The sequence below is a fragment of the Vitiosangium sp. GDMCC 1.1324 genome (assembly GCF_003044305.1).
Classification (GTDB): Bacteria; Myxococcota; Myxococcia; order Myxococcales; family Myxococcaceae; genus Archangium.
The window spans coordinates 1-115343 of sequence record NZ_PZOX01000009.1 but is presented as its reverse complement, the minus strand read 5'-3'; the positions used below and the strand labels follow the sequence as shown (position 1 = coordinate 115343).

At 67.9% G+C, this 115343-nt stretch carries 89 protein-coding genes, 1 tRNA gene and 2 pseudogenes (1 of these 92 running past the window's edge); 44 read left to right on the top strand and 48 right to left on the bottom strand.

Translation table 11 applies throughout. The annotated features are described in order from the left end of the window. The 3 genes from mdh to DAT35_RS25910 form a co-directional block, all read right to left on the bottom strand. On the bottom strand, positions 1-126 hold the 5' end (the start) of the coding sequence (gene mdh, locus DAT35_RS25920) for a malate dehydrogenase (RefSeq protein WP_108069835.1). 816 nt of this gene lie to the left of the window's left edge; 126 of the gene's 942 nt are visible here — the first part of the coding sequence; it begins with the start codon at positions 124-126; the stop codon falls past the left edge of the window. Positions 127-148: 22 nt separating this feature from the next. Continuing rightward, on the bottom strand, positions 149-1444 hold the full coding sequence (icd, locus tag DAT35_RS25915) for an NADP-dependent isocitrate dehydrogenase (RefSeq protein ID WP_108069834.1): 1296 nt from the start codon (positions 1442-1444) through the stop codon (positions 149-151). A gap of 211 nt (positions 1445-1655) precedes the next feature. Then, on the bottom strand, positions 1656-2303 hold the full coding sequence (locus DAT35_RS25910) for a bifunctional 2-polyprenyl-6-hydroxyphenol methylase/3-demethylubiquinol 3-O-methyltransferase UbiG (protein WP_108069833.1): 648 nt from the start codon (positions 2301-2303) through the stop codon (positions 1656-1658). Positions 2304-2383: 80 nt separating this feature from the next. Between DAT35_RS25910 and DAT35_RS25905 the strand changes: the two genes are divergently transcribed. After that, complete coding sequence (locus tag DAT35_RS25905; RefSeq protein ID WP_108069832.1) at positions 2384-3286, top strand: DUF4105 domain-containing protein; 903 nt, start codon at positions 2384-2386, stop codon at positions 3284-3286. Here the strand turns inward: DAT35_RS25905 and DAT35_RS25900 are convergent. Then, a complete protein-coding gene (locus DAT35_RS25900; protein ID WP_108069831.1) occupies positions 3174-4001 on the bottom strand; it encodes a polysaccharide deacetylase family protein in 828 nt (275 codons plus the stop codon). The two genes, DAT35_RS25905 and DAT35_RS25900, sit on opposite strands and share 113 nt — an antisense overlap. A 237-nt stretch (positions 4002-4238) precedes the next feature. On the opposite strand from DAT35_RS25900, the gene DAT35_RS25895 reads away from it, so the two are divergent. Then, entirely contained in the window at positions 4239-5966 is a 1728-nt protein-coding gene (locus DAT35_RS25895; RefSeq protein ID WP_108069830.1) for a serine/threonine-protein kinase, read from the top strand. Between the two features lie 7 nt (positions 5967-5973). Here the strand turns inward: DAT35_RS25895 and DAT35_RS25890 are convergent, their stop codons facing one another. Further along, positions 5974-7047 (bottom strand): type IV pilus twitching motility protein PilT, encoded by a 1074-nt coding sequence (locus tag DAT35_RS25890; protein WP_108069829.1) that lies wholly within the window; start codon positions 7045-7047, stop codon positions 5974-5976. A 202-nt stretch (positions 7048-7249) separates the two neighbouring features. Between DAT35_RS25890 and DAT35_RS25885 the strand changes: the two genes are divergently transcribed. Further along, positions 7250-7645, top strand: a complete 396-nt coding sequence (locus DAT35_RS25885) for an STAS/SEC14 domain-containing protein (RefSeq protein ID WP_108069828.1) — start codon at positions 7250-7252, stop codon at positions 7643-7645. A 1-nt stretch (position 7646) separates the two neighbouring features. On the opposite strand, the gene menE is transcribed toward DAT35_RS25885, so the two are convergent. From menE to DAT35_RS25855, 6 genes are read right to left on the bottom strand one after another with little or no spacing between them, the layout of a single operon-like run. Then, complete coding sequence (gene menE / locus DAT35_RS25880) at positions 7647-9089, bottom strand: o-succinylbenzoate--CoA ligase (RefSeq protein ID WP_108069827.1); 1443 nt, start codon at positions 9087-9089, stop codon at positions 7647-7649. Then, positions 9089-10159 (bottom strand): mandelate racemase/muconate lactonizing enzyme family protein, encoded by a 1071-nt coding sequence (locus DAT35_RS25875; protein WP_108069826.1) that lies wholly within the window; start codon positions 10157-10159, stop codon positions 9089-9091. The genes menE and DAT35_RS25875 overlap by 1 nt, the downstream gene beginning before the upstream one ends. A gap of 4 nt (positions 10160-10163) precedes the next feature. Further along, on the bottom strand, positions 10164-11075 hold the full coding sequence (locus tag DAT35_RS25870) for a 1,4-dihydroxy-2-naphthoate polyprenyltransferase (protein ID WP_108069825.1): 912 nt from the start codon (positions 11073-11075) through the stop codon (positions 10164-10166). 21 nt (positions 11076-11096) lie between these two features. Beyond that, positions 11097-11957 carry a 2-succinyl-6-hydroxy-2,4-cyclohexadiene-1-carboxylate synthase gene (gene menH / locus DAT35_RS25865; RefSeq protein ID WP_108069824.1) on the bottom strand — a complete coding sequence of 287 codons (861 nt, stop codon included), beginning with the start codon at positions 11955-11957 and terminating at the stop codon, positions 11097-11099. Further along, a complete protein-coding gene (gene menD / locus DAT35_RS25860) occupies positions 11948-13717 on the bottom strand; it encodes a 2-succinyl-5-enolpyruvyl-6-hydroxy-3-cyclohexene-1-carboxylic-acid synthase (RefSeq protein WP_108069823.1) in 1770 nt (589 codons plus the stop codon). The genes menH and menD overlap by 10 nt, the downstream gene beginning before the upstream one ends. Then, on the bottom strand, positions 13710-15011 hold the full coding sequence (locus DAT35_RS25855; protein WP_108069822.1) for an isochorismate synthase MenF: 1302 nt from the start codon (positions 15009-15011) through the stop codon (positions 13710-13712). The genes menD and DAT35_RS25855 overlap by 8 nt, the downstream gene beginning before the upstream one ends. A 127-nt stretch (positions 15012-15138) precedes the next feature. On the opposite strand from DAT35_RS25855, the gene aroF reads away from it, so the two are divergent. From aroF to DAT35_RS25815, 8 genes are all read left to right on the top strand, one after another. Next, the gene (gene aroF / locus DAT35_RS25850) at positions 15139-16035 is read left to right on the top strand and encodes a 3-deoxy-7-phosphoheptulonate synthase (RefSeq protein WP_108069821.1); all 897 of its coding nucleotides are present in this window, start codon (positions 15139-15141) and stop codon (positions 16033-16035) included. Continuing rightward, positions 16032-16721, top strand: a complete 690-nt coding sequence (gene ubiE, locus DAT35_RS25845) for a bifunctional demethylmenaquinone methyltransferase/2-methoxy-6-polyprenyl-1,4-benzoquinol methylase UbiE (RefSeq protein WP_108069820.1) — start codon at positions 16032-16034, stop codon at positions 16719-16721. The genes aroF and ubiE overlap by 4 nt, the downstream gene beginning before the upstream one ends. After that, positions 16702-17304, top strand: coding sequence for a shikimate kinase (locus tag DAT35_RS25840; protein WP_108069819.1), 603 nt, complete (start codon positions 16702-16704; stop codon positions 17302-17304). Before ubiE ends, DAT35_RS25840 begins: the two co-directional genes overlap by 20 nt. Continuing rightward, positions 17301-18566 carry a shikimate dehydrogenase gene (locus tag DAT35_RS25835; protein ID WP_108069818.1) on the top strand — a complete coding sequence of 422 codons (1266 nt, stop codon included), beginning with the start codon at positions 17301-17303 and terminating at the stop codon, positions 18564-18566. Before DAT35_RS25840 ends, DAT35_RS25835 begins: the two co-directional genes overlap by 4 nt. Beyond that, a complete protein-coding gene (aroC, locus tag DAT35_RS25830; protein WP_108069817.1) occupies positions 18563-19582 on the top strand; it encodes a chorismate synthase in 1020 nt (339 codons plus the stop codon). Before DAT35_RS25835 ends, aroC begins: the two co-directional genes overlap by 4 nt. Next, on the top strand, positions 19579-20649 hold the full coding sequence (locus tag DAT35_RS25825; protein WP_108069816.1) for a 3-dehydroquinate synthase family protein: 1071 nt from the start codon (positions 19579-19581) through the stop codon (positions 20647-20649). Before aroC ends, DAT35_RS25825 begins: the two co-directional genes overlap by 4 nt. Further along, positions 20646-21920, top strand: coding sequence for a 3-phosphoshikimate 1-carboxyvinyltransferase (locus DAT35_RS25820; protein ID WP_199242999.1), 1275 nt, complete (start codon positions 20646-20648; stop codon positions 21918-21920). Before DAT35_RS25825 ends, DAT35_RS25820 begins: the two co-directional genes overlap by 4 nt. Positions 21921-22009: 89 nt before the next feature. Further along, positions 22010-23305 (top strand): citrate synthase, encoded by a 1296-nt coding sequence (locus DAT35_RS25815; protein ID WP_108069814.1) that lies wholly within the window; start codon positions 22010-22012, stop codon positions 23303-23305. Between the two features lie 87 nt (positions 23306-23392). Here the strand turns inward: DAT35_RS25815 and DAT35_RS25810 are convergent, their stop codons facing one another. Next, a complete protein-coding gene (locus tag DAT35_RS25810) occupies positions 23393-23908 on the bottom strand; it encodes a DUF2127 domain-containing protein (protein ID WP_108069813.1) in 516 nt (171 codons plus the stop codon). Positions 23909-24055: 147 nt separating this feature from the next. Here DAT35_RS25810 and DAT35_RS62435 point away from each other — a divergent pair. Next, a pseudogene (locus DAT35_RS62435) lies at positions 24056-24514 on the top strand (DUF6600 domain-containing protein); the annotation flags it as partial. 148 nt (positions 24515-24662) lie between these two features. On the opposite strand, the gene DAT35_RS60010 reads toward DAT35_RS62435, so the two are convergent. Next, positions 24663-25643: a hypothetical protein gene (locus tag DAT35_RS60010; RefSeq protein ID WP_199243012.1), complete on the bottom strand. Its 981-nt coding sequence runs from the start codon at positions 25641-25643 to the stop codon at positions 24663-24665. 387 nt (positions 25644-26030) lie between these two features. Here DAT35_RS60010 and DAT35_RS25800 point away from each other — a divergent pair, with 387 nt between their 5' ends. Further along, positions 26031-26492 carry a DUF2267 domain-containing protein gene (locus DAT35_RS25800; protein ID WP_108070285.1) on the top strand — a complete coding sequence of 154 codons (462 nt, stop codon included), beginning with the start codon at positions 26031-26033 and terminating at the stop codon, positions 26490-26492. A gap of 116 nt (positions 26493-26608) precedes the next feature. Here DAT35_RS25800 and DAT35_RS25795 read toward each other — a convergent pair whose 3' ends face one another. Continuing rightward, on the bottom strand, positions 26609-28429 hold the full coding sequence (locus DAT35_RS25795) for a long-chain fatty acid--CoA ligase (protein WP_233261707.1): 1821 nt from the start codon (positions 28427-28429) through the stop codon (positions 26609-26611). An 87-nt stretch (positions 28430-28516) separates the two neighbouring features. Here DAT35_RS25795 and DAT35_RS60005 point away from each other — a divergent pair, with 87 nt between their 5' ends. From DAT35_RS60005 to pyk, 3 genes are all read left to right on the top strand, one after another. Continuing rightward, complete coding sequence (locus DAT35_RS60005) at positions 28517-28867, top strand: hypothetical protein (protein WP_108069812.1); 351 nt, start codon at positions 28517-28519, stop codon at positions 28865-28867. Positions 28868-28987: 120 nt separating this feature from the next. After that, a complete protein-coding gene (locus DAT35_RS25785) occupies positions 28988-29722 on the top strand; it encodes a bifunctional nuclease family protein (protein WP_108069811.1) in 735 nt (244 codons plus the stop codon). A gap of 206 nt (positions 29723-29928) precedes the next feature. After that, entirely contained in the window at positions 29929-31332 is a 1404-nt protein-coding gene (gene pyk, locus DAT35_RS25780) for a pyruvate kinase (protein ID WP_108069810.1), read from the top strand. Between the two features lie 51 nt (positions 31333-31383). Here the strand turns inward: pyk and DAT35_RS25775 are convergent, their stop codons facing one another. The 10 genes from DAT35_RS25775 to DAT35_RS25730 all read right to left on the bottom strand — a co-directional run bounded on the left by DAT35_RS25775 (position 31384) and on the right by DAT35_RS25730 (position 41234). After that, positions 31384-32067: a hypothetical protein gene (locus DAT35_RS25775; protein ID WP_108069809.1), complete on the bottom strand. Its 684-nt coding sequence runs from the start codon at positions 32065-32067 to the stop codon at positions 31384-31386. Between the two features lie 14 nt (positions 32068-32081). Continuing rightward, positions 32082-33200, bottom strand: a complete 1119-nt coding sequence (gene carA, locus DAT35_RS25770) for a glutamine-hydrolyzing carbamoyl-phosphate synthase small subunit (protein ID WP_108069808.1) — start codon at positions 33198-33200, stop codon at positions 32082-32084. After that, the gene (locus DAT35_RS25765) at positions 33200-34501 is read right to left on the bottom strand and encodes a dihydroorotase (RefSeq protein ID WP_108070281.1); all 1302 of its coding nucleotides are present in this window, start codon (positions 34499-34501) and stop codon (positions 33200-33202) included. The genes carA and DAT35_RS25765 overlap by 1 nt, the downstream gene beginning before the upstream one ends. Beyond that, positions 34498-35391, bottom strand: a complete 894-nt coding sequence (locus DAT35_RS25760) for an aspartate carbamoyltransferase catalytic subunit (RefSeq protein ID WP_108069807.1) — start codon at positions 35389-35391, stop codon at positions 34498-34500. Before DAT35_RS25760 ends, DAT35_RS25765 begins: the two co-directional genes overlap by 4 nt. Before the next feature lie 14 nt (positions 35392-35405). Next, complete coding sequence (locus tag DAT35_RS25755; RefSeq protein WP_146209884.1) at positions 35406-35825, bottom strand: hypothetical protein; 420 nt, start codon at positions 35823-35825, stop codon at positions 35406-35408. A gap of 53 nt (positions 35826-35878) precedes the next feature. Continuing rightward, positions 35879-37132, bottom strand: a complete 1254-nt coding sequence (gene lepB, locus DAT35_RS25750; protein WP_233261706.1) for a signal peptidase I — start codon at positions 37130-37132, stop codon at positions 35879-35881. A gap of 3 nt (positions 37133-37135) precedes the next feature. Then, positions 37136-38947, bottom strand: a complete 1812-nt coding sequence (lepA, locus tag DAT35_RS25745; RefSeq protein ID WP_108069805.1) for a translation elongation factor 4 — start codon at positions 38945-38947, stop codon at positions 37136-37138. A gap of 135 nt (positions 38948-39082) precedes the next feature. Further along, complete coding sequence (locus DAT35_RS25740; RefSeq protein WP_108069804.1) at positions 39083-40009, bottom strand: NAD-dependent epimerase/dehydratase family protein; 927 nt, start codon at positions 40007-40009, stop codon at positions 39083-39085. A gap of 59 nt (positions 40010-40068) precedes the next feature. Then, positions 40069-41028 (bottom strand): UDP-glucuronic acid decarboxylase family protein, encoded by a 960-nt coding sequence (locus DAT35_RS25735; RefSeq protein ID WP_108070277.1) that lies wholly within the window; start codon positions 41026-41028, stop codon positions 40069-40071. A gap of 17 nt (positions 41029-41045) precedes the next feature. Continuing rightward, positions 41046-41234, bottom strand: coding sequence for a ribbon-helix-helix domain-containing protein (locus tag DAT35_RS25730; protein WP_108069803.1), 189 nt, complete (start codon positions 41232-41234; stop codon positions 41046-41048). Positions 41235-41328: 94 nt separating this feature from the next. On the opposite strand from DAT35_RS25730, the gene DAT35_RS25725 reads away from it, so the two are divergent. Continuing rightward, positions 41329-41946, top strand: coding sequence for a hypothetical protein (locus tag DAT35_RS25725; RefSeq protein WP_108069802.1), 618 nt, complete (start codon positions 41329-41331; stop codon positions 41944-41946). Positions 41947-41962: 16 nt separating this feature from the next. Here the strand turns inward: DAT35_RS25725 and manA are convergent, their stop codons facing one another. The 4 genes from manA to DAT35_RS25705 form a co-directional block, all read right to left on the bottom strand. Then, positions 41963-43162, bottom strand: a complete 1200-nt coding sequence (gene manA, locus DAT35_RS25720; protein ID WP_108070275.1) for a mannose-6-phosphate isomerase, class I — start codon at positions 43160-43162, stop codon at positions 41963-41965. Positions 43163-43235: 73 nt separating this feature from the next. Beyond that, complete coding sequence (locus DAT35_RS25715) at positions 43236-44159, bottom strand: SPOR domain-containing protein (RefSeq protein ID WP_108069801.1); 924 nt, start codon at positions 44157-44159, stop codon at positions 43236-43238. Positions 44160-44311: 152 nt separating this feature from the next. After that, entirely contained in the window at positions 44312-45358 is a 1047-nt protein-coding gene (gene mnmA / locus DAT35_RS25710) for a tRNA 2-thiouridine(34) synthase MnmA (protein ID WP_108069800.1), read from the bottom strand. 108 nt (positions 45359-45466) lie between these two features. Continuing rightward, positions 45467-46741 carry a CCA tRNA nucleotidyltransferase gene (locus DAT35_RS25705; RefSeq protein WP_108069799.1) on the bottom strand — a complete coding sequence of 425 codons (1275 nt, stop codon included), beginning with the start codon at positions 46739-46741 and terminating at the stop codon, positions 45467-45469. A gap of 130 nt (positions 46742-46871) precedes the next feature. On the opposite strand from DAT35_RS25705, the gene DAT35_RS25700 reads away from it, so the two are divergent. Genes DAT35_RS25700 through DAT35_RS59120 form a run of 3 tightly spaced genes read left to right on the top strand, consistent with a single transcriptional unit; the run spans position 46872 to position 49934 of the window. Continuing rightward, on the top strand, positions 46872-48152 hold the full coding sequence (locus DAT35_RS25700) for a glycosyltransferase (RefSeq protein WP_108069798.1): 1281 nt from the start codon (positions 46872-46874) through the stop codon (positions 48150-48152). Between the two features lie 10 nt (positions 48153-48162). Then, positions 48163-49794: a cyclic peptide export ABC transporter gene (locus tag DAT35_RS25695; protein ID WP_158501874.1), complete on the top strand. Its 1632-nt coding sequence runs from the start codon at positions 48163-48165 to the stop codon at positions 49792-49794. Next, complete coding sequence (locus DAT35_RS59120; protein ID WP_158501873.1) at positions 49791-49934, top strand: hypothetical protein; 144 nt, start codon at positions 49791-49793, stop codon at positions 49932-49934. Before DAT35_RS25695 ends, DAT35_RS59120 begins: the two co-directional genes overlap by 4 nt. A 3-nt stretch (positions 49935-49937) precedes the next feature. On the opposite strand, the gene DAT35_RS25685 is transcribed toward DAT35_RS59120, so the two are convergent. Beyond that, a complete protein-coding gene (locus DAT35_RS25685; protein WP_233261705.1) occupies positions 49938-51599 on the bottom strand; it encodes a LysM peptidoglycan-binding domain-containing protein in 1662 nt (553 codons plus the stop codon). Positions 51600-52010: 411 nt separating this feature from the next. Between DAT35_RS25685 and DAT35_RS25680 the strand changes: the two genes are divergently transcribed. From DAT35_RS25680 to DAT35_RS25670, 4 genes are all read left to right on the top strand, one after another. After that, positions 52011-53711 carry a hypothetical protein gene (locus DAT35_RS25680; protein ID WP_146209883.1) on the top strand — a complete coding sequence of 567 codons (1701 nt, stop codon included), beginning with the start codon at positions 52011-52013 and terminating at the stop codon, positions 53709-53711. A 640-nt stretch (positions 53712-54351) separates the two neighbouring features. Next, a complete protein-coding gene (locus DAT35_RS25675; protein WP_108069795.1) occupies positions 54352-54954 on the top strand; it encodes a hypothetical protein in 603 nt (200 codons plus the stop codon). A gap of 267 nt (positions 54955-55221) precedes the next feature. Beyond that, complete coding sequence (locus DAT35_RS60000) at positions 55222-55380, top strand: hypothetical protein (RefSeq protein ID WP_199242998.1); 159 nt, start codon at positions 55222-55224, stop codon at positions 55378-55380. Positions 55381-55479: 99 nt separating this feature from the next. Then, complete coding sequence (locus DAT35_RS25670; protein WP_108069794.1) at positions 55480-56625, top strand: PLP-dependent aspartate aminotransferase family protein; 1146 nt, start codon at positions 55480-55482, stop codon at positions 56623-56625. A 112-nt stretch (positions 56626-56737) separates the two neighbouring features. Here DAT35_RS25670 and DAT35_RS25665 read toward each other — a convergent pair whose 3' ends face one another. Continuing rightward, positions 56738-57736, bottom strand: a complete 999-nt coding sequence (locus tag DAT35_RS25665; RefSeq protein ID WP_108069793.1) for a nitrilase family protein — start codon at positions 57734-57736, stop codon at positions 56738-56740. A 124-nt stretch (positions 57737-57860) separates the two neighbouring features. Here DAT35_RS25665 and DAT35_RS25660 point away from each other — a divergent pair, with 124 nt between their 5' ends. From DAT35_RS25660 to DAT35_RS25640, 5 genes are all read left to right on the top strand, one after another. Further along, positions 57861-58769, top strand: a complete 909-nt coding sequence (locus DAT35_RS25660; RefSeq protein WP_108069792.1) for a LysR family transcriptional regulator — start codon at positions 57861-57863, stop codon at positions 58767-58769. Between the two features lie 241 nt (positions 58770-59010). After that, on the top strand, positions 59011-60039 hold the full coding sequence (locus DAT35_RS25655) for a hypothetical protein (RefSeq protein ID WP_146209882.1): 1029 nt from the start codon (positions 59011-59013) through the stop codon (positions 60037-60039). 10 nt (positions 60040-60049) lie between these two features. Then, the gene (locus DAT35_RS25650) at positions 60050-61756 is read left to right on the top strand and encodes an AMP-binding protein (RefSeq protein ID WP_108069790.1); all 1707 of its coding nucleotides are present in this window, start codon (positions 60050-60052) and stop codon (positions 61754-61756) included. A gap of 4 nt (positions 61757-61760) precedes the next feature. Continuing rightward, positions 61761-62102, top strand: coding sequence for a DUF4280 domain-containing protein (locus tag DAT35_RS25645; RefSeq protein WP_108069789.1), 342 nt, complete (start codon positions 61761-61763; stop codon positions 62100-62102). A 37-nt stretch (positions 62103-62139) separates the two neighbouring features. Continuing rightward, positions 62140-63102, top strand: a complete 963-nt coding sequence (locus DAT35_RS25640) for a ComEC/Rec2 family competence protein (RefSeq protein WP_108069788.1) — start codon at positions 62140-62142, stop codon at positions 63100-63102. A gap of 108 nt (positions 63103-63210) precedes the next feature. Here the strand turns inward: DAT35_RS25640 and DAT35_RS25635 are convergent, their stop codons facing one another. The 10 genes from DAT35_RS25635 to tssB all read right to left on the bottom strand — a co-directional run bounded on the left by DAT35_RS25635 (position 63211) and on the right by tssB (position 73522). Continuing rightward, positions 63211-64281, bottom strand: coding sequence for a hypothetical protein (locus DAT35_RS25635; RefSeq protein WP_158501872.1), 1071 nt, complete (start codon positions 64279-64281; stop codon positions 63211-63213). A 39-nt stretch (positions 64282-64320) separates the two neighbouring features. Beyond that, complete coding sequence (locus tag DAT35_RS25630; protein WP_108069786.1) at positions 64321-65997, bottom strand: type VI secretion system baseplate subunit TssF; 1677 nt, start codon at positions 65995-65997, stop codon at positions 64321-64323. Between the two features lie 3 nt (positions 65998-66000). Then, complete coding sequence (locus tag DAT35_RS25625) at positions 66001-67617, bottom strand: hypothetical protein (protein WP_108069785.1); 1617 nt, start codon at positions 67615-67617, stop codon at positions 66001-66003. Next, a complete protein-coding gene (locus DAT35_RS25620) occupies positions 67617-67997 on the bottom strand; it encodes a GPW/gp25 family protein (RefSeq protein WP_108069784.1) in 381 nt (126 codons plus the stop codon). Before DAT35_RS25620 ends, DAT35_RS25625 begins: the two co-directional genes overlap by 1 nt. Beyond that, complete coding sequence (locus DAT35_RS25615) at positions 67994-68914, bottom strand: type VI secretion system baseplate subunit TssG (RefSeq protein ID WP_108069783.1); 921 nt, start codon at positions 68912-68914, stop codon at positions 67994-67996. The genes DAT35_RS25620 and DAT35_RS25615 overlap by 4 nt, the downstream gene beginning before the upstream one ends. A 12-nt stretch (positions 68915-68926) precedes the next feature. After that, the gene (locus DAT35_RS25610; RefSeq protein ID WP_108069782.1) at positions 68927-69880 is read right to left on the bottom strand and encodes a type VI secretion system protein IglI family protein; all 954 of its coding nucleotides are present in this window, start codon (positions 69878-69880) and stop codon (positions 68927-68929) included. Positions 69881-69946: 66 nt separating this feature from the next. Continuing rightward, positions 69947-70558 (bottom strand): hypothetical protein, encoded by a 612-nt coding sequence (locus DAT35_RS25605; protein WP_108069781.1) that lies wholly within the window; start codon positions 70556-70558, stop codon positions 69947-69949. Between the two features lie 96 nt (positions 70559-70654). Continuing rightward, positions 70655-71266: a hypothetical protein gene (locus tag DAT35_RS25600; RefSeq protein WP_108069780.1), complete on the bottom strand. Its 612-nt coding sequence runs from the start codon at positions 71264-71266 to the stop codon at positions 70655-70657. A 105-nt stretch (positions 71267-71371) separates the two neighbouring features. Continuing rightward, positions 71372-72892 carry a type VI secretion system contractile sheath large subunit gene (tssC, locus tag DAT35_RS25595; RefSeq protein ID WP_108069779.1) on the bottom strand — a complete coding sequence of 507 codons (1521 nt, stop codon included), beginning with the start codon at positions 72890-72892 and terminating at the stop codon, positions 71372-71374. Between the two features lie 39 nt (positions 72893-72931). Further along, positions 72932-73522: a type VI secretion system contractile sheath small subunit gene (tssB, locus tag DAT35_RS25590; protein WP_233261704.1), complete on the bottom strand. Its 591-nt coding sequence runs from the start codon at positions 73520-73522 to the stop codon at positions 72932-72934. A 337-nt stretch (positions 73523-73859) separates the two neighbouring features. Here tssB and tssK point away from each other — a divergent pair, with 337 nt between their 5' ends. The 7 genes from tssK (at position 73860) to DAT35_RS25555 (ending at position 85798) form a co-directional block, all read left to right on the top strand. After that, complete coding sequence (tssK, locus tag DAT35_RS25585) at positions 73860-75113, top strand: type VI secretion system baseplate subunit TssK (RefSeq protein ID WP_108069777.1); 1254 nt, start codon at positions 73860-73862, stop codon at positions 75111-75113. Between the two features lies 1 nt (position 75114). Beyond that, positions 75115-75723 (top strand): hypothetical protein, encoded by a 609-nt coding sequence (locus tag DAT35_RS25580; RefSeq protein WP_108069776.1) that lies wholly within the window; start codon positions 75115-75117, stop codon positions 75721-75723. Positions 75724-75735: 12 nt separating this feature from the next. After that, positions 75736-76377, top strand: a complete 642-nt coding sequence (locus tag DAT35_RS25575; protein WP_108069775.1) for a DotU family type IV/VI secretion system protein — start codon at positions 75736-75738, stop codon at positions 76375-76377. Between the two features lie 10 nt (positions 76378-76387). Continuing rightward, positions 76388-76726: a hypothetical protein gene (locus DAT35_RS25570; protein WP_233261703.1), complete on the top strand. Its 339-nt coding sequence runs from the start codon at positions 76388-76390 to the stop codon at positions 76724-76726. A 3-nt stretch (positions 76727-76729) separates the two neighbouring features. After that, on the top strand, positions 76730-80395 hold the full coding sequence (locus DAT35_RS25565) for a type VI secretion IcmF C-terminal domain-containing protein (RefSeq protein WP_108069774.1): 3666 nt from the start codon (positions 76730-76732) through the stop codon (positions 80393-80395). Beyond that, on the top strand, positions 80392-80856 hold the full coding sequence (locus DAT35_RS25560; protein ID WP_108069773.1) for a hypothetical protein: 465 nt from the start codon (positions 80392-80394) through the stop codon (positions 80854-80856). The genes DAT35_RS25565 and DAT35_RS25560 overlap by 4 nt, the downstream gene beginning before the upstream one ends. A 160-nt stretch (positions 80857-81016) precedes the next feature. Beyond that, the gene (locus DAT35_RS25555) at positions 81017-85798 is read left to right on the top strand and encodes a choice-of-anchor D domain-containing protein (protein ID WP_158501871.1); all 4782 of its coding nucleotides are present in this window, start codon (positions 81017-81019) and stop codon (positions 85796-85798) included. Between the two features lie 101 nt (positions 85799-85899). Here DAT35_RS25555 and DAT35_RS25550 read toward each other — a convergent pair whose 3' ends face one another. Then, positions 85900-87228 (bottom strand): SGNH/GDSL hydrolase family protein, encoded by a 1329-nt coding sequence (locus DAT35_RS25550; RefSeq protein WP_158501870.1) that lies wholly within the window; start codon positions 87226-87228, stop codon positions 85900-85902. Positions 87229-87431: 203 nt separating this feature from the next. Here DAT35_RS25550 and DAT35_RS25545 point away from each other — a divergent pair, with 203 nt between their 5' ends. Beyond that, positions 87432-88070: an SRPBCC family protein gene (locus tag DAT35_RS25545; RefSeq protein WP_108069770.1), complete on the top strand. Its 639-nt coding sequence runs from the start codon at positions 87432-87434 to the stop codon at positions 88068-88070. A gap of 369 nt (positions 88071-88439) precedes the next feature. On the opposite strand, the gene DAT35_RS25540 is transcribed toward DAT35_RS25545, so the two are convergent. Further along, positions 88440-89432, bottom strand: a complete 993-nt coding sequence (locus DAT35_RS25540) for a hypothetical protein (RefSeq protein WP_146209880.1) — start codon at positions 89430-89432, stop codon at positions 88440-88442. A 1067-nt stretch (positions 89433-90499) separates the two neighbouring features. Here DAT35_RS25540 and DAT35_RS25535 point away from each other — a divergent pair. Then, positions 90500-90573: transfer RNA gene (locus DAT35_RS25535), tRNA-Arg, on the top strand. 208 nt (positions 90574-90781) lie between these two features. After that, positions 90782-91255 carry a transposase zinc-binding domain-containing protein gene (locus DAT35_RS59115; protein ID WP_199242997.1) on the top strand — a complete coding sequence of 158 codons (474 nt, stop codon included), beginning with the start codon at positions 90782-90784 and terminating at the stop codon, positions 91253-91255. A 207-nt stretch (positions 91256-91462) separates the two neighbouring features. Here DAT35_RS59115 and DAT35_RS25525 read toward each other — a convergent pair. Next, positions 91463-92048, bottom strand: a pseudogene (locus tag DAT35_RS25525) (hypothetical protein). Between the two features lie 61 nt (positions 92049-92109). Between DAT35_RS25525 and DAT35_RS25520 the strand changes: the two are divergent. Continuing rightward, positions 92110-92490, top strand: coding sequence for a hypothetical protein (locus DAT35_RS25520; protein ID WP_146209879.1), 381 nt, complete (start codon positions 92110-92112; stop codon positions 92488-92490). 45 nt (positions 92491-92535) lie between these two features. On the opposite strand, the gene DAT35_RS25515 is transcribed toward DAT35_RS25520, so the two are convergent. Beyond that, a complete protein-coding gene (locus DAT35_RS25515) occupies positions 92536-94047 on the bottom strand; it encodes an ABC transporter substrate-binding protein (protein WP_108069767.1) in 1512 nt (503 codons plus the stop codon). Positions 94048-94207: 160 nt separating this feature from the next. Then, entirely contained in the window at positions 94208-94549 is a 342-nt protein-coding gene (locus DAT35_RS25510; RefSeq protein ID WP_108069766.1) for a hypothetical protein, read from the bottom strand. A 711-nt stretch (positions 94550-95260) separates the two neighbouring features. Here DAT35_RS25510 and DAT35_RS25500 point away from each other — a divergent pair. Next, positions 95261-96271 carry a hypothetical protein gene (locus tag DAT35_RS25500; RefSeq protein ID WP_108069765.1) on the top strand — a complete coding sequence of 337 codons (1011 nt, stop codon included), beginning with the start codon at positions 95261-95263 and terminating at the stop codon, positions 96269-96271. Between the two features lie 191 nt (positions 96272-96462). Further along, a complete protein-coding gene (locus DAT35_RS25495) occupies positions 96463-97284 on the top strand; it encodes an alpha/beta fold hydrolase (RefSeq protein WP_108069764.1) in 822 nt (273 codons plus the stop codon). A gap of 15 nt (positions 97285-97299) precedes the next feature. Here DAT35_RS25495 and DAT35_RS25490 read toward each other — a convergent pair whose 3' ends face one another. Then, on the bottom strand, positions 97300-100341 hold the full coding sequence (locus DAT35_RS25490) for a sensor histidine kinase (RefSeq protein ID WP_108069763.1): 3042 nt from the start codon (positions 100339-100341) through the stop codon (positions 97300-97302). 237 nt (positions 100342-100578) lie between these two features. Between DAT35_RS25490 and DAT35_RS25485 the strand changes: the two genes are divergently transcribed. Then, complete coding sequence (locus DAT35_RS25485; protein WP_108069762.1) at positions 100579-101676, top strand: peptidylprolyl isomerase; 1098 nt, start codon at positions 100579-100581, stop codon at positions 101674-101676. Between the two features lie 237 nt (positions 101677-101913). Here DAT35_RS25485 and DAT35_RS25480 read toward each other — a convergent pair whose 3' ends face one another. Together DAT35_RS25480 and sbnA are read right to left on the bottom strand one after the other, a co-directional pair. Further along, positions 101914-103671, bottom strand: a complete 1758-nt coding sequence (locus tag DAT35_RS25480) for a hypothetical protein (protein WP_108069761.1) — start codon at positions 103669-103671, stop codon at positions 101914-101916. A gap of 456 nt (positions 103672-104127) precedes the next feature. Continuing rightward, positions 104128-105096, bottom strand: coding sequence for a 2,3-diaminopropionate biosynthesis protein SbnA (gene sbnA, locus DAT35_RS25475; protein ID WP_108069760.1), 969 nt, complete (start codon positions 105094-105096; stop codon positions 104128-104130). A gap of 202 nt (positions 105097-105298) precedes the next feature. On the opposite strand from sbnA, the gene DAT35_RS25470 reads away from it, so the two are divergent. After that, a partial coding sequence (locus tag DAT35_RS25470) for a non-ribosomal peptide synthetase (RefSeq protein WP_158501869.1) occupies positions 105299-115343 on the top strand: 10045 nt, incomplete at its 3' end.

Here is a 115343-nt window from a genome sequence, read left to right as displayed (position 1 = left end):
ACCCTCGGCCACGGGGATGTCGTACAGGACGACGTCGCCGAGCTGCTTCTGCACCGCGAGCAGGGCCAGGTTGCCGCCGATCTGACCACCGCCGATGAGACCGATCTTCTTCTTGGTGTGAGCCATGTGGGTTGTCTCCCCGTAACGACTACATGTTCTTGATGATGGCCTGACCGAACTCGGAGCACTTCACCTCGGTCACGTTGGACTGGCTCTCCTGGCGCATCAGGCGAGCGAAGTCGTAGGTCACCGTCTTGTTGGCGATGGCCTTGTCCATGCCCTTGATGATCAGGTCCGCGGCCTCGTTCCAGCCCATGTGGCGCAGCATCATCTCGCCGGAGAGGATGACCGAGCCCGGGTTCACCTTGTCCAGGTCCGCGTACTTGGGCGCGGTGCCGTGGGTGGCCTCGAAGACGGCGTGGCCGGTGACGTAGTTGATGTTGCCGCCCGGCGCGATGCCGATGCCGCCCACCTGCGCGGCCAGCGCGTCGGACAGGTAGTCACCGTTGAGGTTCAGCGTGGCGATCACGTCGAACTCGTCCGGACGCGTCAGCACCTGCTGCAGGGTGATGTCCGCGATGGAGTCCTTGATGAGGATCTTCCCGGCGGCCAGCGCGGCCTTCTGCTCGGCGTTGGCGGCGTCCTCACCCTTGGCGGCCTTGGTGGCCTCCCACTGATCCCAGGTGTAGGTCTTCTCGCCGAACTCACGGGTGGCCAGATCGTAGCCCCACTTGCGGAAGGCGCCCTCCGTGTACTTCATGATGTTGCCCTTGTGCACGATCGTCACGCTCTTCCGCTTCTCGCGGATGGCGTACTCGATGGAGGCGCGCACGAGCCGCTCGGTGCCTTCCTTCGACACGGGCTTCACGCCGATGCCCACATTCTCCGGGAAGCGGACCTTCGCGAAGTCCTTCGGGAACTCCTTCTTGAGGAACTCGAGGACCTTCGCCGCGCCGGCGCTGCCACCCTCGAACTCGATACCGGCGTAGATGTCCTCGGTGTTCTCCCGGAAGATGACCATGTCGACCTTCTCGGGGGTCTTCACGGGGCTGGGCACGCCCTTGAAGTAGCGCACGGGCCGCAGGCAGACGTACAGGTCCAGCATCTGGCGCAGCGCCACGTTCAGCGAGCGGATGCCACCGCCCACGGGCGTGGTCAGCGGGCCCTTGATGCCCACCAGGTACTCGCGGAAGGCCGCGACCGTCTCGTCGGGCAGCCAGTTGTTGACCGTCTTGAAGGCCTTCTCGCCGGCCAGCACCTCGAACCAGGAGATCTTCTTCTTGCCCTTGTAGGCCTTCTCCACCGCCGCATCGAAGACGGCCTGCGAAGCGCGCCAGATGTCGCGGCCGGTGCCGTCACCCTCGATGAAGGGGACGATGGGGTGATCCGGCACAGAAAGCTTGCCGTTCTGCAGGGTGATCTTCTCGCCGCTCGGAGGGGCCATGAACGAAGCTCCTGACTATGATGGGTGTGACCTTTTGTGGGCGGCGGATGCTTTGCAACACTGGCCCCTCGCGTCAAGGATGTTCGGCGGCCCTCCGTCCGGCCTGACTTATCGGATCCAATCCCCGAGGGCGCTCCGCCCCGATCGAGGCGAGGCTCCCTCCCCCGCTCCGACCCTACTTCCGAGAACACCCGGCCCTGGCCTCGGGCGCTCAGCGCCGCTCCACGTCCCACCAGCCGAAGTGCATCGTCTGTTGCCCGGTGAGTTGCACCCAGCCGGGCGCATGCGTGTACGCGCGGGGAAGCAGGTTCGCGGACTCGAGGGCCCGGGCCGTCTCCTCGAAGGACCAGAAATAGAGTGTCACCTGGTGATCAGCCGTCTGGACCGGGCACCGTGCGTCCTCGTGCCCCGCCAGTCCCGGGCGCCGTTCGAGCACCGTGAACAGCAGGCGCCCTCCGGGCTTCAACGTATCGGACACGTAACGCAGCGTCCGGCCCAGGTCATCGCAGAAGTCGAGGCACCCCACCGCCAGCGCCACATCGAACCGGCCGAGCTCCTCGGGGATGGGGTCCCGGTAGCTGTGTACCCGGTACTCGCCCGACGGCCGGCCCCGCCGCGCCAGTTCGATCATCTCGGGTGAGAGATCCAGGCCCACGACCTTTACGGTCGGGTCCAGCTCTCGCGTGAGCTGCCCCGGGCCACACCCGACGTCGAGCACCCGACAGCCAGGGGCCACCGCCTCCCCGAGAAATCGCTCCACCCTCCCCTCGTACCGGTGCAGCGAGGGGAAGAAAGCCTCATACGCCCCAGCGATCTCCCCGTACACCTGCCGGACACCCTGCTCCTCGTCACTTGCCATCGTGGCCAGGAGCGTAGTTCACGCTCGCGATGCGTGCCCTTTCGACAGGCCCATTCGACCAACAGATACTCTGTCGGCACATGCGTCTTTTCCTCCAGGTCGGCACCTTCGCTCTCCTCGCCCTCGGCACCGCGTGGTGCGTCCCCGCGCTCCTCCTCACCGGCGGGGGTCCCCAGGGGATCTCCTGGTGGCGATATGGCGCTGTCCTGGGCCTCCTCCTGGCCGTGGGCCTCGCCTGGCGCCTCGCGTCCCGGGAAGTCGCGCTCGGCGCGCTCGCCACCCTCTGCGCTGCCGTGTTCGTCTGGACCCGCACCGTGCAGCCCTCGCTCACCCGCGACTGGGCTCCGGATCTCGTCCGTGCCGCCCGCGCCGAGGTGCAGGGCCCCCTCGTCACCCTCCAGGACATCCGCGACTTCCGCTACCGCAGCACCACCGAATGGGACGCGGCCTGGTACTCCGCCACCTACGACACCCGCGAGCTCGTCCGCGCCTGGTTCATCGTCGAGCCCTTCTCCGGCTTCGAGGGCGCCGCCCACACCATGGTCAGCTTCGAGTTCGCCGGAGATCGCTTCGTCTCCTTCTCCGTGGAGATCCGCCGCGAGCGTGGGGAGACGTACTCGGTCCTCGGTGGCCTGTTCCGCCAGTACGAGCTCATCTACGTCGTCGGCGACGAGAGGGACCTCATCCAGCTGCGCAGCAACTACCGCGGCGATGACGTCTACCTCTACCCCGTCCGCGCCTCACAGGAACGCACCGTCGCCTTCTTCCTCGACATGGTGCACCGGATGAACGCTCTCCACGAGCACCCCGAGTTCTACAACTCGTTCACCAACAACTGCACCACCAACCTCGTGCGGCACCTCGAGAAGGTCAGCGACACCGACGTCCCCTACGATCACCGCACCCTCCTCCCCGCCTACTCCGATGCGCTCGCCTTCGCGCTCGGGCGGCCGTTCGTGCCGTGGTCTCAGCGGCCGGTGTGATGCCTCCGAGCGTCAACAGCTCCGATACCGTCACGAAGCGGTACTCCTGCGCCCTCAGCCTCCCGATGACGATGTCCACCGCCTGGAGCGTCCCCGGTTTGTTCCGCCCACCATCGTGGAACAGGATGATGGAGCCCGGCCTCACTGACTCCATCACTCGCGACGTCAGCAGATCCACGTCCTGCGTCTCGTCGTCCCGGGACACCGCGTCGAAGGTGATGTGCTTCCTCCCTCCCTGCTTCAGCAGCCAGGGCAGCACCACCAGCTTCTTGCCGTAGGGCGCCCGGAAGAGGCTCTCCCCCTCCACGCCCACCTCGCGCAGCAGCGCGTCCGTCTTGTCGATCTCCTCCCGGATGAAGGACGGCGATTTGAAGATCAGCCGGTGGTGCGAATACGAGTGGTTGCCGAGCTGGTGCCCCTCGGCCAGCACCCTCGCCGCGAGCTCCCGGTTGCGCTCGATGTTCTCCCCCACCATGAAGAAGCTGGCCTTCACCCCGTGCCGCTTCAGGATGCCGAGAACCGCCTCCGTCTGGCCCGGTCTCGGCCCGTCATCGAACGTCAGCGCCACCACCTTCTCGGTCGTCTCCACCCGGTCGTAGAGCTCGCCCAGGAGCTGGAAGCTCCACGACCTCGAGAGCTGCCACAGCCCCACCAGCAGCCCCAGCGCCACGAGCGGCGTCCCAACGGCCCATCGAATCCATCGCTTCCGGTTCATGCCGGCCCGCTCTGCACGGGGCACGCCGACCCGTCCCCCTCGTCGGGAGCCTCGCCTCGTGGCTGCTCGGACGCACCTCGCGCGGGCTCCGGGACACACCCCGTCGAACCGCTCAGGTCAGCACGAGTGCTCTCCAATCCGGCCTGCGAGCCATTCCATGCCCTTCCCATCCATGAGCGAACGGGCCTACTCCACAGGTTGGTTGTTCCGGACAATATGTTGAAGAATCCGGGTTTCATGCAACAGACTGTTTCCCTGAAACCCTTGGGCTCGCTGAGCTCACGGCATCTCGCCGAGCATCTGCGCGAAGAGGCCGCCACGCGCGAGGCCGATATCGCGCGATTCATCTGCGTGGCGGCGTCATGCTTCGTGGTCGCGACCCTCCTGGTGGGACCGGCCATCGGCTGGCCCCGCGCCCTCGCCGTGGCCGCCATGACCGCCACCTATGGCTGCTACTACGGAGGGCTCGTCCGCGTGCTCCAGCGCGGGTGGTTCCACCCCGCCATCTGCTGGCTCAACGTCTGGCTGGAGATCTCGGTGGGTGCCTTCAAGTTCCTGCTCGATCTGCACTTCGAGAACGCCGAGCAGGCCCTCACCAACCCCACCACGTTCCTCCTGTGGGGCGCGTTCATCCTCCTCGCGTCCTTGCGTTCCAACCGGCGGCTGGCCCTCTTCGCCGGAGCCCTGGCCGCCACCGAGACGCTGCTGCTGTATGGATTGCTGGCGTTGCCTCGGATGCAGGCGCCCGTGCCCCTGATGCTCTCGCCGCCCCTCATCTCCCTGCGCGCCCTGTACCTCTTCCTCATCGGCTGTGTCGCGGCGCTCGTGGCCAGCCGCCTCACGCGCAAGGCCGAGGACGCGCTGCGCGCCATGTACTCCAGGGAGCAGCTCGGCAAGTACTGCATCCACGAGCGGCTGGGCATGGGCGGCATGGCCGAGGTCTTCCACGCCACCTATCGCACCGAGGGCGGCTTCGAGAAGCCGGTCGCCATCAAGCGCATCCTCCCGAGCTACGCCGAGGATCCCCACTTCGTCGCGCTGTTCCGCCGCGAGGCCGAGCTGGGCTCCCTGCTGCACCACCCCAACATCGTCCAGGTGCTCGACGTGGGCCGCCACGGCGACACCTGCTTCCTGGCCATGGAGCTCATCGAGGGTCTGTCGTTGCGCGAGCTGCTCAAGGTCCGAGGCCCGCTCCCGCTGGCCGCGGTGACGTACCTGGGCGCCGAGCTCGCCGCGGCGCTCGACTACGTCCACCACCGCACCGCGAGCGACGGAGAGCCGCTCGACCTCGTGCACCGGGACGTCAATCCGCCCAACATCCTCCTGTCGCGCATCGGCGAGGTGAAGCTGGGTGACTTCGGCATCGCCCGGGCCGCCCACCACGCCTCGCTCACCGTGACGGGCCGGGTCGTCGGCAAGCCCGGGTACATGGCTCCAGAGCAGGCCCGCGCCGAGCCGTTCGACTCACGCTCGGATCTCTTCGCGCTCGGGCTCACCCTGTACGAGGCGCTCACCGGCCGCCGGATCGTCCAGGACGAAGAGCGTCAGGGCTCCGTCTGGGGCTTCACCCCGACGTCCTTCCCTCCTCCGTCCGCCTTCCGCCCGGAGCTACCCCCAGCGTTGGATGCCATCGTCCTGGAGTTGCTCCAGTGGGAGCCGCACGAGCGGACCCAGACCGCGCGGCAGGTGCGCGAGCAGCTGTGCGCCCTGTCCGGCGAGGCCAACCCCTACCTCCGGGGGCAGGCGCTCCTGGCGAGCACCGTTCAAGAGGCACTCATCCGCAGGCAGGCCACCGGCTCCCCTGAGCCCCAGGAAACGGAAGCGTCGCAGCCGTGCACCGCGCGGCTCCGGCCCTTGAATACGGCGCCAACGACGCGGTCCCTGATCACGGTGCCAACGACCAGGACCCTGCCCCACCGGCCCTCCGGCTCCATCCAGACCGTGAACGAGCGCGTGCGCCCGTGAGGTCCGCTCACTCGAACTCGAGCGCGCGCTGGAAGTCCGCCGGGTTCGTCGCCGCGCTCTGCGCCGTCTCCAGGCTGACAATGCCCTGACGGTAGAGCTGGCTCAGGTGCTGGTCGAAGGACTGCATGCCGAACATGTCGCGGCCCTTCTCGATGACGTCCTTGAGCTCGTTGGCCCGGTCCTCGCGGATGTACTGCTCCACCGACTTGGTCTGGACCATGATCTCCAGCGCCACCGTGCGCCCCTTGCCGTCCGCCTTCTGCAGCAGCCGCTGCGAGATGGTCGCCTTGAGGCTGTCCGCCAGACGCATGCGCACCATCGCCTGCTCCTCGGCCGGGAACACCGAGATGAGGCGGTTGATGGTCCGTGAGGCATCCGTCGTGTGCACCGTCGAGAGCACCAGGTGGCCCGTCTCCGACGCCTTGAGCGCGATGTCGATCGTCTCCGTGTCGCGCATCTCGCCCACCAGGATGACGTCCGGATCCTGACGCAGCGCCGCTCGCAGCGCGATGGCGAAGTTCTCCGTGTCCGGGCCGATCTCCCGCTGGGAGATGGACGACTTGATGTTCTTGTAGATGAACTCGACTGGGTCCTCGATGGTGAGGATGTGCAGGTTCTCGGTGCGGTTGATGTGATCGATCATCGCCGCGAGCGTCGAGCTCTTGCCCGAGCCCGTAGCCCCCGTCACCAGCACCAGCCCTCGGTCGTTGCCGGCGATCGTCTTGAGCACCTGTGGCAGCCCCAGCCCATCAATGGTGGGGATCTCGTCCGGGATGATGCGCAGGATGCACGCCAGCGTGCCTCGCTGCCGATAGATGTTCACACGGAAGCGCGCCACCCCCGGCAAGCCGTACGAGGTGTCGTACTCCTGGAGGTTGTCGATCTGCGACTTCGTCAGCGGATCCTGGACGATGTGGAGCGCCACCTGCTTGGTGTGATCCGGATGGAGCTTCTCCATCTTCAGCGGCCGCAGCACACCGTTGACCCGGTAGATGGGTGGATCCCCAGGCCGGAAGTGGATGTCCGAGGCGCCGTTCTGGACGCCCACCGTGAGCAGCTTGTTGAGTGTTGCCTGATCCAGGGTGATGACCTCGCTCGTCGGCCGTGGATTCTAGGCGAAAGCCCCCCAGGCCAGCCAAGAACCTGACCGGAATCTCCTCCACCCCACCCCTCCGGCTCCTCGCCTGGTTTCACCGCGCCGTCACACCCGACCCATCTGGTACGAGGTAGGGAATCCAGGTAGAGACTTCCGTCCATAGCATCCCGTTCAGCAGAGGTTCCCGTTGTTCCAGGTCAAGGTCGATGAGTCGAACGCCCTCGTGGAAGTCACCCTGGAAGGAGCCATCCGCCCCGATGAGATGCGGCAGTTCGTCGAGCAGGCCGTGAGCGCCATCCAGGCCCTCGCGAGCCAGGGGCGAATCGTCAGGGCCCTGGCGGACTGGCGCCACCTCCGGACCGCCTCGCCCGAGGCGGCCGAGCTCCTCCGCCAGGGACAACAGGCCGCCATGCAGGCGGGCATGAAGCGGATCGCCGAGCTCGTGGGCAGTGAGCTCACCGCGCTCCAGCTCAACCGCATCGCGCGCAACAGCGGCATGGAGCGCATCCTCCGCCGCTTCGACAGCGAGGAGGAGGCCAGGCGCTGGCTCCTCCAGGAGTCCAACGAGCTCAACGTGGCATGAGTCAGGCCGCCTGCGCTCGCTGGCGCAGCACCGTGCGCTCCACCTTGCCCATGGCGTTACGGGGCAGCGCCTCGATGGCCAGGAAGCGCGCGGGCACCTTGAAGCCCGCCAGGGACTCGCGGCACCACGCCTCCAGGTCCTCCGGCAGCGGGGCTCCGCCCCGTGTCGTCACGAACGCCACCGGCACCTCGCCCCAGCGCACGTTCGGCACCCCCACCACCGCCACCTCGTAGACCTTCGGGTGCGAGGCCAACACCGCCTCCAGCTCGGCCGGGTAGATGTTCTCCCCTCCCCGGAGGATCAGATCCGTCCGCCTCGAGAGCACCTTGAGGCGCCCCCGCTCGTCCAGCATCCCCACGTCCTTCGTCCGCAGCCAGCCGTCCCGCAGGGCCTCGCTCGTGGCCTCGGGCCGGTTCAGGTAGCCCGCCATCACCGTGGGGCCTCGCACCTCGATGTCCCCTTCCTTGCCAGGTCCCACCGTCTCGCCCCCGGGCCCCACGATCCGGATCTCCAGGCCCGGCAGTGGCCGGCCCGCAGTACGACCGTTCGCTTCGTCCGGGTGCTCGGTGGTCACCTGCGAGCAGGCCTCCGTCAGTCCGTAGGTCTGCAGCGAGAGGATCCCCGCCGCCCGAGCCCGCTCCAGCAGCGGCGCGGGCACCGGTCCTCCGCCGATCAGCGCCAGCCGGAACGTCGACGGCACCGGGCGATCCCTCCGCGCATCCAGCACGCGCTCCAGCGTCGTGGCCACGAAGCTCGCGTGGGTGACGCCTTCCTCGTCGATGGCCCGGTTGGTGTCGTCCGCATCGAAGCGCTCGCGCAGGACCAGACAGCCCCCGTCGTATGCGGTGCGCGTGAGCATCGCCAGGCCGCCCACGTGGAAGAGCGGAAGCGTGCCCAGCCAGCGCGGCCCGGGGTGCGCTCCCAGGTTCGCCTCGGAGCAGCGCGAGGAGGCCCGGAAGTTCCCCTCCGTCAGCACCGCCCCCTTCGGCCGGCCCGTCGTCCCCGAGGTGAAGAGGATGACCCGCGGCGTCTTCGTCTCCAGGGGCTCACAGTGGGACTCGGGGGTGCGCACCGCGTCCGCGAAGGTCTCCAGGGGCTCCGCGCCCGGGAGGCGCTCGACGAGGCCTGTGAGGGCCAGGGTGAGCCTCGGGGCCACGTCCTCGGCCAGCGGCTGGAGCTCCGCCCGCGTGAGCCTCGCGTTGAGCGGAGCCAGCACCGCCCCCAGCCTCCCGAGCGCCAGGAAGAGGTGCACCACCGCCGCGTGGTTCGTCGCCAGCAGCGCCACCCGGTCTCCCGCAGTGACGCCTCGGGACCGGAGCGCCGCCACCCACCGGCCCACCTCGCCGTCCAGCTCTCGATACGTCCACCGCCGGCCCTCGAAGGTGAGCGCCAGCACCTCCGGATGCCGCTCGGCACCGGAACGAATGGGGCACGTCCACTGCATCAGTGCACTCCCTGTCCCGGCGTCCGCGGCAGCTCGATACGGCCCCGCACCGGGCGGAATGGATGGCTCCCGGGCTCGTCCTTGAAGAGGTGTCCCACCCCGAGCCCCGACGCGTACTTCCCCGATGGCAGGGCCGCCGCTACGTGCGCCGCTCCCGCCCGGGCGCTCACACCATCGAGCGAGCTCGTCACGTACGCGTCCATGCCTCGCTTCGCCGCCTCGCGCGCCAGGGACAGCGTCGGGAGCAGGCCTCCCAGGACCATGGGTTTGAGGACCAGGACGCTCACCGTTCGCGGGCGATCCAGGATGGAGCGACGGACCTCGGGCAATGCCAGGGACTCGTCGGCCGCCAGGGGGCACGGTGCGCGCTCGCTCAGACGGGAGAGGGCTTCGTGGTCCTCGGCCGCCACCGGCTGCTCGCAGAGCTCGAGCTGGTAGCGGCCCAGCTCGGCCAGGGCCTGCTCCGCATCAGGCTCCGTCCACCCTCCATTCGCGTCCACTCGCAGGCGCACCGCGGGACCCACTACCCTCCGCACCGCCTGGAGCCGCGCGGAGTCTTCCTCCAACGGGCGGCCCGCGACCTTGATCTTCAGCGTCTCGTAGCCTTCCGCCACGGCTCGCCGGGCCTCTTCCGCGAGCGCCTCCGCGGACGAGGATCCCAGCAGCGCGTTGACCTGGACCACCTCTCGGGATTCCGCCGAGAGCAGCCGGCACAAGGGCACTCCCTCGCGCTGGGCCAGGAGATCCAGGAGCGCTTGCTCCACCGCGTGCCTCGCCGCGGGGGTTCTCGTGGAAAGCCCCAGCTCCTCATCCCAACCCTCTCCCAGGGGGAGAGGCTCGAGGGGGCCTCGCAGTCTCGTGAGGACCGACTTCAGGGCCTGCTCGCAATCACTCGGGGCTTCCGTGCCGAACTCCCGCAACGGCATCGCCTCGCCCTGACCGACCCGCCCCTCCTCGTCCCGCAGGCGCACCACGAAGCCCTCTCGCGCCGCGTAGGTGCCCCTCGCCGTCTTCAGCGGGTTCACCATCTCCAGGCGCAACGGGTGGAGGCCCACCTCCGTGATGCGCATCAGCTCACCTCAGCAACAGCCCCACCGAGAACAGCACCCCGAACACCAGTTGCAGCCTCGCCGTCCCACCCAGAGCCGGGTTCAACGCCGCTCCCTGCGCCCCCAGCACCAGCTTCAGCGGAGGCACCGCCACCGGCATGCTCAGCAGCGCCAGCAACACCCACGGGCTCGCCAGTCCCAGGCCCCACATCGCCAGCGGCGCCGCATAGGCAGCAACCAGCAGCAGTACGTACTCGGCCTTGCCCATCGTCGTGCCGAAGCGCACCACCAGCGTCCGCTTGCCCGCCTTCACGTCCGTCGACGCGTCCCGCAGGTTGTTCACCACCAGCAGCGCCGTGCCGATCGCCCCCACCGGAATCGCCGCCCACCACGCCGCCGGGCCCACCGTCAGCGTCTGCACGTAGAACGTCCCCGGCACCGCCACCAGCCCGAAGAAGATGAAGACGAAGATGTCTCCCAGCCCGTTGTACCCCAGCGGAAACGGGCCTCCCGTGTACGCGTAGCCCGCCAGCACCGACGCCAGCCCGATCGCCACGATGGGCCACCCGCCCACCACCACCAGGTAGATGCCCGTCACCACCGCCAGCCCGAAGCACAGCATCGCTCCCGCCAGCACCGTGCCCGGCGAGATCAGCCCGCTCTGCGTCACCCGCTTCGGTCCCAGCCGCTCGGCCGTGTCCGCGCCCTTCTTGAAGTCGTAGTAGTCGTTGGTGAAGTTCGTGCCGATCTGGATGAACATCGCGCCCACCAGCGCCGCGAGCGCCGGCAGCCACCGGCCCACGCCCAACCCGTAGGCGAGCGCCGTTCCCACCATCACCGGCACCAGCGCCGCCGTCAGCGTCTTCGGCCTCGCGGCCATCAACCACGTCTTCAAGGTGGGGCGAGGCGCCTCCACCGCGGGAGCAATCGCGTTCATGAGATGAATGGCTCTCGGGAGCTAGCCGTGGCCCCCGGCCGAGCTCTTGTCGGAGGCGGGATTCTCGAACTGCGGGGCTTCATACCAGGGAGTCTGCAGGAAGGAGATCACCTCGCGGGCGTACTCCTCCGGCACTTCCAGATGCGGAGCATGGGTGCACTCCTCGAACGAGCGGCGCCACACCACCGGCAGCTCCGCCGCCATCCGCCGGGCAATCTGCGTGAACTTGTTGTCCAGCACCCCCGTCAGCAGCAGCGTGGGCAACCGCTGGCGCTGCAGCTCCGGCCAGTAGTCCGGCTGCACCGCCAGGCCCAGGCACTCCAGTGCACCGATCAGCCCTTCCGCCGTGCACTCGTTGCGCCGGGCCCGGATGGCTTCCTGCTGCTCCACGGGCAGCTTGCGCAGGCCCGCGAAGAGCGGCAGCGACTCCCAGTACGCCACGAAGGACGCCACGCCCTTCTGACGGATGTGAGCCGCCAGTTGCGCGTCACTCACGCGCCGCTCCGTGCGGTGCTGGCGGCGGTGCAGTCCCGGTGAGCCGCTCTCCATGATGAGCCGCTCGAAGCGCTCGGGCCGGGTCATCGCCGCGGCCAGCGCGAAACGCGCGCCCTGCGAATAGCCCAGCAGGCTCGCCCGGGCCACGCCCACCTCGTCCAGCACCTGGAACAGCGCGTCGATCGTCTCGAGGAAGCCATCGCGGCCGGTGCGCGTGGGCAACGGCGTCTGGCCGTGGCCCGGCAGGTCCACCGAGATGGCCCGCACCTTGTCGCCCATCAAGGGGCGCAGGTGATCGAACGCGGACCGGTTCCCCGTGAATCCGTGCAAGAGGAGGAGCGGGTGCGGACCCTCTCCCCACGTCTCGTATGCCATCTTCAGAGCCATGGGCCTTCTCCCAGTGCGGTGGCCATCCTCGCGAAGAGTTGCCGGTGCAGGTCGACGTTCCTCGCGCGCTCGGCCACCTGGACCTCGACGAGGTGCAGGCCGCCCTTGAGGCCCTCGGCCACCGCCGAGCGCAGTGACGCGGGCGAGTCCGGGCGCCGGAACCGGGCCTGGTAGAGCGAGGCGGCGTGCGAGAGGTCCACGCCATGGGGCGTGCCCCACAGGGTCTCGTACTGGGACCGAGCCGCCTCGGCCTGCGCGATGGGAAGGAAGGAGAAGATGCCGCCCCCGTCGTTGTTGACCACCACCACCGTCAGCGGCACCCCGCTCCGGCGCGCCGTGAGCAGTCCGCCCACGTCGTGCAGGAAGGCCAAGTCTCCCGTCAGCAGCACCGTGGGCCGCCCCGACGCCGCCGCCACCCCGAGCGCGCTCGAGATGATCCCGTCGATGCCGTTGGCGCCCCGGTTGGCCAGCACCCGGAGGCCCCGGCCCGTCGAGGGCGCGAAGGCGTCCACGTCCCGGATGGGCATGCTGCTGGACACGAAGAGGTTCGCCCCGTCCGGCAGCGCCGACACCACCTCGTGGGCCACGCGCATCTCCGTGAGCGACGGATCTTCCGAGAAGGCTGACTCCAGCGCCGCCCGCGTCCACTGCTCGGCCCACAGGAAGCTGCGGGCCCAGGGCCCCAGACCTCGGGACAGACCCTGGGACAGCGCCTCGCAGGCCGCCACCGCCGAGCCCTCCACCACGCGCGAGGCTCGGTGCGCCGGATCGAAGAGCGAGCCGTCGTCACTGAAGAGCACCACCTCCGCGCCCGAGCCGTCGATCCACGCCTGCGTCCCCTTGGGCGTCAGGCCCCCGCCGAAGCGCAACACCAACTCCGGCCGGTGCGCCCTCGCGAAGGGCTCGTGCCGCAGCATCGCGTCGTAGAGCGACACCGTGGCCGGGCCGCCGCCGTAACGAGCCTGGGAAGCGGCCTCGGCCAGCACCGGGTAGCCAGTGGCCTCGGCCAGCGAGGCAATGGCCTCCGCGAAACCGTCGTTCTCGTCCCGAGGGCCGCAGACGATGACGCCCCGCTCGGTGGAGGCCACCTTCGTGCGGACCTCCTCCATCGCCCGGGGATCCGGCAGGCGCGCCGGCGGGATGATGCGCGTGACGGGAGCTCCCGGCCGTCCCTCGCGAGCCAGCGAGGAGAGGTGCTTCGAGTCGAAGACCCCCGGCGTGGGCGCGAGCGGCTCGCGGAACGGCACGTTGAGCTGCACCGCGCCCTTCGGCGCACGACAGGCAGTGGCCACGGCCCTCGACACGGTGGCGCGCAGGTGCACCAGCGCCGCGTCATCCGCCTCCGGAATGCCCACGTCCGCGAATAGCCGCGCGTACTCCCCGAAGAACCGCCCCTGCGGCACCGTCTGCGCCGCGCCCCACCCGTGCAACTCCAGGGGCCGGTCCGCGGTGAGCACCACCAGCGGCACGTGCGACATGGCCGCCTCGATGACCGCCGGGTAGAAGTGCGCGCCCGCGGTTCCACTCGTGGCCACCAGCACCACCGGCGCACGCGACTGCTTGGCCAGACCCAGTGCGAAGAAGCCCGCGCAGCGCTCGTCGATGATGGACCAGGTGCGCAATCCCTCCGTCCGGGCACACGCCAGCGCCAGGGGCGAGGAGCGCGAGCCAGGACACACCACCGCGTGCCTCACGCCACCTCTGACCAACTCCTCCAACAATGCCCGCGCCCAGAGCTGATTCAGGTTGGCGTCAGACATTTCCTCCTCCGAGGGCCCGCAACATGGTCAGGCTTTTCATCTCCGTCTCGCGCCATTCCGATTCGGCGCTGGATCCCGCCACGATACCAGCACCCACGAAGAGGCGGGCCCGAGATCCTTTGACGCGTGCCGAACGCAGCGCCACCATCTGGTGCGCCCGCCCGGGCCCTACCCAGCCGACCGGCCCCGCGTACCAGCCGCGATCCAGGGCCTCGTGCTCGACCAGGAACTCCAGTGCGCGCTCGCGGGGCGTGCCTCCTACTGCCGGTGTGGGGTGCAGCGCGGCCACCAGCTCGGCCACCCCCACCCCCTCGCGCAGCTCGGCGCGGATGCCGGTGCGCAGGTGCACCACGTTCTTCAGAGTGAGCAGCGCCGGCTCGGCATCCGCGTCGATGGTGTCGGTCAGGGGCTTCAACGCCTTGAGGATGTAGCGCACCACCGCCTCGTGCTCGCGACGATCCTTGTCGCTGTCTCCCAGCGCCCCGGCCTGCGTCGGTGGCGCGGTGCCCGCGAGCGCCTCCGTCTCCAGCCTGCGCCCCTCCCACCGGCACAGCGTCTCGGGCGTGGCGCCCAGGAAGGCCGTCCCGTCCGGCGCCCGGAAGAGGAACGTGGCACAGCGCGGGTTCTGCTCGCGCAGCCGGGCCAGCACCTCCACCCGATCAAACGCGCGCTCGCCCTCCACCTCCACCGCCCGCGCCATCACCACCTTCTGGAGACCCCCGGCGTTGATCGTCTCCACCGCGCGCTCCACGCGTCCCTCGAAGTCCGGACGGGACGAGGACAGCCGCAGGGCCTGGGCCCCGTTCCCCGGGTGACGATAGCCGGACGGAAAGGCCGCCCCCACCCGCGCCAGCCTCGAGCGCACCACGTCCTCGGCGCCGGGGCCCTCGGGCGCGAAGGCCGCCGCCGCCAGGCCCGTCCCCTCGCGCCACACCATCACCTCCGGCAGCGTCCACCGCCCGAAACCGAACGGGCTCCAGCCCTCGTCTCCATCCGCCGTGGAGAAGCGCATGCCCCCGAACCAGGGCCCTGGCAGGGCCGCGGGAGCCTCGTCCAACCACCGCACCGAGTCTGGTGCCGACAGCTCCCTCAGCACCCCATGGGCCTGCGCGGCGCTCCCGGCCTCCACCGATGCCGCCTCGCCCCAACCCGCCATCGCCTCCCGTGCCAGCGGCCGCTCCCAATACATGGACGGCTCGCCCAACACCTCCGCCCCCGCGAGCGGATCCACGGCGGCCAGGGACATCCTCCCTGCCACCCAGCGGCCTCCGTCAGCGGGTTCGAGCGTCGTCATCAGCGCTCCTCATGAGGCTCCACCACCAACCAAGGCAGCAACCTCTTGTTGTTCTGTACGCTGGTTTGGCTATACAAGCATCAAGGGGTTCAAAACAACGTGAACTCCACATGGGACGGAGGCGCCCGTGAGCGGCAAGCCAGGTGAGGAAGGCGGGAGCACCCCCCGCGAAGGGACCCCGCAGGTGGATCGGGCCTGGAGGCCCGAGGGGACGCGCGTGCGGGTGGGACGGGTGGAGATTGGCGGCCCCGGTTTCGTGGTGATGGCGGGCCCGTGCGCCGTGGAGGGCATGGAGCAGACGGAGCAGACCGCCGCCGCCGTGGCCACCGCGGGCGCCCATGTGTTGCGCGGTGGGGTGTTCAAGCCCCGCACCAGCCCCTACTCCTTCCAGGGAATGGGAGAGCCCGGGCTGCGCGTGCTGTCCGAGGTGGCGCGCAAGGTGGGGCTGCCCATCATCAGCGAGGTAATGGAGTCCACGCAGATTCCGCTCATGGCGGAGCACGTGGACATCCTCCAGGTGGGCGCGCGCAACATGCAGAACTTCTCGCTGCTGCGAGCGCTCGGGAAGGTGCGCAAGCCGGTGCTGCTCAAGCGGGGCCTGGCGGCGACGTTCCAGGAGTGGCTGCTGGCGGCCGAGTACGTGCTGGACGGCGGCAACGAGCAGGTCATCCTCTGCGAGCGCGGCATCCGCACCTTCGAGACGGCCACGCGCAACACGCTGGACCTGGGAATCGTGGCGCTGGCGAAGGAGCGCACCCACCTGCCGGTCATCGTGGATCCGTCGCACGCCACCGGGGTGCCGGAGCTCATCCAGCCCATGGCGCTGGCGGCGGCGGCGGCGGGAGCGGACGGGCTGCTCATCGAAGTGCACACCCGGCCCGAGCAGGCGCTGTGTGATGGGCAGCAGGCCCTCACGCCGGAGAGGTTCCAACAATTGATGCGGCGGCTGCCCGGTGTGCTACACGCCGTGGACCGTCACCTTTGGAGGCCGGAGGTTCCGGCCCATGTCGCGGGGGCTCGATGAGCGCTGAAGTCCGTCAGATGTTCTCCTCCATCGCCACTCGGTACGACGTGACGAACGAGGTCATGTCGTTCGGCATCCATCGCCTCTGGCGGCGCGCGGCCGTGCGCCACAGCGGCGCCCAGGAGGGCAGTGCCGTCCTCGACTGCGCCACCGGCACGGGCGACCTGGCGCTGGCCTTCAAGCGCAAGGTGGGCGCGTCGGGCCGGGTGATGGGCACCGACTTCTGCAAGGAGATGCTGGACAGCGCTCCCGCCAAGGCCGCCCGCGAGGGGCTCCAGGTGGAGTTCCAGGTGGCCGATGCCATGGCGCTGCCCTTCGCGGACGCCAGCTTCGACGTGGCCTCCATCGCCTTCGGCATCCGCAACGTGGATGATCCGGTGAAGTGCCTCAAGGAGATGGGCCGCGTGGTCCGCCCCGGTGGCCGGGTGGTGGTGCTCGAGTTCGGCCAGCCCACGGGCTTCTTCGGCGCCCTGTTCCGCATCTACAGCAAGGTGGTCATGCCCACCATCGGTGGCCTGCTCACCGGCAACCGGGCGGCCTACGAGTACCTGCCTCGCACCTCGGCCGCCTTCCCCGCCGGGGACAAGTTCCTCGCCCTGATGGAGCAATCCGGCGCTTATAAGGAGCGGGTGGCCCACCCGCTGACGTTCGGGACAGCCTACGTCTATGTCGGTACCGTCCGCTGAGCAGCGGCACCAGATCATCGAGAGAATCCTCTCGGCCGTGGATCCACGGCTCGCGTCCGCGCTGAGGCAGGAGCTCGTCCTGCCCGGCCCGGGACTCCTGCCCTCCGAGGGGCAGACCGTCGTCATCGGCGGGCACCGCGCCGCGGGCAAGACGCGGCTGCTGCCCCTGGTGAGCGCGCTGCTCGGCAGGCCAGGGCTGGACCTGGATGCCGAGCTCGAGCGCCGCTCGGGCCGCTCGCTCCGGGATTGGGTCGCCCAGGACACCCAGGGCTTCCGTGCCGCCGAGCGAGACATGCTCCAGGTGCTGCCTCGGGGCTCCGTCATCGCCGTGGGCGGCGGATTCCTTTCGAACCACCCGGACGCCCTCGAATCCTGTTACACCCTGCTCGTGCCCGTCTCCTTCGAGACCTACCGCGAGCGGCTCCTCGCCGACACCTCCCGCCCCCGGCTGCGCCCCGGTGTGTCGCTGGAGGAGGAGATCCGCTCCGTCTACGAGCAGCGCCAGGTGCTCCACGCTCGCGTCCCCACCGTGAGCCTCGCCGACTTCCTCCGCGCCTTCAGGTCCCTCGGGAGCCAAGCATGACGTCGGCCCGCCGCGTCGTCACCCTGCCCCCGAGCCTGCGTGGCCCCGAAGCCCTCCGCTTCGCCACCGACGCCCGGAGCCGGGGTGCCGACGTGCTGGAGGTGCGGACGGATCTGCACCCGGCGGAGGCGGTGGACGCGGCAGAGTTGGCGAAGGTGATGGATCTGCTCGTGTCCGAGCGCGGTACACCCCTGCCTCCCGCGTGGGTCGCCGCCGCCCGGTGGGTGGATCGGGATGTCGTCCACGCGGGTGCGCTGGATGCTCCCGTGGGGAAGTTGCTGGCCTCGCACCACGCCGAGCGGCCCCTGAGCACCGAGGAGGCCCTGCGCCTGTGGGACGTGGCGCTCCCAGCGGGCGCCCTGGTGAAGCATGTCGAGCCGCTCGGGGATGTGTCCCAGGTGCGGATCGCAGCGCTGCTGGAGACCCAGACCCGGCTGCGCGCACGGTTCGGCGAGGGACGGGTGACCGTGCTCGCGATGAATGCCATCGCGCTTCCCGTCCGCGCCGTGCTCGCCCGGCGCAACGTGCTGGATTACGTCGCCGTGGGTGGCGATTGGAAGGCGGCCCCGGGTCAGAGACTGCTCGCGGATGCGTTCCGGGAGGCGCGGGCGCTCGGCGCCACGGGCTCCACCCGGGATTCCCGATTGGCGATCCTCGGCACGTCGATCGCTCATTCGCGCTCGCCTCGCATCCACCTCCAGCCCTTCGACCGCATCGACATCCCCGAGGACGCTCCCGTGGAAGCCCTCGTGGATGCGCTCTTGCCGCACTACCGCGGCTTCGCCGTCACCAGCCCCTTCAAGATCCGCCTCGCCCGGCATACCGGCTCGCCGCTCGACGCCATCAACACCCTCGTCCGCCGTGGCGACCGCTGGGAGTCCTTCAACACCGATACCGAGGGCGCTCGCACCGTCCTCGAGCGGCTCGGCGCCCGTGAGGCCTTCGTCCTCGGAGACGGGGGTGCCAGTGCCGCCATCCGCGTCGTGGCGCCCGAGGCCGGCTGCCGGCTCCGCTTCCTGCGCCGCGCGGAAATCTCCGAGCCCCTCGGCGGTTCCGGTATCTGGACCTGGCCCGATCGCATCACCCCACCCGACGCCCTCCGCTTCGAGGGAGCCCGCGTCGCCGTCATCGCCTACGGAGCCCCGGCGCGCCGCATCGCCGCTGACATCACCCGCCGCGGGGGGACGCCGGTGCTCCTCGGCGCGGCATGGTTCATCGCCCAGGCCCGCCGGCAGCGAGCCCTCTGGGAGTCCGCCTCATGAATACCTTCGGTACCCTCTTCCGCCTCACCACCTTCGGCGAGAGCCACGGCCCCGCGCTCGGTTCCATCATCGATGGCTGCCCCGCGGGCATTCCCCTCGAGCGCGAGCTCATCCAGACCGCGCTCGACCGCCGCCGCCCCGGCCAGTCATCCCTCACCACCGCACGCGCCGAGCCCGACCAGGTGGAGATCCTCTCCGGCGTCTTCGAGGGCAAGACGCTCGGCACGCCCATCGCGGCCATCGTCCGCAACACCAACCAGCGCTCCGGGGACTACGAGAAGCTCAAGAGCGAGGATCGCCCCGGCCACGCCGACGCCGTCTGGCGCGAGCGCTTCAAGCACCGGGACCACCGCGGGGGTGGGCGCACCAGCGGCCGCGAGACGCTCTGCCGCGTCATCGGTGGCGCCGTCGCCGAGGCGTACCTCGCCCAGGCCTTCCCCGAGATGCGCACCGTCGCTTGGGTCTCGCAGGTGGGCAACCTGATGTCCGCCGTGCCGGCGCCCGGCCTCTCCCGCGAGATGGTGGACGCTCACCCGACCCGCTGCCCGGATCCGGTGGCCCGCGAGGAGATGTCCAAGCGGATCCTCACCGCCAAGGAGGCCGGTGACAGCCTGGGCGGCTCCATCGACGTGCGCGTGGACGGCCTGCCCGTGGGCCTCGGCGAGCCCATCTTCGGCAAGATGAAAGCGCTGTTCGCGCACGCGCTGGGCAGCGTGGGCGCCGTCACCGGCGTCGTCTGGGGCCCACCGGATCTGCTCGCACGCATCGAGCAGCCCGGCAGCGTGTTCCACTCCCAGAAGGACACCTACGGCGGCATCCAGGGCGGCCTGGCCAATGGCGAGCCCGTGTCCCTGCGCGTCTACTTCAAGCCTCCCGCCACGCTCGCGGACCACGCGAAGTCGGGGAGACATGATCCCTGCATCATGCCCCGCGCCGTCCCGGTGCTCGAGGCCATGGTCTCGCTCGTCCTGGCCGACCTCGTCCTGCAGTTGAACGCCCGACCCCACTCCGTATGATCCAACTTCCTCCTGGCGCCTACCGCCACGCCACCGACCGGTGGGGCTCCTTCAAGCGTCTGAGCACCACCCTTCCCGAGGGCAGCATCGCCGTCGTGGATCGCCGCGTGGCGCGCCTGCACCCCACGCTGTTGCCGGCCCTCAAGGCGCGCAAACCCCGCGCCATCATCCAGCTCACCGGCGGTGAGGTCGCGAAGACCTTCGAGGCCCTGGAGCAGGTGCTCGTGGCGGGCCTATCGATGCCACGCTCGGGCACGCTGATCGCCATCGGCGGAGGAACCATCGGCGACGTGGCCACGGTGGCCGCGCACCTGCTCAAGCGGGGCGTGCGGCTGGTGCAGGTGCCCACCACGCTGCTGGCGGCGGTGGACAGCAGCCTGGGTGGCAAGGGCGCGGTGGACGTGACGGTGAAGGGGCGCGTGGTGAAGAACCCGGTGGGCGTCTTCCACTACGCCGAGGAGGCGTGGCTGTGCCCCGAGTTCTACGCCAGCCTCTCGGACACCCAGCGCCGCGAGGGCGCGCTCGAGGCGTGGAAGATGGTGGCCTGCATCGACGAGGCGCTCTTCCGCTCCTACGTGCGCCGGGAGCCCGCGCTGGAGCGGATGGTGAAGGACGCGCGCCGCCTCAAGGAGTCCGTCTGCGCGCAGGACCCCTATGAGCAGGAGGGGCTGCGGCGGGTGCTCAACTTCGGCCACACCTTCGGCCACGTGCTGGAGAGCGTCTCGCGCTTCAAGCTGTCGCACGGGGATGCGGTGGGCCTGGGAATGCTGTGCGCGCTCGACGTGGGCCGCGCCATGGGCATCACCCCCGAGGACGTGGCATCGCAGGTGGAGGACGCGCTGCACGAGGGGCCCGGGGTGCTCGGCCGGAAGCGAACGGCGGAGCTGCTCAAGCGCGCGAAGCTCAACGACGTGACGGCCCTGCTGTCCGCGGACAAGAAAGCGGGCCGCGGCGGGGAGCTGCGCATGGTACTGATCACGGACATCGGCAACGCCGTGGTACGCGACGTCTCCGAGGACGTATGGCGCAAGCTGTGGCCCGCATGGACCCGAGGGGTACGCCCATGACGACGACGACAACGAAGATTCATGTCGACCCGAGCCAGCTCGGCTCCGCCGTCCTCACGCCGCCCATCTCCAAGTCGGACGCCCAGCGGGCGCTGGTGCTGGCGCACCTCACGGGCGCATGGCCCCTGCCCGTCCTCCAGGAGGAGCCCGAGCACTTCCTGCCCGCGGACGTGCGCGTGCTGCGCCGGGGCATCGAGGCCCTGCGCCTGCCTCCGGGCCCCGTGCGCGACGTGGACTGCGCGGATGGAGGAGCCCCCTTCCGCATCCTCGTCACCCAGGCCGCGGTGACACCCGGCGCACACGTGCGCCTCACGGGCACGCCGCGGCTCGGCGAACGGCCCCATGGCCCCCTGTTCGAGTCCCTGCGCGAGGCCCTGGGCCCCACTGGGCTCGTCCTCACCGAGGGCCATCCCTGGCCCGTGGGGATCCGCGCCCCCACCACCACCGGTGAGCCCGTCTTCCGCGTGCCGGGTGCGCAGAGCAGCCAGTACGCCTCCAGCCTGCTGCTGGGCTGCGCGGCCCTGTACCTGCGCGAGCGTCGCCCGTGGCGCGTGGAGATCATCGGCCCGCTGACGAGCGCTGGCTACCTGGAGCTCACCGTCTCCTGGCTGCGCCGCTTCGGCTTCACCGTCCAGGAGCACGACGGCCGCTTCGAGGTCTCGGGCTACCGTGCGCCCGAGCGCACCCCGGCGATGCCGGGTGACTGGTCGTCCCTGGGCTATCTGCTGCTCATCTCCTGGCGCACCGGCGGCTCGGTGGAGCGGGCGGACCTCTCGAGCGCCCATCCGGACCAGGCCCTCGTCCAACTGGTGGAACGCGCGGGCCTCAAGGCGGTTCCCGGCCCCCAGGACACCCTGCGCCTGGCGGGCACGGCCCGGGACGGACTGGTCGCCTCGGGCAAGGAGTGCCCGGACCTGCTGCCCACCCTGGCGGCGCTCGCGTGTGTGCTTCCGAGCCCCTCCACCCTGACCGACGTGGGAATCCTGCGACTCAAAGAGAGCGACCGCCTGGAGGGAATCCGCACACTTGTGGATGCTTTCGGTGGCAAGACCGTGCTGGAGGGAGAGACACTCACAATCCACCCTCCTACCTCCCATCCGCCGCGCTTCTCCATGGACAGTAAGGGAGATCACCGTCAAGCAATGGTCGCGGCTACTCTCTCTGTTGTGTCGGGTGTTCCCCTCACCCTTACCGGACCTGAATGCGTGGAGAAGAGCTTCCCTGGCTTCTGGCGACAGTTGGAGCGCACCGGGGTCCGACTCACGTCGTGAAACGGGCGTTGCCTGGGAGGAAACGCGGCCCCCCCAGGTGTCGTTCTTTTTTGTTGAAAGCGCTCTGCCGCCTGTGAAAAGTCCCGCCCATGCCAAAGGACACGCTGACCATTACGGACAACCGTACCGGGAAGACGTACGAGGTCCCGGTTGAGAACGGCTGCATTCGGACCAACGCTCTCAGGCAGATCAAGGTCTCGGAGGAAGACTTTGGTTTGATGGGTTACGACCCGGCGTTCCTGAACACCGCCAACTGCAAGAGCGCCATCACCTTCATCGATGGTGACAAGGGCATCCTCGAGTACCGGGGCTACCCCATCGAGCAGCTGGCGGAGCGTTCGTCGTTCCTCGAGGTCGCATATCTCCTGCTGAACGGAGAGCTCCCGACCCAGAAACAGATCGAGGAGTTCACCTACCTCGTGACGCACCACACGTACGTGCACGAGAACATCAAGACGTTCATGGACGGGTTCCGCTACGACGCGCACCCCATGTCCATGCTGTCGTCCACGGTGGCGGCGCTCTCGGGCTTCTACCCGGACGCCAAGCACATCAAGGACGAGCGCAGCCGCCGCATCCAGATGACGCGGCTCATCGCGAAGATGCCCACCATCGCGGCGTTCTCCTACCGCCACAGCATGGGCCTGCCCTACGTCTACCCGGACAACGAGCTGTCCTATGTGGGCAACTTCCTGGCGATGATCCGGAAGATCGGCACCACGACGTACAAGGTCCACCCGACGCTGGAGAAGGCGCTCGACATCCTCTTCATCCTGCACGCGGACCACGAGCAGAACTGTTCCACCACGTCGGTGCGCACGGTGGGCTCCTCCGAGGTGGATCCGTACTCGGCGGTGGCCGCGGGCATCGCGGCGCTCTACGGCCCGCTGCACGGCGGCGCCAACGAGGCCGTGCTGCGCATGCTGCGCGAGATCGGCCACGTGTCGAAGGTGCCCGAGTTCATCAAGGCGGTGAAGGGCGGCGAGGGTGAGAAGAAGCTGATGGGCTTCGGTCACCGCGTGTACAAGTCCTACGATCCGCGCGCCAAGGTCATCAAGCGCGTGGCGGACGAGGTCTTCGAGGTCACCGGCAAGAATCCGCTGCTGGAGATCGCCGTGGAGCTCGAGCGCATCGCTCTGCAGGACGAGTACTTCGTCAAGCGCAAGCTGTACCCGAACGTGGACTTCTACTCGGGCCTCATCTACGAGGCGATGGGCTTCCCCGTGGAGATGTTCCCCGTCCTCTTCGCCATTCCGCGCACCGTGGGTTGGGTGACGCAGTGGGAGGAGATGGTGAAGGATCCGGAGCAGAAGATCGCTCGTCCCCGCCAGGTGTACACGGGCTCCAAGCGGCGCGACTACGTGCCGATGACGGACCGCAAGTAGCACCGGGCACCGTCTCTCCAGGAAGGGCCAGGGTGGGGATCTCCGGATCCATCGCCTTGGCCCTTTCGGCGTTTCAGGACCCCTTGCTCAATGCGCATACGAGGGGACCTGCCTCCCGCCACCCCCGGAAGCCCTCGAGCGTCGGCGCCGGGCGATCCGAACCGCGAGGTACACCGCTACGGCGACGTTGAGGCCCAGCCCGACCGCCTTGGCGATGCTGGGGCGCTTGACCAGTTCGTAGAGCTCGAAGGGGATGAACGACACGGTGATGAAGAGGGTGAAGTATTCAGCCCAGAGCCTGTCGAACCACAGCCCCACGCCCTCGATGAGGAAGAGCACCGCGTAGGTGAACGAGACCGCACTGATCTCCACCAGCTTGCGCGAGTCGAGCAGCGAGAGTGTGTGGAAGATCCGCTCCGCGATCGGCCCGCTCAGGCTCATGCCGGAGGCGGCGAGCCAGCGCGCGACGGTCTCGGTGGTGCCCTCGCCGAGCACGTCCAGCACCCCCACCCCGATCGCAATCAGCGCCATGGCCTTCACCAGTTTGAACACGGCGATGAGGCGGGTGAGCCCCCGACCCCCATGTGGCGTGGCCTCGTTCATGTTCGAAGATAGAGCCGGACCGAGGCCCCATGCAGGGCACTCACGGAGAGGAGTCCTTCGAGAGAGCGCTCTCTCCTCTCCGAGCCCCGCGCGGCCACCTCCACCACACGTTAATGCTCCAGGGAGACTCCACCGGGAGCAACCCTCATGGGCTCGCGCATGAAAGCCGCCTCCTGGCTGCTCGCCACGAGCGGCCTCTTCACCCTGGCCTCTCTGGGCCAGGCCGGGTGCGCCACCCCGGAAGCCGGAGAGGAACTGGCGCTGGAGTCCACTCCGGCCGGGCTGAGCGTGGACGTGGAGGACCCCTTCTACGACGCGCTGGCGCCGTACGGCCAATGGGTGGAGGTGCCCGGCGTGGGACGCGCCTGGCAGCCCTCTCCCGCCGAGGTGGGCGCCGAATTCGTCCCCTACGCCACGGGTGGCCAGTGGGTGTACAGCGACGTCGGTTGGACGTTCGTCACGGGCTGGAGGTGGGGTTGGGCGCCCTTCCATTACGGGCGGTGGTTCCTCTCGCCCTACTTCGGTTGGGTCTGGGCACCGGGGCTGCAGTGGGCACCCGCCTGGGTCGACTGGCGTTGGGGCGGTGGCTACGTCGGCTGGGCGCCCCTTCCACCCACCGGGTTCGCCGTGGAGCCGATCTGGTGGACGTGCCTGGCCCAGCAGGACTTCATCCGGCCCGATGTCTTCCTCTACAGACTGCCGCGAGACCGCGCCCTCGTCGCCCTCCACCGGATGCACCCTGTGACGGAGACGGTCAGGCGGCCAGGCGAGCGATGGAACCGAGGCCCCGAGCCCTCCCAGGTGCGGCAAGTGACGGGGCAGCCCGTTCCCCACGCCGAGTTGCACGAGCCTCCGCCGGGTGAGCCGCCTCGGCCTCCGCCCCCCGCTCGGCATGAGCCCCCCGCTCCACCGCCGCAGGCTCCGCCACCCCATGCGGAACATCCTCCCGCCCACCCGGAGCAGAAGCCGCCGCCACCTCCGCGACATGGCGAGCCCAATCCACACGAGGCGCCTCCACCGCGTGAGGTGACTCCCCCATCTGCGCCGCCACGGCACGGCGAGCACGAGGCACAGCCACCTCCTCCGTCTCAGCCACCACCGCGCGAAGCGCCGCCTCCTTCTCCGCCACCTCGGCATGGCGAACACGAGGCACAGCCACCTCCTCCGTCTCAGCCACCGCCACGCGAAGCGCCGCCTCCTTCTCCACCACCGCGGCACGGCGAGCACGAGGCACAGCCGCCTCCTCCGTCTCAGCCACCACCGCGCGAAGCGCCACCTCCTCCGCCGCCGCGACACGGCGATCCCGACTCACACGAGGCACATCCTCCCCCTGCGCCTCAGCCACCTCCTCCGCCGCCGCGACACGGCGATCCCGACTCACACGAGGCACATCCTCCCCCTGCGCCTCAGCCACCTCCGCCTCCTCAGCACGGCGAGCCCGGCGCACATGAGGCACATCCACCGCCACCTCCGGCGCAGCCACCGCCGCGCGAGTCGCCTCCACCTGCCTCACCGCCTCCTCCGGCACATCCACCGCCGCACGAGTCGCCTCCACCCGCCCCTCCGCCTCCACCTGCCCCTCCACCACGCGAGTCGCCTCCACCCGCCCCTCCGCCACCTCCGGCGCAGCCTCCACCACGCGAGTCACCTCCACCTGCCCCTCCGCCGCGCGAGTCACCTCCACCTGCCCCTCCGCCACCTCCGGCGCAGCCACCACCGCACGAGTCACCTCCACCACAGGAGACTCCTCGGCCCGAGCAGCCCCCACCGGAACACTCCCCGGAGTCGCCTCACAACCCAGCACCCAACTCCGAGCCGCATCACGACCACTGAAATCCAGGCAAGGGCTCGACTCCCATCACCCCGGTCGAGAGGCCCCACCTATGTGTCCCGAGGAGCTCGCTGGACAGCTCCCCGCGCACGTCCCCGGCGAGAGCCAGGACGACAACCGTCGGGGGTGCTCCACCGACCCTTCAGGGCGGTGCAGGCGGCCCGGCGGGCTCATGCCTCTGGCCCCGTGCCTCCGGTGGGCCGGCGCGGGCCCGCTGATGCCGGAGCGGCCCGTGCCCACTCTGACTGGAGTCGGGTGGGCCACGGCACGCACCGAGCAATGGAGGCACTCATGGCGCAGCACACCGATATTCCCCGCGAACCCACCGTCGCACCCGTGAAGGAGCGTGACGAGCCCAAGGATCTCCAGTCCTTCCTCATGGAGTTACAGAGCGACCGCGAGATCCAGGTGAACCGTCTGGACGCGCGCGAGGCGGCGAGCGCGGTGCTCTGCACGTTGGCGCGGCGCCTTTCTGTCGGCGAGGACCTGAAGCTGTCGCGCTCGCTGGGCGAAATAGGGCAGATGCTCGAGACGTGCGAGATCCACAAGGGCCCGTCCCATGCGCGCCGCATGAACCGCGACGAGTTCATCGCCGACGTGGCGGACCACCTGCGCATTCCCTTCGATCAGGGCTTCCGGGTCTCCACGGCCGTGTTCACGGCGATCCGCGACCGCCTCCCGGAGGAGGAGTTGGTGGCGGCCATCGCACAGCTTCCCGCGGAGCTCGCGGATCTGCTCCGCCGGCCCGTGTAGCTCAGGACTTCTCACGGTCGCAGCTCCGCGCGATGCTGGAGCGCCAGCCCCAGCGGGAGCTGCCCCATGAGCAGGTGACGAGGATCTCCAGGTCCTCTCCCTGCAATGAGCCCCCCCTACCCCGCCCGGACCTCGGCGCCCTCCGCCTCCGCGTACAGGGACTCGATGAGGGCCTTGTGGCGGGCCTCGACGACCTGGCGGCGCATCTTCATGCTGGGCGTGAGCTCACCGCTGGCGATGGTGAAGTCCTCGGGAATCACCGCGAAGCGCTTGATGGTCTCGAAGCGCGCCAGGCGCGGATTCACCTCGCGCTCGATGGCCTCGTGGAGGTGCTGGCGCAGGCGGGGATCCGCGGCGAGCGTGGCCAGGTCCTCGGGCCAGCCGCGCTGGCGCGCGAGGGCTCGGGCGCGCTCGGGATCCAGGGTGAGGATGGCCACCAGGTACCGGCGTCGCTCGCCAATGACGATCGCGTGACCCACGGGAGCCACGGCCTTGAGGAGCATCTCGATGTGGGCCGGGGCCGTCTTCTTCCCGCCCGAGGTGACGATGAGCTCCTTCTTGCGCCCGGTGATGTGGAGGTAGCCCTCGGAGTCGAGCTGCCCCACGTCACCCGAGTGCAACCAGCCGCCCTCGAGCAGCTCGGCGGTGGAGGAGGCGTCCTTGAAGTAGCCCTGGCAGATACCGCCCCCGCGCACGAGGATCTCCCCGTCCTCGGCGATGCGGACCTCCACCCCCACCATGGGCCGGCCGGGCGAGCCCAGGCGCGTGGCCTCGTGGGTGTTGATGGTGGTGGGCCCGGTCACCTCGGACTGGCCATAGACCTCGCGGATGATGATGTCGAGCGAGGCGAAGAAGTCGAGCACGTCCCGTCCGATGGGGGCCGCGCCACTGGAGAAGAAGTGGGTGCGCTCGAAGCCCAGCTTCGCGAGCAGCGGCGGGAAGACGGTGCGCCGGGCGAGCTGGTACTGCCCCTCCAGGCGCAGGGGCACCCGCTCGTGACGCAGCACGAGGGCATTGCGCTCGGCGGCCACCCCGCGCGCCCAGCCCAGCACCTTCTGGCGGACCGCGGGCTGCTCGCGCAGGGCCTCCTCGATGCGGCCCTTGAACTTCTCCCAGACGCGCGGCACCCCGAAGAAGAGCGTGGGCCGGGCGTCGCGCAGGTCCTCGGGCACCGTCTCCAGGGCTTTCGCGAAGTACACCTCCGCGCCGATGTAGATCGGCCCATAGAGGCTGAGCATCTGCTCGGCGATGTGGGCCAGCGGCAGGTACGAGAGCAGCGCCTCGTCGTCCCCTGACATCCCCGTGGCGTGCATCAACCGGTCCGCCGTCCACACCAGGTTCTGGTGGTTGAGCACGACGCCCTTGGGGTTGCCGGTGGTGCCGGAGGTGTAGATGAGGGTGGCGACTCCCTCCGGCTGGAGCGCGTTGACGGCGTCCCAATAGGGCCCCTCATCGGCGCCGGTCCCCCGTGACAGCACGTCCTCGTAGCGCAGCACCCCCTCGGGCAGCGGGGTCGAGGGCGCGTCCATCACGATGATGTGCCGCAGCCGGGGGACCCGCTCGCGCACGGCGAGCGCGGTGGCCAGGTGCTTCTCGTTCTCCACCACGAGGTGCCTCGCCTCGCAGTGGTCCACGATGTACTGGACCTGCTCCAGGCTGCTGGTGATGTAGACGCCCACGGGGACGCCGCCCAGGGCCATGGCGGCCAGATCCGCCACGAGCCACTCCTCGCGATTGAAGGACAGGATGGGCAGCGCGCTTCCCCCCTGGAAACCCAGTGAGGACAACCCCAGGGCGAAGCGCTTCACCCGGAGGGCATAGTCGTGCCACGAGGTGGGCACATAGGTACGGCCCCTGCGTGTCCACAGCGCCGGACGGTGCTGCCGTCGGCTGGCCTGATCCTGAAGCGCGTGCACCATGGTCCTGGGAATGTCCATAGGGATTCCGAGGCTACTGAAACCGGGTCCCTGCCCGCCACGGACGTTGACAGGCAACCGGACCCCTATGTATTCCGCGCGACGAACATGACGATCGACCTCACCTGCCAGAAGTGCGAGGGCACCTTCGAGCTGGACGCTCAAGATCTGATCGAGGGCACCGAGAAGCTCGTATGCCCTCATTGCGGTCACAAAGCCCCCACCAACATCCAGGAGGACTTCGTCGCGGCGCTCACCGAGATGAGGACCCAGGTGGCCGCGCTGGGCAAGCGCTTCGACGTCTCCATGTCCCTGGAGACGGAGGAGCTCGAGGACGAGCTCGACGAAGACGAGGAGACCGACGAGGACGACGAGTCCGACGACGAGGAGCTCGACTTCGATGAGGACGAGGACGTCGAGGACGAAGAGGACTACGACGAGGACGAGGACGAGCGCTAGGGCTCGCCCGTCTACTCACGCCGTCCGCGTCGTGCCGGGAGCAAACGGTGTGCGGTTGGGGAGCAGGCAGGCACGTTCCGGTGACCTCCCGCCCCCAGAGCACATGCACACGTTTGCAGGGTGAAAACGCCCATCCCTTCCACTTTCCTCCTCGCTCCGCTGTCCGCCGCGCTGCTCGCCCTGGGAGCCCTCGTGTTCCCGGCCTCCGGCGCGACCCCCTCCCTGAAGGGCCTCGCCGCCGCCACGGATGACAGCAAGGCGTGCGTGCCCAAGAAGGGAGGGAATCCTTCCGCCTGCAAGGAGCTGATCGAGCTCGAGGTGCGGGACGTCATCCCGCTCGTCGAGGCGCAGACGCACGCCGTGGTGCTCACCACCCCGGATGGGGCGATGGTGCTCCCCATCTTCGTGGACGAGTCGGCCGCGGTGGCCATCGCCTTCCGGCTCGCGCACCTGCATCCGCCCCAGCCCCTGTCGCAGGATCTGCTCGGCTCGGTGGTGACGGAGCTGGGCGCCCGGGTCGTCGAGGTGCGCATCGACGATCTGCGCGACGACATCTACGTGGGCCGCATCTTCCTGGAGCAGGGCAAGCGCAAGGTGGCGCTGGAGGCGCGGCCCTCGGACTCCATCGCCATGGCGCTGGACGGGCAGGCGCGCATCATGGTGACGCGCAAGGTGCTGGACGAGGCCGGCATCACCCGTGAGGAGATCGACTCGCTGAAAGAGAAGAGCAGCCCGGGCGTGGGCGGCAGCGGCGAGCCGGACGTGGTGGAGCCGATGGATCCGCACCAGGCGCTGCCGCCTCCGGGGCTCGCCCCGAAGCTGGCGCCCGACAAGACGGACGAGATCAGCCTCTAGCGGCGCCCACGGCGGCACCAGGAAAAGCGAAAGCCCGGCCCCCCCTCCCAGGGACGCCGGGCTTTCTCGCAACGTGGGGATGAGCAGCATCCCTGGATGAAAAGACCGCTGCGCGAACGCCGTCGCACTCGCCCGCGCGTGGGCGCCAAGTATTCCCGAGTGCGCGAAGCTGTCAAGACAGCCCCGGACGCCTAGGATGCGCGCCCATGCGCAAGGCGAAGATCATCTGCACGCTGGGGCCGTCCTCGGATTCCGCCGAGGTCATCGAAGGACTCATCCAGGCCGGCATGAACGTGGCGCGGCTCAATTTTTCGCACGGGACGCACGACGAGCACCGCCGCCGGGTAAATCTGATCCGCCGGGCCGCGAAGAAGCTGGGGGTACCCGTCGCCATCCTGCAGGACATCCAGGGGCCGAAGATCCGCCTGGGCCGGTTCGAGGGGGGCACCCTGGAGGTGAAGACGGGCCAGAAGGTGGTGGTGACCACGAGGGCCGTGCTGGGCCAGGGGGACCTCATCCCGACGCCGATCCGCTCGCTGCCCAAGGACGTGGAGCCGGGCCACCCCATCCTGCTGGACGACGGGCGGGTCCGGCTGAGGGTGCAGAAGGTCAATGGCCGGGACGTCGCCTGCGTCGTGGAACAGGGCGGCCTGCTGAAGGACCACAAGGGCCTCAACCTGCCGGGTGCGCACGTGTCGGTGCCCACCGTCACCGAGAAGGACATGGAGGACCTGGCCTTCGGACAGGAGGTGGGCGTGGACTACGTGGCGCTCTCCTTCGTGCGCAAGGCGGACGACATCCGGCAGGCGCGCAAGCTGGTGTCCCAGCGCGGCACGCCGCTCATCGCGAAGATCGAGAAGCCGCAGGCGGTGGCGGAGCTGGAGGCGATCGCTCGCGAGGCGGACGGCATCATGGTGGCGCGAGGGGATCTGGGCGTGGAGATGCCGCTGGAGAAGCTGCCGGCCATCCAGAAGCACATGGTGCGCACGGTGAACCGGATGGGGGGCCTGGTCATCGTGGCCACGGAGATGCTGGAGAGCATGGTGAACAACGCCCGGCCCACGCGCGCCGAGGTCTCGGACGTGGCCAACGCCATCCTGGATGGAGCGGACGCGGTGATGCTCTCGGGCGAGACGGCCGCGGGCAAGCACCCGGTGCAGGCGGTGGCCACCATGGCGCGCATCGTCGAGGAGACGGAAACAGGGGTGGTGCGGGACGTGACGCACGCGCCCTTCCCGGACATCCGGGACGACATCTCCACGGGCGTGGCGGCGGCCGCGGTGGCGGCGGCCGAGCAGATGGGCATCGGCACCATCGTGGCGTACACGGAGCGGGGCCTGACGGCGCGGCTCATCTCCGAGTTCCGGCCACGGGCACGCATCATCGCCCTGACGCCGAACCCGGACACGGTGAACCGCACGGCGCTCTACTGGGGAGTGAAGCCGCTGCAGGTAAACCGCTGCCAGTCGACGGACGCGATGCTGCGGCAGGTGCGGCAGCTGTGCCGTGAGGAGGACCTGTGCAAGGTGGGCACGCCGGTGGTCATCGTGGCGGGCGTGCCGCTCAACGAGCCCGGCAGCACCAACATGATCTCCGTGCACCGGATTTGAGGGGCCGGGCGGACCCGGGCCCCGGAAGCGGCTCCGCCGAGGCCCCCTGCCCTAGCTCGCGGAGGCGAGCCAGGGCGTCGTCTGCGAGAAGTCGTAGATGCGCTCGATGGCGATCTGCTTGTAGCGCTCGACCTTCACGGCGCGCCGGGCACACTCCCAGACGAGCTCCACGGGCGGACGATCCGGCTCCTTCTTCTTGCGGCGCTTGACCTCGGCCTTGATGGCCTTCACGGCGACGCGCGGGTGGAAGCAGAAGGCGGAGGAGAAAAGCAGGTGCCCGGCGAAGGGAATGAGCCGGGCCTCCAGCACGTCCCCCGTCTCGAGCCCCGCCACGTGACGGCGCTCGGTGACGTCGAAGTCCTTGCCGGAGAAGAGCTCGCGCAGCCGCACGAGCCCCTTGCCCAGCTTGCGCACCTCGAAGAGGCCGTGGACCGTCTCCGTGAAGCAGCGGAAGGCGTTGGCCTCCTCGGGCGAGGCGCTCTGCATGCGCAACTGGTACAGCTCCGCCGCCGGCGTCAGCTTGGAGATCGGCGAGACGCGGTCATACAGGTAGTAGTCCAGGAAGGACGCCATCCGGAGCTCGAAGATCTGATCGTCCTCGAAGACCTCGCCGGTGAGGCGCAGGTACTCGGCCTTGGCGTCGAGCAGATCCGGCTTGCGCGACTCCTGGCTCCCGAAGGCGATGAGCTGGTCCAGATAGGGCTGGTACGACAGCGGAGAAAGAGGGGATTCCATGGGGCTGCGAGATCCTACTCTCCGGCCATCAGCTTCGCGAAACGTGAGAAGAGGTACCGGGCGTCATGCGGACCGGGCGAGGCTTCCGGGTGGTACTGCACGCTGAAGGCGCGGGCGTCGGGGACGACCAGGCCCTCCACGGTGCCGTCGTTGAGGTTGATGTGGCTCACCACCGCCTTGCCCTTCACGCTCGTATCGTCCACCGCGAAGCCGTGGTTCTGCGAGGTGATCTCCACCTTGCCAGTGGTCAGGTCCTTGACTGGCTGGTTGGCGCCCCGGTGGCCGAACTTCATCTTGTACGTCCGGCCGCCCAGCGCGAGGGCGAGAATCTGGTGGCCCAGGCAGATGCCGAACACGGGCACCTTGCCGAGCAGCGTGGCCACCACCTTGTCCGCGCCCTTCACGGCGGCGGGGTCTCCCGGGCCATTGGCGAGGAAGATGCCGTGGGGCTTCTCGGCGAGGACCTCTTCGGCGGTCGTACCGGCGGGCACCACCTTCACGCGGCAACCCACGTCCACCAGGAAGTGGAGCATGGAGCGCTTGAGGCCATAGTCGTAGGCCACCACGTCGAAGCGCAGCTGGGGCGCGGGACGCGGGGCCTCGCCGAGCAGGTTCGGAGACGGCTCGGTGAAGAGGTAGGACTTCTGGGTCGACACGCCGGTGGCGAGGTCCAGACCCTCCATGCCGCGAGCCGTCCGGGCGCGCTCAACGAGGGCGGCCACCGTGTGGCCCTCGGTGGAGATGACACCCATCTGCGCGCCGTGCGTGCGCACGTGCCGCACCAGCCGGCGGGTGTCGATGCCCTCGATGCCGACGATTCCATGGCGCTTGAGGTAGGCGTCGAGCGTCTCCTCGGCGCGCCAGTTGGAGTGCTGGGAGGTGGCGTTGCGCACCACCATGCCCACGGCGTGCGGCTTGGGAGACTCCTGGTCCCCGGGGTTGGCGCCCACGTTGCCCATCTCGGGGTACGCCATGGTGACGATCTGCCCGACGTACGAGGGGTCCGTGAGGATCTCCTGGTAGCCGGTCATCGACGTGTTGAAGACCACCTCGCCCACCGTCTCGCCGGACGCGCCGATCGCGCGCCCCTCGAAGGTGGTGCCATCCGCCAATGCCAGCACTGCCCTCTTCATCACCTGGACTCCTTGATGTGACCGTCCTCGAAGACGAGCCGTCCGTGCACCCAGGTCTGGGCGACGCGGCCCGGCAAACGCCGGCCATGGAAAGGGGTGTTCCGGCTGCGGGAGAAGAACCGCGCCGAGTCCACCGTCCACTCCACATTCGGCTCTACAACAGTGATGTCCGCCGGAGCACCGAGAGCCAGGTGGCCGCCCGGCAGCCCGAACGCCCTGGCCGGCCCGTCCGTCAGCAGGGCGACCGCCCGCTGGAGGCTCAGCGCGCCCTCGCGCACCACAGCCAGCGTGAGGCCCAGGGCCGTCTCCAGGCCCACCACACCGTTCCACGCCTTGTCGAACTCCACCTGCTTCTCCAACACACCGTGGGGCGCGTGGTCGGTGGCGATGGCGTCGATGGTGCCGTCGGCGAGCCCCTCGCGCACGGCCTCGATGTCGCGGCGGGCGCGCAGGGGCGGATTCATGCGGGCGTGGGTGTCGTAGGCGCCCACAGCCTCGTCATCCAGCGTGAAGTGGTGCGGCGTGGCCTCGGCGGTGACCTTCAGGCCCCGGCGCTTGGCCTCGCGAATGAGGCGCACGCTGCCCTCGCAGGACACGTGGGCGACGTGCAGCCGCCCCTTCGTCTCCTCGAGCAGCACCAGATCTCGCGCCACCATGGCCACCTCGGCGGACGGCGGAATTCCGATGAGGCCCAGGCGCGTGGAGGTGCGGCCCTCGTTCATCACGCCCTTGCCCGAGAGCGTCAGGTCCTCCTCGTGCACCATGACGGGGAGGTCGAAGAGCTGGGCGTACTGGAGGGCGCGGCGCATGAGGCCGGCGTTCATCACCGGACGGCCGTCGTCGGTGATGCAGACGCAGCCGGCCGAGACGAGCGCTCCCATCTCCGCCATCTCCTCGCCCTGCAACCCCTTGGTGATGGCCCCCGCCGGGTACACGTGGCACAGCCGCGCCTCGCGGGCCTTCGCCTTCACGTACTCGGTGACGAGCACGCTGTCGTTGACGGGCTTGGTGTTGGGCATGGCCACCACCGCAGTGAAGCCGCCCGCCACCGCCGACATGCAGCCGGTGAGAATGGTCTCCTTGCCCTCCTCGCCCGGCTCGCGCAGGTGCACGTGCAGGTCGATGAAGCCCGGCAGCACCAGCCGGCCCGTGGCATCCACCACCCGCGCGTCCGGCACCTCCAGGGGCGCCTCGGACACGTCGGCGACGCGGCCGTCGCGCACCAGCACATCCCGCACACCATCCACACCGTTGCGCGGATCAAGCACCCGCCCGCGGCGGAAGAGGATCGTCGAGCTCACCTGCACACCTCCTCCAGGATGGCGCGGCGGACGGCCACCCCGTGCGCCACCTGTTCGAGGATGACGCTGCGGGGCCCATCGGCCACGGCGGGGGCGATCTCCACCCCGCGGTTCATGGGACCGGGGTGCAGGACGAGCGCCTCCGGTTTGAGCCGCTCGGCGCGGGCGGCGTTGATCCCGAACATGCGGGAGAACTCACGCGCCGAGGGGAAAAAGTTCTCCGACTGCCGCTCCGTCTGCACGCGCAGGCACATGACGGCATCCGCGTGGGGCAGCGCGGCGTCCAGGTTGGAGGTGACCTCGGCGCCGAGGGACTCCAGGCCGGGCGGCAGCAACGTGGGCGGGCCGCACAGCACCACCTTCGCGCCCAGCGCGGTGAGGCAGTGCAGGTTGGAGCGGGCCACGCGGCTGTGGAGGATGTCTCCGACGATGAGCATCGTGCGCCCGTCCAGGCGGCCCCAGCGGCGGCGCAAGGTGAAAGCATCCAGCAGGGCCTGCGAGGGGTGCTCGTGGGTGCCGTCTCCGGCGTTGATGACGGCGCAGCGCACGTGCTTCGCCGCCAGGTGCGGAGCCCCCGAGGAGCGGTGCCGGATGATGAGCGCCACCGGGCCCGTGGCCTCGATGTTGCGCACGGTGTCCAGCAGCGTCTCGCCCTTGGACACGGAGGAGCCCGCCGTCGTCCAGTTGAGCACCTCGGCTCCGAGCGCGTGTGCCGCCATCTCGAAGGAGGTACGGGTGCGGGTGGAGTCCTCGAAGAAGAGGTTGGCCACCACCTTGCCTCGCAGCACATGCGAGGCGTCCGGCCCACCGTGCAGGTGTGCCTCGGCCCGGTCGAGCAGCGCCTCGATGTCGGCGCGCCGCAGGCCCTCGATTCCCAACAGGTGTCTCATAGGTGCCCTAGGCGCTACTGCCCGGGAATTCCATCCTTCACGACCCGGAAATGCAGTGTGTGGACAATGTTGGTCGGCTTGAAGCGCACCCTCCGCGTGTAGTCCACCTGGATGCGAACGTTCGGGGTGACGCTGCTGCGCTCGATGATGATCTGATCCTCCGTCAGACCGAGCCCGGGGACGAGGATGTCGCGATCGAACTGATCGCGCTCCCAGTGGGTGCCCATCCGGCTGGTGCGATCGAGGATGGTGTTGCGCAGCTCGAAGTCATCGGCGCCCTGGACGAGCTGGTTGTGGGCCACCGCGACGGCTTCCTTCACATCGAGGTTGTCGACGTAGAAGGGAACGATCATCACGCCCAGGTAGATGACCCCAGCGACGAGGGCCAACAAGACCAGGCCACCAAAGCTGACCTTCCCAGAGGGATGCTGCATGAGCCCCCCGCGTAGCAGCGGCATACGCGGGGCGTCAAGCATCCGGGAAGATTTCAACGCACCGGCTCGAAGAGGCGGTCGGTGCGCAGCCCGGTCCCGTCAAAAAGGCCGCTGAACCAGCCGCCATACCCGAGTGCCATCCAGACAACCATGGCCTTGCCCTTGATGTTGCCGTAGGGCACGAACGCCACGCCCCGGCCGGATCCCAGGCCGTAGCGGCTGTCGAGGCTGTTCTCCCGGTTGTCCCCCATGACGAAGACGTTGCCCGGGGGGACGATGTAGGGCCCCTCGCGATCCGTCCGAGCGTGCAGCCCCTCCTGGAGCACGGCGTGCACCTTGCCGCCCAGGTTCTCCTGGTACAGCCGCAGGTGCTCCGGGTACCAGGGCATGTTTTCGTGCCTGTTGTAGACGATCAGGTCTTCCTTCTCGAGCGTGCGCGGCTGGGCCTCCCCGTTGATGAAGACCTGGCCGTCGATCAGCTCCACCTTGTCCCCGGGGATGCCGACCACGCGCTTGATGAAGTCCACGTCCTGCTGCACGGGGTTGTTGAAGACGATGACGTCGCCGCGCGCCGGCGGGCGGACGATCACGAACGGCACGTAGTTGGTGAAGGGCAGCCGCACCCCGTAGATGAACTTGTTGATGAAGACCTGATCTCCCAGCTCCAGCGTGGGCAGCATGGAGCCGGAGGGGATGCGGTACGGCTCGATGATGAAGACGCGGATGACGACGGCGACGGCCAGCGCCTTGGCGAAGCCGGAGACGAAGTCCCACGCGCCCTGCTTGCGGAAGGCCCCCAGCAGCTGGGTGGCCAGCGTGTCGAGCGTCTTGGTCTCCTTCTCCAGCAGCGCGGCGTCACCGGCCAGTGAGGCGGCCTCCACCAGCATGGCCTGCTCGGTGAGCTTGGCGGACACCTCGGCGGAGATCTTCCCCGGCAGGCGCTGGTGGATGCGCTCGAGCTCGCTCACCAGCTCGCGCGCCTCGTGCCGCAGGTGGCGCAGCTTCTGCTTCTTGGGGAACACGGTGCGCCAGACGATCAGCCCCACGAAGAAGATGAGCATCGCCAGCGCCAGGTCCTGCATGAGCGGCTGGGCCCACGCGGCGGCGGCTGGGACGAACTCGATGAGGATGATGTACGGGATGAAGGCCACCCCCAGGATGACCAGGGGCGCCCACAGACTGGTGAGCAGCTCGCGCCACAGCAGCGCGCGGCTGGCCTTGAGCTGCTCCGGCGTCCTGCGGGCGGCCATGCTGGCCTCGAGGCCCGAGGAAGGAGGGGTCGTCGTCGCGGTAGAGGGGGTGGACATGGCCTATTCCTCCGTCTTCAGCACCGCGAGGAAGGCCTCCTGCGGGATCTCCACCGAGCCCACCTGCTTCATGCGCTTCTTGCCCTCCTTCTGCTTCTCCAACAGCTTGCGCTTGCGGCTGATGTCGCCGCCGTAGCACTTGGCGAGCACGTTCTTGCGGATGGCGGAGATCGTCTCGCGCGAGATGATCTTCGCGCCGATGGCTCCCTGGATGGCCACCTCGTACATCTGCTTCGGGATGACCTCCTTGAGCTTCTGGCACACCTCGCGGCCGCGCTGGTAGGCGCGCTCCTTGTGGACGATGACGCTGAGCGCGTCCACCGGATCTCCGTTGATGAGGATGTCCAGGCGCACGAGGTCCGCCTCCACGTACCCGGCCAGCTCGTAGTCGAGGCTGGCGTAGCCGCGCGTGACGCTCTTGAGCTTGTCGAAGAAGTCGAAGACGACCTCGGCCAACGGCATCTCGTACGTCACCTGCACGCGCGTGCCGCTGGTGCCCAGGTACTTCATGTCCTTCTGCACGCCGCGCCGGTCCTGGCACAGCTTGAGCACCGCGCCCAGGTAGTCGTTGGGCACGTGGATGTGGCAGGTGAGGACGGGCTCCTCGAACTTGGCGATCTTCTGCACCGGCGGCAGCTTGGCCGGGTTGTCCACGAGCAGCACCGCGCCCTGGGAGTCGGTGATGCGGTAGACCACCGAGGGCGCCGTGGTGATGAGCGACAGGTTGTACTCGCGCTCCAGCCGCTCCTGGACGATCTCCATGTGCAGTAGGCCCAGGTAGCCGCAGCGGAAGCCGAAGCCGAGCGCCGTGGAGGACTCGGGCTCGTAGGTGAAGGCCGCGTCGTTGAGCTTGAGCTTGGCGAGTGCGTCGCGCAGGCCCTCGTACTGCTCGGAGTCCACCGGGAAGATGCCGGAGAACACCATGGGCTTGACTTCCTTGAAGCCCGGGAAGGGAGCGTCCGTGGGGCGCGCCTCCTCCGTCACGGTGTCACCCACCTTGGCGTCCTGGAGCTCCTTGACGTTGGCCACCAGCACGCCCACCTCGCCCGCCATCAGCTGCGGCACGGGGCGGGAGAACGGGTTGAACACGCCCAGCTCCTGCACCTCGAAGACCTTGTTGTTGCTCCACAGCTTGATCTTCTGCTTGAGCTTGAGCGTGCCCTCGAGCACGCGCACCAGCGTCACGACGCCGCGGTAGTTGTCGTACCAGCTGTCGAAGATGAGGGCCCGGAGCGGCGCCTGCGGATCCCCCGAGGGGGGCGGGACGTTCTTCACCACCGCCTCGAGGATGTCCTGGATGCCGATGCCCTCCTTGGCGGAGGCCGGCACGGCACTAGAGCCGTCGATGCCGATCACATCCTCGATCTCCGTGCGCGTGCGCTCCACGTCGGCGCTCGGCAGGTCGATCTTGTTGATGACCGGGATGATCTCCAGGTTGTGATCCAACGCCATGTAGACGTTGGCGAGCGTCTGGGCCTCGACACCCTGGGACGCATCCACCACCAGGAGGGCGCCCTCGCACGCGGCGAGCGAGCGGCTCACCTCGTAGGCGAAGTCGACGTGTCCGGGGGTGTCGATGAGGTTGAGGACATACTTCTGGCCGTCGCGGGCGGTGTAGTTCATCCGCACCGACTGGGCCTTGATGGTGATGCCCCGTTCGCGCTCCAGCTCCATGTTGTCCAGGAACTGGTCCTGCGCCTCGCGCTTCGTCACCGTTCCGGTGGCGTCGAGCAGGCGATCGGCCAGGGTGGACTTGCCATGGTCGATGTGCGCGATGATCGAGAAGTTGCGGATATGGGCGTTGTCGGCCGGCATGGTAGGGGGCCTCGGGCTACGTCGAAGCCGGCTTGAGTAACACCGAAGCCCACCAAAATCCATGCATCCGCGCACCCGGTGTGCAACCGGGGCGTCACCGCGACGTGTCACCCTCCTCGGAGGGTGGACGGACGGTTAGTGGCCCCCGCGCTCGCGGAAGAAAGCCACCGTGCGGCGCAGTCCCTCGGGGAGCTCCACCGAGGGCTGCCAGCCGAGCACCCGGCGCGCCAGGGAGTTGTCGATACAGGAGCGCAGCTGCTCGCCCGGCTTGCCGGGGGCATACAGGGCCGGCTTGTCCACGCCGGCCGCCTGGGCCAGCAGGGTGTGGAGCCGGCGGATGTCCGTCTCCACGCCGGTGCCGATGTTGATGGCCCCCGAGTAGTCCTTCTCCACGGCGAGCAGGTTGGCGCGGGCCACGTCCTCCACGTAGACGAAGTCGCGCGTCTGCTTGCCCTCGCCGTAGATGGTGCAGTCGCGGCCGGCGAGCAGGCGCTGGCAGAAGATGGCCACCACACCGGCCTCGCCGTGCGGGTTCTGCCGGGGGCCGTACACGTTGGCGTACCGCAGGGCCACGTACTTCAGGCCGTACTCGGCCTTGTAGTAGCCGAGGTACAGCTCACCGGAGGCCTTGGAGACGCCATAGGGCGACACCGGCCGCGTCGGATGGGACTCGGGCGCCGGGAAGACGTCCTGCTCCCCGTAGATCGCCCCGCCGGTCGAGCTGAACACCACCTTCTGGACACCCGAGGTGCGCGCGGCCTCCAGCAGGTTGATGAAGGCCAGGATGTTGGCCTCCGCGTCGAAGCGCGGATCCTCCACGCTGCGGCGCACGTCCAGCTGCGCGGCCAGGTGACACATCACCTGCGGACGCTCGGCGCGGATGAGCTGCGCGGCCTCCGGGCTGCGGATGTCCATGACCTCCAGACGGACCCTCGGGTCCAGGTTCTCCTTCTTCCCACTCGACAGGTTGTCGAGCGCGATGACCTCGTGCCCCGCCCGGACGAACACGTCGGAGACGTGAGACCCGATGAAGCCCGCCCCACCAGTCACCAGGACTTTCAACGTGCGGCTCCTGCCACCCTCCGGTGGCCACAAGAGAAAGGTAGAAACGTGCCGCGAAGTTAGGGGGTAGAACCCCGTGCGGCAACCGCGCGGAACCACGCGATTGTCTCCCGCAGGCCCTCTTCCAGGGGTACTCGCGGCTCCCACCCGAGCAGGCTCCGGGCCCGCGTAATGTCCGGTTGGCGCTGCTTGGGATCGTCCTTGGGCAACGGCTTGTGGACGATCCGCCCTCCCCCACCGGCCGCCGCGCGCACCGCCTCGGCGAACTCGAGCATGGTCATCTCGCGGGGATTTCCAATGTTCACCGGCTCCGTGACGTCCGACAGCGCCAGCCGCACCAGGCCGTCCACCAGATCCCTCACGTAGCAGAAGGAGCGCGTCTGGGTGCCGTCACCGAAGATGGTGAAGTCCTCGCCGCGCAGGGCCTGGCCCACGAAGGCCGGCACCACGCGCCCGTCGTTGAGCCGCATCCTCGGCCCGTAGGTGTTGAAGATGCGGACGATGCGCGTGCGCACCCCGTACGAGCGGTGGAACACCATGGTGAGCGCCTCGGCGTAGCGCTTGGCCTCGTCGTAGCAGGCGCGCGGACCGATGGAGTTCACGTTGCCCCAGTACTCCTCGCGCTGCGGGTGCACCAGCGGATCCCCGTAGATCTCCGACGTGGAGGCCTGGAGGAACACCGCGCCCTTGGCCTGTGCCAGCCGCAGCCCGTTCTCCGTGCCCACCGAGCCCACCCGCATCGTCTCCAGCGGCAGCTTCGCGTAGTCGATGGGCGAGGCCGGCGAGGCCATGTTGAAGACGTAGTCCACCGGCCCGTCCACCGAGAGCCCCTCGGTGATGTCCTGGCGGACCACCTCGAAGCCCGGACGGCCGCGCAGGTGGGCCACGTTCTCCTCGGTGCCGGTGATGTAGTTGTCCACCGAGACGACCCCGGCTGCTCCGTCGTTCAGCAACCGCTCACACAGGTGCGAGCCCAGGAAGCCCGCTCCGCCCAGCACCACCACCCGCTGGCCCTTCATGCTCTTCTGGTTTGTCGTCACTTGGAGCTCAGCTCGTCGAAAGTGGCCTGTCCCGGCAGCTGCGCCTTGTACTTCTCCAGCACGAGATCGATCCCCTGCCGGATGTACTCGGCCACGGGAACCTTCGTCTTCTGGTTCAGCGCCTTGAGCAGATCGTTCTGCTCCGGCGTGATGTAGATGGTCGTGCTGATCTTCTTTCGGGCCATGGCGATATGTGAAAATATATGGACTTACATGGCCCTTGAAGCGCTGTTTTCGATACCCGTCACACGGGATTCGGCCACGGCGCTAGGAGTGGTGATGCCCTCGATGAGCAAGTGGGTGGTGGGGCTCGCGCTGGTGGGTCTGTGTGGGTGTGCGTCGGACAAAACGGCGAAGAAGTCGGAGACGGGCCCGGCGCAGGAGCAGGCGCGGGTGGAGCCCGAACCCATCCGCCCCCCACCCGCCGCCAACGAGAAGGTGACGGAGAAGGACACCAACGGCGACAAGAAGCCGGACGTGTGGGTGTACGTGGTGGAGGAGAAGGGGGCCGACGGCCAGAGCCGCGAGCGGATGGTCCGCAAGGAGCTGGACATCAACTGGGACGGCCGGGTGGACCTCACCACGTACTACGACGCCCGCGAGGAGCGCGAGCGCGAGGCGATGGACCTCGACTTCGATGGGAAGGTGGACTCGGTCTCCTTCTACGAGAAGGGAATCAACGTCCGGCGGGAGCGGGACTTGAACGGGGACGGCCGCACGGACGAGTGGGCGTACTACGAGAGGGGCAAGCTGGCGCGCAAGGAGCGCGACTCCAACGGTGACGGCCGCGTGGACTACTGGGAGTACTGGGAGAACGACCAGGTGGATCGCATCGGCGAGGACCTGGACGGCGACGGCAACGTCGACAAGTGGAGCCGCAACACCCCGGCCCCGTGAGGCCGGGCGCCGCGAGTCAGACGCCGGCGGTCGCGCGGAACACGACCCCGTCGCCCTCGAGCGTGTAGGCCCCATCCGACGCGCTCACGAACACCGACGAGCCTCGGGGCAGCGGGAGCACCTCGCCGCCGATCGACAGGCGCGCGGCGCCGCGGGTGCACAGGAGGATCTCCGGCCCCCGGCGTGCGGGCCTCGGAGACACGCCAGGGCGCAGTTCGAGGCGCGAGAGGCGGAACTCCTCCGTCGGCGTCGGATAGACGTACTCCACCCCATCCGAGGACTGCGCCTGGACCTTGCCGATGGGACCACACCGGAAGTCCAACACGCGGAGCAACTCCGGCACATCCACGTGCTTGGGTGTGCACCCACCGCGCAGCACGTTGTCCGAGTTGGCCATGATCTCCACGCCCACCCCGTGCAGGTACGCGTGGAGGTTGCCCGCGGACAGGTAGATGGCCTCACCCGGTTGCAACCGCACGAGGTTGAGCAGCAGCGCGCCGATGACCCCGGGATCGCCCGGGTAGAGCTCGCCGAGCCGCACGGCCCACCGCAGCTCCTCGGCGAAGGGGCCTCCCTGTCCGGCGCGCGCCGCGCAGGCCGAGACCACCGCGCCCACCAGCGGCCCGCGCTGCTCGCGGGGGGACGTCATCAGGGCCTCGAAGAGACGGGCGATCCCCTGGGCATCGGGCGACGCACGCAGCGGAGCGAGCAGCGGCTCGAGCGCCCCCAGGCCGAGCAGGTCGAAGAGCGCAAGCGTCTCGTCCGCGCGACGGAACCCGCAGAGCGCATCGAACGGCGTCAGCGCGCAGATGAGCTCGGGCTTGTGGTTCGCGTCCTTGTAGTTGCGGTGCGGGGCCCCGAGCGGCACGCCGAGCGCGTTCTCCCGCGCGTAGCCCTCGCGGGCCTGGCTGAGACTCGGGTGGGTCTGGAGCGACAGCGGGGTCTCCGCCGCGAGCACCTTGAGCAGGAAGGGCAGGTCCTGTCCGAACCGGCGCGCCACCACCTCACCGAGCTCGCGTTCCGGCGCCGAGCGGATGGTCTCCAGCAGCGTCTGCTCCCCCGAGCCCCGGCGCACACGCGAGGGGCCACCCGGGTGCGCCCCCAGCCACAGCTCCGCCTGACAGGAGGTGGAGGGAGAGGGCTGGCCGAGCAGCTCGGCGATCGCGGTCCGAGAACCCCAGGCGTACGGCTGGATGACGTTGTCGAGGAGATCCATGCAGCGGCGCCCATAGCACTCCGGACGCCGCACGGCCATGCACGGACTGTCTCACGCCGGGCCGGCCTCCGGCCTAGTTGGCGGCGACGAAGGCCTCGATCTGGGTCTCGCGCTTGAAGTCGGACAGATAGCGCGCCGCGGCATCCTTGGAGGGGAAGCTCCCCATCCGGACCCGGTACCAGGTCCCCTTGTGGGGAACCTCGGCGGACACAATGTACGGCGCGTAGCCCCGATCACGCAGCTTCGCCGCGAAGCGCTCGGCCTCCGGACGGTTCTGGAAGGCGGAGATCTGCAGGGTGAAGGCACCACCGGGAGCCGCCTCGGTGGGGCGCTGGGTGGCCCGGGCAATGGCCTCCTTCAGACCACCGCCCTGCGGAGTCGTGGTGCGGGTAGGCACCGGAGCGGACTCCACCTTGCCCGGAGAGGGAGCGGGCTTGCTCTCGGCCACCTTCGTCTCCACGGACTTGGACTCCGGCTTGGATGCAGCGGGCTTCGGCTCCGAAGGCTTCGACTCCGCGGGCTTCGCGGCGGCGGTGGCCGTGGAGGGCGCGGGGGCGTAGTCGTCGTCCGTGGGCGACGGGGTGCCCTCCTGCCCGGGTACCTCCGCATGAACGGGCGCCTCGGTGGGCTTGGGCGCGGCGGCTGCGGGCGGCTCGGCCGGCTTCGGCTTGGGCGCTGGCGGAGGGATGGCGACCGTGACGGTGCCGGGCTTGGAGGGAGCAGCCTCGGAGCCAGTCTTCTTGGTGAGCTCGTCCTGGAAGGTGAGCGGCGGCTCGGCCTCGCGGGCCTGCTGGAGGGCCTGGGCGTTGGCGTCGAGCGCGGACAGGAGATCCGGCGCGGCGGCGGCCTGGGCGTTGCCAGCGAGCTTCTTGCCCACCACCACCCCGAGCACGAACACGGCCCCCATCACGATGATCCCCGCGATCAACAGGCTGACGATCTGCCGGTTGTCGAGCGAGACATCGAACTTTTCCTTCATCCGGTGGGCATCGCGCATGGCGTGGTGTTCCTCAGGTGTACGGCGCCCCGGCGCGGCCACACGAGTGTCGCGGCCTGTAGCGTCGAGGTGCGTCGGAAGGTACGCCCCGCCTACAGGCCGGTCAAATTCAGTGCGTGCGCAGCGTCACGCCCTGGTTGTTGCCGGGAGGCTCAAACAATCCACCCGCCACCGAGCACGCGATCCCCGTCATAGACCACCGCGGCCTGGCCCGGCGTCACGGCGCGGGCCGGAGCATCGAGCCGGATGGACACGAGCCCATGCTGAGACACCTCCACACGGCCCGCGGCTCCCGGGTGGCGATGGCGGATGCGCACCAGCACCGACTTGTCCGAGGAAGGCGGTCCATCCACCCAGTGGGGCTGGAGCAGCCCGAAGGAGTCACGAGCGGTCTCATCCGCGGGGCCCACGACGACGCGACGGGACTCGGGCTCGATGCGCTGGACGTAGCGCGCCTCCCCTCCCCCGAGGTTGAGCCCGCGGCGCTGACCCACGGTGAAGCGGTGCACCCCGGCATGCGTGCCGAGCACATGCCCCTCGGTGTCGACGATCTCCCCGGCGGGCTGCGGACCGGCGACCTTCTCCACGAAGCCGGCGTAGTCCCCATCGGGCACGAAGCAGATCTCCATGCTCTCCGGCTTGTGGCTGGTGGGGAGGGCGTGACGCTCGGCGACGGCGCGGACCTCGGGCTTCGTCATGCCGCCCACGGGGAACAGGACGTCGGCGAGCTCCTGCTGCCCGAGGGTGAACAGGAAGTAGCTCTGATCCTTGGCGGAGTCGACAGCGCGGCGCAGGACGTACCGGCCCTCGTGCTGCTCGACCTGGGCGTAGTGGCCGGTGGCGAGCCGTGCACCCAGGGCGCGGGCGCGCTTGAGGAGGAAGTTGAACTTCACGTCGCGGTTGCAGGCCACACAGGGGATGGGCGTGCGGCCGCCGAGGTACGACTGGACGAAGGGGTTGATGACCCGGTCCTTGAAGATCTCCTCGGCGTTGGCGACGTAGAAGGGAATGCCGAGCGTCTGGGCGACGGCGCGGGCATCGTCGATGTCATCGGGACTACAGCAACTGCCGCACTGGGCCTTGCCCTCGTAGGACCAGACCCGGAGGGTGATACCGATGACCTCGTGACCCTGCTCCTTGAGGAGGGCGGCGGCGGCCGAGGAATCCACCCCACCGCTCATGGCAACGACGACTCGCATGATGCCCCTATCTACACGCCAGCCAGTCCGCGTGCGACACAACTGACGAGAGAGGACCACGACCCCGGACAGTTCCCCAGGGCCTACCCCCCTCCCCTCCTGACGCGCTCAGGCTCCGCGGGCCTGCTGCCAGCCGCGAAGCAGTTCCTTCAGCGTTTCCGGCTCGTTACGCGCCGGCTCATCGAGCACCTGCTCGAGCAGGAAGCGAGTGGCCTCCCCCACGATGGGCGAGGGACCAACCCCGAGGGTGGCCATGATGGCGCCACCGTTGAGCGCCAGATCCTTGCTCGTGAGCGGAGGCTTCACGGCAGCCAGGGTGTGCAGCCGACCGATGAGGACCTCCATCTCCGGCAACCGCGACGGCTCCCGCGCCTGGATCCGGGCCCTGGCCACCGAGGTGAGCGCCTCGACATTGCCGAGCCCCACCTTGGCGAGCAGCCGGCGGAGGGCCGGATCGGAGTCCCCGACATGCTGCTCGAGCCTGGCGTGTGTGACCAGGAGCCGCACGCGCTCGATCGTCTTGGTGGGGAACTTGAGCCGGACGCCGATCTCCTCGGCACGATGGGGATCGACGAGATCGGCCAACAGGGCCGCCAAGCGGATCTCCGCATCGACGGGCTCGGCGGCGGCGGCGGCACGGGCCAGTCGAGCGGCCTCCACATCCGCGCGGGCGAGCTCGGGCAGGAACACGTCCAGCAACCCGGTCGCGGTGAGCAGCTCGAGCCCGAACTCGGCGCGCTTGGAGAGGAGCAGCTTGACGAACTCCTCGCGGACGCGCTCGTGAGCCACCTTGCGGAAGACGGGGAGCGTGGCCGGGATGGCGGCCTGGGTGCCGGGATCGAGCGTGAAATCGAGCACCGCGGCGAAGCGCACGGCGCGCAGCGGGCGCAGACCGTCCTCGGAGAAGCGCTCGACGGCCGAGCCCACACAACGCACGAGCCGGGCCTTGAGGTCCTCCTGCCCACCGAAGGGATCCACGAGCTCATGGCTGAGGGGATTCCACGCCATGGCGTTGATGGTGAAATCGCGGCGCGAGAGATCCTTGACGATGTCCTGCTCGAAGGTCACGGCGCTCGGGCGGCGGCCGTCGTGGTACTCGCTCTCGCTGCGGAAGGTGGTGACCTCGACGTGGGTGCCACTCATGAGCACCGTCACGGTGCCGTGCTGGATGCCCGTGGGAATGACCTTGCGGAAGGCCCGCTGGACCTCCTCCGGGAGCGCACTGGTGGCGACGTCGAAGTCCTTGGGGTGGTAGCCCCGGAGCGTGTCGCGGACACAGCCGCCCACGAGGAAGGCGGCATGGCCCAGCTCGCGCAGACGGGCGATGACGTCCAGCACGGGGCGCGGGACGTCGGCGTCGATCAGGGGGGCAGGCGTCGTCATCGGCCCGAGAGGCTAGCCCAACGCCGCCTCCAGCGGAGCGCGCATGCACAAGCCCCACGTCCACGGACCCGCCACGGAAAGCGCCATATGGGATTGACACTCCCAGTCCAGGTTGTCATGAAAGTTCAGAATGGGACGTTTTTTCCTGACTTCACGCGGAAGCTGGGGTGACATCAATCCGTTCCTCGGCCTGGGTTGCGAGCTCAAGCGGCGAGGTCACGAGGTGACGCTGCTCTCGAACGAGTTCCACCGCGCGTGTGCGGAGAAGCTCGGCTTCGAGTTCGTGCCGTACGCCCCCGCGGAGCGCTATCACGAGGAGCAGAACGCCAATCGGGAGATCGGAGCACCGGGAAGCTTCTCCCATGAAGAGCGGCTCGAGCGCTGGCACTACCCCGAGCTGCGCGCGACGTACGCCGCGCTGGCGGAGCGTGCCGATCCACGTGACTCGGTGATCGTGGCCCGCTCGTGGACGCTGGCCGGGCGACTGGCCCAGGAGCGGCTCGGCATCCCGATGGCGACGGTCTACATCACCCCTCCCGAGTCCGTGAAGCTCTGGCCCTGGTTGCCCTACCTGGGGCCCAGGGATCCGAAGACCCGGTGGATCTTCGAGCGCGTGTTCTCGCCCATCATCGACCGGATCCATGATCCGATGTACACCCCGTTCCTCAACGCGTTCCGCGCCGAGCTCGGGCTCGCGCCGGTCAAGCACATCCAGACCCGGTGGTACGAGTCGCAGCAGCTCGCGCTCGGACTGTGGCCCGACTGGCTCTACCCGGCTCGGCCCCATTGGTCGCCCGGAATGCGGTTGCCCGGCTTCGTCTTCGACGAGGTGGGAGCCGACGAGCCCCTGTCCCCCGAGCTCGAATCGTTCCTGTCCGCGGGAGACGCACCGGTGGTGTTCCTGGCGGGGACCTACCGGAGTGGCGGTGCGGAGGACTTCTTCGCGGCCAGCGTCGAGGTCTGCCGGCGACTCGGACGCCGGGGCATCTTCCTGAGCGAGTCGCGCAAGCAATTGCCAGCCTCGCTGCCCGAGTCGATCGCGACGTTCTCCTACCTGCCGCTGCAGACACTGCTGCCGCGTTGCGCCGCGGTCGTGCACCATGGCGGCATCGGCACCGCCGCACGTGGCCTCCAGGCCGCGATCCCGCAGCTCATCGTGCCCGTCTTCTCCGACCAACCACTCAACGCCGATCGCCTGCGCGAGCTCGGCGTCGCGGACTCCGTCCAGAAATCCGAGTACCACGCCGACACGGTGACGCCCGTGTTGCGCCGGCTCATCGGCGACACCCGGGTGCGCGAGGCCTGCGAGGCGCTGTCACGGCGGATCCACCAGACGGATGCGGTGGGAGCCGCGTGCACCGCGCTGGAGGGATTGCTGCCCGAAGCCCACCGCCTGCGGGCTGTCTCATAGGACTTCGACCATGCTCTCCCTGTTCTCGCTGTTGCTGCGCCGCTCGAGCACCTCGATGCTCGCGATCGCCGTCGTCGGGATCGTCGCGGGCCTGTGCAACAGCGCCCTGCTCGCGCTGATCAGCCAGGCGCTCGGCTCGGACCAGTCCGCGATGAGGACGATGGTCGTGGGATACCTCGCGCTGTGCGCGGGCGTGCTGGTGGGCAATACCCTCCCGGAGATCCTGCTCGCGCGGCTGTCACGCGCCATCACCGCCGACCTGAGACTCAAGCTCGGACGGCGCATCCTCGCGGCCCCCTTTCGCAGCCTCGAGCTGATTGGCAAGGGACCCGTGCTCGCGGCGCTCGCGCAGGACGTCCAGGCCATCGTCAACACGGCCTCGACGCTCCCCGGCCTGGTGGTCAGTACGACGATCGTCCTCGGCTGCCTGGGCTACATGGCGTGGCTGTCCCCTCGCGGGATGCTGCTGGTGCTGCCCTCCATGGCCCTGCTCGTGGTCATCTACTTCTTCGCGGCCCGGAGGCTCATCCCCTTGTGGCGCCAGGAGCGTGACACCCAGGACGAGCTATATCGCGAGCAGCAGCAGGTGCTCGATGGCATCAAGGAGCTCAAGTTGCACGAGCGCCGCCGCCGGGAGTTCATGGAGAACGACTTCGCGCCCGCCGTGGAGCACGTCCGCAGCACGGGCCTGCAGGCGGCGATCAGCGGAGCGCTGCTCGGCAACTTCGTGCACTTCTTCACGTGGCTCGTGCTGGGCATCATGCTGTTCGGTGTCTTCGTCCTGACCACGCACGATACCGACGCCACGCGCGGATACGTGATGTCGCTGATGTACATGTGGGGACCCTTCCGAGGGCTGATCGAAGGCATCGGGCGCTGGCCCCAGGCGAGCATCGCACTCGACAAGCTCGCGCAGCTCGAGGTCTCGCTCACCGAGCCGGCCGCCGACGAGGTCACCGGCGCACCGTTGCCCGAGCTGCCTTCCGGCGAGCGCCACGAGCTGCGCTTCGAGGGGGTGACCTACGCGTTCGGAGACGCGAGCTCGGCCCACACGTTCCGCGTGGGCCCGATCGACCTGGCACTTCGGCCCGGAGAGCTGGTGTTCGTGGTCGGCGGGAACGGCAGCGGCAAGACGACGCTGGCCAAGCTGCTCACGGGCCTCTACGCCCCCGAGTCCGGGCGGCTCCTGTGGAACGGGGTGCCCGTGACGGACCAGAACCGGGAGGCCTACCGCAATGCCTTCTCGGCGATCTTCACCGACTTCCACCTGTTCGAGAACCTGCGCGGCGTGGACCCCACCCTGATCGCGAACGGTGTGCAGGAGTACCTGCGCCTGTTCGAGCTCGACGCGAAGCTCCGCTTCGTGGATGGCCGCTTCTCGACGACGAGCCTCTCCACGGGTCAGCGCAAGCGGCTGGCGATGATCGTCGCGCTGTTGGAGGACAGGCCCTTCTACCTGTTCGACGAATGGGCGGCCGACCAGGATCCCGAGTTCCGCGAGGTCTTCTACAAGAAGATCCTCCCGGAGCTGGCCGCCCGCGGCAAGGGCGTGATCGTCATCACGCATGACGACCGGTACTTCCACTTCGCGCACCGGGTGATCAAGCTTGAGCTCGGCAAGCTCGTCGTGGCAGCGGCGTGACGTCCCCATGCAGATGGACCAACCCATCTCACTTCTCATCCCTGGAGCACGACACGGTGCAGTACACGTACTCGCGCATGGCGCCGGGCCACCTGCCCGGCACCAAGGGCCGCCTCGAGGAGCTGCGCGAGGGAACCTGAGCCTCAGGCCAGCACCTCGAGCGCGCGCCGGTAGTACGCCTCGCGGCTGGCCTCTCCGTTGTAGCCCCCGTTGATGCGGTGGGTGATCTCCCGGAAGTTGCCCGCGTCGGCCAGCGCGTTGAGGTGGTGGCCCGTCCAGAACCAGGCGGCGGTGCGGAAGCCCACGTCGGGGTCTGCGGCGCGCGTGGGGTTGTTCTCCAGGTCGATGCCCAGCGCCTTGCCCGCGGCGCGGTAGTTGGCCCGGCCGGTGAGCTGGATGGGGCCTCGGCCCTTGTAGCGCTTGCCATCGCCCGGGTGCGTGTTGCCCAGGTCCTTGCGGCCCTCGTAGGCAGCACCCGAGGCGATCTCCTCCATGTAGCGGAACTCACCGCTCTCGTGCGCGAGCTGCGCGAGGAAGGCGGCACGGCGCTTGGGGGTGTTGATGCTGGCCTCGGCCATGGCCGCGTTGAGATAAGGCAGGTACTTCTGGGCCTTCGCCTGCGACAGGTTGGGCATGATCTTCCGCAGCTGCGCGAGCGTCACGCCCCCCGGGGCACCGCCGGGCTTGGGCGGGCTCACGACGGGCCCCGCGCCCCCCACCTTCGCGCCGAGCTTCCCGAAGGCGGCGCGGGTCAGCGGGCCGTAGTTGCCGGTGTTCGGCACGCCGTGCGCGGACTGGAACGCCCGGAGGGCCGCCCGGGTCTTGGACCCGAAGAGGCCCGGGCCGGTGTTCATGTCGGCCTGAGAGAGGTTGCCCGTCTTCACCAGCGCCCGTTGAAGCTGCTCCACCTCGGGGCCGTGCGAGCCCTCCTCCAGGTCCCCCGCGGGCAGCGTCACGCCCGCGAGCGATACGGGGGCCACCGTGGGGTGAGGGCCGGCCACCCTGGCGATCCGGCTGCGGCCGCCGCCGGTCGGCACCGCACCCGGGCGCGGGTTGCCACCGGAGAAGACGACGAGCTCGCCCGTGCTCTTGTAGTTCCTCGGGCCGCCCACGATCCGGTTGCCCTGGAGCTTGAGGGAGATCTCCCGCCCGGTGGCGGGGTCGTTGGCGTAGTAGGTGTTGCCCTGGTGGTGGGTGATGGCCACCCAGTGGTCGGTGCCACCGGCGCCGCCGCCACCGCCGGGCTTGTAGTCCACGCCGATGACGACGGGGCGGCCCGCGTCGAGCTGCTTGTTGATGGTGGTGAGGCTCCAACCGGGCTTGGACGCACCGAGGCCGGCCATCCTCGCGGCCTGGTTCCAGATGATGGCATCCCCGGAGTAGCCGCCGTGCGCGTCGAGGTATGCGTCGAGCTCACCGGGGTTGATGACCCTGCCGCCAATCTTGCTGATGGCCATGGCGGTGGCGGTCATGGCGCAGCCGGAGTCGGAGATGGAGTCGTGCCGGCCCAGGGTGCGGCCACCCCAGCGGGCATCACCCTGCCGGAACAGGGGGGTACCGTCGGAGGAGGTGGAGGGGGTGCCGCCGGAGGGAACGGAGGTGCGGCCACGGGTGGGGGCGGGCGCGCGACGGGGTGGCGGGGGGCCAGGAGGCGCGGCGCCATCGGGAATCATCAGCTTCTGCCCGACCCGGATGAGGTTGGGGTCTTTGATGTGGTTGAGCCTGACGAGCGCGTCGACAGTGGTGTGGAACTTCACCGCGAGCTTCGACAGGGTGTCGCCACGAACGACGGTGTAGGTCGACATGATGGAGCTCCGTGAATGAATGAAAACCCGGCCGCGACGCCTGCTGCGGCCGAGAACGATTTCAATCCACAACGGGTAGAGAATGCCGCGGAGGTTTAGTGACCCCGCCGCGGGGCCGCGGTCCGTGGGACGCAACCTCGGCGAGCGGCCATCATGCCGCCCGCGAGGGAGCGCCCAGGGGTCCCAGCGGCGAGGGGGGTACGGCCGTCCGTCGTGAGGGGTGTTCCCCTCATCCTGAGGGGTCTGGCCCCCACCAACTGCCGCCGGCCCGGGAAAGCCAGCAATTCGACAAACACCTGTTATTGATGGGAGTTCCAGAGTTCCGGGTTGAGGCGTGGAAATTGCTCAGGGGCTCCGCATTCACCCGCCTCGGGCCCACGGGATGTCGAGGCCGAATGAGGACACACCTGGATGAGACGACTTGACGAGATGAACACCCTTGCAAGCAACTTCCCGCGGCCCCCTCGTTCCGCGCTCCTTTCCCTCCTGCTCCCGCTGCTGTCTCTGGGAACGGGGTGTGGTGGCGAAGAGACGAGTGACACGCTGGAGGCGCCGCTGGCTACGGCGACGCAGGTGGCCTCGGACGCCAACCTGTATGACTCCTTCACCCGGGCCAACCACGACTCCCGCCTGTACAGCCTGGAGCAGGGCGTCCACGCGTGGACCCCGACTCCCTATTACGGCAGCGCCTGGGGCGTCATGTCGGGCCGTGCCTATCTCTCCAAGGACGACGGCACCTGGCTGGACCACTACGCCACGGTGCCTGGCACCTCCGACGTGCGGGTGATGGTGACGCTGGCTGTGCTGGGCCAGTACTCCGGCCTCACCTTCCGCTTCGTCGACCGCGCCAACTGCTGGAAGCTGGCGACGGACACGAGCCAGGGGAAGTACTTCCTCACGAGGTACCTGGGCGGCACGCAGACGTTCCCGCTGCAGATCGCCCAGGCGCCCGTCGCGGGAGACGTGCTCGAGGTGCGCGCCTCCGGCACCCGCATCGACGTGTATATCAACGGCGTGTACAAGGGCGGCGTCAACGATGCCACCCACCAGTACGCCACCCGCGTCGGCCTGCTGGCGAGCCAGGACAACCTCGCGCGCTTCGACGAGTTCAAGGCCTACACGCAGGGAACGCGTGACGCCACGCTGCAGCCATTCCGCTCGAACTCGGTGTGGAACCTGCCCATCGGCCAGGGCGCGACGTACGGGGACACCACGGACCCGGCGACGCGTGACTTCCTCGCCACCAGCATCAATGGCGTGAACGTCACCGCCTGGGCCAACTGGAACCAGTACTCGCATCCCATCACCTTCGCGTCCAACACCGACCCGTGGGCGACGGTGACGGACTACAACGACTCGTCGCGCAGCAGCGCCTACTACGTGCCCGCCACCGCCACCATCGCGGATGGCTCGGACAAGCACATGCACATCATCACCCCGTCGCGGACGCACATCGACGAGGCCTGGGCCACCACGCGTCAGTCCACCACGGCATACACCGTGGGTCGCCACCACCGGATCGATCTCTACGGCTCGGGGTTGGGGCCGCAGGCGGGCGTGCGCGCGTACGGAGGCTCCGCGGTGGGTGGCCTCATCCGCGCGTGGGAGACGACCCCTACGCACCCGAAGTACACGGGGAAGATCCAGCACGCGCTGGCCGTCGCCGTGGACCGCGCGCAGCTCTATTACAGCTCCGGGTGGAGCGGCTACGACTCCAGCGGCTACGGCACCGCGAAGGGCTACGTCTGGCCCGCCACCGAGCAGGACTGGGGCAGCGAGACGACCTACAAGGGCCAGGTGCCCATGGGGTCGTACTTCGCCATTCCGCCGTCCGTGGACCTCAACGCGCAGGGGCTGACGGCGGAGGGGAAGATGGTGGCGCAGGCGCTCCAGGACTTCGGAGCCTACGTGACGGACGCGACGGTGGGAGCCGTGACCTTCTACGTGGAGCCCACGGCGCCGGCGTCCTTCGCGAACAACCTTCGCAAGGATGCGGCCAGGCTGCGCTCGCTGATGCGGCGGGTGACGAACAACAGCGCGGCCACGCCCAACGGCCCCGGCGCGCGCCGGGTTCCCATGGTTCCCGATCTGGCACCGCCTTCTGCTCCGTGAGGCGCAGGAGCGCTCGCGAGCCTGCTCAAACTCCGGACGGAAGGCGAGGAATCCATCTGGGTTGAGCGCCTCGAAGACGTAGCGGCTGCTCGGGGGGTGCATGCGGGACTCCTCACCCCCGCACGAAAGCACGGGCCTTCCAGGCGGGTCGCGCGGCCCCCCCTCCCCGACTGGGGGGTGAATAGATGAGGAGGTGACAGTCCCATATGGAACTGTGTAGTGCTGTACGTGTGTGCGGGCTCTGTGCAGAGTGCAGCGTGGGCCATGATGTAAGCCTGCGTCGGGCGCTTGGCTGAACCCTTTGAGCCAAGGTGGTGTCATGGGCATTTAAAGGCGACTCACGTGGCTGTCGGCAAATCGACCTTGGAGCCTTATTTCTGCAAGTTTGGCGTGGGAATGCCAATTGAGCACGGAGAGCTTGGATGGATATCCGAGCCGCTTGCTCAGCGGATAGCCGCCGATTGCGCCAGCCAAGCGTTGAGAGAGGTGATCGCCGCGCCCGCCTCCCCACTTCCTGGTCTTGTCTGTACACAATTCAGGGAAACATTCCACGAGCTCCTGAACCGCGCCGTGTTTGGCTCGAGGGTGACGGTTCGGTGTCAAAAGGGAACAAACCCTACCCGAGTCGAGCTCTAAGCCCATGCCCGTTTCAGCGGAAGATTTGTTGTCTGTTGTGCAAAGGTACTGGCGCTCAGACCATGAGTTTGATGACAAACTGGAAACCTCTCCTGAAACAGAGAGGTTCCACGACGCGTGGGAGCAGGCGCTCAAGAAGATCGACCAGTGGCGCGAGCTCATGCGCGAGCTGCGAGCGGAACTGCCGCACTTCAACATCGGGCATGCCACGGCCACCTGTGATGCCAGCTTCAAATGTATGGTGTATACGAACCGTGACGCCGTGCCTTCGGACCGGCAGGAGGGCGAGCCGCGGTCGCGTCGCTGGGCGGTTGTCGGCTGCCTGAGCATCCTGGCGCCTGTCTATACCGTTTATGGCGTGCAGTACGACTACTACAAGGGACGAGAAGTGATCGCCGCCAGGATCTTTATTGATCCGCTTCTGCCTGAAATGCAGGCGCCTGCGGAGGTCGTTGCCAGGAAGATCGAGGCGACGTACGGGGCCGAGGCTCTTCCTCGCGACATCGCCGAGTTCCGAATCCCGCTGATCGTGGAGCGCAAGGAGCCGCCCGAGACCACGCTCTTTCATGCGCTCTTCACGAGCGAGCCTGAAAACCTGCCTCTCTAGTCCTACTGTGTCATGAAGTTCAGGGATTGGCCGGCGGATAGGCGGGATAGAGGCCGTGTTGAGGGTGAGGGCTGGTGCAGAGGGGCCGAGAAGGGCCGCCATGACCTCACGCATCTCGGCGCGGAAGACGCGGCCGTGCTCTTCACGAACGAGGTCGCAACCTGAGTTGACTCGGCGGGCTTCGACGGGTACGGTCGTTGTTGCTCATTCGAGCCCTGACGAGGGCGACCCGTACCAGGAAGGAACGACGGGCCGTGGAGGTGTTCCATGGCTTGGTTCGTCCTGATGCTCGCGGGTGTTCTCGAAGTCGTCTCTGCCATCGGCGGTGTTGTCCTCTTCGATGAGGCGATGCCTCCGCTGCGCGTCGTCTTCGTCGCGCTCCTCGTGGTGTCGATCGTTGGATTGAAACAGACATCGACCGCGTAGCGTCTGCGTGAATTCCTCGAAGACCTACCTCCTCACGCCCGAGAAGGTCGTCGTCATTGTCTCTAATAACTGGCACGAGCCGTAAGGAAAGAAGGCAGCATGAAGAACAAAGATGCGGGCTCAAGCACGGACCCATCTCTCTCGAAGATCTCGTCCGCCGAGTCACTGCTCGTCGCGGCAGGACGCGACCGACGCCCGGGGGCGCCGCTGAACCAGCCGCCCGTTCCCGCCTCGAACTTCAACCTCGGCACCGAGCGCGCCTACTCGCGAGACGACGGCACGCCAACGTGGGAAGCGCTGGAGGAGATCGTCGGACTCCTGGAGGGAGGCCACACCGTCGCATTCTCCTCAGGCATGGCCGGTGTCGCCGCGGTCTTCGATCAACTGCGCGTCGGGGCGCAGGTCGTGATCCCAGACGATTGTTACCAGGGCGTGGTCGGGCTCGCCGAACTTGGGAGCCAGAAGGGCATCTGGAGTCTCCGCAGATTGGCCCTTGACGATACAGACGGGTGGGTGCGGGCTTGCGCGGACGCAGATCTCATCTGGCTGGAATCTCCGTCGAACCCGTTGCTGACGGTGGCCGACGTGCGCACCATCTGTTCGGCTGCCCGAAAGCCATCTGCCCTCTTGGCGGTCGACAATACGTTCGCGACCTCCCTGAATCAGCGGCCGCTCGAGCTGGGCGCTGACGTCTCCTTCCAATCGGCAACCAAGTTCATCGGTGGGCACTCGGACCTGCTCGCTGGGGTGGTCACCGTGAGACGTGACGATCTCCGCGCAGCCTTGCGGCGCTCACGTGAGCTGAACGGAGCCACGCCCGGCGCACTCGAGTCATTCCTCGCGGTGCGTGGTGCGCGCACGATGGCGCTCAGGCTCGAACGCGCCCAGGCCAACGCGATGATCCTCGCTGAGCGCCTGCATGCACACCCTCGTGTCGCGCTTGTCCGGTACCCGGGACTCAGCAGCCACCCGACGCACTCGGTTGCGCGCGAACAGTTGAAAGGTTTCGGCACCATCATCTCGTTCGATGTTCGTGGAGAGGCCGCGGCGGCCGACAAGGTGTGTTCGCGGGTCAGGCTCATTCATCACGCCACGAGCTTGGGGGCCGTGGAGTCGACGATTGAGCGCCGTGCAGGCATCCCCGGCCAGGAGCATCTGCCCCCATCACTCCTGCGGTTGAGCGTCGGAATCGAGAATGTCGAAGAGCTCTGGGTAGACCTCGCAGCGGCCCTGCGAGACGAATAGGTCGCCCGAGCCGATGCGCGCAAGGGCGATGTAGACATCGAGCGCCAGAGAGCCACCTCTCGTGCCGAGACCGCCGGAGGCCCGTCGTCGTCAGGCCACGCGCGCGTTGAGTTCAGGAGCGAGTCTGGAGCGGAAGACGGTGTGCCGCCGTTGGCTCGGAAGAGAATCGGGCCCGCCGGGGATCCAGCTCGTCACCCCTGTGCTCGGCCAGCATGCCGTACAGCTCGGGACGGCGACCGCGAATCCAGCGGCGTCCGGTGCACAGTGGGAGCAGGCCAAGGTCGAGGTCCGCGACCACCATGTCGTCACCCGCCCGCCAGGTCTCCGCGAGGATGCGGCCATAGGGATCGAGGATCATCGCGTTGCCGGTGCGAACCTCATCGTCGTCCAGGCCGACACCATTGCTGAACAGGAGGAACATGCCATTGTCGTGGGCACGCGCCGGGAGCCAACGCATGAGCCACTCCCGGCCCTTGGGTCCGCGGAATTCAGCCTCGATGGCGCGGGGGTCTTCCGCTCTTCGCCGCCAGAGCTCGGGGTCGATTCGTCCCATGGCGTGCGGGCTGCGCGAATTCGTCCCACCTGTCTGATGCGGTGCCATGAGCACATCCGCACCGAGGAGCGCTGTTGCTCGGGCGTTTTCGACGAGGTTGTTGTCCCAGCAGATCAGCACCCCCACCCGGATTCCCAGCGGCGTGTCGAAGACGGTATAGCGATCGCCACTCGCCATGTGCTCGCTCTCGAAGGCGTGGAGCTTGCGATGGGTATGAACCGTCCCATCCGGCAGACAGACGGCATAGGCGTTGTAGAAGCGGCCGTCGGAGCCCTCCTCGATGAGGCCGGCGCCCAGCACGAGGTCCTGTTCGCGAGCCAGCGCGCGGAGGCTGTCGACCGAGGGGCCTGACGGAACAGGCTCGGCCAGCGCCGAGATGCCCGCCCGGTCGAGGTGGCGAACATGCCAGTAGCCTGTCACGCACATCTCCGGGAAGGCGATCAGCTTGACCCCGTTGGAGGAGGCCAGGCCGGCGAAGTACCGGATGTGCTCGAGGTTGTAGGCCTTGTCGCCCGGCAGATGCTGGAACTGCACCGAAGCGACCCGTATGCTCGTCATGGCTCGAACTCCCGTCTGTCGGTAGGTGTCCGTGGACAGTGCCGCCGGTACGGTTGCAGGTCTCGGACGCGGGAGGCAGCATCCAAAACGAGAGCCGTCCCGGTAAACTGTCGACCTTCGCCCCATGCCTGCCGAAAAACGCACACCCCCGTTGGATTGGGACGACCTCCGTCACTTCGCGGCCCTGGCCCGGCACGGCAGTCTGGTCGCCGCGAGCAAGGTCCTGGGCACTGCCCGCTCGACGATCGCGCGGCGTGTCGAGGGACTGGAGCGTCGGCTCGGCAGGCCGCTGCTCGTTCGGACGCCAGACGGTTTCAAGCTCACCGACGATGGCGCGACCGTGTTGGCGCAAGCGACCGCGATGGAAGAGGCCGCGCTGGTGGTGCAGCGTCGTCTCGGTGGCGATGACGGTCCGAAGGGACCGGTGCGGCTCACGACGTCCCGCTCCCTGGCCCATGGCTTCCTGGTGGACCGGCTGGGACCGCTCCATGACCGCCATCCCGGGCTCGACGTCGAGCTTATCGCCGAGACGCGGGTTCTCAGCCTGTCCCGCTCGGAGGCGGACATCGCGATCCGTCTCGGCCGGCCCGCCGACAGCGAGCTGCTGGCCCGGAGGGCCGCCACGGTGGGTTATGCCTTCTTCGCGCCCGCTCGAAAGCGCGATGTGCTTCTTTCCCGCGAGCAGCCACCCCTGGTCGGGTATGGAGCGGACGATCAGGCAGCCGAGGCGGCCTGGATGGCGTCCCGCTTTCCCAGCCATCGATTCATCTTCCGGAGCAACAGCCTCCAGGCTCAAGCGGCGGCTGCACAGGCCGGATGTGGCATCGTGCTGCTGCCCTGTTTCCTGGCCGCGAACTACCCGGGCCTCGTGCGGATCCCCTTCGGCCCGCTTCCACCCGAGCGCGAGGTCTGGATATTGATGCGCCGCGACTCGGCCCGGGCGCCCCGGGTGAAGGCGGTGGGAGACCATCTGTTCGAGCTCTTCCGTGCCGAGCGCGCGCTGCTGTCCGGGTACCGGGCACAGGGGGAATAGCCTCGGCCCAGGCCACCCGCCACGTCCTGGCATTCCGGAGTCAATCCCTACCAGCCATGTAGCAGATCGCTCGCACAGGCCTTGAAACAAGCGCAAGGCCTGAGGCTACCTGCTGGAGGATGTCTCCCCGGCCCTCCACCCAACGGCGGAGGCACTCCCCTTTCCCGGCGCGATTCTGTATGACAAAGGAATGAACTCACACGCGCTCCGGTGGGCAGGGAACGCGGTCGGAACGCCCTGAATGCATACTCCTACCTTGTTGCGATGGGCAGTCGTCTCGGCGTTCCTGATCTGCCCGACGGCCAGGGCGCAGGTCTCCCTCCCGGGCTTCGAATTGGAGCGGCTGGATGTCACCCTGGGTCGCAGCTCGATCGTGTCTGGCAATGGCCAACTGCTGGTGCCCGGGGGAATGAGCGTGGCGCTGGCAGGCCAGTACCAGCACCTGCCCCTGGTCCTGCGCAATGGGGAGCGCCGGCTGGATCTGGTGCGCAGCCGGGCCTCCGCGTTGCTCGCGGGGAGCTATGGCGTGCTGTCCTGGCTCGAGCTGGGCATCCAGTTGCCGGTGGTGCTCTGGCAAAAAGGAGATGATCCAAGCACCGTGGGGCTGGCGCCGCTGGCATCCCAGGGGCTGGGCACGCCGGTGCTCCAGGCCCGCTTCGGGCTGCTGTCGCAGCGAGCCGGGCAGCCCGTGGATCTGGCGCTGGATCTGGCCTTGGGACTGCCCGTGGGCAGCAGCCATGCGCTCGCGCGTGACGCAGGGCCGCGCTTCCAGGCCCGGGCCACCATGGGCATGCCGCTGGGCCCGCTCCAGTCCTCGCTCGAGGCGGGAGTGCTGCTGCGCTCCCGCAACCCGCTGGCGCCCCCCTCCGCCTCGGGCCAGGCCCTGGAGGTGCGCCTGGGCGCCCTGCTGGCCACCACGGGCAAGAAGCTGAGGGGCGAGCTGGCCCTGCGGGGCGCCTTCGCCGCTGATGCCAGCCAGCCTGCCATCGAGGTGCTGGCGGGGGGGCGCCTGCCGCTGAACCCGGAGCTGGAGCTGTTCGCCCTGGCGGGTCCAGGCCTGGGAGCCACTCCCGGCACACCCATTGCCCGCGTGCTGCTGGGCGTCAGCTTCCGCAAGGAGCCACCTCCGCGCATGGAGTTCCTCACCGAGCCCGTGCCTCGCTTCCACCTGGAGGAAGCCCAGACGCCAAAGAAGGAAGAGGTCCGGCCCGAGACCGTGGTGCCCGTGCCCACGCGGGAGCTGATGCCCTCCGAGAATCCCTCCACCTAGCCAGGCCGCAATGTCCTTCGATCTTCGCGCCATCCTTGAGCAGTACGGGGCGGACACTCCTCCGGCGGGAGGCGTGCCCGACTGGCTCCGGCAGAGCTGGAGCGATCCAGAGGGCTTCGCCACGGCACTGGCTCCGGCCCACGTGGGCCGGGGCGCCCCATTCAAGAGCCGGGCGGGCCAGCACTACGACTTCTTTCATGATCTGGTGGGCCGCCACGCCGCCACGGATCGCATCGCCCTGCGCACCTACGAGCGGGCGAAGGGCTGGCGGACGCTGAGCTACCGCCAGCTCCACGAGCAGGCCACGCGGCGAGCCACCGCGTGGGCACAGCTCGGCGTCAAGCCCGGGGCCAGGGTGTGCCTGCTGCTGCACGTGGGCCCCGAGCTGCTGGTGAGCCTGGCGGCCGCGCTGGGCCTGGGAGCCTGCGTCAGCCTGCTGCCCCCCGGAGGCCGGCGCTTCGTGGCGCGCCGGCTGGCGGCGCTCGAGCCCCAGCACGTGGCCGCCGAGCCCCACCAGGCGCCCCTGCTGGGGCCCTACACGAAGTGCCTGCTGCCCACCCACGTCCCCTCCACCCCGGCGCTCGCCTCCTATACCTACAAGCCGGGGGAGGCGGTGGGCCTGCTCTTCTCGCCGCTGGCGGATCCGCCTCACGTCCCCGTGCCACTGCGGGCCGAGGACGCCTGGCGCGGAGCACTGGTGGACGGGCTGCTCACCTTCGGACTGGCACCGGGAGAGCACCTGGCCGCGCCTGGATTCCACACGCTTCAGCACCTGCCCGCGCTGCTCTTCACCACGATGCTGCGCGGCGCCACCTTCCTTCACCTGGAGCCAGCGGACGTGGAGGCCTCGCCCGCCCTGCTGACCGAGCACCCGGTGCGCGCGCTGGGCGTCACCCCAGCCCTGAGGGATGTGTTGCTGCGCACCCGCCTCTCGCTCAAGAGCGTGGGCCACTGGTTCCGCAACCCCGAGGGGGCCTTCGACTGGCAGTCCTGGCGCGACTGGGTGACGCAGTGCGGACTGACCTCGGTGCCGTGCTCCAACGTGCTCGTGGACGCGGCGGCGGGCGGCGCCGTGCTCTGCTCCCCGCGGCGCGTGGGGGACGTGCATACCGAGGCTGCCCCGGCTCCGGGCCGTAGCTGGACGCTGCTGGATCTCAACCAGAGCGGGCAGGAGGCCGTGGGCGACACAGGCCTCTTCACCCTGCTGCCCTCCGAGGGTCGGCCCCTCAGCCACATCATCTTCTCGCGCGCCCGGGGCCAGTACCAATACGCGGGTGCACGGGATGCGCGGCGCGAGGGGCGCGTCTACCCCGCCGCCGAGGTGACCGAGGCGCTGCGCGAGGAGCCGGGGCCAGCGCTGACCACCTCCGTGCTCCCCGTGCCCTCGGGAGGCCTGGGGGACGAGCACCGCTACGTCTTGCTCGTCTTCACCCGGGGCCAACCTCTGGGCGCGGAGACTTCTGTCTCGGAGCTGCGCCGGCGGCTCGAGTTGCAGCTCGGCGCCGAGTTCCTGCCGGATCGCTTCGAGTTCTTCCCGCTCCACCCTCGGTTCGAGGAGGGCCAGCTGGACGAGGCCTGGTGCCATAGGCAGTACCTGACGGGCGCCCTGCACCACAAGCTCTCGGATCCCCTGTTCCAGGCGCTCACCGCGCTGAGGACGCAGGCCCTCCGGACCCCTGGAGGGACAGCCCGGGACACGCCCGCGACAAGGAGATGACGCCATGGGAAAGCAAGTCGTCATGGGAGCCAGCCTCAAGTGCAGCTTTGGAACAGCCACCTCGACGCTGGTGGTGCTGCCGGACAACAAGGTGCTCGCCACCATGCCAGCGGCCAACATCATGGACCACGTTCCGATGAAGAACATCCCCTCATTCGGCATGTGTCAGTCCGTAAAGCCCCCCGTGCCGTGCACCCCGGCCACGGGGACTCCGTGGTTGCCAGGCTGCCCCAAGGTGCTCATCGGCAACAAGCCAGCACTGGAGAGCAACTCCAAGTGCAATTGCATGTTGGGAGGCGTCATCGAGGTCGTCGCTCCCGGACAAAAGACTGTACAGGTCGGCTAAAGCCAAATGTCAGACCCGGGTGCCATTCTGGTCTCCCATGGCATCTCTCGACATCTACTTCCTCGACGTCGGACAGGGGGATGGAACGTTCATCATCTGCCCCGATAAAACGACGATACTCGTTGACCTCGGCTCCAAGAAGAACGGCCACATCGCCGGCAAGGACGCCATCGACACAATCGATGGGCTCATGAAGGGCAAGACGAAGATCGACTACCTCTTCGTCACCCACGGCGATGGAGACCACTACAACCTCATCCCCGAGCTGGTGAAATCCGGCTTCAGCTTCGGCAAGGTCTACTACAGCGGCCCCAAGAGTGACTACAACAAGGACATGCAGGGCGTCATCAACAACTCCTCCTCCGCCGGCTTCCTCGACCAGGCCCACAGCACCGAGAAGAAGCCCCTGCTGACGATCGGCAGCGCCTCCAATCAGGTCGACGTCTTCCTCCTGTCCGCGAACTACCCCTCCGAGGACGACGATGACAAGAACGCCAAGAGTATCTGCTTGATGCTCGCCTACGGCTCCCTCAAGGCCATCCTCATGGGGGATGCCGAGGCCGAGACAGAGGACTTCATCATGCAGACCTTCACCAAGGCCTTCCTCAAGGCGGACGTCCTCAAGCTCGCCCACCACGGCGCTGACAGCACCAACCAAGAGTCCTGGCTGAAGGTGGTGCAGCCTCGCATTGTCTCCGCGAGTGCGGACCAGAAATGGGGACACCCCTACTCCAGCACCATTGACCGCGTATTGAAGGGCAAGCGGCTCGCGGACATCTACAAACATGACATCGTCGCGGGCTCCTATGTCCAATCGGCCAGGGACTACGACTGGGAGACCCGCTCCACCAAGAAGGCCATCCTCACCAACCTCTACGAGATTACCGGCTCCATGGGCACCTCCTGGCAGGCCGCTGGCGTTGCCTACCTGGTGCAACTCGGAGACGATGGCCGTCTCGGGGTTGGCGACACGCTCAAAAACATCTCCGGCTGGTTCTGAGTTGACCCTCCTGGTACCGGACGGCGCCGCGGCACGCGGTGGCCGCCCTCGGGCCGCCGCGCACGCAGGTGGAGCCAACCTCGCCGGCCACTCCCCCTCCCGCGACCGTCAATCCCACGCCACCGAATGGAGAATCCGGGTCCGGATACCGGCCGGAGGATCCCAATTCATGGTGATGGACGCAAAGGAACCAGCAAAGTAGGGATAGCTGACACCGGCACGGTCCAACTCCGCCATGCAGTTGATGCAGCAAGCCTTGCTGACACCCACGCGCTGGCCGCGCATCGCATCACGGCCCACGTGAGCAAGCAGCTGCATCTCCGCATGGGGTTTCGCATTTTCGATCTCGTCCGAGGGCATTGGGCTGGGCACCAGGAAATGCATGCGGTCCACTTCAAGCCCTTCAGCCTCAATCACATTGGCGAGAGTTTCACAATCCTGCTTCGAAAAACCAAAGCCAGTGTAGTGCCCCCTGAAATCGCGCCGCTTGAAGTTGCATGCCACGAACAGTTCCAGCCCCACCACCGTCACCGCGACCGTATCCATGTCCACCTCATGTCTGTAATTCTTTTCGGAGGTGTTCGCGCTGTGAGCATTCGAGTAGAGGACCGCCAACAACAGGCTCGCCAGGCGATCTGCGAATCCCCTTTCCTCCTCCAGGATAAGACCCCAGTCATTGAGGCACGTACGGGAAACCTTGGTGTTCATCGCCACGATCCGTTCGTAAAATGGCAGGCGGGAACGGGCTCTTTCCAGCAACTCCAGGCGCTCCTGAGCAGCCATCTCTCCCTTGGTTTCACCACTATATTTATCCAACTCCTGTCGCTTCTTTTCCCTCAGACCGTCCACGCCAGCGGTTCGCTCGAGCCGCTGGACACCTCGGAGGTAATCTTCGTAATCCAGACCAGCATCCCTGTATCGCTTCCTCAGCGTCGCTGCCTCGGTTGCCACCTGGGTCATCTTTGATGAGATCTGGTGATCCAAATTCAATACCCGCCGGTGTGCGGCAAGGAAGCTTGCGTCAGATTCCTGACGCTGGCGCCGCGCGGTGGCCAACTCCGATATCACCAACTCGGTATGGCGCTCCACCTCATCCCTGAACTCTTGCCAGGCCCAGTACGCCCTTCCTGTCCCAATAGCATCCACGAGCTCTTTTTCCAGCCGTTCAATCGTTCTCATTTCATTCCCCGGCAAACACATAGATCGCGACATTCTCTTTCATTGACCACTACCACTCTGCCTGTACTTCAATGGCTTCTCCACCCGTGAGAGCCTGGCCTCGAGCTCGATGACATCCTCGGTGCTCCAGGCCCCGAGCAGGTCCAGCAGCCGCTCCAGGAACAGATCCACGGTGGGCAGCAGCGTGGCGTCCAGGTCGGAGAGAGCAAGCTGGTAGATGTACTTGAAGCCCGCGGCACTCCGGGCGAAGGGCTTGGACTGCACCTTCACCGAGGTGAAGTGCCTCACCAGATCGCGGAAGTAGCGCTGCTCGCGCACCCCCAGCGTCTCCAGCAGGAAGACGAGCTCCTCCAGGCCGAGGAAGCGCTGGGTGCGCAGGGAGAGCAATTGGAGCAGCGCCTGCTGGCTGTGCTCCAGGGGGTTGTCGATTCCAGGCTTGACGGCCCCCACCAGGCTCCACTGCACACCTTCGAGAGAACGTTCCGCCAGAACGGCCCGGTAGCCGCTCGCATCGAATTGAGCGGGAAGAGGCTGGTGCCAGCTCGCTTCCACCGCCACCCGCGCCGGCTTCATGAATGCGCCCGGCAGCTCCAGGGACAGCCATGTCTTGCGCGCCCCACCCTGCCCTTCATTCTCGAGCTCGTAGGTGCCCGGCCCACCGGAGATGGCCCCTGGACGCAGCGGCACCATTCCCTGGCTCTCCATCTGATAGATGCCCAGCACGGAATGCACCCGGTAGCCGCTGCTGACCTCGGGGTGTTGAATGCCATGACGTTCCCTGGTGCCGTCGTGCTCGATGGGGTTGGACATGCCTCGCTGGAGGTTCACCACGGGCACCGCGTGCAACATGAACGTCTCCGGGGTGAGCACCAGCTCCAGCGGCCAGCGCCCGGCCAGCTCGAGGCACAGGGTGAAGCCGCGCCAGTTGCGTGGCGGCGGCGGCACCTGCACCTCCAGGAAGAGCTCCTGCTGGGGAAAGTGGATGAAGGAGCGCACCCGCTGCAACGGATGCTCGAAGGGCTCGGCCTCGGACGCGGAGAGCCGGGGAGCACCGAAGCGCACCGGGCCCCGCGCCCCCCCAGCGGGCCCCACCGCCACCTCGGCGCCACGCTCGTCGAAGAGGACACTCGCCGCGCGCACGCCGTGCTTCAGGTGGTGGAACATCGCCAGCGAGGAGCGGAAGTCGTTGAGGTGGTTGATGTACAGCCGCAGGGCACCAGGCTCGTCGTTGCGGGGAAAGCCGCTCTCGAACGTCAGCCGCAGACGGCAGGCCTCCGCGCCGCGCTGCTCCACCCGCACCTGGCTCAGGCTGATGGGCAGCAGCCGCAACGAGGCCTGGGTCTGGAAGGTGAGCGGCCCCGTGGGGGCCGAAGCGCTTCCGGGGTTGAGCAGCAGCGGCGTGCCCCTCGGCAACTCGGTGGCGTCCACGAAACGGGCGTCCGGCACCGCCCGCACCATGGCCATGGCCGGCACGGGATCGAGCAGATAGGAGAAGTGCTGCTGGAACAGGCGCATCGTGCCGCGGGCCAGCGCGCGCTGCCCGGCCTGCCGCGTGCGGGTGGAGAAGAGCGCAAGCGACTCGATGAGCCGCCGCACATCCTGGTCCTCGCGATCCAGCGGCGCCGCGGGATGGAGCGCGGTGTAGCTCATCCGGAACTTCTCCAGCGCCTGAAGCTCCTCCAGGAAGGCCTTGTAGAGCGTGTCGTCCATCTGCATGGCCTACTTCTCCTCCTTGACCTGAATCTTGAGCCGGCCCTCGGCCACCTCGATGAGCTGGGTGTCCTTGTCGGAGGTGCGCAGGATGCGCAGCAGAGGCTTGGAGTCCTCGTAGATGTGCCGGATGGACGTCTCGCTCTCGGGCTTCTTGCCCAGCAGCAGGTGGTTGCCCTGCGACTCCTTGGGGAGCTTCGCCCCCGGGCGCCAGGCCAGGAACCGCTCGAGCACGGCGCTCCGGAAGTCCAACGCGATCAGCACCCGCGCGCCCTTGTCCGCCGGGAAGTAGAAGTGCCCTGGCTGCTGGTGGGGGTCGTAGGGCACCAGCACCTCCTTGTCCCAGAGCGGCAGCTTCACCCGGTAGTACTCCAGCGAGGTGTCCGAGTCCTGCCTGGCCTCGTAGGTGAGCTCGTCGTCCTGGCCCACCTCGCTCACCACCTTGCCCTCGACGTAGAAGGGCCAGCGGGGACGGATGAAAGAGGGCCGCCGGAAGGTGGGATCCGCTTCCAGCTCCAGCGTGGCCGTCATCTCCATCTCGTAGTTGTTGGTCTCGTCATTCAGGGTATCGGATGGATCCCCCAGCTCCGCCCGGGCCCGCAGCTCCAGGCGGTACAGCCGGTACTTCTTGCCGTTCGTGTAGAGCTTCGTGCTCCAGTCCTCGCCGAAGCCGTAGAGCCCGTTCAGCAGGAGCGTGATGCTGGGATAGCGCCGGAAGTGCACGCACAGCTCCGGCTCGGGGGCGCGCTGCCGCTTGCCCTCCAGCGTCGCCCGATCCGTGAGCGTGCTCTCCAGGGGCGAGGTGAGCAGGTACTCCTGCCGCACGCCCTCCATCTTGTTGGCGTTGTCCACCTTCTTCTCGCGCGTGCCCGCCTCCACGTAGCTGTTGAGCACCGCCGGGTGATCGCGCCGCGGCTCGGGCAGGCACACCTCCAGCTCCGCCACGTCATCCCGGGGCAGCTCGATCGCCTCGCCCCCCTTGGGCTTGCTGTCGCTCAGCTCGTACTTGCCGGTGGCGGGATCGTAGAAGAGCCCCGCGTTCTCCCGCGCCAGCAGCCAGTGGATGAAGTCATGGAAGCTGGCCGCGTTGCCCTCCGCCCCCAGCCCCAGGGTGTGGAGGGGCAGCTTGATCTTCGCTGCCTCCCAGTTGAAGGACAGCTCCACCCCGTCGGGCTTGTGGGCCTCGATGACCTCCTGGAACTTCTGATCCACCCAGACGCCCGTGGGGAAGTGCTGCCGCCACAGCACCGTGGCCCGGTCCGAGAACCGCACCCGGTAGCGCCGCTGCAGCACGGGAGCGTCCTGGACGTCCGAAAAGGCGCGCTCGTGCACCCACCGCTCTTCCACCAACCCCGTCAGCTCCAACCCCGAGGCATCGCCTCCCTCGACGTCGTAGGCCCGGTCCAGCTTCAACACCGCCTCGATCGGATCCTTCTTGACGAAGTGCTCGAAGAGCTCGTCCTCGCTCGCGCTCACCTGTGAGACGGCCCACCACTCCACCGAGGCGGAGAACCCGTAGCTGTGAACCTCCACGGACAGGCGCTTGATGTTGCCGGCGGGGACGGTGAGCTCCTTCCCCTTCGGCTTGAGCACCAGCATCGCCTTCAGCCGATCAACGAAGCTCATCACTCCTCCTCCTCCGGCTGGGTCTGGGGGGCCACGGCCATGGCGCGGGTGTACGGATCGATCAGCACGGAGAGCGGCTCGGCGGTGTGCCGGAGCCTGCAATGCACCACCAGGCGCAGCCGGCCATTCTCCCCCTCGTAGTCTTCTTCGATTTCAGTCACCTCGACGCGCGGCTCGTAGAGGCGGATGTTCTCCCGGATCTCCGCGCCGAGCTGGCCGAGCATCTCCTCGGCCGTACGGAAGCCGGTCTCGCTCAGGCCAAAGCCCGGGAGGAAGGAGGCCGCGCCCCGCTTGGCGTTCAGCAGGTGGTGCAGGTTGCGCAGAACCTCCTCGAGGAGCGTCTCCTCGCGTCCGAGAAATCTGCGGGACAGGAAGCTCATGCCGCGTCCCTCCTGCCACCGGGTGACGGCGCGGCCCGCGGGCGTGGCGGCTCGGCGGTGTTTCCCAGGAAGATGACCACCCGGTGTCCCAGGAGGGTGCCCCCGTGAAGGCGCTCGTAGCCCAGGTACCCGCGCTGCGCGAGCCGGGCCCAGACCGCGTGGGCCGCCACCGTCAGGCCCACCTCCAGGCGCACCCGCGCGGGGGCCAGCAACGGCAACAAGATCTCGTGCAGGCGGTGCTCGACCACCTCGGGCCAGCCCCGCCCCCGCGCGTCCGTCTCCTCCTCGGCGTGCAGCTCCACCTGGAAGCCGGCGCTCTCGGAGGTATAGCTGTCTCCCAGCACCGCCGTGCCGTCCAGCGGCGAGGTGCCCGTGCGCACCTCATGGCCGCGGGTGATGTCGCGGAAGGCGCTCCGGGACACCCACACCCGCAACTCCGGGAAGTAGAGCTGGAAGAACCACTGGAGCGTGGTCACGGACCCCACGCCCAGCATGCGGAAGTAGAAGCCCTTCGTCCGCTCCCAGTCGCCCACCAGCGCGCTGTCGTGCTCGGGGTAGAGCGCCCGCGCGAAGCCCTCGAGCAGCCGGTGATCGAAGAAGCGGATGAAGTCGAAGAAGCTCTCGGGCTGCGGGCACTGCTCCGCCACCTCCAGGAAGTAGCTGGGCAGCAGCGCGTTGGCGCCGAGCAACCCCAGGTTGAGCGTCACCACCACCCGCCGCAGGGGCGAGCGATGGAAGGTCACCGCCTCCACGAACGCCGCCGGCGAGACGGGCTCGGGGTTGCTCTCGAAGAGGATATGCCCGGGCGGGTAGCCCTCCGCCTCCAGCAGCCGCAGCAGCGGCCCCAGCTCGAACTCCCGGGCCCGGGCGACGATCCGCTCCTCGGTGGGAGTGAGCTCCGTTGTCGTGGCACCCATGACTCGCCTCCCTCACTCCGGCCTGACGAAGCGCTCCAGATCCACCTGGTAGAACTGCGCGAGCGCCTTCCACTCCGTCGAGTTCTTGCTCTCCCAGTGCGCCTGGATGTCCCTCACGTGCTTGTTGAGGAGCGCACCGAAGGAGGCGAAGAGATCGGGGAAGAAGCGCCGGGGATCGAAGCCCTCGAGCGTGGCGAGGATGTCATCGCTCACCAGCGCCGCCTTCTGGAACTCCTTGCGCTCGATGAGCAGCTCGAAGGCCTTGAGCTTGTTGCACAGATCCACCAGGTGAGCCGAGCCCATGAGCTGCACCGGCTGCCCCAGCTTGAGAAATGGCGACGGCCCTTCCGGCTCGGCCGGGGGCTCGGGCTCGTGCTCCTCCTGCTGGGGTGGGAGAGCGGGCGGATCCTGCGGCATGTTGGCGACGAGCTGCGCGTGCAGGTCCCGAAGCCACGGCAGGAGCTTCGCCAGCGCCTCGGAGCCCGAGCGATAGCCAGGCACGGACAGCAGCGCCTGCAGCTCCTGCGCCTTCTGGATGGCCGCGGCGGCCTGGGCCACGGTCGAGGCCTTCCACCAGCCCTGCCACCGCTCGTCTTTCTTGGTCTGGTGGTAGCTCAGGGTGTCGAACAGCGTCTGGAAGAGCCAGGTGACGCTCTTGTTCAGCAGGATGGTCCGCTTGTCACGAGCAGGCAGACCCTCCCAGTTGCGCCGGATGAGCTCCGCCAGCGTCTCCAGGATCGCGCCCAGCCGGGGCATCCCCTCCTCATGCAGGACGGCGAAGAGGTAGTAGCCCAGCAGGCGCACCTCGAAGAGGTTCTCCGCGAGCAACTCCTCCACGGCGTCCGCCGCCTCCGTGTACTTGCCGCCCTGCGCCAGCTCGGTGACCCGCTGGAAGCGAGGGTCATGGGCCTCGAGGCGCTGGCTGTCCGTCTCGAACGGGCGAACACACAGGCTCAGGTCTCTCATGGTTTCTGATACTCCTACGGTCAAAGGCATACACGCTGAAGCGAAGAGGAGAGCCGAAGGAGCGGCTTACTTACCGGTTCCCCACTGCTTGACCAGACGCAGCTTGGAGCCGGTAGCGAACTCCAGCGTGCACTTCTTCTTGTCGGCCGGCACCACCTGGAATTCGAAGCCAAAGACGGCGATGTCGAGGGTGTCGGAGATGCGGGTGTGATGGTTGTCCACGAAGATCTGAAGATCTCCGCCAGTGCTGTCGAGGCTGGCCTCCGCCGTCTTGGGGCTCTTGAGGTAGGCGGCCTCGAACCAGAGCTTGTCGGCCTCGTCGAAGTCGATGATGTACCAGGCCAGCTTCAGGCGCGGGTTGGTGAGTGGCCGGGCAAGTCTGGAACGGATGTCAGATGCTGTTTCCTTGCTCACATACGCCTTGATGCAGATGGGGTCTGTCGGACCCGCCGCGTAGCGGAAATAGTCGATGAGCCCAATGCACTTGATGGTGCGGCCCGAGACCACCTTCTGGCCGGAGTTGCTGAAGGGGTTCCAGACCTCGATGTTCCTCTTGAGGTTGAGCCCCCCACAGCCGCTCCAGTCGAGCAGGTAGCCCACGGTGCCTTTCAATTCCGACCGGACGCTGAAGCCGAATTGCCATTTGCAGCTGAAATTCAGGTGGTTGCGGTCATGCATGATGTCGCCCGCCAGCCATACCGGGCCCGGTCCACGCAGGAAGACGACGCAGGCGGCCCAGGCCCCGTGGCAGGAGTTGGGCCGCCGACGGAAGGATCAGGAAGCGGCAGCCGCGGCGTTGGTGCCCACCTTGAGGCCCCAGTTACGGATGTAGGGCGTCTTGGCGGAGGTGGCGAAGTGGAAGTTGTAGGTGGCGTTGGCCGCTGGAATCACCTCGAACTTGAGTTTGTAGACGTTGTTGTCGGTCGAGCCGATCTGAGTGGGAGTCTGGTCTACGGAGATCTCGAAGCCACCGCCGCCACTCGCATTGAGCTGTCCCATCGCCGTGGTCGGATCCTTGGGATAGGCCTCCTCGTACCAGAGCTTGTTCTCCACGTCGAAGTTGCAGATCCACCAGCCGAGCTTCGTCACCTTGTTGGTGGTCAGGGTAGTCTTCAGCTTGGCCTGCAGGATGTTCGCGTTCTCGGCAGAGATATAGGCGGTGATGATGAGCGGGTCTCCCACGCCTCCGCCGAACTTGAAGCGCTCGATCACGCCCACGCAGGTGATCTTCTTGTCATCACCATTGAGCTGGACCTCGCCGTATCCCGGGGCCTCCTGGCTGTTGAAGGGAGTGTAGACCTCGATGTCCGGCTTGAGGAACTCCCCCATGTCCAGGCCCTCGAAGAACATGAGGTAGCCCACACGCGGCTTCTCGCTCGGGCTCATGATGAACCCGGAATCCCATTCACATTTCAGATCTATTGGAGCCATTGGAGCCATTTCTTCCTCCGTTTCGGGTTGTCCCCCATGAGGGGCAGGTGTCACGCCTCATCAGCCCAGCCGCGCGTCCACGCGCAGGTCCACGTCCATGCCCTCGAACTGGATGTGCGGGAGGATGGAGAGGTTGCAGTGGTACCAACCCACCTTGCCCGGCACCTCCGCCACCGTCAGGCTGTAGGCCTTGAACGGGTAGTAGCGCAGCGTCAGATCGTCCGGGTTCACCAGGGCCGTCACGTAGCCGGAGATCCACCGATCGATCTGCGAGTAGAGGGTCTGGGCATTGGCGGTGCTGCCAATGTTGTCCCGCATGATGCACTTGAGGTAGTGCGCGATGCGGCTGATCGAGTAGGTGTAGGAGAGGTTGGTGACGAGCTGGGAGTTCTCCGAGTCCTTCGAGTCCTTGAAGGTGTGGGACTTCTTGAGGGACTGGGCGCTGAAGAAGACGGCATCCGCGGAGCCCTTCTTCTGGATGAGCGGGATGAAGCCGGCACGGGCCAGCTCGTACTCGCGGAAGTCCGGGATGGAGATCTCCACCGGCAACTTCAGCTCCTCCTCGCCCCGCAGGTTGAAGACATGCACGGGCAGATCCGAAACGAGCCCGCCTCCCTTGGGGCCGCGGATGTGCTGGCACCAGCCCGAGCTCTCGAAGGAGCGGACCAGGTTCCGGGCGAACAGCATGGCCGAGTTGCCCCAGAGGTACTCGGACTCGTTGTCCCCGCGGACCTTCTCGGTGAAGTTGATGCCCTGGGCGGGGTTGGTCTCGTTGTTGTACGGCTGCCGGACGATGTAGCGCGGCAGCGTCAGGCCGATGTAGGCGGCCTGCTCGGTGTCGCGCAGCGAGTTCCAGGCGGCGTACTTCGGCGTGTCGAGCAGGCTGTGGAGATCCCGGAGCTGCGCCACCTCGCGCATGCTGCTGCAGCCGAAGAAGGTGGGCGAGACGGCGGTGACGAACGGGGCATGGCTGGCCGTGCAGATCTTCCCCATCGTCTTCAGCCAGAGCAGATCCTGCGGGGTGTTGGAGAACTCATACAGGCCCACCACCCCCCCGTAGGGGGCACCGCCATACTGATCGTACTCGGCCACGTAGAGCTTCTTGAAGAACTCGGAGCCGGCGACGTCGGCGGCGTTGAGCTCCAGATCGATGTAGGCCTCCTCCTTGGAGACATCCAGCAGGCTCAGCTGGATGTTGGCCTTGAAGTTGGTGTGCTGGATGAGGTCGGCCAGGGAGGCCCACTGCGCCTCGAGGGCCTGGAACTCAGGGGCGTGCAGCACCTCGTTGAGCTGCGCGTCCACCAGCGAGTCGATGGTGGCGACCAGCTCCTGGATCGTCTGCTTGTCGAACCGGCCCGCCTCGGGATCCATGTTGTGGACCATGGCGGCCAGGCCCGAGAGGAAGCGCTCCTCGGTGCTCACGTCCTCCGTCACCCGCTGGAGGTTGTCCATCACCATGGGCCGGAGCTGCGGCAGGTCCGTGCTCAGCCGGACACTGGTGAGGAACTGTGTGAGGCCCAGGGCGCTCGTCTGCGCCGGAGCGGCGGTGGTGGCGGAAGGGGCATTCGTCGTGTTGGACATGTGCTCGAACCTTTCGGAATGGAGGGGCAGCGCTCCCGCTCACTGCGGCTTCGCCGCCGGATCGGACGGAGGAGAGGCCTCGCCAGCGGAGAGCGACGGCCTGGGGATCTTGAGGCCGTTGAAGTCCTGCAACTCCTTCTTCAGCGCGGAGACGGCCTCTGGGTTCTGGGCCAGCTCGCGCACCAGGCGCCGGAACTCCTTGCGGTTGTCCAGGTTGCCCTGCTGCTCGAGCAGCAGCTTGCGCAGCAGCAGCAGCGCGCGAACCTTGGGGATGTTCCTGGCGATCTGGAGCGGGGTGAAGGACTTCATCGAGTCGATGGGTAGCTCGACGTCCAGCTGCTCGGAGTTGCCGGGATCGATGCGGTTGGACACCTGGAACCGGAGCCGGATGTCCATGTCCTTCATCACCTGATCGAGGTTCTTCCCGTCCAGGTTGCGGATCTGCCGCTGATCCAGGTCCTTCTGGCTGTCAGCGGAGGTACCGCCAGAGAAGCTGCCCATGAGCAACAGCCGGAGCGGCAGGGCCTTCTCGGCGCGCTCTCCGTTGACGCTGGTGCGATAGGTGAGGGTAATACGTGACTTGGGAATCTCGTCGTTGATGGCCATGCGCACCCCGAAAAAGGCATTCATGCGAGTGCGGCGGGCGCCACACCCTGAGTGGCATTGTTAACCCATACCATTCATGAAATGCAAGATGGACAGACATCAAACTCCTGGCCGCCCAGAGTGCATCACGCAAATCCTACCAACGAGATGCACTCTGGCCACACCGCATGACAGGTTTCATCTACCCGGTGAGTCTTTTCCGAGGAAGAGAAGTTTCCAACCGCCCAAGACCTGTACCTTCACAGGGGCTTCGCCTAGCTTGGAATCAGGAAATTCTCACGGCCTCCGCCCGCTCTCCCTCGAGAGATGAACAACCACGCCTGGGGCTCGGGCCACATGTCTGTCACGAGAGTCTTTATTTATGGAGCAACAAAAGCTCGCACGTGTCCACTGGCAGGTGGGGCAGCCGCTGCTGCCTGATCACTTCCAGGCTCAAGAGGGAGCGCTCACGGCCGAGGTCCGGCGCTACGCGGAGCTCGCGGGGCTGCCCGTGGTGGGGATCAGCGCGCTCGAGCTCAACCGGGTCCTGCTGGCGGAGGGCACGCTCGCGCTCACTTCGCTGAGCGCGGTGCTGCCAGGCGGCTACCTGGTGGAAGTGCCTGGCAACGCCACCGTGGCGCCCTTCTCCCTGGAGGAGGCGGGGCGCTCACAGCTCACCGTGTACCTGCACCTGCTGAGGGAGACACGTGGAGCCGAGGGTCTTCCGCTCTACGCGGAGGATCCGCCGGCGCTCCTACGCACCCTGTACGTGCTGCAGCTCTCCGCGGATCCCGCCGTGGAGGGAGGGCTCAGCTCGCTGGCGCTCGCGGGGCTCTCCAAGGATGAGCAGGGGCGGTGGCGGCTGTCACGGGGGCAGCTCCCCCCGCTGCTGCGGGTGGGACCTCATCCCTTCCTGGAAGAGCTGTTCACCCAGCTGGACGAGTTGCTGCAGCAGGCCCATGGCCAGCTGCGCACCTCCATCCGAGACAGCTACGTGCGAGGCGACCGGCTCTCCAACGCCCGGCGCGCGCTGTGCGCGGTGCGCCAGCTCCAGGCGCTGCGGATGGACATGCGCCACGGCGTCCACCCACCCACCTACCAGCTCTTCGACACCCTGCGCCGGCTCTATTTCGAGACGTGCTGCTATCTGGAGACGGAGCCGGAGGAGGAGCTGCCCCCCTACCGGCACGAGGAGCCCGGTCCCGGCCTGCTGCGGTGGATGGAGCTGCTCAACCGCAGCTTCCGCCCGCAGACGAGCCAGCGCTCGTACCGGCCCTTCGAGTGCCGCGATGGGCGCTTCGTGCTGTCACCCCTGCCCAAGGACCAGCCGGCCCCCAATGACTTCTACCTGCTGGTGCGGCGCCAGGAGCGCGACAAGCCCCGGGCGATGGAGGGCGTAAGGCTGGCCAGCCCGCTGCGCCTGCCCGTGGTGCGGCGCCAGGCCCTCAAGGGCGTTCCCTACCGCCACGTGCCCTACCCTTCCTTCCCCCACTCGTTCGACGCGGACATCGACTGGTACCAGCTCATCCCCGAGAGCGACGAGTGGCAGGCCATTCTGCGCGAGGACGGCCTGGCTTTCGCCGTCACCCCCGCGTTCGAGGGGGCCCAGGTCTTCCTCTTCTGGCGGAGAGCCTGAGATGGCGACCCTCATCTGCACCCTCGAGATGGACAAGGAGAAGGGCCTGATCATCAAGGTCGAGGACCCCGACGGCAAGCACACGCAGACGGTGACGATCGACGGCAAGGCGATCACCCTCGAAGTGAAGAACGACTCGGACACGAGCACCGTCGTCCAGAAGCCCGACGCCGTTACCATCACCTGCAAGACCTTCACCGTGGAAGCCGACGCCATCAAGCTCGAGTCCAAGAAGGACTCGGAGTGGACGAGCTCGGGGGAGCTGAAGTTCGAGAGCACGAAGGACATGTCGCTCACCTCCAGCGCGAAGCTCACCCAGAAAGCCAGCAAGGACGCCTCGCTGACCTCGGACGCCGACATCCAGCTGAAGGCCAGCAAAAAGCTCGAGCTCGAGGGCGAGACGTCGAAATTGGAGGCCAAGGGCGAAGGCAAAGCGCTGGAGCTGAAGGGCCCCCTCCTGAGGCTGAATGGCACGAACCGGGTGGTGATGTGGGGGCGCATGCTCAATGTGACCGCCACGGGGCAGCTGCACCTCAAGTCCGAAGGGCCCGCGAATCTCAAGGGCGAAACCACCAACGTGAGCGGCGACAATGCCGTGAATCTGGGGTGAGGGGGGAGTCCCATGAAGCTCGAACACTGGCAGATCGTCTTCAAGGTGTACCGTCAGGTGCGGGAGTTGCTGGATCAATGGCTGCCAGGCGCGCCGCCCGACACGGCCGAGCGCACGCAGGTGCAGGTGGGGCGCGAGGGGTTGAACCAGTTGCAGTCGCAGCTGCTGGAGGCCGTGGCGCAGCTGCGCGCCGAGCTGGGAACCCACTACCGTGCCGAGGAGGTGGAGGACGCGCTGCGGCCCTTCACCTACCTGGTGGATGAGCTGGTGCTGCACCGGCTGGTCGAGCTCGAGCAGGCGGAGTGGCCGCTCCTGCAGTACCGGCTCTTCGGAGAGGAGGGCGGCGGTGATCTCTTCTACGAGCTGGCCGACGCGCGGCTGAACCAGCCGGGCGCCCCGCCGCTCATCTTCGAGCTGCTGCACTTCTGCCTGACGGCGGGCTTCACCGGCCGCTACCCCGGAAACACCGCGAAGCTGCGCGAGTACAAGCAGCGGCTGGCGGACCGGATCACCACCCCGCCCTCCGCCCCTCCCGCCACCGAGGTGCCCGCGGAGGCGAGGCCGCTGCTCTACGAGTTCCCTGTCCGTTACTACGCCGCCGCCGGCCTCTACCTCCTGGGGCTGCAAGGGCTGCTGTTGTGGCTGTCCCATTGATCCTCTCGCCATGAAAGAAGCCATCGTGACCCCCCAGAGTGAGCGCGCGCCTGGCGCCCTCCCGCAGGAGCCCGTCGCGGGCCTGCTGAGCCGCCTGGAGCAGCTCATCGACACGGAGCTCGGCCCATTGCGCGAGGGCGTGGAGCCGCTGGTGGACGAGCTCCGCGCGGGGCTGGCGGCGCTCTACCCCTCCGCCGGAGGCCGGCAGCTCCCCCCCAAGGAGCAGGAGGGGCAGCGCGCCCAGCTGGCCCAGGTGCTGGACACGCTCGAGGACGTGCTCGAGTCGCTGCAGCGCGCCGCGCGCGCGCGCCGCCACACGGGCCCCGGCGCCGGAACGAGGAGACACTGAGCGATGGAGACCCTCCGCAAGCTCGTGGCCTTCATCCCGGGGCCCTACAAGAAGTGGGTGCTGCTCGCGCTGGTCCTCGTGGCCGCCGCGATCCCGCTCGTGCTGTGGCTGCGCGCCAGGAAGAAGCGCGACGCCCCCACGGCCCCGGGCACCCCGCCCACCCTCGGGCGCAACCGGCTGCGGCAGATCCACCAGCGCTTCCTGGCCGGGCTTCCGTGGCGGCAACGGGCCGCGGTGAAGGATCTGCCGGGCGCGGTGGTGCTCGGCCCCGCCGGCGCCGGCAAGTCCAAGCTCATCGAGCTGGACGTGGACTGGCAGCGTCAGGCCCGCCAGTTCCTGCCCAGCAACACCCGCGACTCGCTGCTGCAGATCTACCTGGGGCCGGACACCGTGGTGCAGGAGCTCTCGGCGCCGCTGCTCGAGGACGACACGCCGCAGGCGCGCCTGGCGCTGCGGCGGCTGTGGAAGGACACGTTCGGTCAGCAGCAGGCGCTGGCCATTCTCGTGCTCGACGCGCGGTGGCTGGCGGAGAGGCCGCCGGACGAGGTGCGGCGCACCGCGCAGTTGCTGCGCGGCAAGCTCAACCTGCTGGCCGAGGTCCGCCATGGCCAGGTGGAGACGCGCCTGTGTCTGACGCACATGGATGAGCTGGAGGGCTTCGAGGACTTCGCGAACCTGCTGCGAGACCACCGGGTGCCGTTGTCCTTCGAGCTGCCCCGGCGCGGCGAGGAGGGAGCGCTGGCCTCGCTGCTGCAAGCGCAGGAGCAATACCTGGCCCTGGGGTTGACGTCGCTGCCCGTGGAGTCCTTCGAGCGCCTGGAGCACTTCTACTCCCAGGGCCACCGCCCCTTCGAGGCGCTCGCCCGCTTCATCACCGCGCTGCTCGAGGGCGGGACGCTGGCCTTCGCGCCCCGGCTGTCGCGGGTGTACCTGTCCTCGCTCTCGCCCTCGGCGCGCGCGGCCGGGGTGCTCTCCGTGTCCGCCACGTCGAACGATGCCCAGGCCGTGCGCCAGCGCTATCTGCGTACCCACCTCAAGCGCTGCGTGATGTTGGCCGGGGTGTGCAGCTTGCCCATGCTGGCCGCCTACGCCCACTTCTCGTGGAGGCTGACCCAGACGCAGGAGCGGGTGCAGCGCTTCGAGGACACCGTCCAGCGCATGCGCGATCAGGGCCAGGAGGTGTCGGGCACCGTGGTCCAGGAGCAGGTGCTCGCGGCCGGCCAGTCCATGGATGTGCTGTGGCGGGCCATGTCCTACTGGCCGCTGCTGCCCTACAGCTTCACGGATGAGCGCGAGGGTCTGCGCCTGCGGCTGGCGCGCGGTATCCGCGAGGCTCACCTGCGCCCCGCCCTGGAGCGCTGCCACAAGCAGCCCAACACATGCCGCCCCGAGCAGGTGGTCTTCATGCTGGCCACGCTCCACGCCTCGCGAGACGAGGCGCTTGGCCAGTTCGTCCTCTCCAGCCTGCGCAGCCGCTCCTCGCTGAACTTCGTCCAGCAGGCCGGGACGGCCCCCGCCCCAGAGGCCGATAGCCTCGAGGCGAAGCGCTCATGGGTCACCTCCGTCAACCTGCTCGAGTCCCTGGTGGGGGACTATGTCCTCATCAGCGACAAGCCCTGGCAGGCACCCACCACGACGGAAGCCAGCTGGGCGCAATGGCCCTTCCGCGAGCCGCTCACGCTCGAGGCCCAGCTGGAGCCCTGGCAGGCCCACCTCAAGCGGCTGCAGGAGCTGCTGCACGATCAGTCCCTGGAGCCGTACGAGCTGGAGCGGCTGGATGCGGAGCTGGAGTCGCTGCAGGAGGAGCGACGCCGGCTCCAGGCCCAGTTGGATGACAGCGCGCTGCTCGGCACGCTGCCGCGCGTGGTGGATCTGCTCAGCGCCTCGGAAGCCCGCGTGGACATGAGCCGCTTCAAGGGCCTGCCCTCGACGATCAAGGCGGTGGCGTGGATGAACCAGAACCGCGAGGTGCTCACCGCCGTGCTGCGCATGGAGGAAGAGGCCTACCTGGGCGTCAAGGCCGTGCAGAAGATGACGGTGGCCGAGCTGCTCGTGCGCGAGGGGCTGTGGCTGCAGGGCCCTGACAATCGCACCTACCAGGTGACGGTGCTGCAGAGCACCTTCGACTTCCGCCCGAGGGACAGCGCGCGTCAGCTCCACCAGGCTCTGCTGCGCTACTACGAGAAGACGGGCCGCATGCCCTTTGGCGGAGTCTCGGGGGACGAGGCGGAGCGCCGCGACACATTCACCAGCGTGGCCGCCGAGCGCGTGGAGTTCGACACCCGCCTGCGCCCGCTGGTGGACGAGTTCACCCAGCGGCTGAAGAACGCCGGGCTGCCCCTGGAGCAGGCCTCGCAGCGCCAGGAGCACGTGCAGCGCAAGGTGAACCAGTTCGCCATCCAGTACCGCCAGCGCCTCTTCCAGCGCGTGGCCAGCTACCACTTCACCGCGCCCGTGCCCGGCATGCTGTCCGGGGAGCTCTCACGCCTCACCCAGCCCTCCTCGGAGCTGGTGGACATGCTGCGCGACGTGGCACACGGCGCCAGCCTCGAGCCGCTCGAGGGCCCCTACTACGAGTCGCTGCGCAACACCGTGGCGCCCTTCAAGCCCATCGTGCAGGTCATGAAGCCGGACGAGAGCGGCAACTACGCCACGCTCAACCCCTACCGGGCCCTGATCGCGCAGCTGGTGGACGAGCTGAACGCCGTCCCGAAGGCCAGCTCGGCGACCGCCGCGGGCAAGGATGCGGGCAAGGGGGCCGGAGGCGCCGCGCGGCTCACGGAAATGCTCACGCCGCTGGGGCGGATCGCCCTCTCGATGATGCTCGAGGAAGAGGGCTCCTACCTGCACAAGGTGAACGCGTGGCTCGATCAACAGGGCCTCATTGGCGAGCTGCGACAGCCCTTCCTCCAGCCTTTCCTCACGGTACGTCAGCTGGGCCAGCAGGAGCTCGAACAGAAGCTGAACCATCAGTGGGAGGAGGCCTGGGGACGCATGCTGAAGCCCCTGTTGACCCGCTACCCCTTCGAGCCCACCGCCACGCTGGAGGTGGACGCGGGCGATCTGGAGGTGCTGCGCCGGCAGGATGGAGCCTTCTGGGACTTCGTGAACCGGGTGCTGACACCCGTCTGCGAGGAGCGCGGCTCGGAGTGGGTGCTGCGCGGAGCGCTGCAGGACCGGCTCTCCCTTCCCACCGAGCTGCTGCCCACGTTGGGAGGGCTGTCCCGGCTCTCCCGTTTGCTCTGGGACGCCGAGGGCAAACCCCGGCCGCTCATGCTCCAGGTCATGCCCCTGCCGCTGCCCGCCGCCCCGGCTCCGGGCAGCTTCGTCACCCTGGGCTCGCTCAAGTGCGGGAAGACCACGGTGCTCGCCTATAACCAGAGCCCCGCCTGGCAGGAGTTCCCCGTGGCCTGGTGGGATCAGCAAACCGCCTCGCTCATGCTGGAGCTGCGCTCGCCCGAGCAGGAGTCCGTCCAGTACAGCTCGCTGGACAAGACCCGCTCCGCCTGGAGCTGCTTCCGCCTGCTCGAATCCTCCACGCCCACTGGCGATCAGCACCGGCAATGGAATCTCCGCAACCGCAATGCCAAGGACGCCAACCAGCTGCTGGAGCTCCGCTTCGGGCTCAAGGGTGAACCCTGGGTCCCCTTCCGTGAGGTGCCGCGATGAAGTTTCACGCCCTGCTCCGCCCAGCTGCGTTGCTGCCGCTGCTCGCCGCCTGCCAGCCCTCCACACTTCAGCTGAGCATCAAATCGCCACCCGGCACCAACCAGGGCCGCCCGCTCTACATGCTCGTGCGCAAGGTGGACGCCAAGCAGTACGCCGTCGAGTCCTATGGCGAGGTGGCCCCCCGCGTCTTCCAGCCCGACGAGAACGTGGTCATGTCGGAGCTCATCTACCCGGGCACCATTCAGCGCGTGAAGGTGAAGCTCCCCCCGGAGTCGCCGCTGGCCGTGTCCTTCCTCTTCACCGCCCCGGACGGCACCTGGCAGACGTTCGTCAACGCACCCGCTCCAGCCTCGCTCGACATCGAGCTGCTCGAGGGCCGCATCCGCACCGGCACCGCGCCCGCGGAGCCCCCGAAGGGCCCCGCCGCCGACAAGCCGGCCGAGGGTGCTCAGCAGCAGTAAATCTTCCAGCTCCGGACGGACCACTCAGAGGGCTCAAGGCATGACACACTTCAATTACCTACTCGTGGCGGGCCTGTGCCTGCTGGCCTCTTGCAGTCCGCAGGCTTCTCTCCCGGAGGCCGCGCCCGGCGAAGCCCCGGAGGAGCTCCCATCTGGAATCATGCCGCGCGCCCTGACGCCCGGCGTCGTCGCCCCCACCAGCGCCCTCACCTGGAGCAAAGAAGAGCTCATCTTCGCTCCCCAGGACAGCTGCACGAGCCATACGGAGCCGGTGACACTGTTCAACGGGACCGGCGCGAGCCGGACGATCTACTTCGCCTCCATCCAGAGCCCCTTCACGATCAAGGAGATCAAGAACGGGACCACGGTGGTTCAGCTGCCGGTCACCCTGCCGGCCAATGAAAGCCTCACCTTCACCCTGGAGCTCACGCCCAGGGACTTTGGCCCCGTCCAGGGATCGCTCCTTCTGTTCAGCGATGACCCGATTCTGCCCAACCCCACGGTCTCCCTTTCGGGCACTGGCACGGGGGCCTTCTTCAAGGTGGACGTGACATCGCTCGCCTTCGGCAGCCAGACCCTGGGCTCGAGCACCTTCCGGGATGTACGGGTGAGCAATACCGGAGATGTTCCCCTCACCTTCAGCGGGCGCGCCCCCGCGCTGCCCTTCTCGGTGCAGCTGGCCTCCACCTCAGGTCCCCTGCCCGCGGAGATCGTCGTGGATGCGCACAGTTTCAAGGATCTGAGGGTCTCCTTTCAGCCCACCTCCAGCGGCGCCTTCAATGCGAACCTGCCCCTGCAACGTTCCACCCCCTGCTCGCAGATGTTCGTGATCTCGCTCGCGGGCACCGCTCAGACGGCACCGGCCCTCACCGCCACTCCCGCCACGCTCGACTTCGGCCCCCAGCGGGTTGGGGTGGACAGTCCGGAGCGCCAGGTCACCATCCGCAATGTCAGCACCTCGTCCCTGACGCTCAGTCTTTCCTCGATCTCGCCGAACTTCACGGTCGTCTCCTCGACGCCCACGCTGCCGCGCCTGGTGAGCCCCAATGAAGACGTGGTCATCAAGGTGAAGTTCAGGCCCGTGAATGACGTTGCCTCCTCGGGCACGCTCACCCTCTCGGCCAGTGGACCGGGAACGAACTTCGAGGTGCCTCTGCTAGGCGTCGGGGCCAGGCCCCTCATCACGTTCGAACCGTCCGCGCTCGACCTTGGCAGCCAGCGCGCGGGCACCACCAGCACGGCCATGAACGTCACGGTGAGGAACGAGCGGGCCTTCGAGATGAAGGGGCTGACCGCCTCGGTCTCCGGGCCATTCCTCATCTCTCCCTCCAGCTTCGATCTGCCCGCCAATGGGACCTTCCCCCTGCAGGTGGCCTTCTCTCCCCTGGCATCGAACTCAGGGAAGATGCTGGGCAGCGTCACCGTCTCCGGCATGTCCTCCGAGCCGGTGTTCTCCCTTCCACTCCAGGGAACGGCGATAGTCACTCAGCTGACCCTGAATCCCGGGACGGTCGATTTTGGCGATGTGCGCGTGGGCACGACCGCCTCGCGGCAGCTCACCCTCACCAATCCCAGCCCGCTGGCCGTCACCCTCCACGATGTGCCGGTGCAGCCGCCCTTCTCCATCGTGCTACCCCAGACCCCCGCGGACATGGTCATCCCAGCCAACGGCGGCCACCTGACGCTCGAGGTGAAGTTCACGCCTGGCGCACGGCAGTCCTCCCAACAGTCCGTCAATGTCTCGAGCGATGCCACCAGTCCTAGTCCGGTGCTGGCGCTCAGCGGCAAGGGCGTTGCTCCCCTGCTGACCTTGTCCGTCACCAGCCTGGACTTCAAGAACAAGACCGTGGGGGGTGCGTACTCCAGCCCCGTGACCGTCACCAACTCGGGTGACGCGGAGGTGAAGTTGAGCACCTCCGTCGAATCGCCCTTCCGGGTGCAGGGACTTCCACCTTCGACGAGGCTGGCAGCAAAAGACTCTGTCACCATTCAGGTCGTCTTCGCCCCTACCTCCCTGGCCTCCGTGGAGAAGAGCCTGAGTTTCCTGGATGAGGCCAACGTGGAAATGGCTCGCATGCAGCTGACGGGAAGTGCCACCGGCCCGGTCCCCATCTTCTCTCCCGAGCTCGAGCTCGACCTTGGCTCGGTGCAGGTCGCGAAGGCTTGCAGCAAGACGGATACCAGCTTCAATCCAAACAAGCCTCAGCCGGTGACCATCTCCAACAGCAGCAGCGCCACCACCCCCTTGAGGATTCAGGGCATCGCGACCAATTCGCCCTTCAGCGTCATCCTGCCCTCCGGTACTCCCTTCCCCACCCCGAGCAGTACACTCAACCTGCAGCCTGGAGAGGTTCTCCTGCTGGATGTCTGCTTCGTGCCTACTCAGGAGACGCCCGCGAACAGCAATGAAGAGGGAAGCCTGAGGATCTCCTATGAGGGAAGCACCTCCGACAAGGTCATCAAGTTGATGGGCCGGGGAGCGAAGGCCAGTTTGACGTTGGACAAGACGACCGTGGACTTCGGCGCCGTGCCGCTGGGTGGATTCCGTGAGGTGCCGCTCACCCTCAGAAACCCAGGTGAGCTGCCCGTGAGGCTCACCGAGGTCACCTCCACCAACACCCTCTTCTCCTTCCGCGACGTGTCCTGGCCCAAGGAGCTCGCTCCCCTGGATGAGGTCAACTTCTTCGTGAGCTTCCTTCCCGTCACCAACGGCAACTTCAGCGCCAGCCTTCAAATCAAGACGGAGAACGCGGGCTCACTGACGCTCCCGATGGTGGGCACGGGCGCCTCGGCGAAAGTGGCCCTGTCCCTGAGCTCGCACAACTTCGGCAGCCTGCAGGTGGGAGACACCAGCACGCCGATCAGCGTCTACATCTCGAACGTGGGCACCGCTCCCCTGCTCTTCAACGGAGCGACGACGACAGGCGACTTCACCTTCGAGACCGAGCTGCCCAGCGAGGGGTGGCCCGTGCAAATCGAGCCGCAGGACCAGCACGAGCTCAAGGTCTTCTTCAAGCCAAGACGGGCGGGCGTGTTGTCAGGCACCCTCTCCCTCACCAGCAATGCGCAGGCGGCTCCCCTGCAGGTGTCCCTGCAAGGCACGGGACTGGGGCTGGTGGAGATCCTGCCTGCTTCGGTCGACTTCGGGTCCGCCAATGTGGGCGATCCCGCCCGCGAGAGCCTGGTCACCATCGTGAACAACACCGTCGATCCGGTGAGCATCACCGGCATCACCACCAGCAATCCGGATGAGTTCGCGGTGGTCCCGACGCCCTTCCCCTCCAAGGTGCTGCAGGCCAATGAATTCCTGGCCATTCCGCTCCACTTCAAACCCAGGAACCTGGGCCCACGCAGCGCGACGCTCAACATTCCCATGGGCGTGAGCTCGCGGCAGGTCGCGCTGACCGGAGTGGGCACCTCTCCCGAGCTGGAGTTGTTGCCCTCGGGGATCATGGATTTTGGTGGGGTGAAGATCAACACGCCCTCGGCCGCTGACGCGGGCATCCTCACACTCATCAACCGCGGAGTTAGCGCGTCGGGCTCCGACGCGGGTTACCCGGGCGTGATCACCGTGTCCAGGCTGGAGCTATCTGGAGCCGACAGTGCGAACTTCGAGCTGGGAAAGCTACCGCTGCCACAGGAACTGCAACCGGGCGCCCAGCTCCAAGTGCCGGTGACCTTCCGCCCCACGCGGCAAGGGGCGTTGACGGCCTCGCTGTTCCTGACGACAGGCCCCCTCTCCGGTGCGGATGGAGGGGTCGGTGGGCACTCGAGGACGGTGTCTCTGGCGGGCAGGGGCCTCTCCAGCGTGCTCGAGCTCTCGAACTGGGAGCTCAACTTCGGCATGCAGGTGGGCGGCCGCACGTCGGAACCGAAGTCCTTCACGATCACCAACAAGGGCGGCAGGGCCATAACGCTGGTGATGGATGTGGAGGGAGAGCAGTTCTCTCACTTCACGATGCAGGTCACGGATGCCCGCACGGGCGCTCCCAAGACCCCGCCCTACCTGCTGGAAGGAGGAAGCACCGCGAAGGTGAGCGTGAGGTTCACGCCGCTGGCGGGCGTCTCTTCCGATGCGCAGGTGAGGATCCGCAGCGACGACGGAGATGACGATTACGTGCCATTGAAAGGCCTGGGTATGTTCAGCGACCTCGAGGCAGATGTGGCGGACCTGGCGGTGGACTTCGGTACGGTCCTCGCGCCATCCGATCCGAGGAACGTCAGCCGCTTCCTCACCATCACCAACACGACCACGCAGGACGTCACCCTCAACGCACCTGTGCTGGAGGGGCCTGCTCCCAGCCACTTCGAGCTGCTCGAGCAATGGAAGGCGGGGACGGTGCTGTCCGCCAACCAGCGCGCGACCTTGAAGCTGGGCTACCGGGCCCAGGAGGCGACCAACTCCGAGGCGACCCTGGTGGTGAGCACCACGAAGAGCACCAGTGATCAGGCCCTGCGGGTGAGCCTGACGGGCCGGGCGGTGACGAACTTCCTCTCGGTCACTCCGATGGACCTGGACTTCGGCTTCGTGGACATCGGGGGACAGAGCGATCCCACGGAGATCACCCTCACCAACGAGGCCAGAGTGGATCGCCTGGTGCGAGTGGAGAGCGCGAATCCGGCCTTCGAAGTGGATGACAGTGAGCTGACCAGCCCGCTAGAACCCGGAGAGAGCGCGACCCTCCGGGTGACGTTCCACCCAACGGAGGGGGGCACCTCTTCCGGCGAGCTGCGGCTGAGGCTGCAGGGCGAGAACTCCGCGGACATCGTCATCAATCTGCGAGGCCAGGGCCGAACGATCGAGCTAGAGGGCGGTTCGTGCTCGTGCGATGTGGGCGGAGGCAACGCCCTGCTGGGGCTGCTCGCTCTGGTGGCCTTGCGTGTCAGAGGGAGCTTCCCCCTCCGAAGGGGCTTTTGGAGGGGGAGTCATCCGAGGGTGTGACACTGACCGGGGAGGTTGTCTCTGAAGTAGTTCTCCTGGCGCTACCGCCTGGCGCCGAGCCAGCGGTGCGCTTCGTCCAGGTCGCCCGGGCCGACGCCAAATCACTCCCCGGCGTCGGAGAAGAGGCCCAGGTTCACCGCTTCGGCCATTGCCCGGTACCCGGCGTCGTTGGGGTGAACGTGATCTCCGCTGTCAAACTCGGGGCGCAGGCGCAAAGGTTGTTCGGGATCTCTCAGCGCGCCCTCGAAGTCGATGACCGCGTCGAATCCCTCGGCGCTACCCGCGGTCTGACGCAGCCAGGCGTTGACTTGCTGCCGCTTCTGCTCATTGTCAGGCAGTTCGTAGACGGAACCGCCGATGGGCGTCAGCGTGGCGCCGATGACCTTCAAACCCTTCTCGCGGCCGCGGGCAATGAGCTGGCGGTACCCCTCGATGATTTGGGTGGCGTCGACGTTCTCCTCGGGGCGATTCACGAAGCGCCAGAACCCAATGTCGTTCAACCCGAAGGCGATGACGACGTACTTCACACCCGCCGGAGCGAGCACATCCCGATCGAACCGCTGGAGCGCGGAAGGACCGACCTGGTCATGCAGCAAGCGAGCCCCGCCGATGCCGTGGTTCAACACCGCGAAAGGCCGATCGCCCAAGCGCGCGTCGAGGACGTCCGTCCAACGCTGGCGGCCGTTGACGGTGGAACCCGCCCCTTCGGTGATGGAGTCGCCGATGGCGACGATGGCCGTTGCGCCGGGAGCGTCCATCTCCAGTCCGGAGAGGAAATAGCGACTGGTGGTCTCGCTGCGCACTGGGAATTCAGCCGCTCCGGCAAAATTGCCTTCCTCGGAGACATAGGACGTCTCGAGTCCGTTCCAGTGCCAGGTCGGCTCTCCGGTGTGCTCGGGGAAATAGAGATCCACGGCCAGGTCTCCTTCGGACCAACCGCGGATGTCGACAGCGTCCGTGAGGGTGCTCGTCCCCGCGGGGAGCGTGAAGCTCGACACGCCGCCCACGGTGAGCGGAGCCATCTTCGCGAGGTCCACTTTGGCGCCCTCGGTCCGAGGCGAGATCGCGGCCCCGCCTATCACCAAGGGCCGGGTCCCGTGATCATTCGAAATGCGCACTCGCAGCGTCTTTCCCCAGAACGACGGGCGAATCACCTGGCGCACCGTTTGGTTCTGAAAAGGCTCCGCCGGCGGAATTCCCGGCAACCCGGTGGAAGCGAATTGAGGGCTGGTGGCCCACGCGGCCACCCAAGCGGCATCTCGAGGCGGGTTGGGCGCACAAGCAAAAAAGGCCAGTGCTGCCAACGCCATCCATCGGTTCGTCGTGTTCACGGTCGTTCCTTTCGTCGAGGCAAGTCGGAGTTCCACAGCGGCGACGAACGACCCCCATCGAGATCGACACGCCTCTCCGATTTTTTTTGGTGAATTCACGGCCTCCGGAGGCGCCTCCGGTGTCACGAAACGGACGGGCGAGGCCTGCCGTGGGGAGGAGCATCCTTCCGCCAACCAAGCAAGGTGCCCTACAGCATCGTGCGCGCCCAGTAGGGCTGAGGAGCGCATGCCTGGGCTCTTGTGGACGGCGGACCGACTCCTCTATGACGCCCCCGCGCTTCCCCGCCGTGCAAGGACCATCCATGCTCAAGAAGATTCTCGTGGGTCTCATCGTCGTCATCGGGGCGCTGTGTGGCGTGATCGCCACGCGTCCGTCCACCTACACCGTGAATCGCAGCGCGACGTTCAAGGCGCCGCCGGACATCGCCTTCGCGCTGGTGAATGACTTCCACCACTGGCCCGAGTGGTCTCCCTGGGACAAGCTGGATCCGAACCAGAAGACGCTCGTCGAGGGCCCGGCCCAGGGCGAGGGCTCGCTCTATAGCTGGTCTGGCAATGACCAGGTGGGCGCGGGCCGGATGTTCATCGAGCACAGCGTTCCGAACGAGTTCGTGCGCATCAAGCTGGAGTTCGTCCGCCCCTTCGCGTCCAAGTCGCTCACCGCCTTCTCGTTCACCCCGGCGGCCGAGGGCGTCACGGTGTCGTGGACGATGGAGGGTCACAACGACTTCATGGGCAAGGCGTTCTGCTTGTTCATGGACATGGACAAGATGGTGGGCAAGGACTTCGAAGTCGGTCTGGCCAACATGCGCAAGGTGGCGGAGGCGCAGGCCCAGAAGCGGGCCGAGGCGGAGAAGCTGGCGGCCCAGAACGCGGCCCCGGCCGAGACCCCGCCGACGCCCGCGGGCAACCCGCGGGCCGTCGCGCAACCCACGCCATAGGGAGACCAGGTTGTGTGGCTGGGCAGATGATGCCGCCACCCAGCGCTTCGAGCACCTCGAACCGGCGCTCGTCGGGGCCTCCCAGCCAGGTGCCCGGAGTGGGCATCCGGTGGGGCACCTCGGCGCGGACGATCTCCTTCAGGAACGAGTCATTGAAGTCCTCGAGTTCCTCCGTGCCTTCCACCATGGGCGACCCCTCGTGCTTCAGGGGAAGGTAGAGACCCGAATCCCACTTTCGTGAGGAGTGGAGAGAGCAGGCGGAGCACCGCTCGCGCGCCAGGAGCCAGGGCCCCCTTCTCCATGGAGATGCGTCACGGTTGGGTGCCTTGGACGGAGATCACATGTGTTCCCTTGGTGGGGAGCACCTCCTCATGGGCGCTTTCCTCCACTCGGGCGCACGTCCAGCTCGGAGCCATTGCGCAGCGCCAGGTAGAGGCCGCCGACGAGGAGCTGGCCCATCGCGACGGCCGGCAAGACGCCCACGCAGCAGGCGAAGACGCCGACCAGGGCCAGCAGCGCCCCCACCAAGGTGACGCCCAACAACGACAGCCGCTCGCCGCGCGCCAGCTCGTAGCAGTTGCGCAAGGCCTGCACCGGGGTGACGTCCTCGTTGTAGGTGAGCTCCGACTGCAGGAGGTAGAGCGGCAGGGCGAAGTAGCAGGCAGCTGCGAAGGTGACGAGGCCCGCCGCGGAGAAGACGCCCACGAGCGTGGGCGCCGCCTCCAGGCCGGAAATCCCGCTCTCGAAGATGCCGCTCGCGGGCAACCCCACCGACACCAGTCCGACGAACGTCAGGAGGGCGAAGAGGAGCAGCAGGGGCAGCCCCACCACCACGAGCGCGATGAGCATCGCCGCCACGTAGCGTCCCGCCTTGTCCACCTGGGAGAAGAGCCGGCCGACATCCACGCGCTTGCCCTCGAGCACGTCGAACACCACCCGCAACATCCCCATCCCCATCACCCCCTGCACCACCATCTGCATCACGGCGGTGAACACGCCGACGATGATGATGGGAACGAGCGAGTCCTCCCGCTTCAGGAGCGGGCCCGCGAGGTTGCCGAGGGCATTGATCGTCATGCTCACCCCCATCGCCACGAGCACCGCCACCGACAGCATCAGCCAGTCGCGCTTGAAGAGCTCGTAGCAGTAGTCCCAGAGGGAGCTGAAGCTCCAGGTGTCCCGCCGCAGCGGGAAGACCCCCAGGCGCTCGCGGCAGGAGGGGCAGAGGATCTGCCTCCCCTGCTCGCCGCACACGTCGCACATGAAGTTGCCGCACCGCTCGCACGTGCCCGTGGCCACCTGCGTCGGGTGCAGCGCACAGGGCGCTCCCAGCCCACGGCTTCCGGAATCCATTGCTGCCATCGTGGTCCTCCCCCACTCGGCCCCTTTTTAGCAAGCGCACGGCTCGACGCACCGCCGCGGCGCATCGCCGTGGAGCATACGAGCAAACGACGTCATGGGGACCGCCGGTTCCTGACCTGATAGGCCGGAGCACCCTGGCGGTGCGGAGCTCCTCACCGTCGCGCGCTGAGCGTCAGCGACAGCTCAGAGCTCGGTGCCGCGCGCCGAGGGCATCCCCGACTTCGGGCTGCTGCCGCAGGGAAAGACCGTCTGTCGCGGCACCGGTTGGAGCTGGCCGCGCCGCCGACGCCGTAGCGCACGGTCAAGGCGCCGCGCCCGGGAAGGAGAGCGAGTCGCAGGTGGGAAGTCCTGGGATGGGCTCCCAATTGCCGCCACCGGAGACCTTCGTGGCCGGAACCCAGCCCCAGCCCTGGTTCGGGTCGTTGTCGTAGAGGGTATCCCCTCTGCGCAGACGGCTCTTCGCAGCAGTGGATCAAGGGCTGCGGCATCACCCGCCGTTCTACTGGCCGAGCCCGGACGAACAAGGCGAAAGCTTGGGTGAGGGTTGCAGTTCCATCGCCGGAGGTCCCCGGTCACTTCTCCCGGTGGTCCTCCAGATTTTTAAGTATCAGGGGTGCCCTACCCCCTCGTGCGCGAGGAGTTGGAGGGCGAACACCGGGTACGGCCTCTTGAGAGCCCCCATCCCCCCAGGGGCGCAAAGAAGACCAGGGGGCTTACAGGTGGACCTGCGGCAAGGGAACGGCGGCCTTCCGGGCGGCTTGGCTCTTTGTCAGGTAGGCGTTAGGGTCACGCTCGAACAGGGCCAGCTCGGCGAGGGCCTCACTTTCGTTGCGAGCCTCCAACCGCCTGCTATAACGGACCCCGTTGTGCATCCGCTCCAGTTGCCAACAGGTGTTGCCGTGCCGGTCCAGGCAGGTTCGTTCTCCTGGCCATTGTCCGTTCCACTGGGGCATCGCCGTCCTTCTTTCTGGCCGGTTACGTACAAATTACGTACAAGGACGGGGCGCTCGCGGTGGTACGCTGGCGCTTACCAGAAGGAACCAGTAGTTTCAGTGAGTTGTTCGTCTGGTCCCGTAGCTCAGTTGGATAGAGCGGCGGTTTCCTAAACCGCAGGCCGCTGGTTCGATTCCAGCCGGGGCCACTCGCCCTGCTTCCCAAGTCCCCGGAAGCAGGGCGTTTTTCTGTCCGGCCGCGTTCAGCGGCGTTCAGGAAGGTTCGCCCGATTTGGTACCCGTTTGGTACCAGGTTCGCCCCTCCTGACGCGCTGTCTCGGTCGCGCCTCGAACCACCCGAGCAGCCAGGGGCTCCACGGGAGTGTCCCCTGGCGAGGTATGGCTGGGGAGGGGCTGGTGGAGAAGCACGGGTGGTCGTACCGGCGGAGGCAGCCGGAGGGGACGGTGCTGTACGAGGCGGTGAGGGACAACCTGGCCACACTGCTGGTGGAGGCGAGTGAGGTGGGTAGAGGCCTGCCCCGGTATGTGGAGCGGGACTTCGCCAGGTACCTGGAGTGCGGTGTGCTGGCGCACGGTTTCGCGCGGGTGCGCTGTGAGAGTTGCAAGGACGAGCTTCTCGTCGCCTTCTCGTGCAAGGGACGAGGGGTGTGTCCCTCCTGTAACGCGAAGCGGACGCATGTGACGGCGGCGCGCCTGGTGGAGCGGGTGCTGCCGCACGTGCCTTATCGACAGTGGACGCTGTCCTTTCCGCACCGGGTGCGGTGGGTGCTGCTCAAGGACGTGGGGCTGCTCTCGGACGTCCTCACCCTCTTCCTGCGCGCGGTGTTCGCCCGTCCGCGGTGTGGAGGCAGGCGAAAGGTGCTGGCGTAGGTGACGGCCCCCGCAGGGGTGCGCTCGATATTGGAGCACCTGGGACTTCCCACGCAGGCTCTGACGCGGGCCCCGGCCCGGGGACCACCCCAGCAGGCGTGGTGCTGAACCTGGCGCAGCCGCTGTCAATACGCCCCAACTCCCTGCCTCTCTCCTCAAGCGAGGGCGGCCAGGGCAGGGTGTGCCCCAAGGGGCTGAGGCATCCCCTCATATGAGGCCAAAGGCTTCACGGAAAACGGGCTGCGCGCAGACGAGTTGGGCGAAGCGCTCAACGAGAGGCCGCAACTGGGCTTCGGGCATATTGGGCAGAGCTTGGTAGTACATGCAGCCCTGGCGAAAGAGGGAGTAGGTGCGCCGCTTCGAGGTGTTGGCTTTGAGGTAGCGCTCCATGCCGAGGCTCTCGCCAGCAGCCCCCAGGAGCGTCAGCAGGGCACACGCCAGGGCGCTGAGCAGCAGCAGCCTGTCACGCCTGTCGGTTTCCGCGATTCGGAAGGAAGATAGGCCCATGCCGAAGCACCCACTGGGTGAACAGGTGCCACACGTCCACGCCCGCGTTGGACAGTAGCCTGTCCACTTGCTTTATCCCGTGCTTGCCCTTCTTCCCCCGCGCCACGGCCAGGGCCTGCCCTATGGCGTACACCGAGAGGCTCGCGGCATGGATGACGCCCAGCGTGGCCAGGGAGAGCGACAGCACCCTCTTGGCATGGATGTCGTCTCCGAAGAGTCCGGCGAGGAATTCATGTACCTGCTGTTCGTTGATGGCTTGAGTACCCACTTCTCCGGTAACATCCATGGCCCTACTGCTCAAACCAGACGAACAACTGCCCCCTTCCTCGCCTGCTTTCTATGAGGGGATGCCTCAGATACGTGCCCGCTACCCCCAACAGGGCTCCTGTCCTTCCTATACGTCCCCAACAGGGCTCCTGTCCGTCCTATACGTCGAGCTGCTGGACACGGGAGTGGACGTGCTCGTCGTGTCTCCGGGGTACGTCTCCACCGATATTGGAGTGCGGGCGCTCGGCCCTGACGGAAAGCCGCAGGCCACGCGGGACACGGCCAGGAACGCGATGGATCCACGCACCTGCGCGGAGCAGATCCTCCGCGCCATCGACCACCGGGACCGGGAGCTGGTGATGACGGCCCGAGCCAGGATTGGCCTCTACCTCAAGCTCCTGGCTCCGGGCCTGGTCGATCGCTTCGCGCTCAAGGCCTCGCTGAAGCGGGGCGGCTCGTGAGGAAGGGAGGAAGCGGGCTCCGCTCCCTTCCGAGGACTTCAGCGCCTACGGGCTGAACATGCCGGTGAGCACGCTGGCGCGGCCTCGAGGCAGCGAGCGCATATACGGGCTCGTCGCCAGGTCCGAGCCGGGCTGGTACCAGCTCTGGATCTCCGCGAAGTACGTCTGGCCCGTCTGCAGCACGCCCGGGGGCAGGTACACGCTCTGGAGATCCGTGTGCAGCGACGTCACGCGCGTGGCCGTGGTGCGGCCATTGCTCACGCCCAGCCGGTAGATGTTCACCACGTAGTTCGTGGCCGTGCCGACCAGCGGCTTGGACCAGCTCAGCGAGGCGTTGGTTCCCACGCCCGTGAGGTTCTGGAACGCGCCGCGCGTGTTCACCTTGGGCGCCTGCACCGGCCCGATGAGCGGCTGCACGGGGGCGGCGGCGAACGCGCTCGCCTCCTGATCCACGCGGAGGTCCACGCTCATGGTGTAGGGCGTCGCGGTCCCCAGCGCGTAGCTCTTCGTGAAGCCCGCGGCGGCGAGCGCCACCTTCTGCCAGCTCGCCGGGAGCGGGTTGTTGTACGCCATGTCCCCCGTGACGAGGTCGGTGCGCTGCGAGTCCGGATTGAGCTTCACGAGCAGCGGCGGCCCGCTGATGGACGCGAGCGCCGAGCTCAGCGCGGCCGGCCGGGCGGACATCCAGATCTCGCTATATGTGCTGGCCGCGTCCGGATTCACCTGCGTGCGCATCGCCTCGAAGGCCGAGCGCCGCCAGTCCACGGCGAAGGTGCCCGTCGTGGCGGGCTGGGTGAAGGTGCCGCTGACGGAGACGGGCTGGCCCTCCACCTGTGTCACGCTCGCGAGGAGCACCTTGTGCATCGCGCGGTAGGTCACCCCGTTCGCGCTCGTCTGCAGCCGCATCTGCGCCAGCGAGAGCAGATCCCCCTTGCTGCTGTCGAGCAGCACGGGGTTGAGCATGTTGGCGTAATCGAAGCTCAGCCCGGAGAGCGACGTGGCGCCCACCTGGGGGAGCCCCGTGGCGCTGCCGTCGATGTAGCCGAACGCACCCGGGTTCAGCGAATAAATGTCCAGGAAGTCCCCCGACTGCCAGGGAGACAGGCCGGTGCCGGACACCGTCATGGGTGTGGATAGCGAGACGAACGTGCCATCACGGCCCCACTCCGTGGAGCCCAGATCGAACGAGCGGCCAGTGCTCACCAGGTAGCGCGAGCCCAGCTTCAGGTAGATGCGTCCGGAGGGAACGCTCGGCACGGAGATGGTGCCGTCCGCCGAGCCCGTGCCCGGGTAGGCCGTGAACTCTCCGGTCGTCGAGTCCCGCGTGTACGCGACCACCGACGTTGCCGACTGATCGTACGGCTTCGTCTCGTTCCCCGACATGGCGACGAAGGTCACCTGGCTGGTGCCGGTGACGTTGGTGATCAGGGCTCGGGTGACCTGGGAGGTCGTGTCCGCCGACACGGAGGAGTCCAGCGCTTCGGCCTCATCGAGACCCGCGCAGCCGACCCCTGTCATGCCTAGGAAAAGCCCCATGAAGATCAATGACTTCCGCATTCTGGAATGCACCTTTCGGCGACGCCCTGAGTGGCGCCGCGTAGGGAGATTTATACCGGGCAGGTCTGACATTTCCGGGAGCGCTTCGATTCCCACGTTCCGTGCGTATCCGGTCGCATCAGCAGTCGCAGGACACGCTCGCAGAGACTCGGGAGACTGGCTATGTTGCGAGCTCCCGGCCGAAACGCTCCTCCGGGAGCACGCTCCGATCCTCACAGCGCATCCGATGGGCCTCCTCGGAGAACTCCTCCAGCGGGAACTCGGCGAGGCAGACCTTCCGGTAATCCCTCACCATCAGCTCATACTGCTGCTGCCAGAGGTGGAACAGGTCGGGCTGGCGCTCCTCGGCCAGCATCTGCGCCACCACCGTCAGGTCCATCGGGTTGGAGAGCACCTCGCGGTGGGCCTGACGCAATTCCACGGGCTGCGAGGGGGAGAGCACCTCGGCCACGAAGTTCTGGCAGGCCTGGAGGTACGGCTGGCCGCGAAGGCGCGCGCCCATCCGAACCTCCGGAGTCACCGGGTTTCTACCGACGGCTGCCGTCACTCTGGATGGGGAGGTGTAGTTGTCGTTGATGGGGAGGTGTAGTTGTCGCTGAGCAGGGGTTGGCGGCCCTTCGAGAGAGCATGTCCAGGAGGCTGGAATACTGATCGTCACGGAGAGGGCCGGCACCTGCAGGGCCTGCGGCAAGGCCATCCGCAAGGGGGAGTATGCCGAGTTCACCGCCGAGCTGGGCCCAGCCCACCCGGAGCCCCAGTGCTCCTCCGCGCCCGCGAGCTTTCGGCCCAACCGCCGTTCGGGGCGGTGCAGCTAGTGGAGGACGCTGGCGCCACCGGGGGCAAGAAGCGCTGGGCTGTCGACTGCGCCGCGTGCGCGGGGTTGTGACAGGGTTCGCGGGGGGGTAGGGTCGCGACAATGCGCCGAACCTTATTCAGGTCCCTCGCACGCGCGAGTCGTACCGCGTGCTCGCTGCTGGTGGTCGCCTCGATTAGCGGTTGCTCGTTCTTCAAGACACGAAGTCTGCCGGCGTCCTACCAGGCCGATTCGGGCGTAGAGCCACCCTGTTCGACTGAACGCTGGCCCGTCACGACGGACGTGGTCCTTGCCGGTGTCTTCGCGGGACTCGCCACTGTCTTCGCTGTCCAGGCACTGGCTGGCCCGACTCCAGAAGAGCGTCAGGCCGGAGCCGGAGGGATCCCTGGGACACTGCTCTTGGCAGCGCCCTTCGGTGCGTCGGCTGGACTCGGCGCCCTTCGCCTCGGTGAGTGCAAGACGGCCCGCTCTCAGTGGGAAAGCCTCGTCCAGCAGAAGAAGGAGGAAGCCACACAGAGAACCGCAGCCCTCGCACGAGCTGAAGCGGAGCGGCGCCAGGCTCATCAACAGCGTGTCGCAGAACTGAGGCGCGCGCCGTATCAGTCGGCGTCCCTGCTCCTCACGAATGCATACACCGAGTCACTCTTCCGCGTGCTTGTCGTCTGGCCCGATTCCGAGGAGACGTTCAGCGTAGGCCCAGAGTTCCGGATTCCCACTGCGACGACCTACGCCGTTCCAAGTGGCCTACAATGGAGAGAGGGGCAACAGGTTGTGCTGCGCATCGGGGTGATGTCGTTGGGGACATGGACTGACTTCCCCGATATTGCGATTGAGCCCAGGTCCAATGGCACACTCAATGTTATGTATGACTGGGATACGGCTACGGCGAAATTCCGCCTGCGGACAGAGTGGGTAGAACTGGGGGCATCGTCTGCGGTCTCCGAGGCAGCGACAAACACGGGGACGAATGCTGGAACTGTCACGGCTGCAGACACACGTCTGACGTCCGCTGATGGCACGTTGCCGATAGTGCCGGATGCCAGTTCATCCCAGACGTTCGTCCGTCCGCCGACAGACGATCGCAGCGCGGAGGGATACCAGGCGGCGCGGAGTGGGGACGGGGCCGATGCGCCGGAGAGCCTCATTGAGGCGAAGCGCCGCGCCATCGAAGAAGAACGCGCCATGCCGGGAATGACGCCAGATGAGGTCGAGGAAGCGCTTGGAGATCCGTGCGAGAAGAGTGTCATTGAGACGGCGGAGAGCCAGCGAGAGGTGTGGACGTGGTGCCGCATCTGCCCGAAGACCAAACGATGGCTGAACATCGCGACTCGAGCTCACATGGACGTTGACTGTGTCGGTGCGAAGCACGTGACCTTCGTCAACGGTGTAGTCGTGGAAGTGCAGCGATGAAAAGCCTGGTGCAGTGCGGCGGCTGAAGAAAAAGCTCGTGAGCAGCCAGGGTAACGGTGGGGGGGGTCGCCGTATCCCCCTAAATGGGTACTCCCGCCCCATCCGCCCGAGGGTTTTCGCGCCAGACCCCGCTGGCTACCGTTGGGAACGTGCAGCGCTTCTCCACCACGCACCCCCACGGAGCCAGGACATTGGGCACGATTACGACGAAGGACGGCACGCAGATCTATTACAAGGATTGGGGCACGGGACAGCCGGTGGTGTTCAGCCACGGCTGGCCCCTCAACTCCGACAGCTGGGAAGACCAGATGAACTTCCTGGCGGCCAGGGGCTATCGCGCCATCGCTCATGACCGCCGTGGCCATGGCCGCTCGAGCCAGCCCTGGAACGGCAACGACATGGACACCTACGCCGACGATCTCGCGGCGCTGATCGAGACCCTCGATCTGAAGAATGTCGTGCTGGTCGGCTTCTCCACGGGTGGCGGCGAGGTGGCCCGCTACATCGGCCGCCACGGCACGAAGCGGGTGGCCAAGGCCGTTCTGGTGGGCGCGGTGCCCCCGCTGATGCTCAAGACGGCCGCCAACCCCGGTGGTACGCCCCTCGAGGCCTTCGATGGCATCCGGGCCGGTGTGCTCGCCGACCGCTCTCAGTTCTTCAAGGATCTCACCACCCCCTTCTTCGGGGCCAACCGGCCGGGCGCCAAGGTCTCGCAAGGCATGCGAGACTCGTTCTGGCTCGCGGGAATGCAGGCCGGATTCAAGAGCGCCCTCGACTGCATCAAAGCCTTCTCGGAGACGGATCACACCGAGGATCTGAAGAAGTTCGACGTGCCGACGCTGATCATCCACGGCGACGATGATCAGATCGTTCCCATCGGCGCCTCGGCCCTGCTCTCGGCCAAGCTCGTCAAGGGCTCCACGTTGAAGATCTATCCCGGTGCTCCGCACGGCCTCACCATCACGCACAAGGATCAGGTCAACGCCGACCTGCTGGCCTTCCTGAAGGCCTGAGCCCCCTGGGCGCGCTCAGCGGAAACCCTGGAGGCGGCGCAGCCAGCCGCCTCCGCGATGGTGCACGTAGGCTCGCTCCGCGGACAGCGCCAGGGTCACCTCGGTGCCACGTCCAACGCCACTCAGGATCTCCAGGCGTGCCCCCACCTTCTCCGCTCGCTCGCGCATGCCGCCAAGTCCCCAGTGGCCGGGTCGGCCGGAGTTGAGAATCGACGGCGCTATCCCGCACCCGTTATCGCGGATGCGCACCCGGAGCTCGTCCACGTCGTACGAAATCTCGGCCTCGATCTCGCTCGCTCCCGCATGTTGGAAGGCATTGCGCAGCGCCTCGCGGCCAATGCGATAGATCTCGTCCGCGACGAGCGGATTGAGCACGCGCGTCGCACCCTCGACGGCGACGCGAAAGACCGGGCCAGGACTCCCGCCAAACTCCCGTGCCACCGCCGCGAACGCCTCCGCCAGGTCCGGTATCTCCTCGCTCGACGCACGCAGTCCCCGCACCCGATCCCGCCCCTCGACAAGCACGTCGTCCGCCCGGTCCATCGCCCGCTCGAGACCCTCGCGGTGCTCGCCCTGCGGCAGGTTCGCGCTGATTGCCTGGAGACGCAGCATCAGTCCCTGGATGCCCTGCAACAGGGTGTCGTGCAGCTCTCGCGCTATCCGCTCCCGCTCGGCATGCCTCTCCTCCAGGCGCTGGCGTACTCGCGCTGTCATCTCCCTCAGCCGAAGCACGTACAGCAACCACAACACGCCCAACCCCGCCAGCACACACAGCGCCAGGAACCACCGCGTCTCGAAGAACGTCGGCTCTATCTCGAAATCGAGCGCCGCTCCCTGCTCGTTCCAGACACCGTCTTCGTTCGCGGCGATGACTCGGAAGCGGTACGTCCCCGGTCCCAGATTCGTATAGATCGCCTCGCGCCGCGTTCCCGGATCCTGCCAGTCCTCGTCCACTCCCTCCAGGCGGTAGCGGAAGGCGACACGTTCGGGCATGGAGAGGCTGAGCGCGCTGTAGGCGATCTTGAGGCCATGCGTTCGCGGCGGCAGATGGAGGCCTGCCTCCGGTCCGTAGCGCCGGTCACCCGCGACGAGCGAGCGGATGACGACGGGTGGTGACCTGGCGTTGCGATGAATGCGCTCCGGGTCCATCCACGCCAGTCCGTTCGTCGCCGCGAACCACAGCCGCCCATCCGTGCCCTCGACAAGGGTCGGCAACGGACGGATCTGCTGCGCGGCTCCCGGCATGCCGTCCTCCATGTCGAAGAGCTCGAAGGGCATCCGGAAGTCCGGCTCGGCCAGTGCCCGGCGGAGAGCATCCGCCGAGATACGCACGGCGCCCGCGTTGCCATTCACCCAGAGCGTCCCGTCCCGCGTCCTCAACAGCCCCGTGACTCCGGTGAGCACGTCCTGGCGCGTGGCGGCGAGCGGACGAAACCGTCTGCCATCGAAGACGGCCATTCCCAGCTCGCCGCCCACGATCGTCTCCGGTCCCGGGAGGATGGCGGTCACGGTCCCTGTCCGCAAGCCGTCGGCCGCGGAGAACAACCGCGCCGTGTTGCCCTCCACGATGGCCAGCATGTTCTGGTTGTAGCCAAACCACACGCGCCCTTGCTCGTCCGTCACGGCGCGGGCGGGAGCCAGTTCCGGCAACTCGGCGATACCTCCGCGCGGCGTCCACGTGTCTCCGTCCAGCCGGTAGGCAATCGATGCACGAAAGGACATCCACAGCCGCCCGGCACCATCACGTGTGATGGCCTGCACCCTGTTGCCCTCTTCCTGCTTCGGCACGGCCAGCGGTGTGAACTTGCCGCCGGCGAAGCGCCATGAGCCCTCCGGGCCGCCCAACAGCGTGCTTCCATCGGTGTCGCGGTAGGCCGCCGTCACCGCGCCGCTGAAGCCGGGTACCGGGCTCGGACTCGGCTCCAGTTGCCACATCCGATCGGGGAGGTTGTTTCGGGACGCCGACCCGGTCCTCATCTCGCCGCCTTCACCGGGCACCAGAGCGAAGTACACCACCATCTCGGGAAAACCGACCACCCTGACGTCATTGCGCCGGAAGCGATCGAGCCCGAGTTTCGTCCCGATCCAGATATTGCCTTCGTGATCCTCGAGCAGGGTCATCGTGACATCGGACGACAGACCGTCCGACAGTTTGAACTTGTCGCCTGAAAACTGCCCCAGCTGGAAAGGGCGGTCGGCGGCATGGGGCTCCCTGATCCGGCAGATTCCAGGGGCGCAGACGACCGACCACAGGGAGCCCTCGCGGTCGAAGACCATCGTGTTCGCGTGCTGTGACGTGGTTTCAGTAAAGGATGCCGACCGCAGCGGCACGTCAGGACCACGAAGCGGGCTGAATCCCCTGTCGTCTTGCTTCCAAAGGGTGCCATCGTTCGTGCGATACAGGCTGGATTCGGAGCCTGGCTTCACATCGGTCTCGACACGTTCGAAGCGCCGCGCACCTCTGCGAAGCACATAAGCGCCGTCGTCGGCGGAGACCCACAGGGTACCCGTACCATCTTGAGCCATCTGGACACTGCCGGGCCTCGCGAAACCCCATTGCTCGCCGGCCAGTTCCCAGACGCCCCGCTCGAGCACATAAAGGCCCTTGTCCGTCTCCGCCCAGATCCGCCCGTCGCCGTCCTCCTCGAACCCATCGATCGGCAACCCCTTCGGAAGGCCTTCCCGGGCACCGTAGTGCGTCGCCACGCCGTCCTTCAGGACGCTGGCGCCACCGTAGGAGTAGGCCACCCACAATTCACCCGTCCGTTTGGCGAACAGCGCGCCAATCGAGCGCGACGCCGTGCTCTCCGCCGGCAGCAGGTCGTATCGCTCGAACACGACTCCGTCGAAGCGGTAGAGCCCCGAGGCCGTTCCCAGCCAGAGCCAACCGTCCTCTGTCTGCGCCATGGCCCAGATGCCCGCGGGCGCCCCGTCCTTGAGCGTCCATGCGGTGTGGTGGAAATCCTTGATCGTGAGAGCCGGCTCCGCCGCGTGCGCACCACCGAACGTGCAGCACATCAGCAAACCGAGGCCCACGAGTCCGAGTCGGTTCGCCACGAGAATGACTCCTGGTGAAGCCCGGAGCGCCCTCTGGAAACTCCCTGAGTGAAAAGCACCCACGCCCCACAGGTTTCGCAGATTCAGCAGCGACTCCGCAACGGCGCCGCACGAGAATCCACTCACCGTTTTCTTCGAACGTGATCCAGCGTGGTGGGAGGGCTCTTCAAGAAGCTCTTCGAGTAGAGTGCCCTCCAGGGGCCTCTCCGGCCCCTCCAGGACCTCACGGGAGAGAGCATGTCCACGAGCGGTGACTCCACGGGAAATGGCAAGAGGACGATCCTGTCCGAGCTGCAGGGGAGGCGTCCGCTCCAGAGCTCTCCAGGCATGCAGGGGCTCGAGAGCTCGGAGCCCGCGAAGTTCCCCTCCGTCCTGGAGGCTCCGTCACTGGAAGGGCTGGAGGTGCCCGCCCCTACCGTGGAGCCGCTGACCGAGGACGACCTCACCGAGCGCTTCACGGCGCTGTGCCGCGAGCGCTCGGCGCGCAGGGACCGCGCCCCGGGCGAGGACGTGGCCCTGGGGGATGACCTCCTCCTGAACGTCCTGGGCTACGCGAACGGCAAGCTCATCCCCTTCTCCGCCCGCACCGACTGGTGGACGGAGGCCACGCCGGCTCCCCTCCGCCCTGGCTTCTTCGAGGCGCTCGTGGGCGCGAAGGTGGGCCTCTCCGTCGAGGTGACCCTCCTCCTCCCGGAGACGTACGCGGTCGAGTCCCTGCGCGGAGCCGAGGCCCGCTTCCTGGTGGACGTGATGGCCGCACGCGAGGTCACGCTGCTCACCGACGAGTCCCCGGAGCTCTTCTCCGCGCTCGACCTGGGATCGACGCTCGACGAGGTGATGGAGAACATCGCCCGGCAGCTCACCTCCGAGCGCGAGCAGCAGGCGCTGCACGAGCTCCAGGAGCGCGTGCTCGACGAGCTGGCGGAGCGCACCCGGACGCAGGTGTCCGGGGGCCTCATCGACGAGGAGATCCGCCGCGCGTGGACGGAGACCGAGTACCCGCAGCTGGTCCAGCGGAACTTCGAGCAGGAGGAGCTGCAAGAGGCGCTCGAGGGGTGGTTGAGCGATCCGTTCACCCGGGTCGACGCCGAGCGGCGGCTGCGAATCAGCCTGGGGCTTCAGGCCGTCCTCGCCAGGGATCGGGTCGAGCCCAGGGAGGAAGACCTGGTGGCGCTCATCGACGTCATCGCCGAGAGCTCCCACACGACGCGCGAGGAGCTGGGTCAGGTGCTCAAGTCCGACCCGGCGGTGATGCGGCGCTTCGAGAACCTGGCCCTCCACAAGATGGCCCTGGACCATGTCCTGTCGAAGGTGAAGATCGTCCCGCCTCCCTGAAACAAAAACAGTCGCCAGCAGGCGGAGTACCGCCCACTGGCGACTCGAATCAAACGGCGTCCTCTTCTGCTTCAGGCGAGGAGGGGACCATACCGACGGCAGTTGCCGCCGCCAAAAATGGTCCCAACGGTAAGGCCACCACGAACATTCGTCTTGATCTTCATGTGTTGCTCCTAGTTTGCGACGTACTTCACTTAGATTGAGAACGGACGCGGTGTTTGTGATTCCAGATTCGGGTCAATTTTCAAATGCCTGCGCGGTGATGCCCAGCTCATCCCGGAGCACATCCAGCAGGTAGGGCAACGCGCGGATGGTGCCCGTGCGCAGGCGGTGATTGAGCGAGAGATCCACGACGGAGAGCTTCCGCGCCGGGTGGGGGCGCTGGAGCAACGCATTGACCTGGCGCTGAGTCTCTTCCAGGGCGTGAAGCGCTGAGCGTTCAATGGCCAGGAACCCCGCGATGGCATCCGCCACGGCGTCGAGGACGTCCCCCCGGGCCCCCGAGGGAGCGCCCGCGCGCGAGTGGATCAGCTCCCGGAGCCGCAGGCGGGCAGTCTCATCCACATCATCTCCCGCGGGGATGAAGGCATCCTGGAAGCGAAGCCGCGTGTCCTCCCGGAAACCCCTCATGCCCTGCTGGGCGCGCTCGTACATCTCGATGCGGCGAGCCTCTCCCCACTCCCGCAGGGGGGGCTGGTCCATCCCAGAGAGCTGGAGCAACTGCCAATCGAGTTCGACACGCTCGCGCAGCCGACCCAGGACTCCACCCGGCTCATCCTCCACCTCGAGAAGCGCCGTGCGAACCCTCTCGTAGGTGCGGCACATGCGAATCCAAAGCGTGGACTGGAGCGCATAGAGCTGGAGTCCGAGCAGCCCGTAATCCACCGCCGTGGGGATCTCCGCGGCCCACGCCGTATCGGGTGTGGCAGCACCCTCCACGGGCTTGCCATCCAGCAGCGTCGCGAAGAACTCTTCCACCATGTGCGGAGGACCGGCGCAGACACCCCGGCTCGAGAGAAACTGGTTTTCGTGCTCGGAGACTCGGTACAGCTCGGCCGCCGTGATGGGCGAGTCGTAGGTCATCGGCTGCTCCGTGCGGGCGAGCAGATAGGACATCACCATCCGCACGCCGTCCGTCACCCGGAACAGGGAGGACAGCACCGGATCCAGCGCACCGTTGGCAACGGGCGCGTTCGCGCGCATCAGCAACAGGGTCGGCAGGGCCAGCACTGCGCAGCACACGGCGTGAAGATCCCCCACCCGCCAGCTCCCATCTGGGAGCAGGGAATAGCGGCGCAGGAACTCCGCGCGAATCGCGAGCGTCTCCTGCAACACGGGCTTCCAGTGCCGCGTCATGGCCCTGAGCGCCGTCAGGTTCATCATCGCATCGTCCCGATAGCGGCTGCCCGGATAGGGGCACGCCCGCCACTCCGTCGGGAGCTTCATGCGCATGGCATCGGGGAAGACGTTCATCTCCCCGATGTGGCGTCCCTCCGCGTCGAGCGCCGGGTGCGCGACGCGATGCACTGGGACTACCGCTTCGATGAAGCCCAGCTCCAGCGGCTCCCCCACCAACCGCTCCATCACCTGGGGGCAGTCCGGGTTCCACCACAGGGGCTCCGTGGGGGCGTCCCGCCGGGCCTCTTCCGCCAGAAACCTCTCATGCTGGTCACTCTCGGGAGAAGCGCTCGGGGCCTCACGTGAGAGGATGTCCTCGGACAGCAGGGCCTCGAGCAACTCCCTCACGCGCTCCCAGGGGTAGGGCTCACCCGCGCTCCAGGTGGTGGCGCTGCCCGCCATGAACTGATCCTGCTTGAGCAGCGCCTCCCCAAAGGAGAGCAGGTCCGGCTCATCGATCGTTATCTCCTTGATGCCGAAGAAGATGCGCAGCTCCCGGGTGCCCTCCGGGGTGGTCACGTACTCACTCGAGAAGCGACGCCGCATGGGCAGATACAGCGTCTCATGGGGATCAACCGGCACGGCTTCCTGACTCATGCGAGGGCTCCTGGGAGCACAGGCCTGAAATGCCCAGGCGCGTCGTGCTCCACGACAGGGATGGTCTCCCTGACTGAGCACGGGACCCGGCCTTGTGATTCGCTTCGCTTCGCGTCCAGAAGCCCCGCTGGGAGGACGAGTGGGCCGCTCCCGCCCCCCCGCGAAAACGAAGTCGCCAGCAGGCGGCACACCGCCCACTGGCGACTCGAATCAACCGGCCTCCCCTTCTACGTCAGGCGACCGCATAGATGCGGCAGTTGCCGCCGCCAAAGATGTAACCAGCTGCCTGACCACCCCGGATGTTCGTCTTGATCTTCATGTGCTCGCTCCTCGTGGGTTATGCACTGCACCCGGACAGAGCACGAAGCCATGCGTTTGTGATTCCGCGCGACCTCCCCATCGAGTGCACAGAGGCTGCTCCTCGGAGGATGCCTGCCTGGAGGGCGAGGTGGCGGCCTACTGCTCGAGCCGGGCGCACCAAGGATCGTTGAAGACCGTGTCCAGGTACGGCCCGCCCTTGTCCGCGCACAGGAAGAGCACCTGCGGCGGCGCCGACAGCGACCTCATCCGCGGCAGGTACCTCTTCACCGCCGCGTAGCATGAGCCCGATGAGCCCCCCACCAGCAGCCCGTGCTGGTACAGCAGCTCCCGACACGCCCTCACCGTCTCCACCTCCGGCACGTTCACCACCTCGTCGATGAGCGCCCGGTCCACCAGCTCCGCCCTCACGCTCGCGCCGATCCCCGGAATGTGCCGCTTCTTCGGCGGCCCCCCGAAGATCACCGACCCCTCCGCGTCCACCGCGATCACCTTCACCGACGGGAAGCGCTCCTTGAGCCGCTGCGACACCCCCGCGATCGTCCCGCCCGTGCTCACCCCCACGAACACGTAGTCCAGCTGCTTGAACACCCGGCAGATCTCCTCCCCCGTGTAGCGGTAGTGCGCCTCCGCCACCTTCGGGTTGCCGTACTGGTTCGGCCAGAACGTGTCCTCCAACTCCTTGCACAGCTCCTGCACCTTCCTCAGCCGCGTCTTCAGGAAGCCGCCCGTCTCGTCCCGCTCCTGCACCTTCACCACGCGTTTGCACATCCGTTGCAGGAACGCCTCATTCGACCCCGCGATGTTTGGATCAATCACCGGGATGAACTCGAGCCCCAACAGTCGGCAATAACTGGCCATCGCGTTGGCGAAGTTGCCCGAGGAGGACTCGATGAGCGTCGTGCGCTCCGTCACCTCCCCGCTCTCCACCGCTGACTTCAGGATCCAGAAGGCCGGCCGATCCTTCAGGCTCCCGAAGGGGTTGGCGTGCTCCAGCTTCGCGTGGAGCCGGATCCCCTCCGCCGCCAACTCCACCACCGGCGTCTCACGCAGGCTCCCTTGCAGCAGAGCCACCCTCTCGGACAGGGAGAGATTTTCTGGGTTCATGGAAATTCGCACTTTTCAAGAAATATTTACCAGCCGTGAACATCCACATACTCCTTGAAAACCGCCAGAAGTTCAATGTTGAATGAAGGCCATTCGGAAGGCCTGAAAAAGCAGATTGCCACGGCTCCAGCAGAGACCTGGGGACGGCGGCTCTTTGGGATTCAGGCGCGTCCACTTTCCCTCGAGCGCAATGAGCGACCGCGTGCATCCCTCCAAGGCCCCGACATTGATGGACCTGCTCGCCCTCCGGGCTGAACAGCGCGCCGACTTCCGGATCTACACGTTCCTGGAGGACTCGCCCGGGGAGGAGTCGATCCTCACCTATGCGGAGCTGGACGCGCGCGCTCGGCGCATCGCGGCAAGCCTCGGACCCAAGGCGGCCGGCCAGCGGGTGATGCTGCTCTACCCTCCCGGCACTGAATACATCGCCGGCTTCTTCGGGTGTCTGTACGCCGGGGCGATCGCCGTTCCCGCCTACCCGCCGGATCCGACCCGCCTGGAGCGCACGCTGCCGCGCCTGCGCGCCATCATCCGGGATGCGCAGGCGTCGGTGGTGTTCACCAACTCCTTCATCCTGTCCATGTCGGAGTTCGTCTTCGAGCAGGCCCCCGAGCTGCGCGAGCTGAAGTGGGTGGCGACCGACGAGCTGCCTTCAGGGCAGGAGGCCGAGTGGCGGCGCCCGGAGCTGACGAAGGACTCGCTGGCCTTCCTCCAGTACACCTCGGGGTCCACCGGCACGCCCAAGGGCGTGATGCTCAGCCACTCGCACCTGCTGGAGAACCTGCGCGCCATCTCCCACGCCATCCGCAGCTCGGCGGAGGATCACTGGACCATCTGGCTGCCGCCCTACCATGACATGGGCCTCATCGGCGGCATCCTGCATCCGCTCTACGCCGGTAACCCCGTGGCGCTCATGTCGCCGCTGACCTTCCTGCGGCGGCCCTTCCGGTGGCTCGAGGCCCTCACGCGCTTCGGGAGCACGATCTCCGGCGGACCCAACTTCGCCTACGACCTGTGCGTGCGCAAGACGACGCCGGAGGAGCGCGCCACGCTCGACCTGAGCCGCTGGCGGCTGGCCTTCAACGGCGCGGAGCCCATCCGCCCGGAGACGCTCGGGCGCTTCGCGGAGGCCTTCACTCCCCATGGCTTCCGCCCTGGGTCTTCCTACCCGTGCTACGGCCTGGCCGAGGCGACGCTCTTCGTCACCGGAGGCGATCCGAGCGAGCCGCCCGTGCTGCAGCCCTTCCGCATGGCGGAGCTGGAGCAGCATCAGGCCCTGCCCGCGAGCGAGGAGTCGCCCGAGGCCCGCCTGCTCGTGGGCAGCGGCAAGAAAGCGATCGGCCATGAGGTGATCGTGGTGGATCCGGTGACGCGCGAGCGCCGTGCACCGGGCGAGGTGGGGGAGATCTGGTTCTCCGGCCCGAGCGTGGCCGGCGGGTACTGGGGCCGGCCCGAGGTGTCCGAGGAGACGTTCCGGGCCCGGACGGCGGACGACAGCGGGCCCTTCCTGCGCACCGGAGACATGGGCTTCCTGCGGCAGGACGGAGAGCTCTTCGTCACCGGCCGGGCCAAGGATCTCATCATCATCCGCGGGCGGAACCACTATCCGCAGGACCTCGAGCTGACGGCCGAGCGCAGCCACCCGGCGGTGCGCGCGGGCTGCAACGTGGCCTTCGCCGAGGAGGGCGAGGACGGTGAGCGGGTGGTGGTGGTGGTGGAGGTGACGCCGCGAGAGGGCTTGGACACCGACGAGGTGGTGGCCGCCGTGCGCTCCGCCGTGGAACGAGCGCATGAGCTGCGCGTGGACACGGTGGTGCTGGCCCGACCCGGAGCCGTGCCCAAGACGTCCAGCGGCAAGCTCCAGCGCCGCGAGTGCCGGCAGATGCTGCGCGAGGGCCATCTGGAGATCGTCGCCCGGTCCGCGCTCCAGGCCCGTCCCCAGGAGGAGGAGGCCGGAGCCGAGGAGACCGCGCCCGACGTGGACTCGCTGCGCGCCCTGCCCGCCCCCGAGCGCCACAAGGCCCTGTTGGCCCTGGTGCGCCGGGAGATCGCCCGCGCCCTGCGCACATCCCTGTCCGCCGTGGAGCCCTCGCAGTCCGTGAGCAACCTGGGTCTGGACTCGCTCGCGGCCGTGGAGCTGGGCAACGCCCTCGAGCAGCACCTGGGGGTGACGCTGCCCCTCTCGCGCGTGCTGGCCGGTCCCTCCCCTGAGGAGCTCGCCCGTACCGTGGAGGAGGTGCTGACCACGTCCACCGCTCCCGGACTCGAGGCGGCGCCCGGTCCCACCCACGGCGATTTTCCGCTCACCCCCGGCCAGTGGGGCCTCTGGTTCCAGCACCAGCTCTCCCCCCACACCACCGAGTACAACGTCACCCACGCCACGCGCGTGCGCTCCGAGCTGGATGTGCCCGCCCTCCACCGCGCCTTCCAGGCCCTCGTGGATCGGCACGCCAGCCTGCGCACCCTCTTCGTGCGCGTGGACGGCCAGCCCGTGCAGCGCGTGCTCCCCCAGGCCCGCGTCCACTTCGTCCAGGAGGATGCTTCTGCGTGGGACGCGTCCCGCCTGAGCCAGCGCCTCGGGGAGGAGGCCGCGCGTCCCTTCGAGCTCGCGTCCGGGCCCCTGATGCGGGTGTACCTCTTCTCCCAGGCCTCGGATCAGCACGTGCTGCTGCTGAGCTTCCACCACATCATCGTGGACCTGGTCTCGCTCGCCGTGCTGTTCCAGGAGCTGGGTGAGCTGTACGAGCGCTCGCGGCGCGGTGAGCCTTCTGGCCTGCCCCCGGTGCGGCTGGACATGTCCGGCGTCGAGCGCCAGCAGCGCGAGTTGCTGGCCCGCGAGGGCGAGCGGCTGTGGGAGCACTGGCGGCAGCGGCTCGCGGGCGAGCCCGTCCCCCTGGAGCTACCCAGCTTCCGCCCTCGGCCTCCCGTGCAGACGTACGCGGGCGCCGTCCACACCTTCCGCCTGCCCCCGGCACTCGCCCAGCGGCTGCTGACGCTCACCCGCGAGCGCGGCGTCACCCTCTACACGCTGCTCCTCGCCTCCTTCCAGACACTCCTCTACCGCTACACCGGGCAGGAAGACGTCTGGGTGGGCTCCCCCGCCAGTGGCCGCACCCGCCCCCAGCTCAGCGGCGTCATCGGCTACCTCGTCAATCAGGTGGTGCTGCGCGGAGACCTCTCCGGCGAGCCCTCCTTCGAGCAGCTCCTGGAGCGCACCCGCACCGTGGTGGTGGACGCCCTGTCCCATCAGGAGCTTCCCTTCACCACACTCGTGGACCGGTTGCGCGTGCGGCGTGATCCCAGCCGCCCACCCCTCGCCCAGGTGGAGCTGGTGCTGCAGCGCTCGCACCTCCCCGGCCAGGAGGCCCTCAGTGGCTTCGCCCTCGACGAGAGCGGCGTGCGCATGCGCGTGGGCGGCCTCGAGGTGGAGTCGCTCGCCCTCGAGCGCCACGTGGCGGAGTTCGATCTCACCCTCACCTTCGCCGAGCTGGACGGCACGCTCGCGGGCTCGCTGCGCTACAACGTCGACCTCTTCGACGCGGGCACCATGGCCCGGATGGCCGGGCACATGATCCGCCTGTTGGAGGGCATCGCGGCCGATCCGTCCCAGCCCATCTCCCGGCTGCCCCTGCTGTCACCCGAGGAGCGCGCGGAGCTCACACGCGCCCCCCGCGTGCGCCATGCGCTCCGTTCCGGAGAAGTGTGTCTGCACCGGCGTTTCGAGGAGCGCGCCGCGGCGGTTCCCGAGGCCGTGGCCCTCTCCTTCGAGCAGCAGCGGCTGAGCTATGCCGAGCTGGAGGCGCGCTCCAACCAGCTCGCCCGCTACCTGGCCCGTCAGGGCGTGGTGCGGGGAGATCTCGTGGGCCTCTACCTGGAGCGCTCGCCGGAGATGGTGGTGGCCGTGCTCGCCATCCTCAAGGCGGGAGCGGCCTATGTGCCCATCGACACCGCCTACCCGGCCGATCGCGCCCGCTTCATGCTCGAAGACAGCCGCGCTCGCGTGCTCCTCACCCAGGCGAAGCTGACCGGCGCCCTCGGCGAGATGGCCTCCCGCGTGGTGCTGCTCGATGAGGACGCCTCGCGCATCGCGTCCGAGGAGCGCTCGCGGCTGGAGGTGCCCTCCGCTGGCGAGGATCTCGCGTACATCATCTACACCTCGGGCTCCACCGGCCGCCCCAAGGGCGTTCAGGTGACGCACGCCAACGTCGCCCGCCTCTTCGACGCCACCTGGGACTGGTTCCGCTTCGACGGCTCCGACGTCTGGACGCTCTTCCACTCCATCGCCTTCGACTTCTCCGTCTGGGAGCTGTGGGGCGCCCTGCTCTACGGTGGCCGTCTGGTGGTCGTTCCTCACCTGGTGAGCCGCTCCCCCGAGTCCTTCCACCAGCTGCTGCGCTCCGAGCGCGTCACCGTCCTCAACCAGACGCCCTCCGCCTTCCGCTCCCTCATCCAGGCGGATCTCTCGGCTCCCGCTGGCAGCGAAGCGCTCGCCCTGCGCTACGTCATCTTCGGCGGCGAGGCCCTCCCCCTTCAGAGCCTGCGCCCCTGGTTCGAGCGCCATGGCGACGAGCGCCCCCTGCTCGTCAACATGTACGGCATCACCGAGACGACGGTGCACGTCACCTACCGGCCCATCCGCGCCCGGGACGTGGACGAGGCCCCGGGCAGCGTCATCGGCGTGCCCATTCCGGATCTCTCCCTGCTGCTGCTCGACAAGCACCAGCAACCCGTCCCCGTGGGCGTGCCGGGTGAGATGTATGTGGGCGGCGCGGGCGTGGCGCTCGGCTACCTCAACCGCCCCGAGCTCACCCTCCAGCGCTTCATCGCGGATCCGTTCTCCTCCGAGCCGGCCACCCGCCTCTACCGCAGTGGCGACCTGGCGCGCCGCCTCCCCGATGGCGACGTGGAGTACCTGGGCCGCATCGACGACCAGGTGAAGATCCGCGGCTTCCGCATCGAGCTGGGCGAGATCGAGAGCGCCCTTGCCCAGCACTCCGCCGTGCGCGAGGTGGTGGTGGTGCCCCGCGAGGACGGCTCCGGCGAGAAGCAGCTCGTGGCCTATGCCGTGGCCCACTCGGGCACCGCGGAGCCCTCCGTGGGCGAGCTGCGCTCCTTCCTGCGCGAGCGCCTCCCCGAGTACATGGTGCCCGCCGCCTTTGTCTTCCTGGACGCCATCCCTCTCACCGCCAACGGCAAGGTGAACCGGCGCGCACTGCCCGCCCCGGATCGTCTGCGCCCCTCGCTGCGCGAGGGCTACGTGGCTCCCTCCAACGAGCTGGAGCGGCAGCTGTGCGTCGTCTTCAGCGAGGCGCTCGGGCTGGAGCCGGTGGGCGTCGACGACAACTTCTTCGAGCTGGGAGGTGACTCCATCCGCAGCCTGCGCGTGGTGGCGCGCGCCCGCGAGCACGGGCTCACGCTCAGCGTGGCGGAGATGTTCGAGCACCAGACGGTGCGCGCCCTGGCCCTCGCACTGCGGCGCGGCGGCGAGGAGTCCACGCGCACCGAGCCCTTCTCCCTGCTGTCCGCCGCCGACAGGGCCGCGCTGCCCGAGGGCCTGTCCGACGCCTACCCGCTGTCCATGCTCCAGGCCGGCTTCGTCTTCCACGCCGAGTTGCGCCAGGGCTACGAGGTGTACCTCACCAGCTTCCACCTGCGCGTGCGCTTCGACGAAGACGCCCTGCGCCGGGCGCTCGCACAGCTCGCGCGGCGTCACCCCATGCTGCGCTCGTCGTTCGACGTCTCCTCCTTCAGCGAGCCCCTCCAGCTCGTGCACGAGCGCGTCACGGTGCCGCTCACGGTGCTCGACTGGCGCGGCCGGACGGAGGACGAGCAGCGGCGGGACTTCGAGTCCTGGAGCCTCGCCGAGCGCCGGCAGGGCTTCTCCTGGCGTCAGCCTCCGCTCATCCGGCTGCATGCGCACCGGTTCACCGACGACACCTTCCGCATCACCCTCTCCGAGCCCTTCCTCGACGGCTGGAGCGTCGCCTCGACCTGGTCGGAGCTGCTGCGGCTCTATGTGGCCTCGCTCGATGGCGAGACGCCCGTGGAGGCCCCTCCCGCTACCACCTACCGGGACTTCGTCGCCCTGGAGCGCTCGGCGCTCGGCTCCGAGGAGTCTCGGAGCTTCTGGGCCCGCGAGCTGAGCCGCGTGGAGCGCGCGCCCCTGGCCCACTGGCCCCTGCGTGACGGCGAGTCCCCCGGCCAGCACATCCGCATCCTCTTCCCCGTGGCCGACGAGACGTTCGCCGGCCTCAAGCAGATCGCCAACGAGACGACGCTCCCCCTCAAGAACGTCCTCATCGCCGCTCACACCCGCGTCGTCGCGCTGCTCACCGGAAGGGACCAGGTCGTCACCGGCATCATCGCCAACGGACGCCCCGAGGTGCCCGGCGGAGATCAGGTGCTCGGCATCTTCCTCAACACCATCCCCCTGTGCATGGACCTGACGGGCGGCTCCTGGCACGACCTGGCCCGCGCCGCCTTCGAGGCCGAGCGCGCCCGGCTCCCCCACCGCCGCTTCCCTCTGGCCCAGCTCCAGAAGTCCTTCGGCGGCGGCCAGCCCCTCTTCGACACCGCCTTCAACTTCACCCACTTCCACGTCCTGGATCGGCTGCGCGAGCTGCGCGGGCTCGAGGTCCTCGACATGATGGCCACGGACCAGACGTATTTCGCCTGGACGGCCTACTTCAACGTCGACACCGCCAGCACCTCGCTGCACATCGCCCTGGACTGCAACGGGCTCGGCGCCGATCAGGTCGAGTCCATCAAGGCGCACTACCTGAGCGTGCTGAGCGCCATGGCCCGCGCGCCCCAGAGCCGGTACGACACCGCGGAGCTGCTCCCGGAGCGCGAGTGGCAGCAACTGCGCGCCTGGAACGACACGCGCGCCGAGCCCGTGGGAGACACGTGCGTCCACCACCTGGTGGAGGCACAGGCCGCCCGTACGCCCGATGCGGTGGCGCTGGTGCACGAGGAGCGGCGCATCACCTACCGCGAGCTGGATGCTCGCAGCGCGAGACTGGCGAGTGAGCTGCGCTCCCTGGGCGTCGGCCCCGAGACGCGCGTCGCCGTGTGCCTGGAGCGCACGCCGGAGATGGTGATCGCCCTGCTGGGTGTGATGCGGGCCGGCGGCGCCTACGTGCCGCTGGATCCGGCGTACCCCGCCGATCGACTGGCGTTCATGCTGGAGGACTCCCACGCCCCGGTGCTCATCACCGCGCAGCGGCTGCACAGCGTGCTGCCCGCGCACCGGGCCCAGGTCGTCCACCTGGAGGCGGACACTGAAGCACCGGCCGCCCGCGAGCCGCTGGCTCCCGCGAGCACCGGGCCGGACAACCTGGCCTATGTCCTCTACACCTCGGGCTCCACGGGCCGTCCCAAGGGCGTGGCCATCGAGCACCGCAGCGCCGTGGCCTTCTTGCGCTGGGCCCACTCCGTCTTCTCCCGCGAGCAGCTCTCCGGCGTCCTCGCCGCCACGTCCTTCTGCTTCGACCTGTCCGTCTTCGAGATGTTCGCCCCGCTGTCCCGCGGCGGCACCGTCATCCTCGCGGACAACGCCCTGGCCCTGCCGGGTCTCAAGGCCGCCCGTGAGGTCACGCTCATCAACACCGTGCCCTCGGCCATGACCGAGTTGGTGCGCGCCGGTTCCATCCCCGCCTCCGTGCGCACCGTGAACCTCGCGGGCGAGCCCCTTCCGGGCTCCCTCGTGCGCGACCTGTACCGCACCGGCACCGTGGAGCACGTCTACAACCTCTACGGCCCCACCGAGGACACCACCTACTCCACCTACGTGCGCGTGCCTCGCGACGCCCGCGGCGAGCCCACCATCGGACGCCCCCTCACCGGCACCTCCGCCTGGGTGCTCGACGCGCTCCGGCGCCCCGTGCCCGTGGGCGTGCCCGGCGAGCTGTACCTCGGCGGCGCAGGCCTCGCCCGCGGCTACCTCCACCGCCCCGAGCTCACCGCCGAGCGCTTCGTCCACAACCCGTTCTCCCGTGAGCCCGGCGCCCGCCTCTACCGCACCGGCGACCTCGTGCGCCTGCTGCCCGATGGTGAGCTGGAGTACCTCGGCCGCATCGACAACCAGGTGAAGGTGCGCGGCTTCCGCATCGAGCTCGGTGAGGTGGAGGCCGTCCTCCGCCAGCACCCCTCCGTGCAGGACATCGTCGTGCACGCTCGCTCGGACTCCCCGGGCGGCAAGCGGCTGGTGGCCTATGTCGTGGCCAGCGCCGGGCACTCCCCGGACCCGGCCCAGTTGAAGGAGCACGTGCAGCGGCACCTGCCCCTGTACATGGTGCCCTCGGCCTTCGTGACCCTCGCCGCCCTGCCTCTGACTCCCAATGGCAAGGTGGACCGCAAGGCCCTCCCCGCTCCGGAGGCCTCCCGCTCGGACAACACCTACGTCGCGCCTCGCACCCTCACCGAGGAGCTGCTCGCCTCCGTCTGGTCGCGCGTGCTCCGCGTGGAGCGGGTGGGTGCGTACGATCACTTCTTCGAGCTCGGTGGGCACTCGCTGCTCGCCACCCAGGCCATCTCGCGCATCCGCGAGGCCTTCCAGGTGCACCTGCCCCTGGGCAGCCTCTTCGAGGCTCCTACGCTCGCCGCACTCGCGGAGAAGGTGGATGCGCTCCGTCAGGCCCAGCAGGGACAGGCGGTGCCTCCGCTGCTGCCCCTGCCGCGCATCGAGGCCCTGCCCCTGTCCTTCGCCCAGCAGCGCCTGTGGTTCCTGGATCAGCTCGAGCCGGGCAACGCCGCCTACAACGTGCCAGCCGCTGTGCGCTTCACCGGCGCACTTGACGTGGATGCGCTGCGTCGCGCCTTCTCCCAGCTCACCCGGCGCCATGAGGCCCTGCGCACCATCTTCCGCACCCACAACGGGGAGCCCCTCCAGCACGTCGCCGAGTCCCTGGAGCCCTTCTTCACCGTGCGCGATCTCTCTGCGCTCTCCGAGGCCGAGCGCTCTGAGGAGGTGCGGCGTCTGGCCGCAGAGGAGGCGATCCGGCCCTTCGAGCTCACGAGTGGCCCCCTCTTGCGCGTCACCCTGCTGCGCATGGCCGAGCGCGAACACGTGGTGCTGCTGACGATGCACCACATCGTCTCCGACGGCTGGTCCATGAACGTCCTCGTCGAGGACGTGACGGCCCTGTACGCGGCGCTCACCTCGGGCCAGCCCTCGCCGCTCAAGCCCCTGCCCGTGCAGTACGCGGACTACGCCGCCTGGCAGCGCCGCTGGCTGCGCGACGAGGCCCTGGAGAAGCAACTGGACTACTGGCGCCGGCAGCTCGCGGGCGCTCCCGAGTCCCTGGAGCTCCCCACCGACAGGCCTCGCCCCGCCGTCCAGTCCCTGCGTGGCGCGAGCTGGTTCGTCCACCTGCCTCGCGAGCTGGCCGATGCGCTCCAGTCGCTCGGCCAGAGCGAGGGCGTCACGCCCTTCATGGTGCTGCTCGCCGCCTTCGAGGTGGTGCTGCACCGCTACTCGGGCCAGGACGACCTCTGCGTGGGCACGCCCATCGCTGGCCGCAACCAGGTCGAGCTCGAAAGCCTCATCGGCTTCTTCGCCAATACTCTGGTCCTGCGCACCCGCGTGGAGCACTCGTCCACCTTCCGCGAGCTGCTCTCCCGCGTCCGCGCGGCCTCGCTCGGCGCCTACGCGCACCAGGACGTGCCCTTCGAGAAGCTCGTCGAGGAGCTCCAGCCCCGGCGCGACCTGAGCCGCTCACCCCTCTTCCAGGTGATGTTCACCTTCCAGAACAACCGCCTGCCGGATACCTCCCACGCGGGTCTGGAGCTCAGCCGACTCGACGTGGACCACCGCACGTCCAAGTTCGACCTGGAGCTAGTGCTCGCCGCCTCCGCCGACGGTCTGCGCGGCCGCTTCGAGTACAGCACCGACCTCTTCGACGAGGCCAGCATCGCCCGTCTCTCCCAGCACCTGCGCACGGTGCTCGAGTCCGTCGTCGCTCAGCCGGAGCAGCGCATCGGTGACATCCCCCTGCTCCCCGCGTCCGAGCAGAATCAGCTCCTCGTCGAGTGGAACCGCACCCAGGCCGATGTCCCCCTCGATGTCTGCTTCCACCAGCTCTTCGAGGCTCAGGCGGCCCGGACTCCCGATGCCATCGCCGTCTCCGACTCCGCCTCTTCTCTCTCCTACTCGGCCCTCAACTCCCGCTCCAACCGCCTCGCCCACCTCCTGGTGGACTCCGGCCTCCAGCGCGACTCCCTCGTCGCCCTCCTGGCTCCCCGTAGCT

Bases quoted from the DNA above. Each gene is read 5' to 3' on its own strand.
- icd (WP_108069834.1), bottom strand. From the start codon at position 1,444: ATGGCCCCTCCGAGCGGCGAGAAGATCACCCTGCAGAACGGCAAGCTT.
- DAT35_RS25910 (WP_108069833.1), bottom strand. From the start codon at position 2,303: ATGGCAAGTGACGAGGAGCAGGGTGTCCGGCAGGTGTACGGGGAGATC.
- DAT35_RS25905 (WP_108069832.1), top strand. From the start codon at position 2,384: ATGCGTCTTTTCCTCCAGGTCGGCACCTTCGCTCTCCTCGCCCTCGGC.
- DAT35_RS25900 (WP_108069831.1), bottom strand. From the start codon at position 4,001: ATGAACCGGAAGCGATGGATTCGATGGGCCGTTGGGACGCCGCTCGTG.
- DAT35_RS25895 (WP_108069830.1), top strand. From the start codon at position 4,239: ATGCAACAGACTGTTTCCCTGAAACCCTTGGGCTCGCTGAGCTCACGG.
- menE (WP_108069827.1), bottom strand. From the start codon at position 9,089: ATGCAGTGGACGTGCCCCATTCGTTCCGGTGCCGAGCGGCATCCGGAG.
- DAT35_RS25875 (WP_108069826.1), bottom strand. From the start codon at position 10,159: ATGCGCATCACGGAGGTGGGCCTCCACCCGTTGCGCCTGGAGATGGTG.
- DAT35_RS25870 (WP_108069825.1), bottom strand. From the start codon at position 11,075: ATGAACGCGATTGCTCCCGCGGTGGAGGCGCCTCGCCCCACCTTGAAG.
- menH (WP_108069824.1), bottom strand. From the start codon at position 11,957: ATGGCTCTGAAGATGGCATACGAGACGTGGGGAGAGGGTCCGCACCCG.
- menD (WP_108069823.1), bottom strand. From the start codon at position 13,717: ATGTCTGACGCCAACCTGAATCAGCTCTGGGCGCGGGCATTGTTGGAG.
- DAT35_RS25855 (WP_108069822.1), bottom strand. From the start codon at position 15,011: ATGACGACGCTCGAACCCGCTGACGGAGGCCGCTGGGTGGCAGGGAGG.
- ubiE (WP_108069820.1), top strand. From the start codon at position 16,032: ATGAGCGCTGAAGTCCGTCAGATGTTCTCCTCCATCGCCACTCGGTAC.
- DAT35_RS25840 (WP_108069819.1), top strand. From the start codon at position 16,702: ATGTCGGTACCGTCCGCTGAGCAGCGGCACCAGATCATCGAGAGAATC.
- DAT35_RS25835 (WP_108069818.1), top strand. From the start codon at position 17,301: ATGACGTCGGCCCGCCGCGTCGTCACCCTGCCCCCGAGCCTGCGTGGC.
- aroC (WP_108069817.1), top strand. From the start codon at position 18,563: ATGAATACCTTCGGTACCCTCTTCCGCCTCACCACCTTCGGCGAGAGC.
- DAT35_RS25825 (WP_108069816.1), top strand. From the start codon at position 19,579: ATGATCCAACTTCCTCCTGGCGCCTACCGCCACGCCACCGACCGGTGG.
- DAT35_RS25820 (WP_199242999.1), top strand. From the start codon at position 20,646: ATGACGACGACGACAACGAAGATTCATGTCGACCCGAGCCAGCTCGGC.
- DAT35_RS25815 (WP_108069814.1), top strand. From the start codon at position 22,010: ATGCCAAAGGACACGCTGACCATTACGGACAACCGTACCGGGAAGACG.
- DAT35_RS25810 (WP_108069813.1), bottom strand. From the start codon at position 23,908: ATGAACGAGGCCACGCCACATGGGGGTCGGGGGCTCACCCGCCTCATC.
- DAT35_RS25800 (WP_108070285.1), top strand. From the start codon at position 26,031: ATGGCGCAGCACACCGATATTCCCCGCGAACCCACCGTCGCACCCGTG.
- DAT35_RS25795 (WP_233261707.1), bottom strand. From the start codon at position 28,429: ATGGACATTCCCAGGACCATGGTGCACGCGCTTCAGGATCAGGCCAGC.
- DAT35_RS60005 (WP_108069812.1), top strand. From the start codon at position 28,517: ATGACGATCGACCTCACCTGCCAGAAGTGCGAGGGCACCTTCGAGCTG.
- pyk (WP_108069810.1), top strand. From the start codon at position 29,929: ATGCGCAAGGCGAAGATCATCTGCACGCTGGGGCCGTCCTCGGATTCC.
- DAT35_RS25775 (WP_108069809.1), bottom strand. From the start codon at position 32,067: ATGGAATCCCCTCTTTCTCCGCTGTCGTACCAGCCCTATCTGGACCAG.
- carA (WP_108069808.1), bottom strand. From the start codon at position 33,200: ATGAAGAGGGCAGTGCTGGCATTGGCGGATGGCACCACCTTCGAGGGG.
- DAT35_RS25760 (WP_108069807.1), bottom strand. From the start codon at position 35,391: ATGAGACACCTGTTGGGAATCGAGGGCCTGCGGCGCGCCGACATCGAG.
- DAT35_RS25755 (WP_146209884.1), bottom strand. From the start codon at position 35,825: ATGCAGCATCCCTCTGGGAAGGTCAGCTTTGGTGGCCTGGTCTTGTTG.
- lepB (WP_233261706.1), bottom strand. From the start codon at position 37,132: ATGTCCACCCCCTCTACCGCGACGACGACCCCTCCTTCCTCGGGCCTC.
- lepA (WP_108069805.1), bottom strand. From the start codon at position 38,947: ATGCCGGCCGACAACGCCCATATCCGCAACTTCTCGATCATCGCGCAC.
- DAT35_RS25735 (WP_108070277.1), bottom strand. From the start codon at position 41,028: ATGAAGGGCCAGCGGGTGGTGGTGCTGGGCGGAGCGGGCTTCCTGGGC.
- DAT35_RS25730 (WP_108069803.1), bottom strand. From the start codon at position 41,234: ATGGCCCGAAAGAAGATCAGCACGACCATCTACATCACGCCGGAGCAG.
- DAT35_RS25725 (WP_108069802.1), top strand. From the start codon at position 41,329: ATGCCCTCGATGAGCAAGTGGGTGGTGGGGCTCGCGCTGGTGGGTCTG.
- manA (WP_108070275.1), bottom strand. From the start codon at position 43,162: ATGGATCTCCTCGACAACGTCATCCAGCCGTACGCCTGGGGTTCTCGG.
- DAT35_RS25715 (WP_108069801.1), bottom strand. From the start codon at position 44,159: ATGCGCGATGCCCACCGGATGAAGGAAAAGTTCGATGTCTCGCTCGAC.
- mnmA (WP_108069800.1), bottom strand. From the start codon at position 45,358: ATGCGAGTCGTCGTTGCCATGAGCGGTGGGGTGGATTCCTCGGCCGCC.
- DAT35_RS25705 (WP_108069799.1), bottom strand. From the start codon at position 46,741: ATGACGACGCCTGCCCCCCTGATCGACGCCGACGTCCCGCGCCCCGTG.
- DAT35_RS25700 (WP_108069798.1), top strand. From the start codon at position 46,872: ATGGGACGTTTTTTCCTGACTTCACGCGGAAGCTGGGGTGACATCAAT.
- DAT35_RS25695 (WP_158501874.1), top strand. From the start codon at position 48,163: ATGCTCTCCCTGTTCTCGCTGTTGCTGCGCCGCTCGAGCACCTCGATG.
- DAT35_RS25685 (WP_233261705.1), bottom strand. From the start codon at position 51,599: ATGTCGACCTACACCGTCGTTCGTGGCGACACCCTGTCGAAGCTCGCG.
- DAT35_RS25680 (WP_146209883.1), top strand. From the start codon at position 52,011: ATGAGACGACTTGACGAGATGAACACCCTTGCAAGCAACTTCCCGCGG.
- DAT35_RS25675 (WP_108069795.1), top strand. From the start codon at position 54,352: ATGCCCGTTTCAGCGGAAGATTTGTTGTCTGTTGTGCAAAGGTACTGG.
- DAT35_RS60000 (WP_199242998.1), top strand. From the start codon at position 55,222: ATGGCTTGGTTCGTCCTGATGCTCGCGGGTGTTCTCGAAGTCGTCTCT.
- DAT35_RS25670 (WP_108069794.1), top strand. From the start codon at position 55,480: ATGAAGAACAAAGATGCGGGCTCAAGCACGGACCCATCTCTCTCGAAG.
- DAT35_RS25665 (WP_108069793.1), bottom strand. From the start codon at position 57,736: ATGACGAGCATACGGGTCGCTTCGGTGCAGTTCCAGCATCTGCCGGGC.
- DAT35_RS25660 (WP_108069792.1), top strand. From the start codon at position 57,861: ATGCCTGCCGAAAAACGCACACCCCCGTTGGATTGGGACGACCTCCGT.
- DAT35_RS25655 (WP_146209882.1), top strand. From the start codon at position 59,011: ATGCATACTCCTACCTTGTTGCGATGGGCAGTCGTCTCGGCGTTCCTG.
- DAT35_RS25650 (WP_108069790.1), top strand. From the start codon at position 60,050: ATGTCCTTCGATCTTCGCGCCATCCTTGAGCAGTACGGGGCGGACACT.
- DAT35_RS25645 (WP_108069789.1), top strand. From the start codon at position 61,761: ATGGGAAAGCAAGTCGTCATGGGAGCCAGCCTCAAGTGCAGCTTTGGA.
- DAT35_RS25640 (WP_108069788.1), top strand. From the start codon at position 62,140: ATGGCATCTCTCGACATCTACTTCCTCGACGTCGGACAGGGGGATGGA.
- DAT35_RS25635 (WP_158501872.1), bottom strand. From the start codon at position 64,281: ATGAGAACGATTGAACGGCTGGAAAAAGAGCTCGTGGATGCTATTGGG.
- DAT35_RS25630 (WP_108069786.1), bottom strand. From the start codon at position 65,997: ATGCAGATGGACGACACGCTCTACAAGGCCTTCCTGGAGGAGCTTCAG.
- DAT35_RS25625 (WP_108069785.1), bottom strand. From the start codon at position 67,617: ATGAGCTTCGTTGATCGGCTGAAGGCGATGCTGGTGCTCAAGCCGAAG.
- DAT35_RS25620 (WP_108069784.1), bottom strand. From the start codon at position 67,997: ATGAGCTTCCTGTCCCGCAGATTTCTCGGACGCGAGGAGACGCTCCTC.
- DAT35_RS25615 (WP_108069783.1), bottom strand. From the start codon at position 68,914: ATGGGTGCCACGACAACGGAGCTCACTCCCACCGAGGAGCGGATCGTC.
- DAT35_RS25610 (WP_108069782.1), bottom strand. From the start codon at position 69,880: ATGAGAGACCTGAGCCTGTGTGTTCGCCCGTTCGAGACGGACAGCCAG.
- DAT35_RS25605 (WP_108069781.1), bottom strand. From the start codon at position 70,558: ATGCATGACCGCAACCACCTGAATTTCAGCTGCAAATGGCAATTCGGC.
- DAT35_RS25600 (WP_108069780.1), bottom strand. From the start codon at position 71,266: ATGAGCCCGAGCGAGAAGCCGCGTGTGGGCTACCTCATGTTCTTCGAG.
- tssC (WP_108069779.1), bottom strand. From the start codon at position 72,892: ATGTCCAACACGACGAATGCCCCTTCCGCCACCACCGCCGCTCCGGCG.
- tssB (WP_233261704.1), bottom strand. From the start codon at position 73,522: ATGAATGCCTTTTTCGGGGTGCGCATGGCCATCAACGACGAGATTCCC.
- tssK (WP_108069777.1), top strand. From the start codon at position 73,860: ATGGAGCAACAAAAGCTCGCACGTGTCCACTGGCAGGTGGGGCAGCCG.
- DAT35_RS25580 (WP_108069776.1), top strand. From the start codon at position 75,115: ATGGCGACCCTCATCTGCACCCTCGAGATGGACAAGGAGAAGGGCCTG.
- DAT35_RS25575 (WP_108069775.1), top strand. From the start codon at position 75,736: ATGAAGCTCGAACACTGGCAGATCGTCTTCAAGGTGTACCGTCAGGTG.
- DAT35_RS25570 (WP_233261703.1), top strand. From the start codon at position 76,388: ATGAAAGAAGCCATCGTGACCCCCCAGAGTGAGCGCGCGCCTGGCGCC.
- DAT35_RS25565 (WP_108069774.1), top strand. From the start codon at position 76,730: ATGGAGACCCTCCGCAAGCTCGTGGCCTTCATCCCGGGGCCCTACAAG.
- DAT35_RS25560 (WP_108069773.1), top strand. From the start codon at position 80,392: ATGAAGTTTCACGCCCTGCTCCGCCCAGCTGCGTTGCTGCCGCTGCTC.
- DAT35_RS25555 (WP_158501871.1), top strand. From the start codon at position 81,017: ATGCCGCGCGCCCTGACGCCCGGCGTCGTCGCCCCCACCAGCGCCCTC.
- DAT35_RS25545 (WP_108069770.1), top strand. From the start codon at position 87,432: ATGCTCAAGAAGATTCTCGTGGGTCTCATCGTCGTCATCGGGGCGCTG.
- DAT35_RS25540 (WP_146209880.1), bottom strand. From the start codon at position 89,432: ATGGCAGCAATGGATTCCGGAAGCCGTGGGCTGGGAGCGCCCTGTGCG.
- DAT35_RS25520 (WP_146209879.1), top strand. From the start codon at position 92,110: ATGCCTCAGATACGTGCCCGCTACCCCCAACAGGGCTCCTGTCCTTCC.
- DAT35_RS25515 (WP_108069767.1), bottom strand. From the start codon at position 94,047: ATGCGGAAGTCATTGATCTTCATGGGGCTTTTCCTAGGCATGACAGGG.
- DAT35_RS25510 (WP_108069766.1), bottom strand. From the start codon at position 94,549: ATGGGCGCGCGCCTTCGCGGCCAGCCGTACCTCCAGGCCTGCCAGAAC.
- DAT35_RS25485 (WP_108069762.1), top strand. From the start codon at position 100,579: ATGTCCACGAGCGGTGACTCCACGGGAAATGGCAAGAGGACGATCCTG.
- DAT35_RS25480 (WP_108069761.1), bottom strand. From the start codon at position 103,671: ATGAGTCAGGAAGCCGTGCCGGTTGATCCCCATGAGACGCTGTATCTG.
- sbnA (WP_108069760.1), bottom strand. From the start codon at position 105,096: ATGAACCCAGAAAATCTCTCCCTGTCCGAGAGGGTGGCTCTGCTGCAA.